This window comes from Bacillus sp. R45, from assembly GCF_021729365.1.
Taxonomy (GTDB): Bacteria; Bacillota; Bacilli; order Bacillales; family Bacillaceae; genus Bacillus; species Bacillus velezensis.
Map to the genome: position 1 here is coordinate 518,529 of NZ_CP091421.1, position 114,804 is coordinate 633,332.

Sequence of the window (114,804 nt, forward strand, 5' to 3'; positions counted from 1 at the left end):
TTGGTCACTTCCGGGCGGAAAAGTTGAGCTTAATGAAAATCTAATAGAAGCAGCTGTACGTGAGGTATATGAAGAAACAGGGCTGGAAGTTGAAATTGGGAATATACTAGCTGTTAATGAAGCGAAATTTATAAAGAGAAATCATCACGCCATATATTTTTTCATTTGAAGCAAAAGTTACAGGAGGGAAAGAAGGGATTAAAAATGCTCAAGAAATATTGAAAATAGAATGGGTTGATATTGAACAGGCAAGTCAACGATTGCCTTATTACACCGAAGGGATTAAAAAGCTTATGAAAGGAAATGCGCTGTATAACAATCAGGGAACAATATACTGATAATCCCGTACTTTGATTAATGGTTGTGGAGGGTGAAGGGGTAAGGTACTCGTTCTTCAAGGAAAAAACAAAATAGTAATAATGATTTTTACTTGAACGACACTTAAGAATAATTTAAGGTTAAATATTGAAAAATTTGTTAATATTATAATACATTGTTTGGAAATGTAATCTTTTATAAGGAGTTTTCTAATTGCGTTGGAGTAAATGGTTCAATATTTTTTGCATAGCAGCATTGGGATCAATATATGGCTATAAATTGTTTACTAACCAAGAAGTCAGTACGGCTCGTGTAATCATAGCTGCTGCTATTATCTTGTGGAACATTGTCGGACTTTTTAGCAAAGAACCAGTAAAACAAACACAGCAAGCAAACTAAAAGCCAAAAAATACTTTCCAATCGATCAATAAAAAGTTGGAGAAGGATGCTGCAGCGTGCAGCATCCTTTTTATCATTTTCACAAAAAAACCAAGGGTTTAACCCCTTGGTTTTTTCGTAGTCTCCCTTTTTACGCTGCTTAAGATAATCGTCAAAATCATTCAAGTTTCATGCAGGCATCCAGATTCTGTTGCAATGATAAATGAAAATTGCCCTAAAAATGTGCCGGTTCATCAAAATACCAGTCCAAGCTGCAGTTCTTTCTTTACATAGTATGTAGAGATTAAAAAACGAGAGAAGGAGTGGCGTAATGTATTATAACGAAGGTGACGATCAACAGTACGTCCAGAAGAAAAAGCCATACAACGAGGCCTGTGACCTTGGCCATGATTTTGATATGGCGGACGACGATGCAAGAGCGGAAGCGGCAAGAGAAGCAGAAGCGAGAGCCAGAGCGGAAGAAGCCATAGCAAGAGCGGAAGAAGCAAGAGCCAGAGCGGCAGAAGCAGCAAAAGCAGCAGCTGAAGCAAAGGTAGAAGCGGCAAAATTAGCAGCCAAAGCAAAAGCGAAATGTAAAAAACGTCATAAGAAAGAGAAAAAACATGATTGCAAACGTAAGCACAAGAAGAAAAAATAAGAGCTTTTCATCATGTAAAAGATAAGATTCAATGTGTATTGATTTTATCCGTACAGGGGTGCAAAAACGATAAAGAAAAAGATTCTTGTCGGGGGATCAAACAGAAAGATTGCTCAGCAGAACCACGCATGGCAGGGCAAACATAATGTTCTATGGACTTCCATAGTTTGGTCGGGATATCACGCCAATAAATGTAAGTGCCTATCATGGCAGGAGAGACAAGAGTTTCGGCAGCTTGCCGCTCTTGTCTTTTTTTTTGTTTTTTTCTCATCTTCGCGTATATGTATCTATTTTTAAGTTTGCAGAACATCTGTCTAAGAATTTGTCCTATTCCTACATATACTGGTATCGGAATCAAATGCTTATTGGGAGTGAAATAGATGGGATCAGCACAGTTAACGGGACGTGTCATCTTCAAAGGGGACCCCGGCTATACAGAGGCGGTTAAGAATTGGAACCCTTATGTTGATGTCTGTCCGCTTGTCTTTGTTTTTGCGCAAAATTCATACGATGTAAGTAATGCTATTAAATGGGCTCGTGAGAAGAATGTGCCTTTGCGTGTCAGAAGCGGCCGCCATGCTCTGGATAAAAATCTTTCCACGGTAAGTGATGGGATTGTTATTGATGTGAGTGACATGAATAACGTTTTCTTAGATGAAAAAAACGCGGTGGCAACCGTTCAAACCGGCATTCACGTCGGCCCGCTTGTAAAAGGTTTAGCTCGGGAAGGTTTTATGGCCCCGTTCGGAGACAGTCCAACCGTCGGAATCGGAGGAATCACGATGGGAGGCGGATTTGGAGTGCTTTCACGATCGATCGGCCTGATAAGTGATAACCTTCTCGCACTGAAAATGGTAGATGCCAAAGGCAGGATCATTCAAGCAAATCATTCCCGCAATGAAGATTTACTGTGGGCTTCCAGAGGCGGCGGAGGAGGCAATTTCGGATATAACACCCAATATACGTTCAAAGTTCACCGTGCCCCTAAAACCGCAACCGTCTTTAATATTATTTGGCCGTGGGAACAGTTAGAAACGGTATTCAAAGCGTGGCAAAAATGGGCGCCGTTTACAGACGAACGATTAGGATGCTACCTTGAGATTTACAGCAAAGTAAATGGTTTGTGCCATGCGGAAGGATTGTTCCTCGGGTCAAAACCGGAGCTGATTCAATTATTAAAACCTTTATTAAATGCCGGAACGCCGGCACAAACAGTAATCAAAACACTATACTATCCGGATTGTATAGATTTCTTAGATCCTGATGAACCGATTCCCGGCAGGTCTGATCAGAGTGTTAAATTCTCCTCGGCGTGGGCGCTCAATCTTTGGCCGGAAGAACCTATTGCAGTAATGAGACAATTTTTAGAAAAAGCGACTGGGACAGAAACCAATTTCTTTTTTATCAATTGGGGCGGTGCGATAAGCAGAGTTCCAAGCAGTGAAACAGCCTTCTATTGGCGCCGTCCGTTATTTTATACGGAATGGACGGCCAGTTGGAAAAATAAATCACAAGAAGCTTCGAATCTTGCATCAGTTGAAAGAGTGCGTCAGCTGATGAAACCATATGTAACAGGTTCTTATGTGAATGTTCCGGATCAAAATATCGAGAACTTCGGAAAAGCATATTACGGCTCAAACTTTGCAAGGCTTCAAAGAATAAAGGCGAAATACGATCCCGAAAATGTATTCCGTTTTCCGCAAAGCATCCCGCCATCGTATAAATAGTTTGATCGTTGTGGGAAACAAAATAAAAAACACACCAGAACATTCAGGTGTGTTTTTATTGTTGCTATAAAAGTTGGTTATTCACTTATATTCCCAGTGCGGATTCCAAACAATTTCCCACAAGTGCCCGTCGGAATCTTGGAAGTGACCGGCGTATCCGCCCCAAAAAGTATCATGAGCGGGAGCAGTTATCGTAACGTTTGATTCATGTGCGATGTCTTTGCGGTCCCAGAGGGCAAGTTTCAGTCCCGTTTGCAAGTCGTCCAAATCTGTACCGGCTGTTCCTTCTGTATTCTGTAGGCAGACCCAAGCCATCCCGATAGAAGTGCAGCGATTTTTCTAAATTATCTGCGCCTAAAGTAATTACTGTAATCCGCGGCTTCATAGCAATGCAACCTCCCAAGCTAAGCTAATGATAAGAAACATTTTCATTGAAAATATTTTGACATTTCAGTAAAGAACCTATATATTCATATATGAGCACATAATCATATAAGATTATTTTTGTGTCCGTGTTAGAATGCTTCATAGCAGAAAAGAAATAATAAATACAGTGTATTAGATAAGGAGGAGATTTTTATGGGTCACAATCACAATCACGCTGGCGGATCCAATAAGAAGGTTTTATTGATCTCTTTTATCATGATTACAGGTTATATGATAATAGAAGCGATAGGCGGATTTTTAACCAATAGTTTAGCGCTTTTGTCAGATGCAGGCCATATGCTGAGTGATTCAATCTCATTAATGGTTGCTCTGATTGCTTTTAAATTGGCCGAAAAAAAGGCAAGTCATCATAAGACATTCGGCTACAAACGATTTGAAATTCTTGCAGCTGTGATCAACGGTGTTGCATTAATACTGATTTCCCTTTATATCATTTATGAAGCAATTAAACGTTTCTCTCATCCGCCGGAGATAGCAACAACCGGCATGCTGACGATAAGTATCATCGGGTTAGCTGTGAATATATTGGTCGCTTGGATTATGCTGAACGGCGGAGATACAAAGAATAACCTGAACATTAGAGGAGCTTACTTACATGTGATAAGTGACATGCTCGGATCTGTAGGTGCCATACTGGCTGCGATCCTTATCATCTTCTTCGGGTGGAGCTGGGCAGATCCAGTGGCCAGTGTCATTGTGGCTATTCTTGTGCTGAGAAGCGGTTACCATGTGACGAAAGACTCCATTCACGTATTAATGGAAGGAACTCCGGAAAATATCGATGTCACTGACATCATTCATACAATTGAAGAGACAGAAGGAATTCAAAGCATTCATGATTTGCACATATGGTCTATCACAAGCGGATTGAATGCTCTTTCCTGCCACGCTGTTGTTAACGATCAGCTGACCATTTCTGAAAGTGAAAGTATTTTACGCAAAATTGAACATGAACTTGGAGATCAAGGCATTACACATGTAACCATTCAAATGGAAACGGCAGCGCATAATCACGACAATACGATTCTTTGTCAGGCCCAAACTGAGAATCCGCGTGACCATCATCATCATTAAAGGAGGAGATAGGGACTAACTTTGTCTGCTGACAATTAAGATAAAACCGGAGGGGGGATTCATATGTACGACACGATAGTAATCGGAGCCGGTCAGGCAGGAATCTCAGTAGGATATTATCTAAGGAAGTCGAAACAAAAGTTTATCATTTTAGATAAAAGTCATGAAGTGGGGGAAAGCTGGAAAAACCGGTATGACTCATTGGTCTTATTTACTTCTCGAATGTACAGCTCTTTGCCGGGAATGCAGCTTGAAGGAGACAAGCATGGACTCCCTTCAAAAAATGAAATTGCTGCTTATCTGAAAAAATATGTTGAAAGATTTGAAATCCCGATCCAATTACGGACAGAAGTAATAAGTGTCCAAAAATTAAACAACTATTTCTTAATTAAAACAAACCGGGAAGAATATCAAACGAAGAATCTGGTGGTGGCCGCAGGTCCTTTTCATACCCCTAACATTCCATCAATATCAAAGGATGTAGCCGGTCATATTCGTCAATTACATTCTTCACAATATAAACATTCAAAACAACTGGCGCCTGGGAATGTACTGGTAGTCGGCGGCGGGAATAGCGGGGCTCAGATAGCTGTTGAGTTATCCAAAGAAAGAGTTACATATTTGGCTTGCAGTAAAAAACCGGTTTATTTCCCTTTATGGATTGGAAAAAGAAGCATCTTTTGGTGGTTTGATAAATTAGGAGTTTTACATGCAAGTCATACATCAATATTAGGCAAGTTCATTCAAAAGAAAGGCGACCTCATATTTGGGTATGAATTAAAACATGCAATAAGACAGAAGAAGATCATCTTAAAACAAAGAGTCATAGCCGGAAAGCAAAATGAAGTCATTTTTAAAGATTCATCTTCATTAGAAGTAAACAATGTTATTTGGGCAACTGGTTTTAAGAATCCGCTTTGGTGGATGAAAATAGAAGGTGTTTTGGATAAGGAAGGCCGAATTATACATCACCGGGGTGTTTCAGCTGCGGAGGGATTGTACTTTATTGGTTTGCCTTGGCAGCATAGGCGAGGTTCAGCGCTGCTTCAAGGTGTAGGAAATGATGCTGAATACATTGTAAAACAAATGAACGGCGGATAGACTGAGGAGAGCAGTAACTTACGTGTTTACTGCTCTTTTTTGTGTTGAATACGTCCATCAGTGCAACTATTTTAGTCCGCGCATATTCAGTTTGAACTAAATGGATTCACATGGAGCGCGTGCTTCACTCCTCGTTCAGACTCTCTAATTTAATTCTTTCAAGTAAAAGTCGAAATAGCTCAAATAACAAGAAGTTAAAAAACTGCAAACCCCGCCGTATACGTATCCGCCCACTATAGAGTTCATTAATTACTTGGGACCATAGAAGAATTGTCAATGCCACTTCCGATAGTTGTAACCAGCCAAAAAAAGAAAATGGGGAGGGTGTGCTTAATTTGCACAATCTTTTATGTAGAAGTGGCCCAAGGAGCCATCCTGCATTTTGCATTCGAATGAACCTGTCGTAAAAAATTGAGAGCAGACTTAAATATCTGCTCAACTCGCTGTTATTTCTCAATGTTGAATCGGTCTTTGATCTTTTCAGGCAGTTTCTCGGCCTTAATAGCTTCAGATTCTCCGGTATAACCCTCATAGCTCCTCGGAACGCGTACAATGTCACCTTCTTGATAAGGCTTTTCAACAAAGAAAGAAACCATCTTTTTCTTACCTTTCTCGTTATACCCTTCTAAATTGTAAACGTAGTTGCTATTATTTTTGTTTTTTTCCGCTTTTCCGTGAATTTGTACGTAATAATCGCTTTCCAGCACGGCGCCTTGATCAGCGCAGCCTCCTAATATGAAAACCGATAGGCAGCCTAATATAATAATGAAAATGCTCATGTTTTTCATTCTTCATCACTCCTTTTATATTTCTTATTCTAATGAACACTGCATATCGAATAAATGCGAATACCTTACACTTACCTTACTTTTTTGTAAGAATTCCTGATATAAAAGATAATGATTCAGTTGCAGAATAACAAATAATGGGTAAATGCAATCTCGTTTGGAAGGAGACTGATATGATCATTAAAATGACTCCATTTTTTAATATGAAAGAATTCAATAAACCAAACAACCATTTGCTGTTTCAAGGAGAATTGCACCTGCATTTGAAAGCAATGTGTGGAATATACCGAGGAACGATTTGCTGAACCTTATGTTAAGAAAAATGAAGATGATGATGTCAGTTACGTTGAAGAAGAGGGGAAAGCGGTCTTTTTTTATTACAACTGCGCCGGCCGGATTAAGATACGTTGCAAATGTAATAGCGATTTTTGTCTGACCATTTTAATTGATTGGCAGTCAGTGAAAATAGACATTTGTAATGAATTTATCGTTGCTCCTCCTAATAAGCGGCTTTAACTGCCAAGTTTCTGTTTCTCTTCATACCATTTGCGAAGCTGATGAATATGAGCTTGATGATATCTATTATGGTCTGCCATATGCCATATTCCCCATTGAATGGTTGATGATTTGGTCCTTTATAATCAATCTCCTGCTGTGACATGTCTGACACAATGGATATTAAGCGGCTGTCATTTTCATTAACGGCAGAATACAGCGTTCCCACAAGATGATCCATGTGCGTTTCACCTTTTAAATCTAAAATCATTAACCCCACCTCATTAGCACAATTTTTATATCAGTTTGCCTTATTACTCATATTTGTCAAGCCATCCGGGGAATGGGCCGCTGTAAGACGAAGCTATGAAGCAGGCTCTCTTTGCCTGCTTTTTTTGTGTGTCGGCTTTACATCTGACATGTTGCGTTATCTGAAACTGTACCTTTTTAAATGTCAGACAGTGTTATATGATACTCTGCAGATATTCAAGAATATGTACTTGGAGGACATTCTCATGCGAAATTTTAATGTTGCTATCCCTACGCCTTTTCATGAAGATGAAAGTTTATATTTAGAAGGATTTGATGCTATTGTCGAACATTTGAAAAACAGCGGTATCCATTCGTTACTCATATGCGGCACGACTGGTGAACAGCATTCACTCAGCATAGATGAGCGTCTTCAGATCATTGAGTATGTTAATCAGCGAAAATTTGAAGATGTTGAACTGATGTTCGGTGTTTCAGCCGTAAGAACCAGTGATGCCGTCAAACTGATGAAACACATCGAGAAAACCAATATTGATTCTGTACTGATTGGTTTTCCTCCTTATATAAGACCGACACAGCAGCAAGCCGTTTATTACGTTGACGAACTTCTCAGTCATACCTCTAAAGAGGCTGTGCTTTATAATAACCCCGGCCGGACCGGTTTTAATCTGAGTGAGAAAGCGCTTAAAGACTTAATAAGCCGGCATCCCGGGATAAGGGGGCTGAAAGAAGGAGGAGACGTTCTGCGTCATAAACAAACAGAGTTCCCTGATCACTTTATTTTGTTTGCGGCAGGAGACGTTGAATTTCCGAAGATGCTGAGTAACGGGTGTAACGGCCTGTCAAGCATGGCCGGAAATGTCTATCCTGAAGAAATCAGAGAAAGCTTCAGCAGCTTATCAGAAAATAAACCGATTAATCTGGATCGAATAAACGATCTGATTGCTGAAGTGACAAATCATCATACTGTCATGAATATAAAAAATCACTATAAGAAGATTGGGATTCAAGCAGGCAGCTGCCGGTCACCCATTATATAAGAAATGTTCCGTCGCGGATAAGTGAAACATGTGATCAGCGCGCTTTCTGTACTTGGATTAGGCTTAATAAGCAAGTTTTATAATACTGTCATTAGCGGGGGCGTAAGCATTTGTTTAACTTTACATAAGGGAACCCTTATGATATGGTGATTATTGTTAATATTGACAAGAAAGAGGTGAAAGCGATGATAACGATTTATGGAATTTTGTATGGTGAAAATGCAAAAATTGGAAACATCTTGGCGGATAAAGGGAGCAGTCTGTCCTTTTTTAAGACAAATCATCATACAAAAACAGTTATCGGTGCTTTTTCTCTATGTCAAATAAACGATAATCCAATGACATAATGTCCTTGTTTATTTGTGCATGATGTTATTTAAGCGTAACACCGATAATTGTGTCGGTGTTTTTTTGTGCCTGATTTTAAAAAAAGGTTAGATGATCACTCCCTTCTATTTACTCAAACAAACCAGAGTTTTATGGAAGGATGAGAAAACATGCAACAAAAAAACAAGTATATAAGAATTCAAGAGTTCCTGAAACAAAATAAGTTTCCTGATTTTAGAATGAATCAAATCAAAAATGCTGTGTTCAAAGGGAGAATAAATCATTTTAATGAAATAACGGTTCTTCCTAAATCCTTGAGAAAATTGTTAATGAATGAGTTTGGAGAGTCAATTTTAAATATTGCTGCTTTAAAAGTGCAGCATTCTGAGCAAGTAACAAAAGTCTTATTTGAAATTTCAGGAGACGAAAAAATAGAAACGGTCAATATGAAATATAAAGCTGGCTGGGAGTCATTTTGTATATCCTCGCAGTGCGGCTGTCATTTTGGCTGTGCATTTTGTGCAACAGGAGATATTGGTTTAAAACGCAGCTTAACATCAGATGAAATGACTGACCAAATTTTGTACTTTCACTTAAAAGGACATTCAATTGATAGTATTTCTTTTATGGGAATGGGAGAAGCATTAGCGAATGTACAAGTTTTTGATGCTTTACATGTGCTTACAAATCCGGAGTTGTTTGCTTTAAGCCCTCGTCGGTTATCTATTTCGACCATAGGTATTATTCCGGGCATTAAAAAAATCACTCAGGATTATCCGCAGGTCAACCTGACGTTTTCATTACATTCTCCTTTTAATGAACAGCGAAGCAAGTTAATGCCGATAAATGAACGCTTCCCGTTATTGGAGGTAATGGACACATTAGATGAGCATATACGTGTGACCTCAAGAAAAGTTTATATTGCTTATATTATGCTGCCGGGAGTTAATGATTCTATTGATCATGCGAATGAAGTAGTACGTCTTTTAAGAAGCAGATATAAGAGAGGGAACTTGTTCCATGTAAACATCATTAGATATAACCCGACTGTTAGTTCACCTATGAGATTTGAAGAAGTAAATGAGAAACAAGTTGTAAACTTCTATAAAAAATTAAAGTCAGCAGGAATTAACGTGACCGTCAGAAGTCAATTTGGCATTGATATAGATGCTGCTTGCGGACAATTATATGGAAATTATCAAAAAAATAAGAACCGATAAATCAGGTGCAGAACTCGGTTTGACTTCATATTATTTCATTTGATAACATAAAATGGTTATTGTGATTGAAAAAAAGATACCCGTTTTTATAAAAAAGGAGTCATAACGTTGCTGAAAAGGTTTTTTCTTGTTTTTCTTACGCTGATGATGTCTATATTTGCTGTATTCGCGGCGGCTGAAGAGTCTCCCGGCAATCGTGTCATTTCTTTTGACGAGCCTATGATTTTATTGATCTCACTCGGAATCATTTTATGTTTGTTCATTCCGCCATTCGTCATGTCCTTTTTTAGCAGCTTGGTTGTGAGAATCATATCCGGAGTCTATCAATGTTTTATCGTTCTCACGTTTGCGGGCCTCATTCCGATTGGATTTCTGATTCCCAATGGCTTTTTGACAATTCTTGCTGCCGTCCTGGGAACTTTGGTCAGTTCAGCCAGTGTTGCGGTCACCTTATTCGTTGGCAGGACAGAGAACACAAGTAAGCTTTCGTAAGCGGTTTTGACAACAATAACACGTCCTGAAAACACCAAGTGTCACAGACCCTTGGTGTTTTTTAATTCCGGCAGAAAAGAAGGTATAATGGGCGGAGAAGAGGTGTCAGCCAATGAAAATAACCAGAGAGACATTAGAAAAACAGCAAATTTGGATATATGGTGCGACTCTTGTGATCGGCGGATTAGCGGGGATCGCCGGGAAAGATTCAGGACTTCGCTGGGGATGGACGATATCACCGCTTATCGCTGTTCTCATGTATGCCATGTTTGCCCAAATCCCATTCTTAAAGCTGAGGGAAGCCATGTCAAACCTCAAGTTTATGGCGGCTTTACTGATCGGTAATTTCTTAGCTGTACCTGTCGTTGTATGGGTGTTAACCGCCATTTTTCCTCAATCTCCTCCTATATTATCAGGGGTTTGTTTGGTATTGCTTACACCTTGTATTGATTACGTCATCGTCTTTACTCAGCTCGGCAAAGGAAATGAGAGATTAATATTGGCTTCCACGCCGGTTTTGTTCGCCGTTCAGATGGTATTGCTTCCGTTATACCTGTGGCTGTTTATCGGGAAAGAAGTGATAGGGGCTGTTCATGCGGGACCGTTTCTGGAAGCATTCTCATTGTTAATAGCGGTGCCGCTGCTGGCGGCGGTGATGACTCAATTATGGGCTGATAAGAAACCGGCGGGAGAAAAGGTGTTGGAATGGACGGCGTGGCTGCCTGTTCCTTTTATGGCTCTGGTTTTATTGGCGGTCGTCGCCACACAAATCGGCAAAGTCATCAATGATGCTGACATCATTATACGTGTGATTCCGATCTATCTGCTATTCCTGCTCATTATGCCGTTTGTCTCCCGTTTTATCGCATATGCGTTCCGTCTGGATACAGGTGAAGGAAGAGCATTGATCTTCAGCACGGGCACAAGGAATTCACTCGCAGTCCTTCCGCTAGCGCTGGCTCTGCCGGATGCTTGGGCCTCATTAGCCGCTGCTGTTATCGTCACACAGACGATCGTTGAATTGATAGGCGAATTGGTTTATATAAAAGCGGTGCCCGGATGGCTGCTGAAATAAAAAATAATCTGGGCTGAAAAAAACATACCAATAGATATTGGTATGTTTTTTATGAGAATTATAAAGTTGCAATATCAATAACGAAACGGTAGCGGACATCGCTTTGGAGAACCCGTTCGTACGCTTCGTCGACTTGATCGGCCGGTATCACTTCAATTTTAGGAGCAATGCCGTGCTCGGCGGCGAAATCAAGCATCTCCTGAGTCTGCGGAATACCGCCGACGAGTGAACCCGCAATGCTGCGGCGGCCCGTGATTAAGGAGAACACACTGTATGAGTCCGGCTTAGCGGGCGCTCCCACATTTACCAATGTACCGTCAATGCGAAGCAGGGATAAGTAGGCATCTACGTCAAGGTTCGCGGATACTGTATTTAAAATAAGATCAAATCGTCCGGCCAGCTCAGTAAATGTATCCGGATCGCTTGTCGCAAAGTAATGATCGGCTCCAAATTCAAGCGCTTCGTCTTTTTTGTTCATTGAGCGGCTGAGGACGGTGACCTCTGCGCCTAAAGCGTGCGCGAATTGAACGGCTAAATGTCCGAGCCCGCCCATTCCGACAATCGCCACTTTTTTGCCGGGACCGGCATTCCAGTGTTTCAGCGGAGAATAGGTGGTAATGCCCGCGCACAATAGCGGACTGGCAGCATCCAAATCCAGCTGATCGGGAATACGGACAACGAATCTGTCAGTGACAACTATTTTCTGGCTGTAGCCTCCGTACGTAGGGTTTCCGTCGTAGTCCAGGTTATTATAGGTCTGAACAACGCCTTTTGTGCAATATTGTTCGTCTCCGTTCAGGCAGTATTCACATTCCCCGCAGGAGTCTACAAAACAGCCGACACCCACACGGTCGCCGGCGGCAAATGTGGTGACTTCTTCACCCACGGCTTCCACAACTCCGGCAATTTCGTGCCCGGGAACCATCGGAAAGATTCCGCCGCCCCATTCATCGAATGCGCTGTGGATGTCTGAGTGACAAATCCCGCTGTACTTAATATCAATCAGGATATCGTGCGGCCGTAATGCTCTTCTCTCAATCGTCGTCCGCTCAAATTTAGCTTTGGCATGCGGAGCGCTTAATACACGAGTCGGATGATTATTGCACATGGTTATCTTCCTTTCCAAGATAAAGTGATGAATCCTCTGTTCGGTTTTACTTTAAATGTTAAAGCGGACTTTAAGTCAAGGGGTTTGGTTTATTTTTTTATGAAATGATATTCTATAATGGCACGCTTATGAAAGGTATGAAGGACGGGTGGTAAGAATATGAAGATTGCGCAGGCTGCAAAGCAGGTTGAGTTATCAGCCGCGACGCTTAGGTATTATGAAAGTATAGGACTGATTCCTCCGGTAAAACGCGATGAAAGCGGCATCCGCGATTATGACGAAGGTGATGTGAATTGGATTCAATTTATAAAATGCATGAGAAGTGCCGGGCTGTCGATTGAGGCTCTGATTGAATATACCGCTTTATTTATTGAAGGAGCCGATCATACGATCGAACCCCGAAAAAACATCCTTATAAATGAAAGGAAAAGGCTGACGGAGAAACAGAGGGAAATTGATGAAACCATAAAACGATTAAACAGGAAGATTGAGGATTACGAAGATATCCTGGAAAATGAAGCGAAACTTAAAAACAGATTGAAAGCTGAATGTATTTCTGAATGAAGAGAAGGTGTCCCGGGCGCCGGGCCGCATGAAATGTACCAAGGGAAACGAGCCTTGGTTTTTTTATTTTCTAAAGAGAGGAAACAAAACAGCTTTTTCTATCTTATCAATCATTACTTATCCTTTTTTCAGCTTGACTTTTTTACTGCAGACTTTTAAAGTGTGAAATGTTGCTTAGACTGTGATAGCGACTTTAATGCTGAAAAGAGGTGGTTTACCCAGATGAACAATAAAAAGAACCCTTGGGCGTTATTGCCTTTAGTCTTATTCGTAGGGCTTTTTGTCGGCTCTGGTCTGGTGACCGGAGATTTTTATAAATTGCCGATCTTGATTGCCGCGATCATTGCGTCAGCTTTTGCGCTGTTATTTAACCGGAAGAAATCGCTCAATCAAAAAATAGAATGGTTCGCTTCCGGTGCGGGACATCCTGATATTATCATTATGGTTATGATTTTTATATTGGCAGGTGCCTTTGCTTCAGCGGCTGAGGCGATGGGAGCGGTGCATTCAACTGTCAATCTTGCTTTGAGCATTATTCCGCAGCAGTTTTTGCTGCCGGGGCTGTTTATCATTGCTTGTTTCATTTCTATATCGATGGGAACATCAATGGGCACGATTGCGGCGGTTGCGCCGATCAGCGCCGGTTTGAGCGGAGAGCTTGGCATCTCCAGCGCGATACCGATTGCGGCTGTGGTCGGCGGAGCTATGTTCGGAGATAATCTTTCTTTTATTTCAGATACGACCATTGCGGCAGTCCGGACGCAAAAAACACAAATGAGGGATAAATTCAAAACGAACTTTCTGATTGTTTTGCCCGCTGCCATTGTGACTGTTATTATCTTATTTTTTATTCCGGCAGGCCACGCCCTCCATACGGATGCTGCATCTTACAGCTGGATTAAGGTGCTTCCTTATGTCGCCGTGTTAGTTTTTGCGTTAATCGGTATTAATGTGATGGCTGTCATATTCGGCGGATTGGTTTTGACGGGAATCATCGGATTGGCGGGCGGGAGCCTGACGTTTGATTCTTATTTTAAAGCGATTACGGATGGAGTTGCCGGAATGAGCGACCTTATCATCCTGTCCATGCTGATCGGCGGAATGGTCGGTGTGATGAAACAAAACGGCGGGATCGACTTTTTACTGGAGTTCATCACGAAACGAATCCGTTCCAAAAAAGGCGCCGAAGCCGGCATTGCCGGATTGGTCAGCGTGACGAATCTGGCTGCGGCCAATAATACGATCTCGATTATCGCAGCCGGGCCGATTGCAAAGAATATTGCTGATAAATTCAACATCGACAACAGAAAATCGGCAAGTATTCTGGATATCTTTTCGTGTATGATACAAGGATTAATTCCTTACGGCGCGCAGCTGTTATCAGCCGGGAAATTCGGGAATATTTCACCCGTCAGCATCCTGCCATACTCTTTCTATCCCGTTTTAATCGGAATCTGCGGCATCGCCGCCATTATATTTGGACTGCCGAAATTCACAAGAAATACGAAATAAAAGATAAAAAAAGGCGCCGTTCGGCGCCTTTTTTCTTTCATGACAGCCAAGCTTTTCTCAAAAGCTGTACACCCTGTGTGATCTGATCCGTATCGAGATGGGCGAAACCTAACTTTATGATCGGCGGTTCGGGCTTTCCGGCAACGAAATAGACAGCGGTAGGGTATACTTTCACTCCGTACTGAAAGGCGCGTTCGATTAATGTTTCTTCTGTATAGTTCAGGTGAACTCTTACTAATATATACAATCCCGACTGCTCGCCGATGATCGTCACCTGATCGCCGAACTGCTGCTTGATATGTGAAGTCAAGTGCTGCATCTTACGCTTGTAGACAGTGCGCATGCGCTTAATATGGCGGGTCCATTCACCGGCCTTCATCAATTCAGCCATGGTCAGCTGGTTAAGCGAAGAAGCGGTGCTTTCGAAATGAATAAACCGTTTTTTATACCGGTGCAAAAGGCGCTGCGGCAAAACCATATAGCTTATGCGGATGCCCGGTAGAAAGGATTTTGAGAAATTCCCTAAATAAATCACCCGGTCTGATTGAATGGAAGCAAGAGCGGGAAACGGCTGCTGTGTATAACGGAATTCACTGTCATAATCATCTTCAAGAATATAACCCTCTCTATGATTCACCCAATTGATCAGTGTTTGGCGCTGCTGAATGGACATGCTTACGCCGTAAGGGCTGTGATGGGATGGGGTCACATAGATTAATTTTTCTTTCATTGCATGCAATTGAGAAAAATCAGCTCCGTTTTCATAGACGGCATCGTTTCCAGAGATAGCCCGTGAAATTGAAATGCCGCTCTGGCACCGTCAAACCCAGGGTCTTCAACGATAATTCCGGAAAAATCCTCTTTCAGAATCTGGCTGAGATATATCAGCATCTGCTGGGTGCTGCTGCCGATGATAACCGAATCCGCATCTGTTTTCACTCCGCGTGATTCCAAGAGATAAGCGGCAATTTGTTCACGCAGGTTTCTCTCGCCGAACGGTTCACCGTACAGAAAGCTTTTCTCTGATGCCAAAACTTGATTGTATAATTTTCTCCATGTTTTCAGAGGAAAATGCTTTTGATCGACGGCTCCGGCGCGAAAATCAATCAGGGCCGGCTGAGTTGATTCGGTTTTCTCAGCGTAAACAACATCATGTTCTTGTTGAAATAAAGAGGGTTCTATTTCATTAGCAAAATATCCTTTGCGTGTTTCTCCGCGAATGTATCCCTCCGCTAAAAGCAGATCATAGGCCATCAGCGTTGTATTGCGGCTTACCCGCAGGGAATCCGCCAGCTCGCGAATGGAAGGCAGCCGCTCATCTGCCTGAATATTTCCTTGCTCAATCAATGTTTTAAATTGCTCGTAAATTTGTTTGTATTTCGGGGTGCCGCTTCTGAAAGCGAAAATCAAATTTTTCATCAGATGTTCTCCTCTGACATGTGTATTTATTTGAAACTGTATCTTTTTAAATGTCAGTTGATATTTTATTATAGCGGAAAGCGCTTTATCAATCCATGTTCAGAGAGGAGAGTTTTGTATGTATATTCCGGCTCCATTTCAGCTGAGTGAAGCTGAAGCGTGCGATGTAATCAAAGAGTATGGTTTCGCAGCATTGTTTTCAACGGCGGGGGGCATGCCGTATGCAACCCACCTGCCATTGATGATGAGTAAGAATAACGAATGCTTATACGGTCATTTTGCATTGCCGAATCCCCAATGGAAAGAGATTGATGGCCAAAACGTATTAGCCGTTTTTCAGGGGCCTCATTGTTATATCTCGCCTAAATGGTATGAGACGAATCAGGCTGTTCCCACATGGAATTATGTGGCGGTTCATGTTTACGGAGAGGCGGAGCTTTTGGATGAGGAAGAAACCGTGCAGTCGATGAGTGATCTCGTATTGAAATACGAAAGCCCCGACAGCCCGTACAAATTAGAGGATGTCGATGCGAAATTGCTGGCAGGCATGAACAAAGGGGTAAAAGGTTTTAAAATCAAAATCAGCAAAATAGAGGGACAGGCAAAGCTGAGTCAAAATCATTCAGCCGCAAGACAAGGGCTGGTCGTACAACAGCTCAAACAGATTCCTCATACAAACGAACAGCTCATTTCCGGCTTGATGGAAGAAAACATCAAACGGATCACCGCGGACAACTGACAAGCATGTTAAAAACATACCGGCAGCATGCGGTATGTTTTTTTCTGATTATGAAGCTTTTCTCAGGATGAATAACGACTCGAACAGCACATAAATCAATGGAAGACGTTTTATTCAATGTCCAGCGGTTTTTCAAGATATCAGTCATACAGGCTGAAACAAGGCCGACCGTCAAATATCCGGCTGCTATGTAAAGATAAATAAAAAGGTAAAACGGGTAAGAAGACAACGGGGGTGTGTCTTCCTGTGTCATTTTTAAACCCACATAAAAGACCAATAAAAAGCAAACGGACGAAACGAGAGCTAAAAAAAGGTGTTTATATAAATACTTCTTCATGTGTTTCACCTGCCTATGGACAATTATTTCTAAACATATTATGACATGGTTTTACCGCTGCTGAAAGAATCGGCAGCGGGCATGCGCCCGTCTATATGAGCGGGGCGTAAAGAATCAATATCATCTTTTCATGAATCCGGATGTTTTGTTCGGATGGAGGTAAAGAAGAATACACCCCAAAAAAAGCTGTCAGCTTGGTCCTGACGGCTTATTTTTGGTGAAAGGCTTATTTCTCCGTGGTGAAATAAAGCAATGCTATGACCGGAAAAGCAATTCCAATCCATAATGTGATACTCCACCCGCCTGAGGCGTATGCCCATCCTCCGATTGATGATCCTATAGCGCCGCCCAGAAAGAAGATTGCCATGAATAATCCGTTTAATCGGCTGCGGAATTCAGGTGCCAACGAAAAAATGGCACGCTGACTGAGTACGAGATTGGCAGATACCCCCATATCCAACAGGATAGCTGCGGCCACCAGAACTGCTATTCCGACGGGGGAGCTGGTCTGAATCATGAGCGGGAGTAATAAAGAAACGATGACAACACCGAGAGCGATTCCGGTGGCAAGCCGGGTTAAGCCGCGATCAGCCAGACGGCCGCCTATCGGTGCAGCCGCTGCACCCGCAATGCCAGCTAATGCATACAGCGCGATTGCCTTTTGAGAAAAATGAAAAGCAGGACCGGACAATAGTAAAGGTACAGTCGTCCAGAATAAGCTGAAAGCTCCAAATACAAACGCATGATAAATGGCACGGCGGCGTAAGACCGGAGTCGTGCGCAGCAGCTTCCACATTGAACCGAGTAAGACGGTGTAGCTTGTGTTTGCTGTTGGTTTTCTGGCAGGAAGCACTTTTGATAAGACGATTGCCAGGACAACACTTAACGCGGCGGATAAAGCAAATATGGCATTCCACCCCCATATATCAGCGACCAGGCTGGATATCGGACGTGAAAGCATAATACCGAGCAGCAGGCCGCTCATCACATTGCCGACAACCCGGCCGCGTGCGGCGTCTGGCGCAAGGTATGATGCGAACGGAACTAGCACTTGGGCCGCGATTGATCCCAGTCCGATGAAAAACGCAGCGGCTAAAAACAGTGTTCCATGCTTCACACATGCTGTCAGTGTCAAAGCGGCTGCGCTTAGAAGGAGCGATACCACGACAAGTTTTTTGTTTTCGACAATGTCTCCCAAAGGGACAAGAAACAGTAAGCCGGCAACGTATCCGATTTGGGTCAGCGTGACAATCAGTCCGGCACTGCTTGGAGAAAGCCCGATTGCCGCACTGATGAATCCTGCCAAGGGCTGTGCATAATAAAGATTAGCGACAATGATACCGCATGCCGTTGCGAGAAGAAGGGTTAAACCAGTTGAAATCCCCTGATCCGCTGTTTGTTTATTTTCTTTAGCCATATGAATGAACTCCTTTTTAATGATTTTATGAGGTTTGATACATATTTTGCTGATTCATCTCCTTTACGCAGAGGCTTTTGGAGTCTGCATTTCATCAAGACTTCCCTCAAGTTATTTTATAAACTAAACGTTTAGTTTTATTATAAGCAAATGATATACTAAACGTTCAGTTTTGTAAATGGGTTTCTGTTTTCTTTTTTTATACAGGTTAAGTATACTGAACGTATCGTTTATAATTCGGGAAGGAATGATTCATGTGCAGAGTAAACGAGGACGGCCGCGTGATGAAGGAACACATAAGGCGATTCTTTCTGCTGCCTATGACCTATTGTTGGAAAATGGCTTTGACGCGGTGACAGTCGATAAAATTGCAGAGCGTGCCAAAGTGAGTAAGGCAACGATTTATAAATGGTGGTCAAACAAGGCTGCCGTTATCATGGACAGCTTTCTTTCGACCGCTACGGACAGACTGCCTGTGCCCGATACAGGATCAACAGTGCAAGATATATTGACCCACGCCGCGAATTTAGCAAGGTTTTTGACGAGCCGGGAAGGAACCGTTATTAAGGAATTAATCGGTGCGGGGCAGCTGGATGCAAAATTGGCGGAAGAATATCGCACGCGATTTTTCCAGCCCCGCCGCCTCCAAGCGAAAGGCCTTCTGGAAAAGGGAATTCAGAAAGGTGAATTAAGAGAGAATCTTGATATTGACGTAAGCATCGATCTCATTTACGGACCGATTTTCTATCGCCTGTTGATCACAGGTGATGAGGTGAATGATTCCTATGTGCATGATCTTGTGATGAGTGCGTTTAAGGGAGTTCAAGCTACGTGAATAACCGCCGCTCGAATCGGGTGAAAAGTATTTGTGCCTATGGGGCAGAAAATAATGAAAAGGCAGAACAAATTGTTCTGCCTTCTTCGCTCTATTTGTGAACCGCCCGGCGGCCGCCACGCACGTAATCACCGCCGCAAGCCCCAATAACAGCCCGAAGAAAGGCTGGAGAAGCTGCAGAGCTGATTCGCGGGAGTTTCGTTGCCTGGGCGCTGTAAAGGCAGTTCTCAGTTTGACATACTGAAGCTGAGCCAGAGGTGCTGTCTCAGCAGGAAAACATTTATAGGACGGGCAGGCGGAGCGCCGTATCAATATTTTGCAAATTAAACCGGACTTGTTCATCTGTGTTCCACGGATGATACCAGCCTTTTTCCATCATATAGCGTGAGATTTGCTCATGCATGTCGATGGCTTCTTCTAAGTGACGGGTGAGGATCGCTTTCACTTCAGGCGTTCCGGCTTCCGTCGCCGCCATCGCATAGTTTCTGACTCCGCTTTTTGCCGAATTCAATAAATCCATAGCGACAATTTGGTCTGTCAGTGCATCCATCCCCGTCAGGTATTCAATAATCGGATTCATTCGTCATTCATCTCCTATTCGTGCTTTGCATCAGATAAAATCGAGGCAAATTCCTGCAATTGCCTTGTTGATGTATCCGCATCCTGCTGCATGATTTCTTTCAGCTGGGGATCGGATACGAGCGCTTTCATGGTTTTGGATTTCGTCAGGCAAAGTGACTTAAAAGAAGCCATCTCCTGAATTTCGAGTAATTCATGTAAGGCGCTGGCCATTTCTGTAGCCTCCGTTCTCTAAGGTTTGAGTACAACTTTAATACAATCATCTGTTTTCGTGTCAAACATCTCATAGCCGTTCTTCGCTTCACTGAGCGGAATGACATGGCTTACAACATCACCCGGATCAATTTTGCCGGTTGACACCAGTTCAAACATATACGGCATATAATGGATAACCGGAGCTTGTCCTGATCGGATATTGACGTTCCGCTGCATGATATCGCCAAGGGGAAATCCGTTGTATCTGCCGCCGTACACACCCGTAATCTGGATCGTTCCGCCTTTTCGCACCGCTTGGGACGCGATGACCAATGCGCTCATGGCCCCGCCTTGAAGTTTTAATCCGCTGGCGAGGAACTCAAGATCTGTCATTTTTCCGTCCATGCCGACGGCGTCAATGACAACGTCGGCGCCGCCTTTGGTGATTTCCTTCAGGTAGCTGCCCGTATTTTCGTGGTCTTCGAAGTTCACGATTTCCACTTTATTCGTCCGTTTCGCATGCTGGAGACGGTAGTTGACATAGTCTACGGCTATGACGCGTTTCGCACCCTTTAACCAGCAGAATTTTTGAGCGAAAAGGCCCACGGGCCCGCAGCCGAGAACGATGACCGTATCGCCTGCTTTTACGCCGGCATTGTCAACGCTCCAAAAACCGGTTGTCATCGCATCGGCAATAACACTCAATTTCTCATCCGGTTCTTCGCATGTTTCGGGGACTTTAAAATGGGTAAAGTTCGCAAAAGGGACGCGCAAATATTCGGCCTGGCCGCCCGGATAGCCGCCGGTACTCCCTGAATAGCCGAAATAAGCGCCCATATCGCCGTTTTCATTTGATTGATCACATTGGCTTTCCAGGTGATTTTTACAATAAGTGCATTCTCCGCAGGCGATATTAAAAGGAATAATGACGCGGTCGCCTTTTTTGACTTTCGTCACGCCGGGACCGGTTTCTTCCACAATGCCCATCGGTTCATGCCCGATAATATAGTCTTCCTGCAAGTTCGGAATGAGTCCGTGGATTAAATGTAAATCTGATCCGCAAATTGCCGTACTTGTGACTTTTATAATCATGTCATCGTGTTTTTCAATCTTCGGATCAGGCACGTCTTTGACGACGACGTTTTTCACTCCTTGATACGTTACGGCCTTCATGCTGTAATACCTCCAGTGTTAGTGTTCATCAGGTGTGCGGTCAAACATCCCTTTTCTGTTCGTTTCAACGGGAAACAGATTCATGTTTCCGACCATGAGGGTATTTTTCGCAGAGAGCTGGTCCAGTTTATACTGTTCGCTCAGATCATGCGGGTGAAACCACTTTTTGCTGACCATCAAGTCTGTAATTTCCTGATGCATCGCGATTCCTTGCATGAGCTGTTTGCGCAGCAAAGCTCTTACATCTGGCGAGGCGGTTTCTGTTAAAGCAACGGCGGTATTTCTGACGCCTTCTTTTGCGCGTATGAGAAAATCCATTGCGAATGTCATATCTGCGAGTTCAGGGACGTGTAATGAATTGATTGGATCTAAATGGTCATGGTTCAATGATGCTTACCTTCCTTTCAATTGATGATCGAAGTCGGCCGGTTTTGAGGAACAGGAGCCTGAAACGTTGCCCGTTCATAAACCGCCTGCAGATCAGCAAGGTTTTGCGAGGCTTGCTGAACGTCTTTTTCCATTAACGTTTTCAGATCCTGATCAAACACAAGCCCTTGCATGAGCTTGGATTTCGCTACACAAAGCGTCTTGAAGTTAATGATTTCATGTAAGTCCAGCGACTCGTGAGCCGCTAATTCACGCTTTTCCATAATCGTTTTTTAAACCTCCTCTTCTCAATTACATAATTAATTTCCCCTGAGAAAAGAGCTCTAGTCTTACAAATTTTGTTTATAAAAAAAGAGAGAAGAAATTTGACGGTACATTAAAAAAGAGGAAGCACAATCGCTTCCTCTTGTTCACATGGAATGGCTGTCGGTGTCCTGAACGTTTTTCTGATGCGCGGGCGGTTTTGCCGCGCGGGAGACAGACCGCTGAAACCCGGGAAAGGTCATAAAAAAGATATGAACAAAAGCAGCCCGCGAACAATCCCGCAGGCTGTTTTTTCTTTCACCCGTCAAGCAGGACAGAAGGGGAAGGTGAGAAGCAGGCGATTATGGTATGATGACAAATAGAATAAAACATCGTGAGGCCGGTCGGCTAAAAGGAAGTGGACAGAGATTGTTTGGTACAAAACATCAAGAAGACTATGTCTCCCGTGACAGACGCTCATTGCATATGCTTGCGCTTCGGGTGCCCGGTCTGGCGTTTATTTTTATGGTATATGCCGCATCAGTCTCTTTGCAGTACATTTATGAAAGCTGGACGGTTTTATTGCTGCTGTTATTCACGATATTGATCGTCATTTTTGCTGTGCTGCACTGGCATTCCTATCGCTGGGTCAAGAAAAAAACGTTTCTTTATTTCATCATACAGGGATTTATCATATATACATCGGCTAACTTGATGACCGGCGGCTATATCGCGGCGGTCATCGGTCTCTATGCCTTTTTAATCGGGCAGATTATCGGAATGGCGGATAAGGGCAAAACGCCGCTCATACTCTATCTTTTCATTTTAATGTCCATAGCAGCCCTGCACCAGGAGCATCCGCATCATCTGCTTCGTTTCATCGTTATCGCCGCTCCCATCATGATCGTGATTATCACATATGCGGCAACATTTTTCGCGCAAGTTGATGAAAAAATCAAAACACAGATGACGCTTGAAAAATTAGAGCTCGCTCACCGGCAAGTGAAACAGCTGACGCTTCAAAACGAAAGGCAGCGGATGGCGAGAGACTTGCACGATACACTTGCACAAGGGCTGGTCAGCTTGCATATGCAGCTTGAAGCGGTGCATGTTCATCTTTCAAAGGGTAACACTGACAGAGCGAAAGACATCATCAGCCAGTCAATGGACAGAGTGAAGGGCACATTGGCTGATGCGCGCTCGGCCATTGACAACCTTCGCAGCAAATCAGAAGAGATCGGGTTCTTAAAAGAAAGCATCACTGAACAAATCAACCATTTTACAGAAGCCTCCGGGCTGTCTTGTTTTTTAGATTACAGCGTGCATCATGTGCTTGACGTTCATACGGCGGAGAATTGCCATTACATGATTGGCGAAGGCCTGACTAACGCCGCCAAGCATGCAGAAGCAAAGAATGTCTGGGTGTCCGTTCAGGAAGAAGAGGGACAGATCCGCATAACCGTCAAAGATGACGGGAAAGGCTTTGATGCCGGAACAGAAATGAGAAAAAGCGGACATTACGGGCTGCTGGGGATACAAGAACGCGTCAATATGATGAACGGCACTTTCCGTATAACAAGCGCCAGATCAGCGGGAACTCAAATTGAGATCATCATACCAATTCAAGGAGAAGCGGAACATGTATAAAGTGTTAATAGCAGATGACCATCTTGTCGTCAGAGAAGGTCTGAAGCTTTTGATAGAAACAAATGACCATTACACCATAACGGGAGAGGCGGAAAACGGGAAAACCGCCGTCCGCCTCGCAGCGGAACTAAAGCCCGATGTCATTCTCATGGATCTGTACATGCCGGAAATGAGCGGGCTGGAAGCCATTAAACAGATAAAAGAGCATTCTGATGTGCCGATTATTATTTTGACGACCTATAATGAAGATCATCTGATGATAGAAGGCATCGAATCAGGCGCGAACGGTTATCTGCTGAAGGACACAAGCTCAGAAACCTTATTTCATACGATGGATGCGGCGGTCAGGGGAGAAGTGCTTCTGCAGCCGGACATCTTGCGGCGTTTCCGGGAAAAGAAAATGGAACGGGCAAATGCCAATGAAACACAGCTGACGGACAAGGAAATCATAGTTCTGCAAGCCGTTGCGAAAGGACATAAAAGCAAAGCGATCGCCTTCGATTTAGGAATCTCAGAGCGGACGGTAAAAGCGAGATTAACATCGATTTATAACAAATTAGGCGCTGATTCGCGGACGGAAGCCGTCACCATTGCTATGCAAAAAGGCATTCTGAAACTGAATATATAATGAAAAACTGCCCAAACGTACATGCCCCTATGTACGTTTTTTTTATGTGAATGTGAACTACAATTAGGCAGAAAGTAATGATTGGAGAGGAGTATTCGATGTCTGGTTTTTTATATAAATTAGGGGGATGGTCTGCCCGCAACCGATTCAAAATGATCAGTGCGTGGCTCGTGATACTGATCGCTTCGATTGTGATCGCCATCTCGTTAAAACCTGCTTTTTCTGAGGATATGTCAATTCCCGACACACCTTCTGAAAAGGCGATGGATGTGATTCAAAAAGAATTTTCAAAGGGGCCCGATAAAGGAAGCATACGGGTTATTTTCGGAGCTGAAGACGGGAAGAAATTGACGTCAAAACCGGAAAAACAAGCGATTGAAGAGACATTAAAGAAGATCAAAACAGATCATTCGGTCGCTTCGATTGCAAGTCCTTTTGAAACAGGAACCATTTCTAAAGACGGATCAGTGGCATATGCCGATATTACGTACAAAAAAGCGGCGGATGACATTACGGATGCGTCTGTTTCACATATTAAACACAGTCTGTCCGCCGCCGGAGACAAGGGCCTGCAGACGGAGCTCAGCGGCGATGTGCCGGGGGCCGGTGTTGAAGCCGGCGGTGTATCTGAAATTGTCGGCGTTGTGCTGGCTTTCGTCGTTCTGGCCATTACGTTTGGTTCATTAGTCATAGCGGGGCTGCCGATTGTCACGGCCCTGATCGGGTTAGGTGTAAGCGTCGCGCTGACGTTAATTGGGACACAAATCTTTACGATAGCCTCGGTCAGTCTCTCATTATCAGGAATGATCGGCCTGGCCGTCGGGATTGATTATGCGCTGTTTATCTTTACGAAGCATCGTCAGTTTTTGGGCGAAGGTGTACAAAAAAATGAATCGATCGCTAAAGCTGCGGGAACGGCTGGCAGCGCCGTCGTTTTTGCGGGACTGACCGTGATCGTCGCGCTTTGCGGATTGACCGTTGTCGGCATTCCGTTCATGTCTGCGATGGGATTGACTGCGGCACTCAGTGTGCTGATGGCTGTATTGGCATCAGTAACGCTGGTTCCTGCGGTGTTGTCAATCGCAGGAAAACGGATGATTCCGAAATCAAACAAGAAGAAAGAAAAGAAAAGCGCCGACACGAATGCCTGGGGGCGCTTCGTTACAAAGAAGCCTATTCTGTTAAGCATTTTCAGCATTATTCTTTTAGCTGTCATCAGTCTGCCGGCCATGCATTTAGAACTGGGGCTGCCTGATGCGGGAATGAAAGCGAAAGACAGCCCGGACCGCCGCGCCTATGATCTGTTGTCTAAAGGATTCGGCGAAGGCTTTAACGGCAAGCTGACAATTGTTGCCGATGCAAAAGGGGTCAAGGGAAACAAAAGTGAAGCATTTCAAGACGCTGTGAAAGAAATAAAGGACTTGCACAATGTGGCGAGCGTCACACCTGCCATGCCGAATCAAAAAGGGGATTATGCCATCATTACGGCAGTGCCTGAAACCGGGCCGAATGATAAGGCAACGAAAGAGTTAGTGCAGGATATACGGAAACGATCAGACAAAAACGGCACCCGCCTGCTCGTCACCGGGTCAACAGCGGTGAATATTGATATTTCAGACCGGTTAAACGATGCGATTCCGGAATTCGCCATTCTTATTGTCGGGTTTGCGTTTGTATTGCTGACCGTTGTTTTCCGCTCGCTTCTCGTGCCGCTTGCCGCCGTCGTCGGCTTTTTGCTGACGATGACCGCTACACTCGGGTTATCGGTATTCGTTCTGCAGGATGGGAATTTCACCGGCTTGCTCAGCATTCCGGAAAAAGGTCCGATTCTCGCCTTCCTGCCTATTTTAGCCATCGGTATTCTTTTCGGGCTGGCGATGGACTATCAAGTATTCCTTGTCAGCAGAATGAGAGAAGAATATGTCAAAACAAAAAATCCGGTACAAGCCATCCATGCCGGATTGAAACATAGCGGGCCTGTAGTAACAGCGGCGGGACTGATCATGATTTTCGTCTTTGCGGGATTCATCTTCGCGGGGGACTCTACGATCAAATCCATGGGGTTGGCAATGACCTTCGGTGTTCTTTTCGATGCGTTCATTGTAAGAATGACCATCATTCCGAGTGTCATGAAGCTGATGGGACATGCGGCCTGGTACTTGCCGAAGTGGCTGGATAAAATCATTCCGAACGTGGATATCGAAGGCCATAAGCTGACACAAGGCAAAACACCGGAGAAACCGGAAGAATAAAATGAAAAAGCAGATCGTTATGATCTGCTTTTTTTATGTGCTGACCGCATTCATGAACAGAGAAAAAAGCTTTTTCATGTCTTCATGTTTTTTTGTCAGCATTTCGGGATGCCATTGCACGCCGACGACAAATAATTCACCCGTTCGTTCAATCGCTTCAATGGCCCCGTCTTTCGCATAAGCCGCGGCTTTAAATGAAGGCGCCGTCTCTTTTATGATCTGGTGATGGAATGAATTCACCCGCGCTGAATCGCCAAACAAGGTATGGAGACGTGTCCCTTTTTCAAAAGAAACATGATGGGTTTTTAACGGCGGATCTTTTTCTTGGTCATGCTTAATGTCAGCAAACGAAGCGTGTGTCAGGTCTTGATATAAAGTTCCCCCGTAAGTGACGTTTAACATATGCATCCCCCGGCAGATGGCCAGTATCGGCTTTTCTAAAGCAACCGCCGTGAGAATCAGCTCCTTTTCGTAGGCGTCCCGATCAGGAAAGGTCTTTCTTAAAGCCTGTAAAGGTTCTTCGCCGTAAAACAGCGGGTCTATATCCTGGCCGCCGGACAGAATGATGCCGTCAACATGAGAGACCTGTTCCTTTAAAAGCGCCGTCTCTTGAATCACCGGCAATATAAACGGCACACCGCCGGCCTCAGAAACAGACTGAATATAATCATTATTGACATATGCCCGATTATAACCCGGGAAAGGGCCGGATTGATCAGCCATAATGTTTCCCGTAATTCCGATGCGTTTGGCCATTCTGCGTTCACCTGAACCTTTCTTTCTGAACCTTCTCGTATGAATCTGAACGTAGGTTGTACAAATCAGTTTGAAATTATTCTTCATGATACGTGAACTTTCCAAAACAAAACCCGTGACAATCACGGGTTTTTACATTCATTTCAACTTCTTGATTTCTTCCGTCAGCTCTTTGAACTTTTGATCAAGCTCACGATATTGTTTATCAGCCGGAGTCATGAAGCTGAGTTTTCCGAGGACTTCCTGCCGTTCGGTTTCAAGCTTTAATCGCAGTTCTTCAGCATCATCCCTGACGGAGGGAGATTCTTTCCATTGTTTTCGGACGCTGCCGTTTGAGATATCAAGCCGGATGTCCGTCGTCTTTTCGACAAAGTAACGATCATGCGATACGATGATGAGCGTTCCGTCGTATCGGGCCAAAGTGTCTTCAAGCTGCTCGCGTGACGGCAGATCAAGGTGGTTTGTCGGCTCATCCAGAATCAGCACATCTTTCTCCTCCAGAATAAACGCCATCAGCTTGCATTTGACCCGCTCTCCCATGCTCATCTTGCCGATGGGTTCCGTCCATTGCGCTGCGGTAAATCCTAAATGCTTCATGAGGGATTGAACATTTCCCCTTGCTTCGAACGTTTCTTTGTAAAAAAGCTGTTCGGGGGTTTTATCAAGCGGAAGGTCGAATACTTCCTGGGTTAAATAGCCGACGTTTGCAGACGGAGAAATCCATATGCCGCCCTGCGCTTTTTCCTGACCGAGGATGACCTTCAATAATGTTGTTTTCCCGCTGCCGTTCGGGCCTGTAATCGCGATCTTTTCACCGTGCATCACAGTGAAATTCACGTTTTTAAAAAGCGTTCGGCCTTCATATGACTTTGTGACATCACTTACTTCTAAAAAACGCTTTCCCGCTTTTTTGCGGTGCTCAATGGAAAAACGGACTTCATACTCCGCTTCAACCGGTTCTGCTTTCGCTTTTTCAAGCTCTTTTTCAAGACGCTTCTGCTTTGATTTAATCTGGGCGTCCGTGCGTTTTGCTTTTACGCGGTGATATTCTTTAAAGCCTTCTATTTTCGTTGATTGGGCGTGGGCTTTTTTTGACCAGGCGCTCAGCTCGTTCATTTGAGCTTCAATCCGTCTGATCATATGCTGCTGATTCTCATATTCCCGCTGCTGTGTCAGCCTTCTCTGTTTGCGGACCTCCATATAGCTTGAATAATTCCCTTTATGTTCAATGAGTTTCTTTCCTTCGATGGCCCAGATTTTTGTCGCCGCCGCATCTATAAAAGCACGATCATGTGAAACGAAAATAATGGTGCCTTTGTAATTCTTGATCTGATTCAGCAGTATTTCTAAACTGTGCTGATCGAGGTGGTTCGTCGGCTCATCTAATAACAAAAGGCCGCTTGAGGAGGAGAAACCTTTGGCAAGACGGGCTTTCAATTTTTCTCCGCCGCTTAATTGCGAAAAGGCGCGTGCGGGCACGTTCCACTTTTCTAACAAGGCTGCCTCCGCAGGCTCCGGATGGCCGGAATCATAAGCCTCCGTTTCTTGTTCCACCATATATATGTTCACATCTTGCATCATCTGGATCTGTCCTTGTGACGGCGCTTTTTTATTGCAGATCAATTGCAGCAATAAAGATTTGCCGGCTCCGTTTTTACCGATAACACCGATGATGTCGCCTTGCTGAACACTCGCGCTGATCTGTTCAAAAAGGGGAACGCTGTTGATTTCGTAACTGATGCCGCTTATTTTTAACATTTCTTTCATATGTCAATCCCTCGCTTTAAAGGGAGGACAAAAAAATCCTCCCAATTGATTTGGAAGGATTAGCCGTACCTGTGCGTGATCAAATAAGCTATTTTTACATAGCTTTCTCGTATCGTATAGAAAATGGGCAGACTAATCCTATTTTTTCTGATTTGAAATATTTGATTTCAAACGGTCAAAATAAGATTAGTTAATCATTGTCCACCCATCATCCCTTCGTATTTGTTACGAACAGTGTAGCACACACTTATCTGTAAAAGCAAAGGGTATAAGCCTTTTTATTCCAGATCGGAGGCTTCCCACTCTTCTTCTAAAACGGCATAATAATATTCATCCCACCATTCATTATCATGGGGGATGCATTTTTTAAACAAGCCTTCCCGCCTCATCCCGATCTTTTCCATCACCCGGTGCGAAGCCATGTTTTCCGGCTGACATGTCGCAATGATCCGGTGTAATTTCATCTTGTTAAACCCGAATGCCAGCACGGCGCGCGCCGCCTCTGAAGCATATCCTTTGCCATGGTATTCCGGGTGAAACACCCAGCCGATTTCATACGTATGATCGCCAAAATACTGAAAAAAAACAATGTGGCCAATGACCGTTTTCTCATCCTTCAATAAAACGGGAAACTTCCCGGCATGTTCACCGCTGTTTTCAGTAACGAATTTCCTGGCATCTTCTGCGGTAAAGACACCCTCTGGTATATATTTCATGACACTCGGATTCGAGGTGTACGCATAGACATCCTGCCAATCTTCCGGTTCAAATGTCCGAATGACGAGCCTTTCAGTTTTGATATTCATTTTTTTATGTTCCTCCATCAAAAAAGGTTTCATTTACTACTTCGATTGAAAGATGTAAAAAACCTTTGAGCGGGGAAGAGCCGAATAAAAAAAGCCTGCAGCTATACACTGCAGGCGGTTATTTTTCATTTGCGGCGGCGGGCAGGTTTGTAAACCCGAATTGCCCTCCGACAGCTTCTTTTACTTCATGAATAACGATAAATGATTTCGGATCAATTTTTTGAACATGTTTTTTGATTTTCAGCAATTCGTTCTTTTTAATGACAACATAGATAATGCGCTTGTCTTTGCTGCCGTAATACCCGTATCCGTAAAAAATCGTCGCCGCGTTGCCGTACTCGGAGGTGATGGCTTTGGCGATTTCTTCGTATTGGTCAGACATAATGGTGAGGGCTTTTTTATTATGGAAACCCTCAATGACAATATCGACGATTTTGGCGCACAGATAAACGAATATAAACGTATATAGCATATGATTGATTCCGATCGCTAAAACGGATACGAAAATGATGACACAATCCATATAAAACATGCTTTTGGAGATGTTAAAGCCCTTTGTGTAATTCAATAAATACGCCAAAAGCGTGGTCCCGCCGGTAGATCCGTCAGCGATAAAGATCAATGCCAGCCCCGCTCCCATCAGCAGAGCGCCGAATACAATCCCGAGCACCATGTCGTGCACGCCGAACGGAATAAAGCTGACGATGCTGAGAAAAACAGAAGTCATTCCCGTACCGAGTATCGTGTATAAAATCGTTTTTTTCGTTAAAAATTTATAAGCCAGCCCGATAAAAATCAAATTTACAACCAGAGTCGTAATACTTGCAGGTATATGGAAAAGATAATATAAAACGAGAGCGATTCCCACGGTGCTGCCGTCCCCTAAATGATTCGGGATGACGAAAAATTCCACGGACGCCGCGATAAGAAAGGCTCCGGCCATAATCATCAGTATATCCTTGCAAATGTTCTTCATGTGCAAACCTCCTCCGCAGTCAAAAATATATATAAAACAAAAACGCCTCAAAAATTATCCAGCAGAACTAAATAATTTTTAAGACGAATCATTCACAATCTTGTTTGTTCATTCAGTAAAGAATGATCAGCTTCAATATCGAAGATTATATAGACACCTTCACATCTTGTCAATGCCGTGAAAATTGATTTTCTGCAGTGTATATGAGGTTTAAACCAAGTTAAAACGAGGAATTATATCAGAAGAGTTTTCATTTCCGCTCTATCAATAAGAGAAATGTAATGAGAGACAACGAAGAAGGGATGATGACAATGGAACGAATTTTTATCAGTCCGGCCAAATACGTGCAGGGAAAAAACGCCATTGAAACGATCGGCGGACATCTGGAGGGCGTTGGTGAAAAAGCCGTCGTCATCGCGGACAAAACCGTATGGGATATCGCGGGCCACAAGGTGACGGCTGAATTAAAGAAAAGCAATATCTCTTCTGAAGAGGCGGTTTTCAACGGCGAAGCCTCCCAGGAAGAAATGAAAAGAATTGCCGGCATCGCAGAAAAAGCAGGGGCGACTATTGTCATCGGAGTCGGCGGCGGTAAAACGCTTGATACGGCCAAAGCCGTATCAGATGAAATAAACGGCTACACCGTTATCGTGCCGACGGCCGCTTCAACGGATGCTCCGACAAGCGGGCTGTCTGTCGTGTATTCTGAACAAGGCGCGTTCGAAAACTATCGTTTTTATCATAAGAATCCTGACTTGGTTCTGGTCGATACGAAAATCGTCGCGGAAGCTCCGCCGCGCTTTTTAGCATCAGGGATTGCCGATGCGATGGCGACGTGGATAGAGGCGCGCAGTGTCATCGCCAATGGCGGTAAAACGATGGCAGGCGGAATTCCGACAATCGCCGGAGAGGCTATCGCGGAAAAATGTGAAGCGGTATTATTCAAATACGGCCGTCTCGCTTATGAGTCTGTGAAAGCGAAAGCCGTTACGCCCGCATTGGAAGCGGTGGTTGAAGCCAATACACTTCTGAGCGGACTGGGATTTGAAAGCGGCGGCTTAGCTGCGGCACATGCCATTCATAACGGATTTACCGCGCTTGAAGGTGAAATCCATCACTTGACCCATGGTGAAAAAGTGGCATTCGGCACGCTCGTTCAATTGGCGCTGGAAAAACGTTCGCTTGAGGAAATTGAGCGGTATATCGCGTTTTATATCAGCTTGGGGCTGCCTGTCACACTTGAAGACATCAAATTGAAAGACGCATCTAAAGAGGACATTATGAAAGTGGCAGAAGCCGCGACGATTGAAGAAGAAACGATTCATGCCGCTTTTGACGTGACGGCTGACGACGTGGCGGACGCCATTATAGCGGCTGATCAATACGCAAAAGCATTTAAAGAAAAACACGCGTAAAACCTTTTACCGCGTGACCCGGAACCAAGGGCTGTTACAGCCCTTGGTTTTTTTTATGCCCTTTGAAAACTTTTAAAAATAAAGAAAAAATTATGATACAATATACAAATGTTTTGAGAGATTGACAAAGGAAAGGTGGGAACGATATGCTGCATAATCCGACCGGTAAGGAGCGGCTTGCGCTGGCTTTTCTTCTCGGAATGCTTGCGATACTGGGGCCGCTCAATATAGATATGTATCTGCCGAGTTTCCCTGAAATCGCCGAAGATTTAAGCGCCCGCGCTTCGCTTGTCCAGCTCAGTTTAACCGCTTGTCTGATCGGACTGACAATCGGACAGGTTGTTGTCGGCCCGTTAAGTGACGCGAAGGGAAGAAGAAAACCGTTATTGCTATGTATTTTTTTATTTGCTTTGTTTTCTCTGTTTTGCGCGCTTGCACCGAACATTTCAACACTGGTGATTGCCCGTTTTCTTCAAGGATTCACCGCTTCGGCGGGACTCGTTTTATCCCGTGCAATCGTCAGAGATGTGTTTACGGGAAGAGAACTTTCTAAATTTTTCTCGCTGCTGATGGTCATTACCGCCGTCGCGCCGATGGTGGCGCCGATGACGGGAGGCGCGATTTTATTGCTTCCGTTTGCATCATGGCATACGATTTTTCTGTTTTTAACCTTTATCGGGTTTTTGCTTGTTCTCATCATTGCGCTCAAGCTGACAGAAACCCTGCCGCCGGAAAAGCGGATTCCGAGCTCCATCGGAAATTCCGTGCGGACAATGGGAAGCCTGCTGAAGGATCGGTCATTTATCGGCTATGCGCTGACGGTCGGTTTTATTCACGGCGGGAGCTTTGCGTATGTCTCCGGAACGCCTTTCGTGTATCAGGATATTTACGGAGTATCGCCTCAGGTATTCAGTGTTTTATTCGGCATAAACGGTCTGGCGATCATTACCGGAAGCTTTATCATCGGCCGTTTCGGCGGGATCATTCACGAAAAAAGCCTGCTGAAAATCGGCGTGATTACAGCGATGACGGCGACTGCCGTTCTGCTCGTCATGACGATCATTCACGGACCGCTGGCGGCACTGGTGATTTCCATTTTTATTTATATGATTACGATCGGCATGACGCTGACAAGCACCTTTACATTGGCGATGGAAAAGCAGGGACACCGCGCGGGAAGCGCAAGCGCACTGCTCGGCATGCTTCCGCTTCTTCTCGGTTCCATCGTGTCGCCGCTTGTGGGGATGAATGAAGCGACGGCCGTGCCGATGGGGGCAATTATGTTCACGACATCCGTTATCGGTTCCATCGCTTTTTTTGCCTTAACAACAAAACCGGAGAAAGCAAAAAAGGAGTGAAATGATTCACTCCTTTTTTTGATGCCCGCTATTCATATTTCTTCAGCACGATCGCCGAATTATGTCCGCCAAAGCCGAATGAGTTGGAAAGGCCGATCGTTAACGATTGATGGCGGGGCCCGTCTGACACATAGTCCAAATCACATGCCGAATCAGGGTGCTGCAGATTGATCGTCGGCGGGATGATGCCGTGTCTCAGGCTTTCTGTCAGAGCGATGGCTTCAACGCCGCCTGCCGCGCCAAGCATGTGGCCGAGCATTGATTTGTTGGCCGTAACCGGAATGTCATACGCAAGCTCCCCGAATAATGTTTTGATTGCCAATGTTTCAGAAAGATCTCCGGCTTTTGTGCTTGTCGCGTGGGCGCTTACGACATCAATGTCTTCCGCTGAAACGTTCGCCTTTTTCAAAGCATTTTTCATCGCCAGGTATGCGCCCGTCCCTTCCGGATGGGAGGCCACCATATGATACGCGTCAGAGCTTGCGCCGTAGCCGAGCACCTCACAGAGGATCGGGGCGTTTCTGCCGATTGCGCTATCCAATGATTCCAATACTAAGATGCCCGCGCCTTCACTCATGACAAACCCATCGCGATCAGCGTCAAACGGCCGGCTTGCCGCGGCGGGGTCTTCGTTTCTCGCTGACAGCGCGTGGGCATTGCCGAAGCTGGCTAATGACAAATTCGTAATCGCCGCTTCCGCTCCCCCGGCAAACATAATATCTGCGTCATCATTCCGAATGGCGTTGAATGCTTCCCCGATCGACGTATTGCCGATGGAACACGCGGTGACGGGAGAAAGTGAGGGGCCGAGCGCGCCTAATCTGATGCTGATTTGAGCGGCGGCCGCGTTTGAGATCATCATGGGGACAAGGCTCGGGCTCACTTTTCGCGCTCCCCGTTCATTTAAAGTATGAACGTTATCAATCAAAGTCGTGATGCCGCCGATTCCCGAGCCGACGTACACGCCGAGGCGTTCACGGTCAATCTGATCGAGCTGAATCCCGGAGCTTTCAAGCGCCTGTTCCGCTGCCGCTAAAGCAAACTGGCTGAAACGGTCAAGCCGTCTCGCTTCTTTTCTGCCCCATCTTTCTTCTGCGTCAAAATCACGGACGGTGCCGGCTATTTTTGTCTTGGAGCCGGAGACATCAAACGAATCGATGAGAGAAATTCCCGATGTTCCTTCCGTCAGGTGTTTCCAAAATGTATGCACATCATTGCCGAGAGGTGAAATCACTCCCATTCCGGTGATCACAACTCTTTTCATGGTCATTCCTCCTTCGGTATGTATTTATTGTAACTCGCAATTATCCTATTACAAGTTGTTGATTATCCTAGTATAATGAATACCAGGGTAAGAGAGGAGAGATTCGGTATGATACCAGAAGGAAGATTGCAGGCGCTCTCAGAGTTTTTAAAAACGCAGCGGGCCAAAATTTCTCCGCAGATGGCCGGGCTGCCGATGGGCACACGGAGAAGAACGCCCGGGCTCCGAAGAGAAGAGGTCGCGCAATTAGCAGGCGTAAGCACCACGTGGTATACGTGGCTGGAGCAGGGCAGAGACATTAAAGTGTCCGCAGCCGTATTGGACGCGGTTTCCGATGCGCTGCAGCTCAACAAAGATGAGAGAAATTATTTATACGCGCTTGCCATTGAGGAGGGCGTGAAGCAGCCGTTTGCCGCGGAGGAAGAAGCGGTTATCAGCCCGTCGCTTTCAAAAATCCTGCAGGAGCTCCGTTATTGTCCCACCATTATCTCGGACAGGCGCTGTCATATCGTGGGATGGAATCAGGCCGCGGCTCACGTGTTTTTAGATTTTGAACAAATTCCTCCTGAAAAACGGAATCTCATAGAGCTATTGTTTTCCAGAAAAGAATTAAGAAGTTTAGCTGTGAACTGGGAGCACTTTGTGAAAGGATTCATCGCCATTTTCAGAACGTACTACGGCCAGTATGTAGCTGATACGTGGTATTCTCAGTTTATAGAAGAAATGGAGAAAACGTATTCGGAATTTCATACGCTGTGGAATGAGAGCGAAGTCAGCTCGGCACCCGAAGTATTAATTGAGTTCCGCCACGCGAAGGCGGGAAAAATGGTCTTTAACCTGACTTCATTTCAGGTTCAGGGCAACAGTGATCTGCGCTGCAGTGTGTATACGCCGGTAGATCATACCGAAACGGAAGCAAAGCTGAAAAAGCTCTTCGAAAACAGGTGAAGAACAGAAAAAACGGGAGGCGGCCGCCTCCCGTTTCAGTTTAAAATAAAAGCATGAGACCGGCGATGGCCGGTGTTAAAAAGATGGCTGATTTCAGAATGACTTTCGGCACGTGGTTGGTGAATTTCGCTCCGACATATGCGCCGCACATCGTGCCGATCAGCACTTTGACCAACAGTATATAATCGACAAATCCTTCCGTCACATAACCGAGTCCTCCGCCGACCGCAAGCGGGATAATGACAAGCATGGTGGTGCCGACCGACTGGCGGATGGATAAGCGCAAAAGAATCATTAAGCCGATCTGGATGAAAGGGGCAGAGCCGATCCCGAACGTTCCGGACAAGATTCCTGCGATGATACCGAGTACAACGGCTTTCACCCATATGTTCAGATTGCTTTGCCGTCCGGAATCTTCATGTGTTTCTTTTACAATAAATAACCGGACTAAAATAAGCAGAGCGGATAAAAACAGCATGCCCGCCGTCAAGTAATGCAGCAAATCTGCAGGGATAAGGGAAGTAAGCCTTGCCCCGAAAAACGAACCGAATGCCGCAAAAACGCCGACGATGAGGCCGATTTTCATCTGAATATTGCCTTCACGGTAGTGGCTGAAAGCCCCCGATAAACTTGTGAAAGCCATTCCGGCGAGGGAGGTGCCCAAAGCCGTATGAATCGGTACGTGAAACAGTATAGTTAAAAGTGCAATGACAAAACCGGCTCCCCCCGCGCCGATAAACCCTAGAATAATCCCGAGAAGGAACATAACGAGTATAATAAGCACAATCTTCTCCTCCATTTAGATGCCTGATCACCATGTTCAGATCCGCTTTATCAGGTTTTTAACAATCGATCGTCGTCCGTCGACCGTCGTCCATTATCTTTATGTTACCTCAAATTTGAGGGATTGGCAAGAAGCCGAATCGCTTTTATACAGAGGGTTTACAGCTCTTTCACCATCACTTTTTCCCCGTTTGAGTCCAGCTCTCCATTGAATAAGAAGCCGAATTTTTGATAAAGCCGCAATGCGTGCACGTTATCTTCAAACAGACTTAAATAAATCCGTCTGCACTCATATATTCGAACGAGATGGCGGATAAGGGCATCAAGCAACAGCCTGCCCAATCCACGTCCCTGATAACGTTCATCAATAAAAAAACGGTCAAGCCACACTCTGCCGTTTTCATTTTCCTCATCATATTCCGGAAACCATCCGTACATGGCAAAGCCGACTAATTCCCCGTTAACATAAAGACCGGCCGGCTGATAATGCCGGCAATCCTCAGCATCTTGTAAGCACTCTTCCGCGGTTTCAATAAATGAAGTCTGGCTTTCCCTTACATGAAGCGCCAGTATATCAGCACGGTTTTCTTCCGTGACTGCTCTGATTTCAATCGTCATACTTGATACTCCTCTTCTGCTTTTTCTGAGACGGTAAAGCTTTCATTGCGTAAGCCATTTGTGAATCAGCCTTCTCTCGGATACAATGATCATCATAAAGGATATGGTTACCGTATAGTCAAGGAGGCATTATGAGCGAAGACGTCAGAAAATACTTCACAACGGGTGAATTTGCAAAACTGTGCCACGTAAAAAAACAAACCCTGTTCCATTATGACGAGATCGGCCTGCTTTCTCCGGAAATCAAAAAAGCGAACGGATACAGATACTATTCCTATCATCAATTCGAACTGTTCCAGGTTATCGGTCTGTTTAAGGAGGTCGGCGTGCCCTTGAAGCAGATCAAACCGCTCTTAACAGACAAAACCCCTGAGGGTATCATCACGCTTTTAAAAGAGAAATCATCAGAAATCGAAAGCAAAATCAAAAAGCTGGAGCACCTGCAAAGAATGATTCAGACAAAGGTGAAGCTGACCGAACAAGCTTTGGAGACAGACTTCTCCTCCGTCTCATTGCAGCGATTAGATGAAGAGACACTTATGATAGGACGACCCGTACTCCATTTGCCAGAACGGCAATACACTGCGGCCATTTCCGAATTGATCCGCTATATGCGGGTACATGAACTCGATCAGGGGCATCCGGTCGGCGGACTGTTTGCGCGGGAGCAGATTCTGAAAAAAGAATTCTACAACTACACCCATTTTTATATGAAGACAGAAGAAGGCATAGAGAATAGAGACCTCCATATCAAGCCGAAAGGGCTTTATGCCGTCGGGTACCAAATAGGGGATGAAGCGGAAGCGGCTTACCGCAGCATCATGCAGTTTATTGAAGAGTATGGGCTGGAAATGGGCGATTATGCATATGAAGAATATATGCTTGATGAGGTTGTGGCGGATGGGTTTGACAATCAGATCACAAGAATCCAGCTGCAAGTCCGCAATCGATAAAGCCGATGCCGCCGTTCGTTTACGTCTTCTGACAAACCTTGTATAATGAGAAAAATCAGATTGCAATTGAGGTGAAAAACGATATGTTTCTAGCACCCTTATTTGAACATGATGTACCGGCAGCACTTCTCCGCCCTTAATGGAGGAAAGTGACTGCGCTTCTCTCCGTTAGGGCATATGACGTGACCTAATATGATAACGGAGGGTGCATCAAATTGAAAAATACATTGTTCGGTTCGATTTATTTGGCATTGGCCGCCAGTATCTGGGGCGGTATGTATGTCGTCGTTAAAGTAGTGGTAGCGGTCATTCCGCCGCTTGAACTGGTATGGCTGAGATATGCGGTGGCGCTTCTTTCGCTTTTGATTCTCAGTTTATTTACACGCCAATCCTGGAAAGTTCATAAACGTGATTTATTACTGATCGCTGCGATCGGATTGATCGGCAACACGATTTCGATCGTCACGCAGGAAATCGGCACGAAATTATCAACCGCGCAGATGGGTGCGATTATTACAGCATCCACTCCCGCATTTATGGTTGTATTTGCCCGGCTGATTTTGAAAGAACGGTTAACGCTGAAAAAAGGAATATCGATAGGGCTGGCGACGATCGGAGTATTGCTCATTGTGGGGAACGGAGATCTCAATATGTCGAGCCAGTTCGGCGGTCTCTCGCTTCTGGCTGCGGCGCTGACATGGGCTTTGATGTCCGTGCTGATGAAACGGGTTCCCGGCCATTACTCACCGCTTGTCGTCACAACGTATTCCATTTGCGTCGCATTTGTCATCCTGACCCCGTTTACAGCGGGCCCGCTTCGGGAGATTCCTTTGTCTCAGCTTGCCCGGCCTGAGATAGGGGGCGGACTTTTATATCTGGGTGTGATCTCAACCGCCTGCGCGTTCATGCTTTGGAATCGCGGATTGCAATTGCTGAATGCGGCAAGCGGCGGTCTGTTTTTCTTCTTTCAGCCGCTTTCCGGGACATTGCTCGGCTGGCTGCTGCTGGGAGAGACGATCGGAGGAACCTTCTGGATCGGGGCGGCCCTTATTGTTTCAGGCGTCGTTCTCGTCATGAAAGAAAAATAGAAAATGAAAAAAAGCCATTCAGCAAATGAATGGCTTTTTCTGATTTCCCGGCAGGATTCGCTCCGCCATAAACAGAAAACAAGGAGCAGAAACGGGGTACTCTCAAGGTGCAATTCGGGTTTCGTTTAATTAACATAACGGGCGGTGGAAAAAATGGAGCCAAAATGGCTTGAATGGGCAAAACAGCTTCAATCCGCGGCGCAAGCGGGGCTGGCTTATTCCAAAGACATATATGATATTGAGAGATTTGAAGAAATAAGAAAAATAAGCGTGGATATCATGGCGCAACATACCGGCATCGACAAAAGCATCATCAAAGACGTATTCGCCGGTGACACGGGCTATCCCACTCCGAAAGTTGATATCAGAGCGGCAGTTTTTAAAGATCAGAGCATATTAATGGTAAGAGAGAAAAGCGACGGCAGATGGGCGCTGCCGGGCGGATGGGCTGATATCGGGATTTCACCGGGCGAGACCGCTGTCAAAGAAGTAAAAGAGGAGTCGGGAATCGACGTAAAGCCCGTTAAACTGTTAGCTGTAATGGATAAGAAATGCCATTCCCACCCGCCGTCCGCCGCCCACGTTTACAAAGTGTTTATCCGATGCGAGATCATCGGCGGCCGGCTCAGGGAGGGAACGGAAACAAGCGCGGCCGGCTTTTTTGCGGAAACGGAACTGCCGCCGCTATCTGAAGCCCGCAATACGGAAAGTCAGATTAAAAAGATGTTCGCATATCTCAAACATCCGGACGAACCCGTTTATTTTGATTAAGGCAGCAAGCAGAAAGAAAAGGGGGCCCAAGTATAATGGAGGATTCAATTAAACAGCAGGCGCAGCGGCAATTTGCTAAAAACGCCGCGAAATATGTGACTAGTCCCGGATACGCCGCAGGAGAGGATTTGGCATATCTCATTTCAGCTTCCGGTGCCGAAAAGCATATGGACGTGCTGGATATCGCGACGGGAGGCGGACATACGGCTAACGCTCTCGCTCCTCTCGTACGCTCTGTTATCGCATATGACCTCACGGAAGAAATGTTAGCAGCCGCTGAAGCATTTATAACCGGAAACGGATGGACGAACGTGTCATTCGAAAAAGGCGATGCTGAAAAGATGCCGTTTTCCGATGCTGCTTTCGATATCGTCACATGCAGAATCGCGGCGCATCATTTTCCCGATGTCAGAGCCTTTGTTCATGAAGCGTTTCGGGTTGTCAAACCGGGCGGCAGACTGCTTCTCATTGACAATACCGCACCTGAAAAGGATGAATATGACCATTTTTATAATGACATTGAAAAGAAACGGGATCAGAGCCACTTTCGGGCGTGGAAAAAAACAGAATGGCTTCGTTTTCTGGAGACAGCCGGCTTCCGGATTGAATCCGCTGTCTGCTTTTTGAAACCATTTCAATTTACCGTCTGGTGTGAACGGGCAAGCCTGACTGAAGAGAAAGCCGCATTACTGGAAAAACAGATGCTGGATGCTCCTTGTGATATACAGCGGTTTTTTTCTGTAGAAAAGGATCAATCAGGCCGTATTGCGGGCTTCACAGGTGAATCGGCCTGTTTCTGCGCGCTCCGTCCCGTCTGAGACGAAAAAACCGCTGTGCAGTTTTCCTGCCCGCGGTTTTTTCGTATTATCTGTTCTTGATTTGAGAAATAATAGCGGAAGTGACATCTTCCGTTGAATGTTTTCCGCCGGCATCAGGAGTCAGAATACCGCTGTTTGTGACCGTTTCAATAGATTGTAAGAGGAGATGGCCCAGTTCCTCTTCTCCGAATGAATCGAGCATTAATTTCGCCGTCCATATTTGGCCGATAGGATTGGCTATTCCTTTTCCGACAATATCCGGGGCGGAGCCGTGAACAGGCTCAAACATGGAAGGATATTTGCCGTTTACATTGATGTTGGCTGCGGGAGCGATTCCGACGCTTCCCATAATCGCCGCGCCGATATCTGTCAGCACATCTCCGAACAGATTCGAAGCGACAATGACATCAAAGCGTTCGGGCTGCGTGACAAAGAAGGCCGCCAGTGCATCGATGTGCTGGGAATCCGTCTCGATCCCGGCGTACTCCCGGCTGACCTCTTTAAAGATGTCATCCCAGAACGGCATCGAGTGAACAATACCGTTTGATTTCGTCGCGCTTGTGACGTGTTTCCGCCGACTTGCCGCCAGTTCGAAAGCATACCGCATCACTCTTTCTGTACCCCGGCGGGAAAAGACCGCGTTTTGTATGGCGATTTCGTCCTCACCCTGATAAATTCTGCCGCCGACAGAGCTGTACTCGCCCTCACTGTTTTCGCGGACGACTATCAGATCAAAATCTTTCGGGTTTACGAGGGGGGAAGTGATTCCCGGCAGGAGCTTCGCCGGCCGTACATTAATCACCTGTTCAAATTCCCGGCGTATCTTGATGAGCAGCCCCCACAGCGAAACATGATCGGGGACGAGTTTTTGATTCCCCACCGCTCCCAAAAACAAAGCATCAAAGTGCTGTAACGTTTCTAATCCATCATCCGGCATCATAGTCCCGTGCTCCAAGTAATACTCGCAGCTCCACGGAAATGAAGTGAAATCAAAGGCAATGCCTCCATGTAATTCGGCGATCGCGTTCAACACCCGCTCCGCTTGCGGAACGACTTCTTTCCCCACACCGTCCCCCGGTATGCCGGCAATCTTGTATGTTTTCATGTTTCCGTCACCTCTGAATGAATTGTTTTCGGTTTACGGAAGACCGTCGACCGTCGTTCGCTATAATTCCATATTACGCCACCTCCGTTATGCTGACAAGCTCTGGAATGTTGCTTCCATAGATAAACTGTTATATGATCTTGGTAACAATAAGGCCTAAATTGTATGAAGAGGTAGGAAAGATGGATAATTTTAAATTAGATAAGCCAATCCCGTATTATCTGCAGTTTTATTCCCAATTGAAAAAAATGATATTTGACGGGATTTTTAAACCGGGTGAACGGCTGAATGAGACTCAGCTGGCGAAGGATTTCGGAGTCAGCCGGTCGCCGGTCAGAGAAGCCATGCGGCTCCTTGAAAAGGACGGGCTTCTGACGGCAGACGATCGAAACGGCTTTGTCATTTATTCTTTGTCCGTTAAGGATGTTGAAGAGATTTATCAAATCAGAATGTCACTTGAATCATTGGCGGTCGAACTGGTTATTGATGAAGCGGCTGAGAGTGAAATTGACCTCATTGAAAAACAGCTGCGGGAGACGGAAGAAGCCATCAATAAAGGCGTCAAAGAGACTGAGATTATTTCCTTAAACGAGTCGTTTCATCGGCTCCTTGTGGATTTCAGCCGCAACAGCCGGCTGGCCATGCTGCTTGAGCATGTCAATGTGCTGATTCATTTTTGCAGAGTTCTTAATTTTAAAGGAGATGACCGTGCGGAAGTGATCTTACATGAGCACCGGAAAGTCTTTGAAGAAATAAAAAAGGGCGATAAAACAAAAGCCGTGCAATATATGACGGAGCATCTCAAGCATGATGAAGAACATCTGAAAGGTGTGCTCAAAGCGGGAGAAACAGACGCATCATCACGATAGACAAGGTGAAAAGCCTTGTCTTTTTTTGCCGATGTCATCGAACCGTCATAAAGACCTGACGAATGTTCCTTGCATGATTTTTTCCGCGTCATTTATGATAGATATGGAAGAGACGCAAAAAAGGCAAAGGAGTTTGAAAAATGGCGAAACATATTCTGATGATCAATTTTCCCGCAGAAGGACACGTAAACCCGACTTTGGGTATGACAAAGGCCTTCAGCGAACGGGGCGATCACGTTCATTATATCTCAACGGAAAAATACAAAAGCAGACTGGAAGGAGTAGGAGCGAAAGTTCATCTTCACAGCGATCTGCTCAGAATGACACCCATTGATCCCGGCAGTCCGTCCGGCATACTTGCATTTTTAAAGGTTCATATCAAAACGTCACTGGAGATTTTACATATTGTGCAGCGGCTGGCAGAGGACATTCAATTCGACGCCGTCTATTATGATAAATTCGGTGCGGGAGAGCTGGTGCGGGATTATCTCAACATTCCCGGCATCTCTTCTTCAGCATCCTTCCTGTTCAATGAAGACCGTCTGAAAATACTGCCGCTCCATCCGGAATCGGGCGTGCCGTTTCAGCCGGACAGGGAATGTGAAGAGCTGTTGGCCGAGATGAAAGACAAATACGGTGTCGCCCCTGACAGCATGGTTCAATTTATGAACAACACAGGTGAATTGAACGTCGTCTATACAAGCAGATATTTTCAGCCCGAAAGTGAGACATTCGGAGATGAGTATTTATTTATCGGTCCGAGTTTTCCGAAGAGAAAAGGGCGCGTCGACTTCCCGATAGACTCATTAAAGAATGAAAAAGTCATTTATATTTCAATGGGAACGGTGCTCGGGGACACGGAAGCGTTTTTCAATCTGTGCATAGACGCGTTCTCAGATTTTGAAGGAAAAGTAGTCATTGCCGCCGGGGAAAAAGCCGATCTGTCGAAAATCAAACAGGCGCCGGAAAACTTTATCATCGCCCCGTACGTGCCGCAGCTTGAAGTGCTTGAGCAGGCCGATGTGTTTGTCACGCATGGCGGAATGAACAGTGTAAATGAAGGCATTCATTATCAAGTGCCGCTGGTCGTTATTCCGCATGATAAAGACCAGCCGATGGTTGCGCGCCGCCTGACTGAATTGGATGCAGGCTGTACAGTGCAAAAAGATGAAGTGAGCGCTGAAAAGGTAAAGCTTGCCGCGGAAGAAGTGCTGCATAACGGAAAATACAAACAAGGCATTCAAGCCATTAATGAAAGCTTTAAAGAATGTATGGACATGAAGGATGTTTTGGCCCGGATCGACCGGTTTATTGAACAAAAACATGCTCAATAATACATGGAAAAAGCCTGTTTCCTCTGCCAAAGGGAAACAGGCTTTTTATAATGGCTTTTAGATGATGTGATGTTCTTCATTTGCAAGTTTCACAAGAGTCAGAAGAGATTCTGCCTCATGTGCGTTGAGTGTTTTTGCCAGACGGTCTTTTTCAAAGATCTGCTGGCCGAAGACATTCACTGACGCCTGGTCAACCGCCGTGTGCCAGTTCTTTTGTGAATGATTCTCGGAAAAAGAGAAAACAAACACGGCAAAGACCGCTATAAGCATCGCCATGACCCAAAATTTTTGCCGATTTCCTGCTGCTGACATAGGCCGCCTCCTAACGTTCATTTTACTGGTATTAGATCATATATGAGCTGTTTTTCATAGAGTAAAGAAGTCATTATTTCAGGTAGTCCAAATGAAACGGAGCACAGCCGAAAGCCCGCCGGTCAGGCCGATGAGCCAATTCATATTTTGTTCATATTTTATTAAAAGTTTATCCAAGCCTGTCCTTTACAGTGGATATAACCATAAAACGCTGCTGAAAGGGGCCTTGAAAAATGCATATTCATATGATCAACAAAAACCAGTTTGAGAGTGACTTGGAGGCGGCCGGCTTCATCCGTCAGGCAGATGATATTATCGGCAAAATGAAAGAATACGTAACGGAATACGCCTCTTCATCCGAACGGTTTCTGATTGAAATTCAAACCGTCATGAACGAATACAAAGCCGTCATCTGTGCGATGTTTTCGACTATGGAAATTGCCGGTGCAAAAAAAGACGAGAAGCATGTTGAGTTCGAAGCCTGCACAGTGTTGTGCGAATAAAAGACCTTCATTAAACCTCCGCGGCTGCCTGAACGGCAGTTTACTGACTGGTGTTCCGGGCAGGAAAAATATTGAAACTTCTAAAGCGGCTGTTCGTATAAAAGAGTAAATCAGCTTGTATATGGAGGTTCGTGAAATGAACGATAAGAAAAAACAAGCTTTTGAACAGCTTTTCAGCACTTTAGACGAAAGACATGAAATAAACGGAGCTGTATTGGCAGCGGAAAACGGCCGCATCTTATATCAGGGTTCATTCGGCGCTGCGGAACTGAAAACAAAGAGGATGCTGAATGACCAATCGGTCTTTGAATTGGCCTCAGTATCGAAGCCGTTTACAGCTTTAGGCGTTATCATTTTAGAGCAGCGAGGGAAGCTGCGTTATGACGATATGATAGAGCGGTGGCTTCCTGATTTTCCTTATCCGGGCATTACCATTCGGCATTTACTCCATCATACGTCAGGATTGCCGGACTATATGGAGTTATTTTTAACACATTGGGACCGGGACAGAATTGCCGTTAATCAAGATGTGATCGATATGCTTAAGCAGCATAAACCGGATGCTTATTTCCCGCCGGGCAAGGAGTGGCTATACAGTAATACGGGGTATGCGGTGTTAGCGGTTATTATAGAAATTGTATCAGGCATGAGTTTTGCTGAATTTATGAAACAAGCCGTATTTCATCCGCTTCGTATGCACGATACGCGGATTTATAACAGAAGGCTGAGTAAAGAAAACATTCCGAACTATGCATATGGCTATGTGTATGATGTTCATTCCGGAGAATATGTGCTGCCGGATGAACTTGAGGAAACCGATTATGTCGTCTTTCTTGACGGGATTCAAGGTGACGGAACCGTTAACTCCACTATTAGAGATTTATATCTGTTTGATCAGGCTCTTTATAAGGAAGAAATCATCGGCAAAGAGTCTAAAGATCAAGCGTTTACACCGGGCTATTGGAATGAAGAAGAGCAATTCGGATACGGATTTGGCTGGATGATTCAAAACAGCCCCCAAAAAGGAAAGGTTATCAGTCACGACGGAGGCTGGCCGGGCTATTCAACTCTGATGATCCGGTATATTGACCAGAACAAAACACTGATTTATCTCAGCAATATGGAACAATCGTATCAATTTGAACAAGCTGTGATTGCCGCGGCCGTAAACATCTTATTTGATCAGCCGTACGTGATTCCGAAACGTCCGGCGGATCAGAAAAAAGCAGATATCGATCCTGCGATTTACAGCAGATTTACCGGCAATTACTCATTTCAGGATGACACACATGCATCGGTGACGGTAAAAGAAAACCGATTGTATCTTGCAATAGACGGGCAGACACCATTTGAATTATTCCCAATGACGGAAACCCGTTATTTTGTCAGGGCGCTGCCGCTTGAAATTGAATTTGCAGGTGATAAAGCACATACTGCCCCGCATTTCGTTTTATATCAGGACGGCACAGAAGAAACGGCTTTGCGGATAGACTGAGTGACATGCAAAACAAAACCGCCGTCCTGAGAAGACGGCGGTAATAGAAAAGTCAAACCCCTTTAATGACGCGAAATTTTCTTTTCGGCTCTGACATAAATATAGAAGAAAAAATCATAGCTCCGACCATTGTGATGTATTCCATATAAAGCGAAACTTCTGCCAAAACCAACCCCGCAATCATTAAAACAGCGCCCAATACCACCGCAAAAACCTTCGTTTTCATGATGAGTTCCCCCTATTATCTGATAATTAAATTATACTGCATCTCTATTAATGTGTACATTTTGTGAACAATTTCACCTGATAAAAGGCAATAAAGAGAGAGTTGAAGAATTAGGAGAAATGACAGGCCATCTTTTTGTTTTACCGAAGAAACGAAAGGGAAAATGAAAAATCAAAAAGGCAAAGGAGTTCTTGAAATGAAAGCGAGACTATTTTTATTCAGCATGTTTCTCCTGATCCCCGTTCTGGTGCTTGCCGGATGCAACGGCCAATCTTCAGGAGGAAGCGAAAAAGCGAAAGACAAAGAAACGCACTCTCACGAAGACATGAATCACTCAGGTTCATCCGAGGTGCCGAAAGGTTTAAAGAAAGCCGAAAATCCGACTTATAAAGTCGGCAGTGACGTCATGATTTTAGCTTCTCATATGAAAGGCATGAAAAATGCGCAAGGAACCGTAAAAGGTGCTTATGATACAACGGTTTACAGTGTATCTTACACTCCGGAAACGGGAGGAAAGCGCGTCGAAGATCACAAATGGGTCATTCAGGAAGAGCTGAAGGGCGCCGGTGATAAAACGTTAAAACCGGGTGACAAGGCCGTGATCGAGGCATCCCATATGAAAGGCATGAAGGGTGCCGAAGCCGTTATTGATTCAGCCAAAAAGACAACCGTTTATATGGTCGACTATACACCGACTGACGGCGGCCAAAAAGTAACCAATCATAAATGGGTGACAGAAGACGAGCTTGCTGCCGCAAAATAAAAAGACCGCCAAAGCCGAAGGAACTCCTTTGGCTTTTTTGCGGTCTCACATTTATGCGGATTTTCTTTTCAAGGCAGGTCTCGTTAAAGAGAATACAGCTAACGCGACAGCGATAATGACAATCAAACCGCCGCACCAGGCTGTTGCTGTGACAGAACCGGTTTGTCCGATCACGCCGCCGCCGATGGCTGACCCGAGCGCGATGCCGATCTGCAAAGCGGACGTGTTGAAGCTTTGCTGAATATCGGAAGACTCAGGCGCAATTTTGATTAAATAGCTTTGCTGCGCCGGCGCAAGGCTCCAGCTGAGCAATCCCCAGATCACCATCGCAGGCAGGAAAATGATTAAAGAAACCGTTGTCAGCGGAAGAATAAACAGGATCAGAGCGAAAGAAACGGTCACAAGCATGATGCTTTTAAATGCTCCTAAACGGTCATACAGCCAGCCTCCGAACGGGCCGCCGCATACCGCTGACAGACCGAACAAAAAGTAGCATACACTGACCCAAACGGAACTCAAATGAAGCGTTCTTTCCAAAAAAGGCGCAAAGTAGGCATAGAGTGTGTAATGCCCCGCCAATGTAAACAAGGTGACAAGGTGTGCGCTGGCAATTTTGGCGGTCCCGATCGTCTTGATCTGCTCACGAAACGGAATCATTTTTTCAGCAGGTATTTTTTCGAAAAAGACGCTGATAATCAGCATGGAAATGAGAGATAATACGCCGATTCCCAAGAACAGAACACGCCATCCGAAGGCATTGCTGATGATAATGCCGACAGGCACGCCTAAAGCGATTGCGGAGCTGAACCCCATGAAAATGATGCCGATCGCCCGCGCTCTGTATTCAGGCGCCACGATTTTAGGAGCAATCGTTAAAGAAAGGACGACAATCAGCCCTGTGCTCATGGAAGCGAGCACCCGTGACACCATAAGAACGGCGAAATTGGGACTGAAATAAGCGACCAGATTACTTAGGAAGAAAATAAACAGTGCGATTAAATAAAGCCGCTTTCGTTCAGCCTTTGCCGTCACTGCCAAAAGCAGCGGGCCGGATACCGCGTAACCGAGCGCAAACACGCTGATCAGCTGCCCCGCGCTGACAATGGATATATCTAAGTCGGAAGCGATTTGCGGAAGAATACCGCCCACAATTAATTCAACCAATCCGACTGCGATGGTAGATGCTGCAAGCAGAAATACTTTGAAATTCATGTACAGATACTCCTTTTTTTATTTTTTAGAAAATAAAAAATCCTGATTACAAAAAGTGTACGGGACAATTTTTGTAATCAGGATTTTACGGTTCCTGGTAGACACCCTCAAACCATATCATTGAGGTTATACAATATATTGCAATATTCGGTTGTGTCCGTTTCTGCAAAAAATTCTACCATAATAGTGAGGGAGATTCCATAGAAAATTCGAGGAAATCCTTTCAATTTCAATATCGGCGGCTGTAACGTCATTGATGAAGCAGGGAAAAAAATTTATGATAACCGTAAGGAGTCTATACAGATCAAACATTACACAGCCGGAGGAAACCGATGAATAAGTACGAAAAAATCGCCAACGAAATGAGAAAGAGGATTAAAAGCAGTGTATATGACATAGATCAGCCGATCCCGGATGAAAAGACGCTCGCTGCGGAGTTCGGGTGCAGCCGGATGACGATGAAGCGGGCGCTTGATACACTTGCGGCTGAAGGGATGCTTTTCAGAAAAAGAGGGCACGGCACATTTATCATTCAATCAGCCATGCAGGATGAGCACGTTCACGTAGTCAGCAACGAAATTCTCGGCTTAAGCAATTTGTTAAAAGGCAAAAATATCAAGAGCAAGGTCATCCGGTTTGAAGTGCAGTTTCCGTCTCAAGATGTCGCCGCACATTTGGCTATCGATGAAAAGACTCCCGTCTATTATGTAGTGAGGCTCAGAATCGTTGAAGGCGAACCGTACGTTCTTGAAAAAACGTACATGCCGGCGAGCCTTATACCCGGCATTAATGACGAGGTGCTCAACCATTCCATCTACGATCATATTACGCGGGGATTGCAGCTCAAAATCGCGGGCACACACAGAAAAATCAGAGCGTGCAAGTCGGATGATATGGATCAGCAATATCTCGGCTGCCGGCCGGATGACCCGATACTTGAAGTCGAGCATGTAGGCTTTTTGGACAACGGCACTCCCTTTGAATATTCATTTTCCCGCCACCGTCATGACAAGTTTGTCGTGACCTCAGTCAATATAAAACGTTCATAAAAGCGCCGAAGAGTGAGAGAAAAACTCACTCTTTTTTTGTTGCCGCTGATTTACATCGTCGCTTCTTTTATGTTATATTACCCAATGATAGAATCATCCTACAAATTTCAGAGGTGTTTTGATGGAGATATCCAAAACAAGCAGACTGTCGCTCGTAGAACAAGTGGTGGCGCAAATTGAATCGTTAATTCAATCGGATAAATGGCCGGTCGGGACGCGCATTCCCCCTGAGCTGGATTTAATGAAGCAATTTGATGTGAGCCGAAACACGTTGCGTGAGGCCATTCGGGCGCTCGTACATGCCGGCCTGCTTCAGACAAGGCAGGGGAGCGGTACGTATGTCAGCTCATCCAGTGTTCTCGGCGCGGCATTTTACCGCCATATTAAAAAATCAAATTTGCTTGAAACATTAGAAGTCAGATACGCACTCGAAAGAGAAGCTGCACGATTGGCGGCGGAAAGGCGTAATGACGAAGACCTGAAAGCACTGAAGGCATGCTTGGATGAATGTGAAGCGGCCTTGCAAAATGAAGATCGAAAACGGTATGCCGAAGCCGACATTAAGCTGCACAAAACAATTGTACAGGCGGCCCATAACAATATGCTTTCTGATCTATACGAGCATATGACGGAGGCGCTTTGTGCGTCAGTCCATAACCTGTTGGAAATCACCCCTGCTATCCGGATCCACACCCAGCTTGCCGCCGCAATTATCGGACAGAAACCGGATCAGGCCATGGAGGCCGTCAACCAATACATCACAGTATTTAAAGATACAATACACATGGAGGATGAACATGAAAATTAAAGACGAACATCAAGTTCTGCAAGCAAGTCAGCGTAAAAAACTGATATTGCTGGTCATCGGAGTCATATTGATAGGGGCCAACCTCAGAGCGCCTCTGACATCGGTCGGACCGCTCGTTTCCTCAATTCGGGACAGCCTCGGCATGACCAATGCGGCTGCCGGCACCATTACGACAGTGCCGCTTTTGGCCTTTGCATGTCTGTCGCCGTTTGTTCCTTTATTGTCCCGGCGCTTCGGGACCGAGATTGTCTTACTGTCATCATTAATTGTCCTGACAGCCGGAACTCTGCTGCGCTCCATCGCCGGAATCGGCACTCTCTTTTTCGGAACGATCCTGTTGGGATTGTCGATCGCCGTATGCAACGTCCTGCTGCCGAGTCTCATTAAACATAAGTTTCCCGGAAATTTAGGCATCATGACCGGCGTCTACTCGGTTTCTATGAATCTGTGCGGCGCGATTGCATCCGGCATCAGCGTGCCGATCGCCTCTTCAGCGGGGGTAGGCTGGAAAGGCGCGCTCGGCTGCTGGGCTATCCTTTCTTTTATTGCGTTCGTCATGTGGATTCCGCAAATGCGAGGACGCGAACTGCCCGTCCGCACGACTGGGACAAACGGAGAGAAAAAAAACAGTCTGATGCGGTCTCCGCTGGCTTGGAAGGTAACGATGTTCATGGGGCTGCAATCCCTTATTTTTTACACCGTCATCGCTTGGCTGCCGGAAATTCTTCAGCAGAATGGACTCAGCTCAAGTAAGGCGGGATGGATGCTTTCATTAATGCAATTCTCAGTCCTGCCGATTACTTTTATCGTGCCGATCGCTGCCGCTAAAATGAAAAATCAGCGCGCACTCGCCGGACTGACGGCTTTATTTTTCCTTATCGGCATTGCCGGCGTTCTTTTCGGAAGCCCGGCTCTCACTCCGCTATGGGTCATTTTGATCGGAATTGCGGGAGGCTGTGCGTTCAGTCTGGCGATGATGTTCTTCAGCCTGCGGACCCGGCATGTTCATGAAGCCGCGGCGCTTTCCGGCATGGCCCAGTCATTCGGATACCTGCTTGCTGCGTTCGGGCCGCTTGTATTCGGTTTGCTGCATGACATCACGCACGGCTGGACGGTTCCGTTATTCATGCTGATCGCAGTCTCTGTTCTGATTTTCATTTTCGGAGTCGGAGCGGGAAAAGCGGAACAGATCAAAACAGCATAAAAAAACAAAGGGCCCGCTTAGGGTCCTTTGTTTTTTATTTAAAAAGCTGTCTCAGGCCGTTACGTTGTCAGTTTTAAGCCGATGACACCGATGAGGATAAGCCCCAGAGACACCAATTGTGACAGATTGAATTTTTCTTTAAACCAAAGTATGCCTACGGCCGAAACGCCGATGCTTCCCATGCCGGTCCAAGCCGCATACGCGACACCTGTGGGAAGAACCTGCATCGCTCCGGAAAGGCAAAAGAATGAAAGCATAAAGCCTGTTACCATGACAATCAGCGGCCACTTTTTTTTAAAACCGTCAATATGTTTCATGGCAACGGCCGCTACAACTTCCTCCGCTCCGGCAATAAATAACAGCAGCCATGCCATTAATGTTCACCCCTTGTTTCAGTTTCTTTCGTAAATACCTTCATTCCTAAAATGCCGGACAACAGCAAAGCCAAAAAGAATATTTGTCCGATTGAAAACGATTCGCCTAAAATGACGCCCGTTACATATGTGCCGACGGTGCCTATTCCGACAAAAACGGTATATGCGGCAGCCATCGGAATTTTTTTATAAGAGCGGATCAGCATCAGAAAGCTGACGGCAATCAAAAGGAAAATACCAATCCAATCAAAGAGCGAATCCGCATGCTTCAGGGCGGACGCCCAAACTACTTCTAACAATCCGGCTATCAATACAAGCAGCCAATACATGATACAGTCACCTCAGTTATGAATGAATGTCAGTCATTTTTACGGCGGTCAAAAATGATCGGTCTCCGCCAATCATTTCTGCAAGCTTCTTTTGAGAAAGCTGAATATTTCTTTTTTATATACTTCGAGATCGACATCCTGTTCACAGCCGATATAAAACCGTTCAGCCGCGTTCTCGACAACGTTGATAATCGTTCTGGCCGTCCATCTGACATGAATGCCGCTGATGACCTCACCCTGTTCAATGGCCGTATTAATCATGCCTTCCAGCCAGGAATAATAAGGCTGATAAATGGCTTCCCATTTCTCCATTGAATGATCGATGGCAAGACCGGAATAACAGAGAACGATAATATCTTTATGAAGCCGGGTGATGTGAAATGTCTCATCTACCAAAATGTCCAGCAACGTCCAAAAATCTTCAGAACCGTCCGTTTTCCCTTTTATTCTGTCCAGCGAAGTGTCGAGCAGGTTTTCTGCAATCGCGGATATCAGTGCGTTTTTAGAAGAAAAATATAAGTAAAACGTACCTTGGGCTGTTCCGGCTTTTTTGACGATTTCTGAAATGGATGCTTTGTCTAATCCTTTTTCAGAAATGACTTCAATCGCGGCTTGCAGAATCTTTTCGTATTTTCCCGAGCTTTGTTTTGCCAATAGAGGGGTTCCTCCTTTTATGAATGACTGTCATTCATTTTATCGCATATTCGCTTTTTTGTCATCCCTTAACATAAAAATACCGGAAAGAAGACCATACTTCTTTCCGGCATTCGTCATTTATCACTGTCGATCATAGCCTTCGGCAGACCTGTATATTTTGCCCAGTAATAAATACCGAGCGAACCGATGGCGATCAGAATCAGGTCAAGCGGATTGCTGATAATGCCCAATCCGTGGCCGAACGAGCCGAGATAGGAGAAAATCAGCATCATGACATAAAAGCCGACGATCCACCATGCTGATTTCAGCTGCTGGCGTATGCTGACATCATCTTTGGGAGCATATTTACTGAAACAGAGATAGATCAGAAACATGACAATTTGAGAACCGAGAAGCCAGGATACGGTGCGCCATCCGGACCAATATACAATATAAGAGGTAAAAATAAACGACAGCGGCCCGATGATGCTCATCCCTTTTAAATAAAACGGTCTGTTAATGTTCTTCGCGTTGACTCTCAGCGCCGCAGAAGAAATCGGCGCAATCGCATAAGACAGAATCAATGCGACGGAGCATACGTTAACAAGAGCGTTCCAAGAAGGGAACGGAAGCGTCCAAAAAACAGCCAGGCCGAACGAAAGCCAAAGGGAGGCGCGCGGTGTCCCGGTTTCTTTATTGACTTTAGAAAAAATGCTGAATAATGTTCCGTTTCTGGCCCAGGCATAGACGAGACGTGAAGTCGTATTCATAAAGATATTTCCGTTACCGCCCGGTGATAAAATCGCATCTAAAATAACCAATGTCGCCAGCCACCCCAAACCGAGCAAGACGGCGATATCTTTGAACGGAAGGGAGAATTCAGTCCCGATAGCCGGCCATCCGTGCTTCAGGGTATCCCCCGGGATCGCCCCGATAAAAGTGAGCTGCAGCACGGTATAAATAATAGTAGAAACGATAATACAAACAATCAATGCAATCGGAATGTTCCGCTTCGGATTCTGCACTTCACTCGCGACAGCCACAATCGGATGCAGCCCAAGGTATGCAAACATGACGCCGCCTGTGGAAATCGCGGCCTGAATTCCGGTGAAACCAAAAGGCGCGAATCCGTGAACGGTCATATTGCCCGGGTGAAAATGAAAAATCAGTACAACAATTACCGTAATCGGTACGACATATTTAAAAATCGAAATAATGAAGTTTGCTTTCGCAAAGGTTTTGACACTCCAGTAATTGAGGAGGAAGAACAGGCAGAGCAGCGCAAATTGCAATATCCATCCGGCAATTGTCGGAGAATCTGAGCCTTTTACGGTCAAACCGGGAAACCAATACGCCACGTATTGGCGGACCGCCGTGACTTCTATAGAAATAAGACTCGTGTATGCCACAATGGTGACAAAGGAAATTAAATATCCGACCAGGTGTCCGTGTGAATATACGGGATACCGGATAATTCCCCCGGTCCGCGGCAGCGCGGCGCCCAGTTCCGCATAAACCAAGCCGATCAATAAGATGATTCCCCCGCCGATCAGCCAGGAAAAAACGCCTGACGGGCCCGCTTTAGAGGCGACGTTACTGACGGCAAACAGCCATGCCGAACCGAATATGGCTCCCATGCCGATTAAAATAAGATCAAAAAGTGACATAGTTTTCTGGAAGTTTCCTTGCTTAGACATTCGCTGCCTCCTTAAAAAAGACATTGTTCTCTTTACATAATTCCCATTATCATTCAAACATACCCAGCCGGCCGGCTGGAAAATTAGGACAACTTTCGAAACGAAGTATGTACAGAAATGTGCTCACATCAAAATCACGGCCGTATGGCAAGATCTCCCGGCTTATATTCCCCGTTTTGAACACATTCAAACCTCATATTCAGAAAAACAAAAAACGCCCGAAACAGGCGTTTTTTGTTACAAGTTCATATCTTTCAGTCCGGGGCTGTGCTCATTCGGAAGCTCGGGAAGTTCCGGGACGGGGAAACCTTTAGGAGGCTCTGACACACTTAATTCGCCGCCGTTTCGGCTCGGCGTCGTTCCCTGCAGAATTTCTCCGATCCGTGTCGGATCCAGTCTGAAATTAAATTGGGTATTATGATAACCCATTTCAACGAATTTCCGGCATTCCGGGTATTTTTCAATATCATAATTCGGCACGGGAAATAATTTGCCCCATTCGACACCCAGTGTTTCCAGCGCTTTTGTAAATGCATTTTGATGGGCGTTGTCACGGACGATCAGAAAACCGAGTGTTTCTCTGAACGTCTGGTTTGAGCTCATTTCATAAATGCGCGTCTTTTGCAGCACACCGGTTGATTCCAACACGACATTGTCCAATAGATCGGAAATCAGATTCCCGTGGTTGTATACCCAAGACCCGTTCCATGGATTGCCGCTTGCATCGGCAGGAAGAGAACTTTGCGCCCCGATAATATAATGGTGCGGATTGGCGTGTTTAACCGCTTCGTCAAGCGGCGCCTGATCTGCTGCCTGATTTCCGGCTCCCTCAGCGCCGCTTTCATCCAGCAGCGCATTAATCGTATGCTGGACGAGCTCAACGTGTGCAATTTCTTCTAAAAATACGCCGCGAAGCAGGTCGCGGAACTGTTTTTCTTTTCCTCTGAAATTAGAGCTTTGGAAAAAGTATTGCATCATCGTCCGCATTTCCCCGTAATGCCCGCCTAAAATTTCCTGAAGCACCTTGGCCGCGGCCGGGTCCGGCTTGTCCGGTTTAATGATATTGATCAGCTCTTCTTTGTAATAATACATAAACAGCGCCCCCTGAAAGAAGTTTTCGGTTCTTCTGTTAGTGTCTTTGCAAAGTCAGTTTTTATGTATCGGCATCAAAAAAAGGACGGAAAGCGTGTCCGTCCTTTTGTGTTAAGCCTCAACCGCACCGCGAAGTTTCGTGTTGACAAGCCCGTTCCATCCTTGATCCATCGTACTGTGAATCTCGGAGCTTTTCCGATTGACTTTATTGATGACGGCTTCCGGCTCTTTCCATCCGCCGTGAATGAGAGTGAATTCCGTATCTCCGCTTTCCGTTTCCTTTAAGACAAAAGAGACGATCCAGCCTTCCGTATCCCACGAAAAAGAAAGGCGGTACGGCGCTTCAATATCCAGCAGCTTGCACGGAGACGGACCGAACGGAGATTCCAGCTGAAACTCACTGTCTTCTTGAGGTGTGAAATCATTCGGCATAAACCAGAGAGACAGGCCGTCCGCCGTAGAGACCGTATCCCAGACAACTTGTATCGGCGCCTTGAAAACGGCGGTATGAATAATGTCCGGTAATGGCTGATTGCTGTTGTTGTTTTTGTTATCTTTGTTTTGTTTATCAGACATGATGCGTAACCACTCTTTCGCTGTTTTTACTTTTGATCATACTACACAGGGCAGGACATTTGAAAACAAATCAAACTTATTTTATGCTTTTCCAAAGCCATTCAATTCATTTTAAGGAGACGTAGTGATGACAGATCAATTTAAAGCGTTAGTAGTCGATCAACATGGAGACCGGTTTTCAGTCAGCGTACGGGAGCTGGCGGTTCAGGACCTTCCCGAGGGTGAAGTGCTGATTAAGGTTTGCTACTCAGGGGTGAATTATAAAGACAGCTTGGCTGCCATTCCTGACGGCAAGATCGTAACCTCGTATCCTTTCGTGCCGGGAATTGATTTAGCGGGAATCATCGTTTCTTCAGATGACGCCCGTTTTAAAGAAGGGGACAAAGTCATTGCGACAAGCTACGGCATAGGCGTTTCCCATTTTGGCGGCTATAGCGGGATGGCCCGCATTCCGGCAGATTGGATCGTGCCGCTGCCTGAAGGTCTGACACTTAAAGAAGCCATGACGATCGGAACCGCCGGCTTCACTGCCGCATTGTCCGTCCAGCGTCTTGAAGAAAACCATGCCGCTCCTGAAAAAGGGAAGGTGCTGGTGACGGGAGCGACGGGCGGCGTCGGAAGCTTTGCCGTCTCCATTCTTTCAACCTTAGGTTATGAGGTCGAGGCCAGTACGGGAAAAGAAGAAGAAAGCGGGTATTTGAAGAGCCTCGGAGCAAAGACGGTCATTCACCGTGACGAAGTGTATAACGGCACGTTAAAACCAATGCAAAAACAAAAATGGGCAGCGGCCGTCGATCCGGTCGGAGGTGAGCCGCTTGCTTCAGTTCTCAGTCAGATTCAGTACGGCGGATCAGTTGCTGTGAGCGGACTGACAGCGGGAACGAAACTCCCGGCTACAGTCTTTCCGTTTATATTGCGCGGCGTCAGTCTCTTGGGAATTGATTCCGTATTCTGTCCGATGGAGACAAGAAAGAAAACATGGCAGCGTTTAGCTGATGACTTCAAGCCTGCAGATCTGGAGGCCTTTATTCAAAAGGAAATTACACTTGAAGAGCTGCCGGATACGCTTCCTGCCTTTTTAAAAGGAGAAGCGAGAGGGAGAACGATTGTTACAATAAACGAAGAATAAAACAAAAACCCCCAATCAGCAGTTGGGGGTTTTCAATATGTAATCAATTATTGATTATAATAGGGGCAATTCATTGAGTATGTTATGGGGATAAATTGATATAAAACGAAAATTGATTATATATAGGTAATATAAAGGTGAGTTATAAAATTTTCTGAAATATTTATTGACTGAAAGCGCTTTTGAAATTATGATATTAACGTAAGTACCAATAATGTCATTATAACTTCACTACAAAGTAACTATAAAATAACAATATGACGAGAGGGGGAGAGCGAATAATCACTATAAATGATAACGCTTTCGGAACATTTTCTTCTTATATAACTGTTTTGGACGGTCAGACCTTGTATGCAGACGTTAGAGGTGTAAATATTGATAACTGAATATTCCGATATTATCTCTGTGTAAAAACTAGGAGGATTTGAAGATGAATAAAAATAGCAGCCAGCATTCATTTTTGAGAACCATCATTTTAGTATCGACATTCGGGGGGCTTCTTTTCGGCTACGATACCGGTGTGATTAATGGGGCGCTGCCGTTTATGGCGGAAGCTGACCAGCTTAATCTTACCGCTTTGACTGAAGGGATGGTGGCGAGCTCCCTGCTCTTGGGGGCTGCGATCGGCGCGGTTTTCGGAGGGAGATTGTCGGACTGTAACGGCAGACGTAAAAATATCCTTATCCTTGCCGTTTTGTTCTTTATAGCGACGCTTGGATGTACACTGGCGCCTAACGTATCGGTTATGATCATCTCCCGTTTTCTGCTGGGGCTTGCCGTCGGGGGAGCATCCGTAACCGTACCGGCATATTTGGCTGAAATGTCGCCGGCGGAAAGCCGAGGGAGAATGGTTACCCAAAATGAATTGATGATTGTAACGGGCCAGCTGCTTGCCTTCACGTGTAATGCTATCATCGGCAATGTGCTTGGTGATACCTCTCACGCTTGGCGCTATATGCTCGTTATCGCGGCCCTTCCGGCAGTATTCTTGTTTTTCGGTATGCTGAAAGTTCCTGAAAGTCCGCGCTGGCTGGTTTCTAAAGGAAGAAAAGAAGATGCTCTGCACGTCCTCCAGCGAATAAGGAATGAAGAGAAAGCGAAGTCTGAGCTCGCTGAGATTGAATCTGCCTTTCATAAGGAAGCTCAGATGGAGCAGGCGACCTTTAAGGATCTTGCCGTTCCGTGGGTGCGCCGCATTGTGTTTATCGGGATCGGAATTGCGGTAGTGCAGCAGCTCACCGGCGTGAATTCAATTATGTATTATGGAACTCAAATTTTAAAAGATGCCGGTTTCGAGACAAAAGCCGCATTAATCGGCAATATCGCTAACGGTGTGATTTCGGTGCTCGCGACTTTTGTGGGAATATGGCTTCTCGGCAAAGTCGGCCGCCGCCCGATGCTGATGACGGGGCTGATCGGAACGACTGCGGTGCTGCTTTTGATCGGAGTTCTGTCTGTCGTGCTGAAAGGATCGCCTGCTCTTCCTTATGTGGTTCTTTCATTAACAGTCACTTTCCTTGCGTTTCAGCAGGGGGCTGTCTCTCCGGTGACCTGGCTGATGCTGTCGGAGATATTCCCGCTGCGATTGCGGGGGCTTGGTATGGGGGTGACTGTCTTCTGCCTCTGGATCGTGAACTTCATTGTTGGTTTAACTTTTCCGGTCATGCTCGCAAACATCGGATTGTCTGCAACCTTCTTCATTTTTGTCCTGTTAGGGATAGCGTCCGTTATATTTGTGAAAAGGTTCCTTCCGGAAACGAAAGGTCTTTCGCTCGAACAGCTTGAACAAAACTTCCGTACCTATGAAAAAACAGATCGTAATAGCGCAGAAGCCGAGGTGAGCGGGTAATCTGAATAGACGCGGGGTTCCTGGGAATCCTGCTTTTTATTTGTTATTATAGAAGGGAATAATAAGCGGGAAAAAAGTTTCGTAAAAGTGTTGACCTAATTTAAAGTGCGTGGTATATTATTAAACGTCGCTGATGAACAAAGCGATAACGACAAATGAGAAAATGATCTTTTTAAAAAAAGACTTTACAAATTCTCGAAAGCGTGTATAATAAATGAGGTCGAGAAAAAAGACTTCGAAAAGAAATAAAATAACACTTGACATCATAACTGATTGGTAGTATGATAGTTAAGTCGCCTGATAAGCGCCCGTAGCTCAATTGGATAGAGCGTTTGACTACGGATCAAAAGGTTAGGGGTTCGACTCCTCTCGGGCGCGCCAATTCAAATGCGGGTGTAGTTTAGTGGTAAAACCTCAGCCTTCCAAGCTGATGTCGTGAGTTCGATTCTCATCACCCGCTCCATTATAATGATCTTTGAAAACTAAACAAGACAAAACGTACCTGTTAATTCAAAGTTTTAAATAAATCGCACAGCGATGTGCGTAGTCAGTCAAACTAAGGTCTGCACGATGCAGATCACACAGACGTTACTGCAGGATGCAGTGAACTTAGTCTGTGATCCATTTATCGGAGAGTTTGATCCTGGCTCAGGACGAACGCTGGCGGCGTGCCTAATACATGCAAGTCGAGCGGACAGATGGGAGCTTGCTCCCTGATGTTAGCGGCGGACGGGTGAGTAACACGTGGGTAACCTGCCTGTAAGACTGGGATAACTCCGGGAAACCGGGGCTAATACCGGATGGTTGTCTGAACCGCATGGTTCAGACATAAAAGGTGGCTTCGGCTACCACTTACAGATGGACCCGCGGCGCATTAGCTAGTTGGTGAGGTAACGGCTCACCAAGGCGACGATGCGTAGCCGACCTGAGAGGGTGATCGGCCACACTGGGACTGAGACACGGCCCAGACTCCTACGGGAGGCAGCAGTAGGGAATCTTCCGCAATGGACGAAAGTCTGACGGAGCAACGCCGCGTGAGTGATGAAGGTTTTCGGATCGTAAAGCTCTGTTGTTAGGGAAGAACAAGTGCCGTTCAAATAGGGCGGCACCTTGACGGTACCTAACCAGAAAGCCACGGCTAACTACGTGCCAGCAGCCGCGGTAATACGTAGGTGGCAAGCGTTGTCCGGAATTATTGGGCGTAAAGGGCTCGCAGGCGGTTTCTTAAGTCTGATGTGAAAGCCCCCGGCTCAACCGGGGAGGGTCATTGGAAACTGGGGAACTTGAGTGCAGAAGAGGAGAGTGGAATTCCACGTGTAGCGGTGAAATGCGTAGAGATGTGGAGGAACACCAGTGGCGAAGGCGACTCTCTGGTCTGTAACTGACGCTGAGGAGCGAAAGCGTGGGGAGCGAACAGGATTAGATACCCTGGTAGTCCACGCCGTAAACGATGAGTGCTAAGTGTTAGGGGGTTTCCGCCCCTTAGTGCTGCAGCTAACGCATTAAGCACTCCGCCTGGGGAGTACGGTCGCAAGACTGAAACTCAAAGGAATTGACGGGGGCCCGCACAAGCGGTGGAGCATGTGGTTTAATTCGAAGCAACGCGAAGAACCTTACCAGGTCTTGACATCCTCTGACAATCCTAGAGATAGGACGTCCCCTTCGGGGGCAGAGTGACAGGTGGTGCATGGTTGTCGTCAGCTCGTGTCGTGAGATGTTGGGTTAAGTCCCGCAACGAGCGCAACCCTTGATCTTAGTTGCCAGCATTCAGTTGGGCACTCTAAGGTGACTGCCGGTGACAAACCGGAGGAAGGTGGGGATGACGTCAAATCATCATGCCCCTTATGACCTGGGCTACACACGTGCTACAATGGACAGAACAAAGGGCAGCGAAACCGCGAGGTTAAGCCAATCCCACAAATCTGTTCTCAGTTCGGATCGCAGTCTGCAACTCGACTGCGTGAAGCTGGAATCGCTAGTAATCGCGGATCAGCATGCCGCGGTGAATACGTTCCCGGGCCTTGTACACACCGCCCGTCACACCACGAGAGTTTGTAACACCCGAAGTCGGTGAGGTAACCTTTATGGAGCCAGCCGCCGAAGGTGGGACAGATGATTGGGGTGAAGTCGTAACAAGGTAGCCGTATCGGAAGGTGCGGCTGGATCACCTCCTTTCTAAGGATTTTAACGGAATATAAGACCTCGGGTCTTATAAACAGAACGTTCCCTGTCTTGTTTAGTTTTGAAGGATCATTCGATTCTTCGAGATGTTGTTCTTTGAAAACTAGATAACAGAAGTAATTCACATTCAATTAGTAATGCAAGATATCACGTAGTGATTCTTTTTAACGGTTAAGTTAGAAAGGGCGCACGGTGGATGCCTTGGCACTAGGAGCCGATGAAGGACGGGACGAACACCGATATGCTTCGGGGAGCTGTAAGCAAGCTTTGATCCGGAGATTTCCGAATGGGGAAACCCACCACTCGTAATGGAGTGGTATCCATATCTGAATACATAGGATATGAGAAGGCAGACCCGGGGAACTGAAACATCTAAGTACCCGGAGGAAGAGAAAGCAAATGCGATTCCCTGAGTAGCGGCGAGCGAAACGGGACCAGCCCAAACCAAGAGGCTTGCCTCTTGGGGTTGTAGGACACTCTGTACGGAGTTACAAAGGAACGAGGTAGATGAAGAGGTCTGGAAAGGCCCGCCATAGGAGGTAACAGCCCTGTAGTCAAAACTTCGTTCTCTCCTGAGTGGATCCTGAGTACGGCGGAACACGTGAAATTCCGTCGGAATCCGGGAGGACCATCTCCCAAGGCTAAATACTCCCTAGTGACCGATAGTGAACCAGTACCGTGAGGGAAAGGTGAAAAGCACCCCGGAAGGGGAGTGAAAGAGATCCTGAAACCGTGTGCCTACAAGTAGTCAGAGCCCGTTAACGGGTGATGGCGTGCCTTTTGTAGAATGAACCGGCGAGTTACGATCCCGTGCAAGGTTAAGCAGAAGATGCGGAGCCGCAGCGAAAGCGAGTCTGAATAGGGCGAATTGAGTACGTGGTCGTAGACCCGAAACCAGGTGATCTACCCATGTCCAGGGTGAAGTTCAGGTAACACTGAATGGAGGCCCGAACCCACGCACGTTGAAAAGTGCGGGGATGAGGTGTGGGTAGGGGTGAAATGCCAATCGAACCTGGAGATAGCTGGTTCTCTCCGAAATAGCTTTAGGGCTAGCCTCAAGGTAAGAGTCTCGGAGGTAGAGCACTGATTGGACTAGGGGCCCCTACCGGGTTACCGAATTCAGTCAAACTCCGAATGCCGATGACTTATCCTTGGGAGTCAGACTGCGAGTGATAAGATCCGTAGTCGAAAGGGAAACAGCCCAGACCGCCAGCTAAGGTCCCAAAGTATACGTTAAGTGGAAAAGGATGTGGAGTTGCTTAGACAACCAGGATGTTGGCTTAGAAGCAGCCACCATTTAAAGAGTGCGTAATAGCTCACTGGTCGAGTGACTCTGCGCCGAAAATGTACCGGGGCTAAACGTATCACCGAAGCTGCGGACTGTTCTTCGAACAGTGGTAGGAGAGCGTTCTAAGGGCTGTGAAGCAAGACCGGAAGGACTTGTGGAGCGCTTAGAAGTGAGAATGCCGGTATGAGTAGCGAAAGAGGGGTGAGAATCCCCTCCACCGAATGCCTAAGGTTTCCTGAGGAAGGCTCGTCCGCTCAGGGTTAGTCGGGACCTAAGCCGAGGCCGAAAGGCGTAGGCGATGGATAACAGGTTGATATTCCTGTACCACCTCCTCACCATTTGAGCAATGGGGGGACGCAGGAGGATAGGGTAAGCGCGGTATTGGATATCCGCGTCCAAGCAGTTAGGCTGGGAAATAGGCAAATCCGTTTCCCGTGAAGGCTGAGCTGTGATGGCGAGCGAATTATAGTAGCGAAGTTCCTGATTCCACACTGCCAAGAAAAGCCTCTAGCGAGGTGAGAGGTGCCCGTACCGCAAACCGACACAGGTAGGCGAGGAGAGAATCCTAAGGTGATCGAGAGAACTCTCGTTAAGGAACTCGGCAAAATGACCCCGTAACTTCGGGAGAAGGGGTGCTCTGTTAGGGTGCAAGCCCGAGAGAGCCGCAGTGAATAGGCCCAGGCGACTGTTTAGCAAAAACACAGGTCTCTGCGAAGCCGTAAGGCGAAGTATAGGGGCTGACGCCTGCCCGGTGCTGGAAGGTTAAGAGGAGCGCTTAGCGTAAGCGAAGGTGCGAATTGAAGCCCCAGTAAACGGCGGCCGTAACTATAACGGTCCTAAGGTAGCGAAATTCCTTGTCGGGTAAGTTCCGACCCGCACGAAAGGCGCAACGATCTGGGCACTGTCTCAACGAGAGACTCGGTGAAATTATAGTACCTGTGAAGATGCAGGTTACCCGCGACAGGACGGAAAGACCCCGTGGAGCTTTACTGCAGCCTGATATTGAATGTTGGTACAGCTTGTACAGGATAGGTAGGAGCCTTGGAAACCGGAGCGCCAGCTTCGGTGGAGGCATCGGTGGGATACTACCCTGGCTGTATTGACCTTCTAACCCGCCGCCCTTATCGGGCGGGGAGACAGTGTCAGGTGGGCAGTTTGACTGGGGCGGTCGCCTCCTAAAAGGTAACGGAGGCGCCCAAAGGTTCCCTCAGAATGGTTGGAAATCATTCGCAGAGTGTAAAGGCACAAGGGAGCTTGACTGCGAGACCTACAAGTCGAGCAGGGACGAAAGTCGGGCTTAGTGATCCGGTGGTTCCGCATGGAAGGGCCATCGCTCAACGGATAAAAGCTACCCCGGGGATAACAGGCTTATCTCCCCCAAGAGTCCACATCGACGGGGAGGTTTGGCACCTCGATGTCGGCTCATCGCATCCTGGGGCTGTAGTCGGTCCCAAGGGTTGGGCTGTTCGCCCATTAAAGCGGTACGCGAGCTGGGTTCAGAACGTCGTGAGACAGTTCGGTCCCTATCCGTCGCGGGCGCAGGAAATTTGAGAGGAGCTGTCCTTAGTACGAGAGGACCGGGATGGACGCACCGCTGGTGTACCAGTTGTTCTGCCAAGGGCATCGCTGGGTAGCTATGTGCGGACGGGATAAGTGCTGAAAGCATCTAAGCATGAAGCCCCCCTCAAGATGAGATTTCCCATTCCGCAAGGAAGTAAGATCCCTGAAAGATGATCAGGTTGATAGGTCTGAGGTGGAAGTGTGGCGACACATGGAGCTGACAGATACTAATCGATCGAGGACTTAACCAATTTGAATGTATGCTTACTGTTATCTAGTTTTGAGAGAACACTCTCAATGGTTTGGTGGCGATAGCGAAGAGGTCACACCCGTTCCCATGCCGAACACGGAAGTTAAGCTCTTCAGCGCCGATGGTAGTCGGGGGTTTCCCCCTGTGAGAGTAGGACGCCGCCAAGCTTTTCTAAAATTTTATCATCGCGGGGTGGAGCAGTTCGGTAGCTCGTCGGGCTCATAACCCGAAGGTCGCAGGTTCAAATCCTGCCCCCGCAACCAAAAATTAAATGGTCCGGTAGTTCAGTTGGTTAGAATGCCTGCCTGTCACGCAGGAGGTCGCGGGTTCGAGTCCCGTCCGGACCGCCATTTTTATTGTAAACGAAACGATCATGTTTTCGTTTTTTTTGTGTTTTCTTTTAATGCTGGCAGCTTGGTATCTAACCAAGCTTTCTTTTATATCGTTAAAGTCTTGGATATTGAAACATAATCCGATACACTAGAAAGAGCTGTATTTCACAAGAGCGTCAGAAAGGGAGACGGGAGATATATGGATGAGTTTGATTTGATTCACAGTATTACACAGCATTCGCATTATCATCCTTCCGTCGATGTAGGGATCGGTGATGATGGTGCGGTTTATACAGCGTCACCCCACATGCAGCAAATTGTCTGCCTTGATACAATGGTGGAGAATGTCCATTTTAAATTAGAGTATTCCTCTCCTCATGATATCGGTTATAAGGCGCTTGCTGTTAACATTAGTGACGTGGCGGCGATGGGAGGCATTCCAAAGTTTTATTTGGTGTCTCTAGCGGTTCCTTCTTGCTGGCAGAAAGCTGACGTCCAGGCAATGTATGAAGGAATGGCGGAACTGGCGAAACTATATCAAATGGATTTGATCGGGGGAGATACCGTCTCCGCTTCCGGTCAAGCCGTAATTACCGTTACTGTCATCGGAGAAGTTGAGAAGGATTGCGCTTGTCTGCGAAGCTCGGCAAGACCCGGAGATGTTGTGTTTGTTACGGGGGATATCGGCTCGTCCGCAGCAGGACTGTCTCTTTTGTTGGGAGAAACACATCCTTCTGCTTTTCATACGAGTGATTATTTTATCCAAAAACATAAACGGCCCGTTCCGAGAGTTCAAGTCGGCCGCTTCTGCTCTCAGCTTCAGCGCGCGGCTCTGAATGATATCAGTGACGGATTGGCCAGTGAGCTGCATGAAATAGCTGCGGCAAGTTCAGTTACGATAGAAATTGAAGAACAACTTCTGCCGGTGCATCCGGATTTGCCTGAGGCAGATTCTGAGTGGAAGAAATGGGTGTTATTCGGCGGTGAAGATTTTGAATTGGTTGGAACGGTTTCTCAGCAAGAGTGGACCTCTCTGCTTGATTACTGCACTCAATCGGGCATTCCGATTGCGAAGATAGGGGCGGTATCTGAACGGAAGGAAGCATGTGTTCTTTTGACAGCCAATGATCAGAGACAAATCGTCCTTGAGAAAAAAGGATACAATCATTTTAAATAAGACGGGTGACTCACTTTGAAGACATTACAATGGAGAACGAAAAACCCCGAAGAAACGAAAGCCGTAGCCAAGCTTGCCGCTTCTTTGGCAAAGCCGGGAGACATTTTGACACTGGAAGGCGACTTAGGCGCGGGAAAAACGACTTTTACAAAGGGTTTTGCCGAAGGACTGGGAATCACGAGAGTGGTAAACAGCCCGACTTTTACAATTATAAAAGAATACCATGACGGTTCGATTCCTCTATATCATATGGATGTGTATCGTATGGAGGATGAAAGCGAAGACTTAGGGCTTGAAGAATATTTTGAGGGACAAGGCGTCTGTTTAATTGAATGGGCTCATTTAATTCAGGATCAGCTGCCTGCTGAACGGCTGCAGATCGTCATCAAGAGAGCCGGTGATGAGGCAAGGGACATTACCTTTACGGCTTGCGGAACACGGTATGAAACGCTTTGTGAGGAGATAAATAAACATGACAATACTGGCAATTGATACGTCAAATTACACGCTGGGTGCCGCGCTCGTTCGAGAGAAAACGGTGATGGCGGAGTATATTACATATTTAAAAAAGAATCATTCCGTGCGGGCGATGCCTGCTGTCAATTCATTGCTGAAGGATTGCGGCCTAACACCGCAGGACCTTACGAAAATAGCGGTGGCGAAAGGACCTGGATCGTACACAGGTGTCAGAATCGGTGTGACGCTGGCAAAAACATTGGCATGGTCGCTGAAGCTTCCGGTTTCCGCTGTCTCGAGCCTGGAGGTGCTGGCGGCTAACGGACGGCACTTTCAAGGACTGATCTGCCCGTTATTTGATGCCCGGCGCGGACATGTATATACGGGACTTTATGAATATCAGGACGGCCGATTACAATCCGTTCTTCCTGATCAGAATGTCCTTTTGACTGATTGGCTCGGAATGCTGAAAGAAAAAGCGTCTCCGGTTTTATTTTTAGGGCACGATACAGCCATTCATGAAGAAACCATTCTGCATGAGCTGACATCACAAGCAGTGATAGGAACGGCTGCACAGCATAATCCGCGGCCGTCAGAGCTGGCGTTTTTAGGCTTGGAAAAAGAAGAAGCGGATGTCCACAGCCTTGTTCCGGATTATTTGCGTCTGGCAGAGGCTGAAGCGAAATGGATGGAATCTCAAAAATAGGGTGATAGGGATGAAAACGAAAACGGCGATTCGAAGCATGCGGCCGGAAGATATTGATCAAATTTATGAAATTGAAACAGCATCCTTTACTTCTCCGTGGACAAAGGATTCATTTTATCATGAGCTTTTGGAAAATCCGTATGCCCACTACCTTGTCATTGAAAAGGACGGCTGTCTGGCGGGGTATTGCGGAATCTGGATTATTATAGATGACGCGCAGATTACGAACATAGCCATTAAGCCGGAATATCGGGGCCAATCATTGGGAGAAGCGCTGTTTCGCTCTGCGATAGAATTGTGCAGAGAAAAAAAGGCAAGAAGGCTCTCTCTCGAAGTCAGGGTCTCAAATCATCCCGCCCAATCCTTATATAAGAAATTCGGTCTTCAGGCCGGAGGAATCAGAAAACAATACTATACAGATAACGGGGAAGATGCGTTATTAATGTGGGTGACATTACATGAGTGAAAAACAAGATATTTATGTATTAGGAATCGAAACAAGCTGTGATGAAACTGCGGCCTCAGTCGTGAAAAACGGAAAAGACATCATTTCAAACGTTGTCGCTTCTCAAATTGAAAGCCATAAACGTTTCGGCGGGGTCGTGCCTGAAATAGCGTCCAGACATCATGTGGAGCAGATTACCCTTGTGATTGAGGAAGCTCTTTCAAAGGCGGAGATGGGCTTTGATGATCTTGATGCGATTGCCGTAACGGAAGGACCCGGACTTGTCGGAGCCCTGTTAATCGGGGTCAATGCGGCAAAGGCGTTAAGCTTTGCCCATCAAATACCGTTAGTCGGCGTCCATCACATTGCGGGCCATATCTATGCAAACAGGCTGATAGGAGAGCTTCAGTTCCCGGCGCTTGCTTTGGTTGTGTCAGGCGGACATACGGAATTGGTTTATATGAAAGAGCACGGTTCATTCGAGGTTATCGGTGAAACGCTGGATGATGCCGCAGGCGAAGCTTACGACAAAGTGGCAAGAACGATGGGGCTTCCTTATCCGGGAGGGCCGCAGATTGATAAGCTGGCTGCTGCGGGAACGGATTCCATTCTGCTTCCGCGTGCGTGGCTGGAAGAAGGGTCTTACAATTTCAGCTTCAGCGGCCTGAAATCAGCCGTGATTAACACGCTTCATAACGCCTCGCAAAAAAATGAGGTGATTCCTCCGGAGGATCTTGCCGCAAGCTTTCAGCAGAGTGTCATTGATGTACTGACGGCAAAAACCTCTAAGGCCGCGAAAGAATACGGGGTTAAACAAGTGCTGCTTGCAGGGGGCGTAGCCGCTAACAAAGGGTTGAGAGCCGCACTGCAGCGGGAATTCAGCCATTCGGGAGATCCCGAGCTTGTCATCCCGCCGCTTTCTTTATGCACGGACAATGCAGCGATGATTGCGGCTGCCGGAACCGTTGCTTTTGAAAAGGGGATCCGGGGCTCGTACGATATGAACGGACAGCCCGGTTTGGAATTAACATCCTTTGATCGTCTCACGTTGTAAAACGTGAGGCTTTTTTTTACTTATTAACAGATAATTCTAACATATCCACAGGATTGTGAATATATTCAGAAATCCAGTCTGGATAAGGGACTGAAAGTTGTTAGTAAAGTAGATAAAGTCAGAAAATTTTGTGGATAGTGTGTATAAAACGCTTACTTAAATGGCTGACAAGGAGGATAGCTGTGGATAAAAAAGCACCCCTTAAAGAGGTGCTTGACTTTTTCTATTCTTCTGAGGAGAGTTCCTCCCATTCTGCTAATAAGTTTTCGAGCTCTTGATTCAGGGCTTCATTCTCCGCGTGAATGGTCTGTACTTTTTCATGATCCTGATACACGTCAGGATCGCACAGCAGCTCCTCATTGGCACTGATTTTCTCTTCGGCGGATGAGACGGCCGCTTCGATTTCTTCAATGCGTCTCAGGCGCTGCCGTTCTTTCTTCTTCCATTCTTTTTCTTCCTCGTAAGTTCTTTTCGTATCCTGTTTGACTTTGCCGGCAGGCTGAGTCTGCTCCTTTTCCTGCCGCTTCATTTCTTCCAGTTCCAGCTGCTGCGCTTTTTTCTCGGTGTAATAGTCATAGTCTCCCAAATATTCTTCTGCATGATCAGGTGACAGCTCCAGCACTCTTGTGGCGATCCTGTTAATAAAGTAGCGGTCATGCGATACAAATAACAGTGTTCCCGGGTAGTCGATCAGGGCGTTTTCCAGCACCTCTTTACTGTCCAGGTCAAGGTGGTTTGTCGGCTCATCAAGGATGAGAAAATTTGCTTTTTGAAGCATCAGCTTGGCAAGCGCGACTCTTGCTTTCTCACCGCCGCTTAACGAACGGACCGGTTTCAGGACATCGTCTCCGCTGAACAGAAAGTTGCCGAGGCATGTTCTGATCTCTTTTTCCGGCATGTCCGGATATTCATCCCACAGCTCGTCCAGCACGCGTTTGGACGATGTCAGTTCAGCCTGCTCCTGATCGTAATAGCCGATTGTGACATTGGAACCGTACGTGATCGACCCGGATTCCGGACTGATCGTGTTCATAATCGTTTTCAGCAAGGTTGATTTGCCGATTCCGTTCGGTCCGACGAGGGCGGCGCTTTCGCCTCTTGTAATGCCGAAGGTCAGGTTTTTCAAGAGCGGCGGCTGGCCGTCATAGCTGATGGAAACATCCTGTACGCGCAGGACGTCGTTTCCGCTCTGTTTTGTAATGTCAAAACGGAAGGCGGCGGATTTCTCATCCCCGAGCGGCTTTGCCATGACGTCCATCCGTTCAAGCTGTTTTCGTCTGCTTTGGGCTCTTTTCGTTGTAGAAGCTCTGGCCAGATTGCGGTCGACAAAATCTTGAAGCTTGGCGATTTCGTCCTGCTGTTTTTCATACAGCTTCAGGTCTTTCTCATACTGCTCAGCTTTTTGTTCTAAATAGGCGCTGTAGTTGCCGAGGTATTTTTTGCTTTCTGTCCGTGAGACCTCGTACACTTGGCTGACGACTTTATCAAGAAAGTATCTGTCGTGGGAAACGATCAGGATTGCGCCTGAATATCCCTGTAAATAATGCTCAAGCCATGTAAGCGTATCGATGTCGAGATGGTTCGTCGGTTCATCCAGAATAAGCAGATCAGGCTGGGTCAGCAGCAGTTTTCCGAGCGCAAGCCTTGTTTTCTGACCGCCGCTCAGGCTTTGCACTTTCACGGAATCGTCAAATTTTCCGAAGCCGAGGCCGTGAAGGATAGATCGGACGTCCGCTTCATATTGATAGCCGCCTTTATCCTTGAAATCCTGCTGAAGCCTGTCATAGGTTTTCATCAGCGTCTCAAGCTCCGCCGGGGCGGCCGTGGCCATCTTTTCTTCAATAGAGCGCATCTCTTTTTCCATTGCTTTCAGGAAATCAAAAACGCTCAGCAGTTCTTCTTTTATGGTAAGCTGGGATTCCAAGCCTGTGTGCTGGGCAAGATATCCCATCGTTAATTCTTTCGGTTTAATTAATTCACCCTTTTCATATGAAAGGTGACCTGCGATAATTTTAAGGAGAGTTGATTTGCCGGCTCCGTTTCTGCCTACTATGGCGATGCGATCCCGAGATCTGACTTCAAGCTTTATATTGTTTAAAATAGGATCAGCGCCAAAAGATTTGGATAGCTGATTAATTTGTAAGATCATCATATTATTTCACCTCTGTTATAATAAGTTAAGTGTAGCTTATCAACCTGCTGTCAGCAAACAATACATCAGAATTGGAACATTATAGGATAAGACATCAGGGAGAAAATAGTGTATGATCAGAAGTAAGGAGAGTTTAAATATGAATGGATTTTCTCATTTTAATGAAGAAGGCCGTGCCCGCATGGTGGATATAAGCGATAAATCTTCAACAGTCCGTACTGCCGCTGCGATATCCAGCGTACACATGAAGCATGACGTGTACAGCAGAATCAAAAACCGCGAGATCGGAAAAGGAGACGTGCTGGCTGTCGCACAGGTGGCAGGAATTATGGCCGCAAAGCAGACGTCAGCGATTATCCCGATGTGCCACCCGCTTTCTTTAAGCAGCGTCGACATTTCATTCGGCTGGGAGGAAAAGGATTCCGAAGCCGTTCTTCATATACAGGCAAGCGTAAAAACGAAAGGGAGTACAGGTGTGGAAATGGAAGCGCTAACTTCCGCTTCAGTCTGCGCTTTGACCGTGTATGACATGTGCAAGGCGCTGGATAAAGGTATGGTCATCGGCCCGACCTGCCTCATGGAAAAAACAGGAGGCAAAAACGGTGATTTTAAAAGAGATGCATCTGAGTATAAAGTGGAGGACCAATCATGAACAAGGATCAATCAAAAATTCCACAGGCGACGGCAAAACGGCTGCCGCTTTATTATCGCTTTTTAAAGAATTTACACGCGTCAGGAAAGCAGCGCGTTTCATCGGCTGAACTGAGCGATGCGGTAAAAGTCGATTCGGCCACGATCCGCCGGGATTTTTCCTATTTCGGGGCGCTCGGCAAAAAAGGATACGGCTATAATGTGGATTACCTGCTGTCATTTTTCAGAAAAACACTGGATCAGGATGAAACGACGAACGTCATTTTGATCGGTGTCGGAAATTTAGGGACGGCGTTTCTTCACTATAATTTCACAAAAAATAATAACACAAAAATATCTATGGCTTTTGATGTGAATCAGAGTAAAATAGGAACTGAGGTAGGCGGTGTGCCTGTCTTTGATCTTAATGATTTAGAGCTTCACATAAAGGATGAACCCGTGGCGATTCTTACCGTTCCGGCGGTTGCCGCCCAGTCAATCACCGACCGGCTCGTGTCGCTCGGAATCAAGGGAATCCTTAACTTTACGCCGGCCCGTTTGAATGTGCCGGATCACATTCGAATTCATCATATAGATTTAGCAGTAGAGCTTCAATCATTGGTTTATTTCTTAAAGCATTATTCTGTTTTGGAAGAAATTGAATAGCGAAAGGAGGAGCTGCACATGATCGGTCCTGGAAGCCTGGCGGTTATCGGTGTGGTGGCGGTGATTATTTTCGGTCCGAAGAAGCTTCCCGAATTAGGAAAAGCGGCGGGGGACACGCTTCGTGAATTTAAGAACGCTACTAAGGGATTAGCCGGTGAAGAAGAGGAAAAAAAGAAAGAAGAACAGTAAGATAGGATGACGCGTATGAGAGTGAATCAAATGACGCTTGTGGAGCATATTGCCGAACTTCGGAAACGATTGCTGATTGTGGCGTTATCCTTTACGGTTTTCTTTATTGCCGGCTTTTTTCTGGCAAAACCTATCATTGTGTATCTTCAAAAAGCCGATGAAGTAAAAGAGCTCACCCTTAATGCTTTTAACCTGACGGATCCGCTGTTTATCTTTTTGCAGTTCGCGTTTATCATCGGCATCATTTTGACTTCGCCGATTATTCTCTATCAGATTTGGGCGTTTGTCAGTCCGGGTCTGTATGAGAAGGAGCGCAAAGTAACACTCAGCTATATTCCGATTTCGATCGTGCTGTTTGTCGGCGGTGTGTCGTTTTCTTATTATATTTTATTTCCGCTGGTCGTTGATTTTATGAAGCGGGTCTCGAATGACCTGGATGTCAACCAGGTGATCGGGATCACCGAGTACTTTCATTTTCTGCTGCAGCTGACGATTCCGTTCGGGCTGCTGTTTCAGATGCCGGTGCTGATCATGTTTTTAACGAGACTCGGTGTTATCACGCCGATGTTTTTATCGAAGATCAGGAAGTACGCATATTTTGTGCTGCTCGTGATCGCCGCGATGATTGCGCCGCCTGAGCTGCTGTCTCACTTGATGATTACCATTCCGCTTTGCATTTTATACGAGATCAGTATCCTGATTTCAAAAGCGGCGTATCGGAAAAGGCAGATCGGCAGTGAATCTGACCAGGACGTATCAGCATAAAAAAAGCCATTTCTCAATGATGAGAAATGGCTTTTCTTTTATTATTTTTGGTTTTTCTTCACTTTAAATGAGAAGGCGAACATTTTAAACGAGATGCTGATATTATAAGCGGCGAAAACCATCAGCAGTATGGAATAAAAAGACCACATGCTTCCCGGAGAGCTTGCGGCCAAATACGTAAAGATACAGCCGACTGCGAAATAAATCAAGCCCCAAGTCATTGGGTTCCTCATACAAACAATCCTCCAATAATTAATTGCATTTGCTCACTATGCTGTTCAATATATTTTTGGGCGGGGCCGAGCTGCATGACCACGACAATGGTATTCATCATGACATGGGCGAATATCGGCACAATAATCCGTTTCGTCTGCACATACAAGAACGCAAAGGTAAAGCCCATGGCCGTATACAGCAGCAGGTGCGTGAGGTCTTGATGCACAATGCCGAAAATGACGGAACTGATCAGTCCGGCGATAAAGAAATTCGTTTTTTCATATAATACACCGAAGATGATCTTCCGGAAAATGATTTCTTCAAGAATCGGCCCGACGATAGAAGAAACGATAATCATGAGCGGCATGGCTTTAATAATGTTAAGAATGGCTTTCGTGTTTTCGGAACCGCTGCCCACATGAAAGACATACTGCTCAATCATCCCGGCGATTCCCTGAGAAAATAAAGCGAGCCATATTCCCGCGACCGCCCAGAGAACGGACATGCCGGCGGATGCTTTCTTCCCGTTTCTTAATGTCTGTTTCGGCGCGGTTCTCAAAATCAAGAGAACGATAATCAGGCAGATAAAAAAGCTTACGACGGAATAAATCCCCTGAGCCATGGTGAGATTCGCATTCGTAGGGTGCCCGCCCGCATAGCCGAATTTGTACATTAAAGGAATGCCGATCAATGCGGAAAGCTGCATGATAACATATGTCAAAATGATATACCAATACTGTTTTCTCAAATGATATGTACTCCTTTATCCTATAAAATCAACTTATTTGTTCTTATTGTAACACAAGTGAACTTGACGTGAAAAAAGGAGAAAATCAGTGCGAGAGAGAATCATGTAAGCGTGAAAATTTTTTATTCTTATGACTTGAAATTGGAAGTGAGATTCTTTATTATAATAACTGTGTTAGCACTCTTTAGAGCTGAGTGCTAAAATTACATATTCATACTATTGAGGAGGTTATTACATTGTTAAAGCCATTAGGTGATCGCGTTGTCATTGAACTCGTAGAATCTGAAGAAAAAACTGCCAGCGGAATCGTATTACCGGATTCTGCAAAAGAAAAGCCGCAAGAAGGCAAAATCGTGGCAGCCGGTTCAGGTCGCGTGTTGGAAAGCGGAGAGCGCGTTGCTTTAGAAGTAAAAGAGGGCGACCGCATTATCTTCTCAAAATACGCCGGTACTGAAGTGAAATACGAAGGTACTGAATACTTAATCTTACGTGAAAGCGACATTTTAGCTGTAATCGGCTAAGCAAATAAATATTTTTAAAAATTCGAGGAGGTTTCGTTAACATGGCAAAAGATATTAAGTTTAGTGAAGAAGCACGCCGCGCTATGCTTCGCGGTGTCGATGCGCTTGCTGACGCTGTAAAAGTAACTTTAGGGCCAAAAGGACGCAACGTGGTTCTGGAGAAAAAATTCGGTTCTCCGTTAATTACAAATGACGGTGTGACAATCGCAAAAGAAATTGAACTTGAAGACGCGTTTGAAAACATGGGTGCGAAGCTTGTAGCTGAAGTAGCCAGCAAAACAAACGACGTTGCCGGTGACGGTACGACGACTGCGACTGTACTTGCGCAGGCTATGATCCGCGAAGGCCTGAAAAACGTAACTGCGGGAGCTAACCCTGTCGGCGTACGTAAAGGTATGGAACAAGCCGTAACCGTGGCAATCGAAAACTTAAAAGAAATTTCTAAGCCGATCGAAGGCAAAGAGTCTATCGCTCAGGTTGCTGCGATCTCTGCTGCTGATGAGGAAGTCGGAAGCCTTATCGCTGAAGCAATGGAGCGCGTAGGAAACGACGGCGTCATCACAATCGAAGAGTCTAAAGGCTTCACAACTGAGCTTGAAGTTGTGGAAGGTATGCAATTCGACCGCGGATATGCGTCTCCTTACATGGTGACTGACTCTGATAAGATGGAAGCGGTTCTTGACAATCCTTACATCTTAATCACAGACAAAAAAATCACAAACATTCAAGAAATCCTTCCTGTGCTTGAGCAAGTTGTACAGCAAGGCAAACCATTGCTTCTGATCGCTGAAGATGTTGAAGGTGAAGCTCTTGCTACACTCGTTGTCAACAAACTTCGCGGCACATTCAACGCTGTTGCCGTTAAAGCTCCTGGCTTCGGTGACCGCCGTAAAGCAATGCTTGAAGACATCTCTGTTCTTACAGGCGGAGAAGTAATCACAGAAGACTTAGGCCTTGACCTGAAATCTACTGAAATCGGACAATTGGGACGCGCTTCTAAAGTTGTGGTAACGAAAGAAAACACAACAATCGTAGAAGGCGCCGGCGACACTGAAAAAATCGCTGCTCGCGTCAACCAAATCCGCGCTCAAGTGGAAGAAACAACTTCTGAATTCGACAGAGAAAAATTACAAGAGCGTCTTGCGAAACTTGCCGGCGGCGTAGCTGTCATCAAAGTCGGCGCTGCGACTGAAACTGAGCTGAAAGAGCGTAAACTTCGCATCGAAGACGCCCTCAACTCAACTCGCGCAGCTGTTGAAGAAGGTATCGTATCCGGCGGTGGTACAGCGCTTGTCAATGTATACAACAAAGTCGCTGCAGTGGAAGCTGAAGGCGATGCGCAAACAGGTATCAACATCGTGCTTCGCGCGCTTGAAGAGCCGATCCGTCAAATCGCACACAATGCAGGCCTTGAAGGATCTGTCATCGTTGAGCGCCTGAAAAACGAAAAAATCGGCGTAGGCTTCAACGCTGCAACCGGCGAATGGGTAAACATGATCGAAAAAGGTATCGTTGACCCGACAAAAGTTACACGTTCAGCCCTGCAAAACGCAGCTTCTGTAGCAGCAATGCTCTTAACAACTGAAGCCGTTGTCGCTGACAAACCGGAAGAAAACGCCGGCGGCGCAGGAATGCCTGACATGGGCGGCATGGGCGGAATGGGCGGCATGATGTAATTAAACGGCGAAAACCCTTGATATACCAAGGGTTTGACCGTTTTTCATCACCCCAATTAGCCGAAAAAATAACAAAAAAATAACATTTCTTTATGAAATCCCGAAATTGAGGATGTTTCCGAAAGTCTAATGGACTTTTGCGAAGCATCCTCTTTCATTTTGAAGGATAAACTTTTAGTATTGTTATGCTCTTACATTACGGCAAGTAAATCTGCAATTTGCTTATATAAACTTGACAATGGTGGAATTTTAAAAATATGTATAAAATTAATATATCGAGAACTTTTGTTTTTTATTAGCCAAAAAAGAAAGGCCCTGCTAAGGGCCTTTCTTTAAGCTGCTGTTGTTGTCGTTTTATCTTTTCTGACAAGTCCCATGATACCTGGAATAATAAGAAGAACAGCAGGCAGTAAATAGAACATTGATATACAAATTACTCCGCCAATTCCTGAGATAAGAAGCAATACTCCTCCGACTTTAGGTTTTTTCTTAACTACTACTGAAGCGACAATACCCAAAATTGATAGGACAACAGCTCCCCAGCCTAAACCAATGATTTCGCTTGTACCGCTTGAATTAAAAGAGGCATCAAGTCCACCAATAATCAATGCCATGATCGCCCCAATAAAACCAAAAATTCCACCCAATAATCCTAAAACAAATTCAGTTGTTCTTTTCATTGTTACACTCTCCCTTACTTAACTGGTACTGTAATTGATACAGCTTTATTTTTCATGAAGTCTATGTGACAACATTTCCAAGGTTCAATTTAATTTCTTTTGACTCTATCAACATCATTTTTTTCATCTGGAGCAGAGAATTCAAATACGCCTTTTTGTTTTATTCCGCCTTGGACTTCTCCATCAGTTAAGAACATGTTTGCAGCTAATTGCCAATAACGGCATTTCCTTGGTCAGGATAAAAGGTCAGGTTTTGTCAGTTGTATTTTTGATGTTTATTCCGACGTTTATCTTGTCTCTTATGATCTTTATATCGCCCAGATTAACTCATGCCCAGTGCTTCAGCATATTGTTTGCTGGCATCTACTTTTTTAGAACAGTCATCTTTAGTCTCTCAAGCTTTTTTATTTTTTGAATCACTATCCCTGTGAGACATCATTTGTCAAGCTACTACAAGGCGCTAAAAACTAATTATAGTGCTAAAGACATGAATAAAAAGAGTCACTTCTTCACCTAAAACCCCCAGTTTATATAATACCTATATATAATCGGCTATAATCAATTAAATTTCAAGGGGATATTACCACTTTTTCTAAAAAATTCTTAGCGGAAGAGAATAAGCTATAAAATATCACTTGAAATATCATAGTTGGAAATCATTCAACTTACTGCTAGCTTTAAACATTAAAGGGCACATACAGTTTAATATCCTTTAAGTTCTAGTGTAGCCTTAGTCTGGTTTTATCATTTTGACAGATTGTTAAACATTGATTCAAATATTTATTAAAAACTAATTTTTTATGATGTTAGGAGGAATAATGCAAATAAACAGCAAAAACCTTTGTTATATCAAGGGTTGGATATTTGATTTCCATCTAAATTGCTCATGCATTCTAGCAAAAAAGACCTTATCAGTTTACTCAACTGATCAGGCCTGATTTATTTATAAATAGAGAAGGTATGAGATCGTTTGTCTAAGATTGACCTCACACTTTCCTAACTACAATGTGATTTCCTCATTTCCTTCAAGCACCATTCTCAGCTGCTCCACCTCACCCCGAATCCCAATCCCAGGCTCCCACGAATCAATCAGACGAATCGCCTTCTGATTCGATTCCATCGCTTTCTTATTTTCTCCTTTACGATACAAGAGCTGTGCCATTCCGTAATAATAGTAGATCAACTCAACTTGATTGGCGTTATGTTTGTCATAGAGCATTTGTTCAAAGGCTTTTTCCGCTTTTTCGAGTTGATCACACTTGACGTAAGCCATGCCCAGGTTGAAATAGGCTTCTATTGTTTTTTCGCCGCCGTATGCGGCGCTGGTTGTGTTTGCCGCTTCGTATAATGTGATGGCTTCTTCGTAGTGAGAGCGGGCGAAACTCAGGTCGCCGCGGACCAGTAGAACCCTGTGCCGGATAATGGGGGAGACGGGCTGATCTTTGATGCCGTCCAGCATTGCTGCCGCTTTGTCCGGTTCTCCGGTTTTTAACAGCACCCTCGATTGCAGGGCGATTCCCCATACTTTCAAGTCGTCGTGATCCGGCGCGCCTGATTGTTCGAGTATCTTCAGGCCGGCTTCTATTTGCCTGAGGGCTCCGTCTGAATCGTTGACTTCCATCAGCGCCCAGCCTGCCGTGTCGATCCTGAAGTAGGCTTCCCGCGTGTGTTCGCCTGATTGACGGGCGGCATCGGCTGCTTTTAATCCGTATTCGATTCGCAGGGGCAGGTTGATTCTGCTTAGAAAATGGCTGATGCGGATGATGAGTTTGATCAGGATGTCATGTTGTCCGGTTTCACTCGACCATTCGATGACCTTTAGGATGTTCGGCCATTCCTTTTTCATTTGCTCTAAATTCCGTCCCAGCAGATAGCTCCAATAGACAGAATTGGGCTGTTCCCGCTTTATATGGGTTTCCGCATAATCAATATAATAATGCGCCCAGCGGCTGCGGGCTTCTTTTGCAAATTCGTGATTTTCGGATAAGTGCTGTTCTCCGTAAGCGACAACGGTTTGATGGGCTGCATATTGAATTCTTCCTTCGCTTCGTTCTGGCTGTATTAAAGCATATGACCTCATTTGCTCAATCGCGTAATGAAACCGCCGGACGTCTAATCCGGCCGCTTGAGCCAAGCTTTTTTCATCAGGGGGCTTAGCGAAAAAGCAAAGCGTCTGCCATAGTTTCCGTGTGTCTTCATGACATCTGTCCCATGTGCGGCCAAAGAGAACTTCAAACAATTCCAATAATGAGTAACCCGCTTGTTTAAGCTCTTGTATGAGCTGGGGAGCGGGGATGTCGTCGTCTGACATGTATGCAATGCTCAGTGCCATGGCCTTCGGGTTGCCGGCGGCTGCCGAGATGAATTCATTCTTAAGGTCAGGCGATAGCCGCAGCAGCAGCTCAAGCTTTTCCCGTTTTTGCGGGAGGTTGCATGTTTGCAGACAGCGGTGCACTTCTTGATGGAAAAATTCAAGGGCATCCGTTTGTTCAAGGCCGCTCAGCTGGATGGCCGCCAGTTCCCCGAGGCCGTCCCGGTATGTGTGTTTTACGTTTTCCCGTGCCGTAAGGAGGACTTTTACGCCTTCCGGAAGACCGATGATAAATTCGTGAATGTCACGTTCCGCTGTATCGATGCTGTCAACGATCAGCAATATCGGTTTTTCGTTTGAATGAGCGGCTAATGCATTACGGACGACGAACCGTTTTTCGTTGATGGATTTGTCGATTTGTTCTGCGCGTCCGAGCTGATAGGCGATCGTGTTTAAAAAATCGCTGAAGCTCAATCCTTTCCAGTCAGCGCTGATCCAAATGATGCTGTTGAATGCAGGCCAATCTGGTGAACCGCCGGCACAAAGGTAGGCTGCTTCAAGAGCGATTGTTGTTTTTCCCATGCCGGCCCAGCCTGTGATTAAACAGACCGGTGACGGAGACAGCATCCATTGCCGGATCGCCTCTATATCAAAGCCGCGTCCGATAAAGTTCCCGGTCCGGCGTGACGGTAAGTTATGCGTGACGGGCTGTTCTGTAAGCGCATTCGTTTCATAGCTTGGTCTGTCATGAAACAGCCGCTTTACTGCTTTTTCAACATCTTCATCACTCGGCGCTCCGAATGATCCGTCTTTCCGGCGTATTTTTGCTTTTTTTAGACAAGACGCCGTCCAAACGGGCAATGCGGGTTTGATGACGGGAATGGTGGTGGTTTCCAGAAGGCCGGTCAGCCATTCAGGATCCATGTCAGTCTTTTCGAGAATGATCCAGATCATCCCGAACAGCTTTCCGTCGTCAATTCGTCCGGGAATGTAGTTTGCGCCCATCTGTCCGATCCAGCTTTTGATCGTGTTAGAGGAAACGCCTAATCGGAGTGCGATTTGATCGATATAAGACTGTCCTGTTTTTTCGTTCTTTTTCCTTCTGACTTTATAATCAGGATGAAGTTTCAGCGATTTGACGGCAGGTGCCAGCAGTTCTGCAAATTGTGTCCGGTTTTCTAGTTCAGCCATTAGCCTGCACCTCCTATTAGTACTATTTTATCAATTCAGTGTTTTTTGTATATGAAAAAATAAAAAGTACAGTGCGGCTGTCCTTTTATACAGCAGGAAAGGCTGTTGAACGTATGGAAAAGCAGATAAAATAGGGGAAGTAATAGAGAAAACAAAAATGTATACACTTACATTTCAGAGCAGAGAAAGGATTTTGCCAAATGACTCACACAGTGCCTCAAAACATGAAAGCGGCGGTTATGCACAGCACGAGAGAAATCAAAATCGAAACATTGCCCGTGCCTGACATCAATCATGATGAAGTGTTGATTAAGGTGATGGCTGTCGGAATTTGCGGATCTGATCTGCATTACTATACAAATGGCAGAATAGGCAATTATGTAGTGGAAAAACCATTTATCCTCGGTCATGAATGCGCGGGAGAAATTGCCGACGTCGGATCGTCTGTCGATCAATTTAAAATAGGAGACCGGGTCGCCGTCGAACCCGGTGTCACATGCGGGCGCTGTGAAGCGTGCAAAGAAGGGCGTTATAATCTTTGCCCGGATGTACAGTTTTTGGCGACACCGCCGGTTGACGGCGCGTTTGTCCAATATATCAAAATGCGCCAGGACTTTGTTTTTTCGATTCCGGATTCACTTTCCTATGAAGATGCGGCTTTGATCGAACCGTTTTCTGTCGGCATTCATGCGGCCGCGAGAACGAAGCTTCAGCCCGGTTCCACGGTTGCGATCATGGGCATGGGTCCTGTGGGGCTGATGGCCGTTGCGGCAGCGAAAGCATACGGGGCAGGCACAATCATTGTGACCGACTTGGAGCCGCTGCGGTTAGATGCCGCGAAAAAAATGGGCGCGACGCATGTCATCAATGTCCGGGAAAAGGATGCCGGTGAAGAAATCAAAACGATCACGAATGGCAGAGGCGTTGATGCTGCCTGGGAAACAGCGGGGAATCCGGCGGCATTGCAAGCCGCACTGGCTTCCGTGCGCCGGGGCGGAAAACTGGCGATTGTCGGTTTGCCTTCTCAGAACGAGATCCCGCTCAATGTGCCGTTTATTGCGGATAACGAGATTGATATATACGGAATCTTCCGTTATGCGAATACGTATCCGAAGGGAATTGAATTTCTCGCTTCCGGCATAGTGGACACGAAGCATCTTGTAACGGACCAATATCCGCTGGAGAAGACGCAAGAGGCGATGGAACGCGCCTTTCAATACAAAAATGAATGCTTAAAAGTGATGGTGTATCCAAATCGCTGAGTGAACGGGGAGGATCTTTGCATTCTCCCTCTTGCTTATCAAAAATGAAAACGGATTCTTGGGGTGGGAAATGATGATTGAAACAGAAAAAGCAGCGGCAGTAAAGACGAAACATCGCGGCCTGTCCTGGATGGAACGGATCGGCTACGGATTCGGCGATATGTCGTACAATATTATCTTTCAGTTTGTAAACGCATACTTATTATTCTACTATACAGATGTCGGCGGCATTAAGCCTGCGGTCATCGCAGCTTTGTTTCTTATCGTAAGGGTGCTGGACGCTATTTTTGACCCGATTATGGGCGTGATTCTAGACAAGACGAATACAAGATGGGGAAAGGCAAGGCCGTATCTTTTGTGGGTGGCGTTTCCTTTTGCGTTATTTACGTTCTTATGCTTTACGACTCCTCATTTCGGCGAGACAGGGAACATGGTTTATGCGTACATCACTTATATTCTGCTTGGGATGTCCTTCAGCATGCAGACGATTCCGGTCAACAGCTTAACGGGTCGGATGACGAATTCTGTGGAGGAACGGACGGTTCTGACGACGACCCGGATGATTTTGGTTTATATCGGAATTCTGTTGTCGATTTCCTGTGCGACACCGCTTGCGGACGCCATCGGCGGGAAAGATCAGGCGTTCGGATTCCAGATGACGGCGCTTATCTATGCGGCGGTGAGCATCGCATTGAATCTGTTCAGCTTCTTTACCGTGCGGGAACGGATTCAGCCTGAAAAAAGAAAAAAACAAGGAATGAAAAAGACGTTGTCTGTTTTGTTCCGAAACAAGCCTTTGCTCATTTTGGTTTCTTCATTTTTAGCTTTTGCGATCGGGTTTAACATTAAGCTCAGCACGATGGTGTACTATTTTACGTATAACGTCAGCCATAAGGAATTTGTGTTTTTAGGAACCGTGCTGTTTTTCGGCGCAGCGCTGATCAGCAATCTGTTTATTCCTTTCTTTTCTAAGAAGCGGGGCCGGAAGCAGGTCATGATCATCACGGCGGCGTTATCGCTGATTTCTTATGCGGGCCTTCAGTTTACATCTTATTCCTCGATTCCCCTTATTTTCTTTTGGCTTTTCGTTTCGGGATTTTTCACGACGCCTTTAAATACGCTTGCTTGGGGAATGGTTGCCGATTGTGTCGATTATGCGGAATGGAAAACCGGAGTCCGGGCTGATGGCGTGGTGATTTCGAGCATGAGTTTCATCAATAAGCTCGGAGTTGCGTTAGCGGGGTCATTTTCGGCGGTTTATCTCGGAATCGCCGGATATGCCGCGAATACCGATCAGACCGCCTCGTCATTGAATGCGATTAAAAATATGAATGCGCTCATTCCGGGATTGTTCATTCTGCTGTCTATTATTCTTATTTCTTTTTATCCTTTAACTGAAAAAAAATATCAGCAGATGATGTCTGATCTGAAGCAAAGGGCTGCCAGATAAGTATACGTAAAATTTAAAATATTCTATGTAAACGGTTGTATTTATGACAGAAAGCACTATACTGAAACTATAATCGAGAATTGATAAATGAGTGTGATAATGTGGGAAGCCAATCTGTTATTTGTATTGGAGAATTGTTAATTGATTTCTTTTGTACCGATGTGGATGTTGATTTGACGGAAGGGCGCAATTTCTTAAAAAGTGCCGGCGGCGCACCGGCGAATGTGTCGGCAGCCATTGCTAAGCTGGGCGGAGACGCGGCTTTCAGCGGAAAAACAGGCAAAGATCCGTTCGGGTACTTTCTGAAGCAGACATTGGACGCCGTACATGTCGATACGTCTATGCTCGTCATGGATGAGAAAGCGCCTACAACGCTTGCGTTTGTTTCATTAAAACAAAACGGGGAGCGCGACTTTGTGTTTAACAGAGGAGCGGACGCTTTGTTTACGCTTGATGATATTGATCTGGAAAAGGTAAACGATGCGAAAATCCTTCATTTCGGATCAGCGACGGCATTGTTATCTGATCCGTTTTGCTCGGCCTATTTACGGCTGATGTCGATTGCGAAAGACAATGGACAGTTTATTTCCTTCGATCCTAACTACCGTGAGGATTTATGGAAAGGAAGAGTTTCAGAGTTTATAAACACCGCAAAAAAAGCCATTGCCGTAAGTGATTTTGTGAAAGTCAGTGACGAAGAGCTTGAGATCATCAGCGGTGCGAAGGATCATAAAGAAGGCGCTGCGGTTCTTCATGAGCTTGGGGCCGGTATTGTGGCGGTGACACTAGGGAAAAGCGGGACCCTTCTTTCAAATGGGAAGGATATTGACATCATTCCGAGCATTCCGGTGACATCAATAGACTCAACGGGAGCGGGCGATGCGTTTGTCGGCGCGGCGCTGTATCAGCTGGCGCGCACGGATGAGGTTCAGACGGCAGCCGAAGATTTTGCGAAGCTGCGTGATATTGTCTCATTTGCCAATAAGGCGGGGGCGCTCGTGTGCACCAAAATCGGTGCGATTGATGCTTTGCCGAGCTTAAAAGAGGTTGAAGTATCACTGTAAAGTATGGAGGATGTTTCTTGAAAGTCATCGGACTTCGGGAAGCATCCTCTTTATTTAGGTCTGAAACCCTTTTCGATATACGGTATACTTTAGAAAGGCATCCAGTAAATTGAACCGCTGTGAAGTACATACAATAATGTTTTTATCAGTTCTGAGTAAAACCAAGTTTCTGCTGCTGCCGTCATGTACAGTGTGACGGCCTGTGATATTGAACCGCGGAGGAATGTTTTTTATGAAACATGTTTTTCTTATTGTGCAATGCGCGTTTTCTGTTTTTTGTTTTCTTTGTCTCGCCGCTGTCAATTGGTATCAGGGGAGTGAGCTTGTTTCTGACTCGTTTGATTGGAATGATACGGCTAAATTCTCAAAGCTTTTGAATGGGACGGATACGATTACAAGTCCGGAACAGATTTCGCAGCTGGATTTCTTTGTGTATGCGGCGAAGCATTATCCGTTAGTGAGCGGGTTGATGATCGGGCTGTTTGTTTATTCTTTGTTCTCACTGTATCTGCTCGTGAAGAATTTCCGCCGGCACAAATGGGCTGAATGAGACTATTTTCATATAAAAATACATAAATTCAAGAGAAAATGAAACCTTTTTCGAAAAAAACAGTATATATAACTGTGAACTTGTTACTATTTAATTTTGGGAGGAAAATGAAAAATGAGTATTTTAGGAAGATTTAAAGACATTATGTCAAGCAATATCAATGCGCTGCTGGATAAAGCTGAAAACCCTGAAAAAATGGTTGATCAATATTTACGGAATCTGAACAGTGATTTAGGAAAAGTGAAAGCGGAGACGGCTTCTGTCATGGCTGAGGAACAGCGGGCGAAAAGAGCATTAACAGAATGCCAGGCTGATGCCGAAAAGATGGAAAGTTATGCGATGAAAGCGTTGCAGGCCGGCAATGAAGCCGATGCGCGGACATTTTTGGAAAGGAAAACGGCTGTTGAATCAAGACTGACTGAGCTGCAAGCGGCTTATCAGCTCGCTTCTTCCAACGCGTCTCAAATGCGCAAAATGCATGACAAGCTTGTCGCTGATATCGGAGAGCTTGAGTCGCGAAGAAATGCCATCAAAGCGAAGTGGTCTGTGGCAAAAACGCAGGAGAGAATGAACAAATTGGGGTCCTCTGTGTCAAATGCGGGCCAATCGCTGACAGCTTTCGGCAGAATGGAAGACAAGGTCAACCGGGCGCTTGATCACGCCAATGCGATGGCTGAGCTGAACGCGTCTCCGAAAGACGATATTGACGAGCTGACGGCTAAATATGACAGCAATCAAAGCAGTGTCGACGATGAGTTGGCGGCGCTTAAGCAGAAAATGCTTTTCAGTAAAGATCAATAGACAGCGGGCTGCAGCTTTGTCCGATATAAAGAGAAAGTGAGAGAAACAGAATGATCATTTCTTATAAATGCCCGAACTGCGGCGATGATATGGTCTTTGACAGTTCATCCGGCATGCTGACATGTCACAGCTGCGGGCGGCAGGATCAGATTGAAAGCCTGCCAAAAGAGTATATAACAACGAGATTTTCCGAAAATGAGGCGAACGAGTACCGCTGTGAGAACTGCGGCGCGGTATTAATGACTGAGGCGGAAACGACGGCCACGACGTGCGGGTTTTGCGGAGGAGCCGCTGTTCTCGCCGACCGATTATCGGGAAATCTCGCGCCTTCGATGGTGATTCCTTTTACGATCAGTAAAGAAGAAGCCATGAGCGCTTTTAAAAAGTGGTGCCGAAACGGCCGTCTGACACCGAAAGGATTTATGACTGCCGATCGGGTGAAGAGCATAACCGGCATGTACGTGCCGTTTTGGATGTTTGACTTAAACAGCAAGGTTCAGGTCAATGCCGTTTGTACGAGAGTGCATCACTATGAAGATGGAGAATACCGGGTGACGGAGACCGAGTATTACAACGCGTACCGCGATATCAATCTTGATTATCTCAAAATTCCGGTCGACGCTTCAGAAAAAATGAATGATGAATTAATGGACAAATTGGAGCCTTACGCTTACAGTGAGCTGAAGGAGTTTAATACGGCCTATTTAGCGGGATATATAGCGGAAAAGTACAATTATACCGATGACGATCTCTTTCCGCGGGCGAAGGATAAAATCAGCCATTATATTGATTCTTATATCAGATCCACCTTCTCCGGGTATACGACGGCTGACATTACGGATGAGCAAATTCAGACCGATAAAATCAGCAGCTTTTACGTACTGCTTCCGGTCTGGATGGTCAGCTACGACTATGAGCGGGCTGAGCACATTTTTGCGATGAACGGGCAGACGGGCAAGGTTGTCGGCAAACCGCCGATCAGTGCCGGAAAAGTGGCCGCGTGGTTCGGCGGCATAACCGCCGGTGCGTTTTTAGCATTAAGACTCGTCTCACTTATGATAGGAGGCGGTTTTTGATGAAAGTATCGATAAAAAAAGCGTGTCTCTTCTGCTTCGTCCTTTTTCTGATGCTGTCTTTTTCTTTACATACATCGGCGTCTGCCGCGGAACAGAAGCAATATGTTTATGACAATGCTCATTTATTAACGAAGGATGAAACGAAGAAACTTGAGGAATTGGCCGGGAAGCTGGGAGAAAAGCGCCATACCGATTTTATCATTCTTACCGCAAACGGAACGGGCGGTAAGGAGATCGAACAGTATGCCGGTGATTTTTATGACAGTCATTTTAGCGGAAGCACGGCGATATTGACTATTGATATGAAGGATCGGGAAGTATTTCTCTCCGGATATAAAAAGGCGGAGACGTATTTGAACAGCAGCCGGCTGAATACGATCAGAAATACGATCTCGTCAGATATTTCCGCAGGCCATTATGAAAAGGCGTTTCAGACTTACATCAAGATGGCTTATAAAGATATGGGGAAAAGCCCGGACGACAGGTCTGACAATCTGCTGCTCACATGGTGGTTTCAGCTGATTATCGCTGCAGCCGCGGCCGGAATCGCCGTCACCGTGATGGTGTACAATTCCGGCGGCAAGGTCACCGTCACCGGCAGCACGTATATGGATCACGATACGTCTGAAGTGCTGAGCCAGCACGACACATATATCCGAACCGACATTACAAGAGAAAAAAAGCCAGATAAAGATAATGACAATGACGGCGGAGTCACGAGGGGCGGCACGAGTTACAGCGGAAGCAAGGGAAGTTTTTAAATTATATGTAAAGGATTTGAGCATACATGGGTTTTTTCAGAAATCAGTTAGCAAATGTGGTGGAATGGGAAGAATTCAGAGACGACATGGTTTTCTATAAATGGAACAACCGTGAAATTAAAAAAGGCAGCCGTCTGATCATCCGGCCGGGACAGGATGCCATCTTTTTATACAACGGGAAGATTGAAGGGATTTTCCGTGATGACGGCGATTATGATATCGAATCAGAAATCATTCCGTTTCTATCGACACTAAAAGGGTTTAAGTTTGGCTTTAACAGCGGCATGCGGGCGGAAGTGCTGTTTGTGAATACGAAGGAGTTCACCGTGAAGTGGGGCACAAAAAACGCCATCAACATTCCGGCGGCAGGAATGCCGGGCGGTATGCCGGTCCGCGCAAACGGCACATTTAACTTCAAGGTCATTGACTACATCGGATTGATTGATAAGATTGCGGGTGTCAAAGACAGCTATTTAGTGGAGGACATTAAAATCCGGATTACGTCTATTCTCGATCAGCTTTTGATGAAATGGATCACCAGAGAAGGAAAAGACATGTTCAATCTGCAGTCGAATTCATTTGAAATCGGAAAAGGGATTCAAGAAGATCTTGATATGCAGCTGATCGGAGACGGCATGTCGATTACGGGCTTCAATATTATGAGCTTTAACTATCCGCAGGAAGTTCAGGATATGATTACGAAAAACGCTTCTTACGGCATGGTGGGGGATGTGAACCGCTATCAGCAGATTTCCATGACGGACGGCATGTCATCCGGCAAAATGAGCGGAAGCGGCGCCGCCTCAGACATGGCGGGCATGATGATGGGAATGAATGTGGCAAATCAAATGATGAACCAAATGAATCAAAATCAGCAGAACCAGCCGCAGCAAAATCAAAGTCAGCAGAATCAGGGGACGGCACCGGCAAACGAATCGGAAGGAGCGGCTAAGCCGAAATTCTGTCCGAACTGCGGAACGAAAACGGAAGGCGCGAATTTTTGCCCGAATTGCGGACAGAAGCTTGCCTGACGATATACGAAAAAGAGGCCTTGTTTGGGCCTCTTTTTTTGTCATGATTTCATTGTTTGAACGATAAGGGATGTCAGCGCTTTTGATCCCTCAGGTATGAGATGGACGCCGTCCGGTGTGAAGTATTCAGGGTGCTGCAATGCTTTTGCGTGCCAATCGACAAGGGTCACATTTTTGCGTGACTCGGCCTGCCGGCGCAATGATTCGTTTACTTTGCTTTCCCACTGCCGCGGTACACGCGTGTTGACAAGATAGATATCGGCTTTTGAAAAGGAGCTGATCAGTGATTCAATTTGGCTGTTTGTGAAATAGCCATTCGTCCCTAACTCGATGATGACCGCTTTGTTCGGCTGATTAAATGACGCATATTCCGAAGTGAGCTGGAGTGCTTGAGAGACTTGTCTTCCTACCTTTCCGTCGATGGTGACATGAGGGAGGGACTGCCGCAGGTATGACGCAATGTCCAGCATCACCGAGTCACCGATGGCCAGCACGTCTTGCTGAGGCTGTGCTTGTTTTGAATCAGCCGTTTTTTGAGATGACCGTTCCTTTTTCTCGTCGGTTTTCTTCGTTTCTGATTTGTCTGCTGGTTCTTTCTTGTTTTTGTCTGACGCGGTATCCGTTTTTTCGCCGCCGTGTTTTTTCTTGCTGTCTTCTTCTTTTGCAGGCTGATCGTGATCGGCCGTTTTGTGCGAAGAGGCGGCTGTTTCTTGCTGATCATTCTGCGCGTACGTCCATTGCGGCTGTTTTTTCTCTTCGGCTATCCCTGACAGCCCGCCCGCAAATACGAGAATGGCGGCAAGAATGAGACCGAGCGACATTCTGCTGATGACAGAGGACGTCTTCCATTCCAGAAAGCGGTTCAGAAACACGCGGCGTAAAAATGGCCGGAAGCCCGCAGTGCGGATCGGCTGTTCAATGAAATGGTAAGATAGCTCGGCGAGAATGAAAGTGGCGCCGATTCTGACGGCGCAGTGCCAATAAACCGGATTTCCGATTTCCTGCACGGGTGTGCTCAGTACGAAAACCGGGTAATGCCAAAGGTAGATTCCGTATGATCTCGTTCCGATCCAGCGAAGCGGTTTCCATGAAAGAACATGTCCCAAAAAGCTGCTGGGATGGCATAAACATGCGACAAGAACCGCTGCGGTGATGCTGATCAAAAGCATGCCGCCCTTGTACAGGAAGGGTTCATATTCATCCGTGTAAAAGACGCAAAGCAGCAGCGCGGCAAAAGCGGCAAGCTCCGTCCCGTGAAGCAGGTGTTTCATGCTGCTCGGCAGCCGTTTGGAAGATAATCGTTTCATCGGCCACACTAAAGCTAAAGCGCAGCCGATCAGCAATTCAAATGACCGGGTATCCGTCCCGTAATAGACGCGGCTCGGATCTCCGCCGGGCACATACATCATACTCATTACGACTGCCGAACATAACGCGAGGAACATGACCGCCGCCGCAAGCCGGGCCCGTGTTTTACATATGTACATTCCCGCAAGCAGCAGGAAGGGCCATATGATATAAAACTGTTCTTCAATCGCCAGCGACCAAAGGTTTTTTAATGGCGAAGGGGAGCCGAAGCTGTCGAAATAAGAAAGTTGATGAAAGATAAACCACCAATTGCTTATGTAAAAAAGTGAGGAGACCGCATCTCCGCGTACGGTATGCAGGAGCTCGCTGTTAAACAATACGACCCAAATGACCGTCGTGATAATCATGAGATAAGCCGCCGGCAGAAGCCGTCTGATCCGGCGTACCCAAAAATCACGCAAATCAAGGGTGATGTTATTGCCCTGGGCAGGCAATATAATAGATGTAATTAAATACCCCGATAAAACAAAAAAGATATCAACACCAATGAAACCGCCGTCGGCCCAGTTAAAATTCAGATGATATGCGATAACTGCGAGGACGGCAAAGGCGCGAAGTCCATCCAGTCCGGGAATATAGCGGTGATGCAGTGACTTGTCTGACATGGTATTCCTCCAATAATGTGTGCGGAAATTCTCGCTGTTTTGCGGATAGCTATAGCTGATTTCTGTACAGTCTTCCATTTGTTCCGTTAATTAGACGCATTCGGAAGGGGATTTTGTTTCAGAAAAAATGTATGAAATGCTGTGATTTTCTTAAACTTTTCAGTCCCAGTCCGGCGTCTGTTATATGAAAAGGGTCCCTTATGCATCTTGGCTGTTGCGGGACGAAAGAAAAAATCCATGATCTGCGGATATCATGGATTTTTTTCTTTCTTTATCTGATGTAGCGGTCTCCGACAAGCAGCTTGGAGATGACGGAGGTCGGTATTGTAAACTCTGTAACGCCCATATATCCGGGTGCCGCTTCGTATTCATCAAATGAAATAACAAGTTTATGCTTATCTGTAATATAAAAATTCTGGTCGGCGCGGATGGCTTTAAAAGGCTCCGTCATATCATCTTCTTCGACCCAGTATATTTTATTCGGATCTTCTTTCATCTGTTTTTTCATTTGTTCTTTAATATTTTCGCTGATGACTTTAATATAACGGTCATCTTTAAATAAACTCTTTAACGTAAGCACGGCCTCATTCTTTTTATCAATCGTGATGTAACGGCTTTGCGTATAAGATGAAGCTTGCGTTTTTTCGATATCACGGCGGATTGAGATCAGATCCGCTGTGTCAGTAACGGTTTCATAATCGCTGTAAATACTGAGGTGGCCTTTTTTGCTTTTTGAGGTCGCCTTCATAAATTCCTGATACAGCTCTTTGCTTTCTTTCATATAATGCCGGTTGATGCTGTCTTCGAGTTTATGATCGGAAAGTCCGGACAGAGCGGGCGTTTTCACATCAATGCTTGATTGGTTCTTTTCTTCCTTCATCTCCGTGAATGTGATGGCTTGGACGACTTTGCCGATGACGGGGATTTTAGACATGGCTTGTGCGGCATCCGGGTTGATATTGACAACGGCGGTAAATAAGACGGCCGCAGCGACTGCCGCGGATGTCGGCCACATCACGATTCGTTTTTTCTTCGGTTTTTGCTGAAGGGCTTTTTCGACAATGCTGTCCAGTTCCTTAGGAATGGGCACACTTTTATACTCTTCTCTTAATTGTTCTAATCTCTTTTCCATTAAGAAAGATCCTCCTTCGTCAGCTGAATGCGCATGAGCTTCAGCCCCCTGTAAAGGCGTGTTTTGACGGTGTTGATGTTTTCCCCCGTGATGTCCGCGATTTCTTCTAATTTCAGGTCTTCAAAGAAACGCAGAATGATAATGGTTTTATATTGATGCGGCAGGTCATCAAGCGCTTCGTGAAGGTCTGTGTCTTTGTAGTGATCTTCCTTTCCTCGGCTTAAAAACTCGATCGTTTCATCATCCATCACTTTCAGTTTTTTCTGTTTGCGGAGAAAATCAATGGCCGTGCGCACTAAAATTTTATAAAACCAGCTTTTGATCACATCGGGGTTTTTGACGGATTCGACCGATGTCAGCGCTTTTTGAATTGATTCCTGAACAATATCTAACGCGTCATCCTTGTTCTTTACGTAACTGTACGCAAGCCGGTAAAAGTCTTCCTTGCGCTCAGTTATGCACGTCACAAGCGACGCTTTGGCTGTTTCGTTCTTCATTGCTTCAAAGGGCTCCTTTTTAAAAAATACGTATCATAGGCTGCTGCCTAAGGATAGACGGGACAGGGTGAAAAATAGTTTGCGCAGAGGGGATCATTTTTAAAAGGAAAAGGAAGGAAAGACGATGAGATGAAAAAAAGAGCCGGAACGGCTCTTTTTCGGATGTGTCTGATATTCAGCTGAACGGTTTAGTTCGGTTTGACTAAGATTTTCACTTGGTTTTTCTCTTTGATTAAAGCGCCGAAGCCTTCTTCAATCAGATCGTCGAGCACGATTTTTTTCGTGACGAGCTTATCTGCTGAGAAGTAGCCCTCTTTCATCAGTGCAAGAACGGAAGGGAAGATGTCGCGGTATCCGATAATCCCTTTTACGGTCCGTTCTTTGATGACGATATCGTTCGGATGAATTTCCGCTCCTTTTTCCCAGATGCTGACGATAACCGTTTCACCGGCAATGTTTGTTGACTGGATCGCCTGGCGGAGAACGACAGGAACGCCTGTTACTTCATAAGAAACATCAACGCCGCCGTTTGTGCGTTTAGCGATTTCTTCAACGACATCGTCCGTTTTTGACGGATCAATGATGATAGCGCCGAGTTCTTTCGCTTTTTCCTGACGTTCCGGTGAAAGTTCAACCGCGTAAATATCTGTGGCGCCGGCCGCTTTCAGGGCTTCAATTACAAGCAGCCCGATCGGTCCGCAGCCAAAAACTGCCGCCTTGTCGCCCGCTTTTAATTTGCTTTGGCGGACGGCGTAAAGCGCTACCGCTGACGGCTCAACAAGCGCGCCCTGTTCGTAAGAAAGCTCTTCAGGAAGCTTAAACAGCAATTCTTCGTCAACGGATACATATTCAGAAAATCCGCCGCCGCCTCCGGCTAAGCCTAAGAATCCCATTTGTTCATCAAGGTTATAGGCTCCCTGATGTCCGTGTGTGGCAAAAATCGGTTCCACGACGACACGGTCGCCGACGCTGTAATTTTTGACGCCTTCGCCCACTTCCACGACTTCTCCTGAGAATTCGTGACCCATCGTGACGGGCGCCATTTCGTTAGTTAACGGATGAGGTTCGCCGACCGGAATAAAGATCGGGCCTCCCAAATATTCATGAAGGTCGCTTCCGCAAATCCCGCACCATTTGACTTTAATTTTGACTTTACCCGGTTCTGCTTTAGGTTCATCAATGTTTTCGATTCGAATGTCTTTTTGATTGTGCCATCTTGCCGCTTTCATTGATTATCACTCCTAGTCTGATTGAAACGAGTATAGGTACATGATCAATATGAACCACGGTTAAAAGGAATAAAGTGCTTCCTAAAGCCTGATTTCTCAAAATATATCATATTATGCAACTATCAATAGGCCTTATAAAAAGTCCATATTGAATGCAGAAATACTCTATGAATATTATAACGCTAATGAATTAAATTTTGTAGTATAATTTACCATGGAATTATATAGAACAGGTAATTGTGCCGTCGTTATGTGCATGTCTCGTCACGTTGTAATGAACATGTAAAGTGATTGAAATATTATAATCGTCTTCTTGGTGTATAATTTTGCCTAGAATAAAGAATCAGGAGGACGAAAGCTTGAAGAAGTTATTCTTAGCCTTATTGATTTTAGCAGGAAGCACGCTGGGAGCGATCAGTTTCTCTTCTGATGCAAGTGCTAAAAAAGTGAACGGAAATATTACATGGTATAATGGAGTCGGTAAAAAAGGATCTTCCGGTAAAAAACTGGGACACTGGGATTGCGCGACAAAATTAGGATTTGACGTTCCGAGAAACGGAACGAAAATCAGAGCTTATGCGAAAGCAAAACCAAAAAAGGTTATCACAGTATACAAAAATGATGTAGGCCGTCTGCCGAATGCCGTATTGGATGTCAGCCCGAAAGCGTTCAAAGCGCTCGGATATCCGTTAAGCAAAGGAAGAGTATCCGGACACTACAGCTATTAAAATAGACCATCTTAAAAAGCAAGGACTCTGATTCTTGCTTTTTCTGATTGACGGAGAGATTGATAATGAAGAAGAAACGATGGATCTGGATGTTGCTGGCCGCCGTTTTGGCGGCGGCGGTTATCGCGTCCGTTTTACTGATTAAAGGAAAAAGCGACGGCGGCGGAAAAGCCGTTGTCTCCGGCGGCCATGACAAGCTGCTTGTTTCCATTACAGACAAAGATCTGATGACGAAATATTACGAGGACGACCGCGTGCTGTACGAGGAAAAGCTTTCGGCATATCCGGCGTTTGCACTGGATGACGCCCATCAGGTGCTCTATTTTGTCGGGAATAATGACCAAAATGAGATGCGTCTGTATAAGCTTGAGCTGAAGACGAAGAAGAAGACGGTGCTTTATAAAGGAACGGCAAGCGCTGACAGTCTGTTTTTATCAAAGGATCTGACGCACATTTATTTCCGTCTCGGAAAAGCGGATGAAGACATTTTCCGTCTCGCATCTTTTGATTTGAAAACGAAACGTTATGAAAATCTGTATCCTGCCGCCGATGAGAAAGACGACAGTGTAAGCAGCTTCTTTTATAACCGCAGCCAAAACGATTTTGCGCTTCTGCATTATTCCGTAAAAGAGGATTATCAAAAAACGGATGAGGCAAATGAGAAGGGGATTGACCCTGAACCGACGAATATCCGATTTGCAGCAGGAGAGGGCGAACACCTTCAGGACCTGACAAACCTTGAACAGTTTATCAGCGGCGTGGCGGTGTCACCGGACGGTAAGAACCTTGTCTTTACATCTTATACACAAAAAGGGACGGAACAAAAAGCGTCCATCCGTCTGATGAATGTCAAAACGAAAAAAGATGAAACGATTATCTCAAACGGGAAGGATTTCGCTCCGCTGATTGATGCCCAGCCTCAGTTTTCTAAAGACGGCAGCATCATTTATTTCATGGCGGAAGCAAAAGGCGCTAAGCGACTGAAGGATGAAACGGGGCGGAATGCGAAGGTCCGGACCATTTATGCTTATCATTTGGATACGAAAAAATGCGAAAAAGTCTGGGAAAATGACCACGGCATTATCAATAGTTTTTCCGTCATCCAATCATGAAAAAAACACTCAGCGCCCGCTGGGTGTTTTTTAATGAACAAAGCTGGCTGCGGCTGAGGCGAGCCATTTGAAAAAACGGAGAATCGGAACGGCAAAATGAAGCGTTTCGATGAATGACTGTGCGGCAAGGTTCATTTTCCGCCGTTTTGCCATTTCCTTCAGATCTTTCTGCTGCCGATCGTTTTTCATGTTCATTGCTCCTTTGCATCATAAAAGGACATGATAACGCAAAGGCCTCTCATGAGACATGGAGGCCTTCTCTATGTTGAGACTCGTAAAAGGGAGGTCTAACTTGATGCCGTTTGATTATTGTTTTGGAGATTTACCAACGAACGGACGCCGTCGATCATTTTACTGCCGCAAAGGGGGCAAGTCGGGGTATCACTGCCGGCAAAATTCTTTCTGCTCCAGCCGATACAGTCCTCTTTTGTGCATTCCCACGTACTGACATCTTCTTTAGGCAGCGGTTCCTGATTACGTTTGTTGTAGTAAGACATAAAGTCACTTCTTCCCTTATGAATTTTCGTGCACTCCTTCATTGTCTCATACTTTTCCCTAATCTCCTAATTCCTTTTTCTATCCAGATTTCCAATGAGGGTGCATCGTCTTCCTGTTATTACAGTATATGCAAAAAAGCGCCTTCTTATTTTTTCTTTTTGGATAAATAAAAAAAGCCCCTTCTGGAGAAAGGGGGGGATGTTTGTTTACTGCTTATCCGTGACGTCCATCGGTCTCATCATGTCGTAATCTTCGTGCTCTAAAATATGACAGTGCCATACGTAGCGTCCGCTGTAAGGAGCGAAAGTCGCCGCGATTCTGATGACTTCCCCCGAGTGCGCCTGCACGGTGTCTTTCCAGCCTTTTTCACTTGGAGGAGGCGGGACGGCGGGGCCTGTATACACAATGTCGCCGAATTTGTTATAACGCTCTAAGTCAAAGGGACGCCGGTCAAGGATTTGGAAGGAAACAAGGTGCAGGTGTATCGGATGGGTTCCCCCCATCGGATTGATAATCGACCAGATTTCCGTTGCGCCGAGCTTCGGCGCTTCTGTCACAGGATCATGCCATCGCTTGTTATTCAGCGTCAAAACGGGCCGGCCGTATTTGTCTTGCGTATTTGTGAGTTTCAGTGTCCTGATGTTGTGTATTCTTTTTGATGTTACATTAGGCATTGTTGAAAGATATTTAGGCTTCCGGCTTGTGTCTTCTCCCTTCAGCGGTTTTGTGACGCGGAATTGCATCACATTGGCGTCTGTATCCGGATCGACGTCGCCCCCGCAGCCGGTGCCGTTCGTTAAAATGATATGTTCTCCGTCAAAGGCGGAGAAATCGATGAGCACATCATACCGCTCGGCCGGGGCTAAGCTGATAGATTGTGTTTTGACAGAGCGGGGAAGCAGTCCGCCGTCAGAACCGATTTGGATAAACTTCCCGCCGTTATTGAGCGAGAGAGAAAATGTTCTCGTATTGGAGGCATTAAGGATGCGGAAACGATATGTCCGCGGTTCAACTTCCATATACGGCCACGCTTTACCATTGACGAGAATGGTATTTCCGCAAAAAAACGGGACGATGGAAGGGTCGGGCAGCGTTTCGGAAGGATTAGCAGGTCCGCTTGGATAAGACAAGGAACCGTCGTCATTTAACGTGCGGTCCAAAATCATAAGCGGTACGTCGTACTCTCCGGAGGGAAGCTTCAGCTGCTTTTCTTTTCGCTCGCGGATGATATACATCCCGGCAAGCCCGGCGTACACATTGAGCCTCGTAATCGCCATGGCGTGATCGTGATACCATAACAGAGCCCCGCGCTGTTTGTTTGGATAATGGTATACCTCTTTCTCAAAATAAGGACCCGTTTCCTTAAAATCCTTTGTGAACCAGGCTTCCGGGTAGCCGTCGCTGTCCGGCGGCGTTGCTCCTCCGTGTAAATGGACGACGGTTTTGACATCGGGTTCCTGATGGCCGCTTTCTGAATGGTGAATGGTATGATCCACGGGCAGAAAGTGCTTATCCGGCAGGTCATTCATCCATTTAATATAGACGTTTTCATCTTTGTTCACGTCGATCGTCGGGCCGGGAAACAAACCGTTATACCCCCAAAGCCGGGTCGGCGGGAGATCGCGGTGCAGCTTGTGAAAGCATTCCTTCATGGTGACTTCATAATACGTGCTGCCGTCTGATTTCTTCTGCGGCTGGAGTGTTTCGATAATCGGCAGTTCATCTGCAAATTTTTCTAGTGCCATTTTTCATCCTGTCCTTATCATTTATTGAAATCCTGTACTACAGTTAATGCTGCCTGGAACAGGTTGGTTAAAAAAACACCCGCCCTTTTTTGAGAGGGGGGTGTTTGCGGTTATTGCGCAACACGGCTTTCGGAAGCGCTCTCTTTCGGTTTTTGTTTTTTGCGGAATACATATGAGGCAAGTACCAGCAGAGTAATAAATCCTGTCAGCAGAAATTCAGAACGCATTGAACTGATAAACAGCATAGATAACAAGATGGCGCAAATGGCGATGATCGTCAGGTAGGTTAAGTACGGATAGAACCACATTTTGATTTTAAGAGATTCAGGGTTTGTCCGTTCGATTTTCTTTCTCATTCTCAGATGTGAGACGGCGATGACGAGATAGACGAGCAGTGCGATCGCCCCTGATGAATTGACCAGGAACAAAAATACGGAGTCGGGAGAAAAGTAGTTCATAACAACGGCAATGTAGGAGAAAAAGGTGCCGGCGATAATGGCTTGAACCGGTACGCCTCTTTTACTCAGTTTCATAAAACGCCGCGGCGCTTCATTTCGCTCTGCCAGTGAATACAGCATCCGTGACGTCGTATAAAGCCCGGAGTTCAGGCAGGACAGAACGGCTGTCAGGACGATGAAATTCATGATTTGAGCGGCTGCGGGAACCCCGATATGGCTCAAAACGGCAACGAAGGGGCTCTCCAAAATATTGGCTGAATCCCATGGCAGCAGTGTGACCACAACCGCAATGGAGCCGACGTAAAAAATAATGATCCGCCAAACGACTGAGCGGGTCGCCTTTGTGACGGATTCGACCGGATTTGACGTTTCTCCCGCTGCGATTGCGACGATTTCAGATCCCATGAAAGAAAAAATGACAACGACGATACCGAGCAGAACGGAACTTGGACCTTTAGGGAAAAATCCGCCGCTGCCCGCCAGATTTTCCAGCCCGACCGGCTTGCTGCCGGGAACGATTCCGAAAATGAACGCAAATCCCGCGATTAAGAAGACAACGATCGTCGCTACCTTCACTAAGGAAAGCCAGTATTCAAATTCGCCGAACGATTTAACTGAATAAATATTCGTCAGTGTTAACAGCACGGTCAGAAGCAGACTCGTCAGCCATAACGGAATGCCCGGGAACCAGTACTGTATGATTCCGGCGCCTGCAATGGCTTCAATGGCAATGACGATGACCCAGAAAAACCAATACAGCCATCCGATCGTAAAACCGGCCCAAGGACCGATGGCGTCATGCGCGTACTGTGAAAACGAACCGCTTGTCGGGTTGACGGAGGACATTTCCCCCAGCATTCTCATAATAAAAATCACTAATAATCCTGCTAAAGCGTAGGAGACAATCGCTCCGGGTCCGGTGGAATGAATGACTGATCCGCTTCCGACAAATAATCCGGCGCCGATCACGCCGGCAATTGAAATCATGGTCATATGCCGGGTTTTTAATCCCTTAGATAAAGAGTTAGGCTGATTCATTCTTTGCCTCCTTTTGGTTTGTTTATGCTGAATATTCCGACAAGTATTATTCTATCATAAATGCCACAGACAGTTGAAAATGATGTAAGAAAATATGACATTTTTTTCTCATCCGTACAGCAGTAGTGCCGGGATGAAAGAGGAATATGCCATTGACCATTCACACGTTCATATGGAGCCTCTCCAGCTGAAATAAAGCTTCCTTTCTAAAGGGAGCTTTTTTCCTTTTTCGGACTGGAAACAATTCGCTGGAAACGTTTTTTTATACTGTTTATATTTTGTGGTAAAGTTAGGTTACGATAATTGAAATTTGAGAGATGACTAGGAGGAGAAGAATGGCTTATAAAGAAGAGCTGCATCCGCTGCTGGAGAAAGCCGTTGAGCATATTGAAAACATCATCATAGGAAAACGGGATATCGCCATACTCAGTCTGGCCGCCATTCTCGCAAAAGGGCATGTGCTGCTGGAAGACGTGCCGGGAGTCGGAAAAACGATGATGGTCCGGGCTTTGGCCAAGCTGATCGGAGCTGACTTTAAGAGGATTCAGTTCACGCCGGATCTTCTGCCGTCAGATGTGACGGGTGTCTCTATTTATAATACGAAAACAATGGAATTTGAATACCGCCCGGGACCGATCATGGGGAATATCGTGCTGGCTGATGAAATTAACAGAACCTCTCCGAAAACGCAGTCTTCCCTGCTTGAGGCGATGGAGGAAGGGAATGTCACGATTGACGGAAAGACAATGCGGCTGGCTGAGCCGTTTTTCGTCATGGCCACACAAAACCCGGTTGAATATGAAGGAACGTATCCGCTTCCCGAAGCCCAGCTTGACCGGTTTTTATTTAAGCTGCGCATGGGCTACCCGACTGCCGAGGAGGAGCTTCGGGTTCTGTCTTTGCAGGAAGGGCGCAATCCGCTTGAAACAATCGAGCCCGTCATTTCTAAAGAACAGTTCATCACCCTCCAGCAAAAACTGGAGCAGGTGCGGGTGGATGATGGAATTAAAGCGTATATCGTCGGCATTACTCAGCATACCCGCCGGCATCCGTCCGTACATCTGGGCGTCAGCCCGCGCGGTTCAATTTCATTAATGAAAGCCGCGCAGGCGTACGCGCTGCTTCATGACCGCGATTACGTCATTCCTGATGACGTCCAGTATTTGGCTCCGTATACGCTGCCGCACAGAATGATCTTGACCGCCGAGGCGAAATTTAACGATGTGACGCCGGAAGCGGTTATAGAAGACATCATGCAAACGGAAAAAGTTCCCGTTCAAAGGATGTCGGTCCGCTAATGAGAAAGAAGATGCATTGGCTTCTATATGGCTGGAAGCTGCTTATGTTGGCCGTACTGACGGCGGCTGTCTTTTCTTATGCCATGTTTCAGGGCGGATTTGTGAGCTGGTTTTTATTTTATGCGTTTTTGCCGTTTACCGTTTACGCCGGGCTGGTCGCTGTGTACCCGCTGCGGGCGTTTCAGGTGACGCGTGACGTGTCCTCCGCCCAGTTAACCTCAGGCGACAGGCTGTCTGTCACCATCAGGCTGACGAGGCGCCTGCCGTTTCCGCTGACATATATGGTCATTGAAGATGTGATGCCGGAAACGCTTGGCGAGAGGTGCAGTGCGAAACAGCTTGTGTTTCCGTGGTTTCAAAGGAAGCTGACGTTACAATATGAGCTGCCGCAGGTGCCGCGCGGAGAGCATCATTTACATACGATCAGAGTGCGGACGGGAGATGTTCTGGGGCTTTTGGACAAGACGGCGTCGTTTTCCGTAACGGATACGGTTCTGGTTTTCCCGGCGTACGGGCCTGTTCACTATAAGCCGCAGGCTGCATCCGGAGAAGAGGGTGCGGGTGCCGGTGCTCCGTTTCAGGTACACCGCACAGCAATGGCTGCGAGCGTCAGAAATTATCAGCCGGGCGACCGGTTTTCCGCACTTGACTGGAAAACATCGGCGCGTCGAAATGAGCTGATGACGAAGGAATTTGACCCGCTGCAGAGTATGAATATGATTCTCCTTTTGGACTGCAGGCCGTCCCCTTCGTTTGAAGCCGCGGTGTCAGCTTCGGCATCCCTGCTTTACACGGCGCTTGTGAAGGGCTCTCCCGCAGGATTTATTTCATTGGGGAGCGACCGGACTGTATTTCCCGTCCGGGAGGGAGACCGGCATTTCAGAAAGATGCTGCGTTACCTGGCATCAGCTTCAGAATCGGAAGAAGCCGATGAAGGCGGGCGTTTAGGGAAAGAACTAGGTAAAGCTTCCATTGCCGTCGTGACGGGCAGTCTTACAGAAGACCTTCTCAAACAGGCTGAGCCCGGCCGTGCTGACATGACGGTGTTTTTGGCGAAAGAAACGAATGCCGCGCTTTCGGAGAAAGAACGGAAACTCGCTCTCATCTTCGCTCAGAAAAATATTAAGGTGCAAATGATCAGGGGCAAACAGGTGTCCCATGTTGTTTAGAAAGAGAGGTGGCGCGCCATGCCGCATGACGAGAACCAGGGAAGCAGGCTGAGTCTGCTGCTGTTTTATTTTCTCGCTTTTTTATTGTTATGGGAATGGCTCAGGCCGCTGCACAATTTTACGGATACAAAACATACCGGTTTTTTCATCGTTTTTATCGGTTTGGCATTTCTGCTGTCATTCTTCCGGATGAGGTGGTACGTCACCGTGCCGTCCTGCATTCTGTTTACGTTGATCAGTATTCACATCCTGTTTTATAAAGGTTCTATTTTTCAGCCGGAATGGCTCGTTTCTTTTTTGCGGGACGTGATGCAAAATGCCCGCCACATCGGGACCGGAAGATGGAATGATATGAATCCGTCATTCCGCACGTTGCTGTTTTTTGTGCTTTTATGGCTGCTCGTGTATTTGCTGCATTACTGGGTGATCTATCAGCGGAAAATATTATTCTTTTTTATCATGACGGTGGCGTATATCACCGTGCTTGATACGTTTACTCCTTATGATGCCGCGTACGCCGTCATCCGGATCGTCTTTATCGGCTTTTTGATGATGGGGCTTTTGTATATGGAGCGCATCCGGCTTACGGAACACATAGCGTTTAAAAAAAGATTGATACTCAAATGGTTTCTGCCGCTGATGCTGTTTATCTGCGCTTCCGTCGTGTTCGGTCTGGCGGCTCCGAAATCAGACCCGAACTGGCCGGATCCCGTGCCGTTTCTAAAAAAAATCACAAACCACAAAGAAGTGCCCGCCGCCGAAAGCAAAATCGGCTACGGCAATCATGATGAAACATTGGGCGGTCCTTTTCAGGAGGATGATACGCCGGTTTTTACATGGAAGGGAAAAGAACGGGCGTACTTCCGGGTGGAAACGAAAGATACATACACGGGGAAAGGCTGGGTGGAGACCGATCAGGGCATGTCCTATAAACTGAACGGCGGCAATGTGGAAGATATATGGTTTGACCGGAGTGTGCAGACGAGACGGTATACGGCACAGGTGTCCATTGATGAGAATTATCTCTATAATCACGTCATGTATCCGATCGGCGTCTCCAATATTAAACCGAAGCACTCGATTCAGCTTGAAATGAACGGAAACACCGAGCAAATTACGCCGGTCAGTGAACAAGTGGGCAACATCCGCAATATGGGACGGTACACGGTGACTTTTCAGGCGCCCGTCTTTAAGCTGAATGATCTCAGAAAAGTGAAAGTGAAACGATACCGTGAGCAGAATCAATTCAATGACCGGTATTTACAGGTCCCCGACAGCCTTCCGAAAAGAGTGCGACAGCTTGCGGACAGACTGACGCGGGATCATCATAATATGTTCGATAAAGCGAAGGCGATCGAGGATTATCTCGGATCTTCCGCATTTTCGTATAATACACAGGATGTCGCGGTTCCGGAGCACAATCAGGATTATGTCGATCAATTTCTGTTTGAAACGAAAAGAGGATATTGTGATAACTTTTCATCGGCAATGGCCGTGCTGCTCCGCTCTGCGGGAATTCCCGCCCGTTGGGTGAAGGGCTATACATCCGGTGAATATAAAGGGGCAGGCGACCATAACGGCCACATTTATGAAGTCACAAACAACAACGCCCATTCGTGGGTAGAAGTGTATTTTCCCGATCAGGGCTGGGTGACGTTTGAGCCGACAAAAGGCTTCACCAATCCGACGGAGTTTACGTCAGAGCAAAATCATACCGCGGCAAAAGACAGCGGAGGCTCAGCGGGGAATTCGGATTCACCGTCTGACAAGCAGCGTCAGGAAACAAAGCCGGAAAAAGAAGAAACACCGAAAAAGCGGGATCACAGCGCGGCACCGCAGCCTGTGATCCGCAACAAAACCGCGGCACACCTGTGGCCGTATGCAACCATCGTCATCGTAATTTCAGCCGCGGCGGCACTCGCCTGGCTGTTCCGGGTGCGCTGGATTCCGCACGTTACAGCAGCCAGATTGAAGCGGCGAACGGATGAAGACGTCTTTTTCGACGCATATGCCGCGCTGCTCCGCCAGCTGAAACGAAAAGGGTTCAGCAGGGGAGACGGAGAAACGCTCCGCGATTTTGCCGCAAGGGTTGATGAGGCGCACCATACAAACGACATGTCCGAGCTGACGCTGCGCTATGAGCGTGCTTTATACCGCAGCGATAATGCCGCAAAGCTTTGGAATGAATCGGGACAGTTGTGGGAAAATATAATTAAAAGAAGATAGTCTTGACCGCATATCGTCCTGTTGTTAGAATATATGAATGTTAAATGGGAGCCCGGGAGCGTTAAAAAGCCGGGCTTCCGGACAAGTCTTGCCGACAGAGGGCTGAACGTGTGTCCTCCGTTTTTTCTGTGTCAAAAACTTAGAGGAGATTAGGTGACAACCATGACGAAGTTAGTGAATGAAATGATTCTTGTTCTTGATTTCGGCAGTCAGTATAACCAGCTGATTACCCGCCGGATCCGTGAATTTGGCGTATATAGCGAGCTGCATCCCCATACGTTGACAGCTGAGGAAATCAAAGAAATGAATCCAAAAGGAATTATCCTTTCAGGCGGACCGAACAGTGTATATGATGAAGGATCTTTCCGCTGTGATGAAAAAATCTTTGAACTCGATATTCCTGTATTGGGCATCTGCTACGGCATGCAGCTGATGACTCATTACCTCGGAGGGAAAGTCGAGGCGGCAAGCCAGCGCGAATACGGAAAAGCGAACATTCAGATTCAAGGAACTCCAGACTTGTTCAAGGATCTTCCGGAAGAACAAGTTGTCTGGATGAGCCACGGCGACTTAGTCGTACAAGTGCCGGAAGGATTTACGGTAGACGCGACGAGCCATCACTGCCCGAACTCGGCGATGAGCAAAAAAGACAAAAAATGGTACGGTGTGCAGTTCCATCCGGAAGTCCGTCATTCAGAATACGGAAATGACCTTCTGAAAAACTTTGTCTTCGGGCCTTGTGAATGTAAAGGCGAATGGTCAATGGAAAACTTTATCGAAATCGAAATGCAAAAAATCCGCGAAACAGTCGGAGACAAGCAGGTTCTTTGCGCGCTAAGCGGCGGTGTTGATTCCTCTGTTGTGGCCGCTTTAATTCATAAAGCGATCGGCGACCAGCTGACTTGTATTTTCGTCGATCACGGCCTGCTTCGTAAAGGCGAAGCTGAAGGCGTCATGAAAACGTTCAGCGAAGGCTTTAATATGAATGTCATTAAAGTTGATGCGAAAGACAGATTCTTAAACAAGCTGAAAGGTGTTTCTGATCCTGAGCAAAAACGCAAAATCATCGGCAACGAATTCATTTACGTATTTGATGATGAAGCGGACAAGCTGAAAGGCATCGATTACCTTGCGCAAGGAACGCTTTACACGGATATTATCGAGAGCGGTACTGCAACGGCGCAAACGATCAAATCGCATCACAATGTCGGCGGACTTCCTGAAGATATGCAGTTTGAACTGATCGAGCCGCTGAACACCCTTTTCAAAGACGAAGTGCGCGCGCTTGGCACAGAGCTCGGCCTTCCGGATGATATCGTATGGCGTCAGCCGTTCCCGGGCCCTGGACTTGGCATCCGCGTACTCGGTGAAGTAACGGAAGAAAAACTTGAGATCGTTCGTGAATCAGACGCGATTCTGCGTGAAGAAGTGGCGAACCACGGCCTTGAGCGCGACATCTGGCAGTACTTCACGGTTCTTCCTGACATCCGCAGCGTCGGCGTCATGGGAGATGCGAGAACGTATGATTACACAATCGGTATCCGTGCCGTAACATCAATTGACGGCATGACATCTGACTGGGCGCGTATCCCTTGGGATGTGCTTGAAGTGATTTCAACACGGATCGTCAACGAAGTGAAACACATCAACCGCGTCGTGTATGACATTACGAGCAAGCCGCCTGCAACGATTGAGTGGGAATAAATGAAGATAAAAAACGTCTCTTTTAAAAAAGAGGCGTTTTTTTTTCATCTTTTTGAAACCGTTTTGCCCCGATTCATATCTAACAGCATAGGAGGTGGATAAGGTGAAGGAAGAACGATTGATCAAAAAGGCGAAAAAAGGTGATGCCGCAGCCTTTGAAAAACTGATCACAACCCATCAGGAGACTTTATATAAAACAGCTTATCTTTATTTGCATCACAAGGAAGATACACTGGACGCTGTTCAGGAAACGGCTTACAAGGCTTTTCTTCATATCGCACAGCTGAAGGAGCCGAAATATTTTAAAACGTGGCTGATCCGGATTCTGCTTCATACGATTTTTGCGATGAGGAAAAAGCACGGAGACGTCATTCCGTTTGAGCCGCAGCACGACACACGCGCGGAGAATAAGAACATTGAAGAATACATAGATCTTCGGAATGCTCTGGAAACGCTTGACGAACATATACAGCTGACCATTCAGCTTTATTATTTTCAAGATTTCTCGATTGGTATGATCGCTGAACAGACCGGTATGGCGGAAGGCACTGTAAAAACGCATCTCCACAGGGCGAGAAAAGCATTGAAGCAGGAACTGGAAAAGGAGGATAAACACATATGGAAAAGCATCAAATGAAGCAATTGTATCAGGACATTGACGTGCCGAAAGCTGAGTTGAAAAACGTGATACACAGCGCTGCTGTCCGTGCCGGAAAAGAAGGCGCCGTCAGACGGAGATGGGGACGAAAAGTGATAAACGGCCTCGCGGTTGCTGCTGCTCTGTTTATTCTGTATCTGTCCTCAGGCTTGTTCATGCCCTCCGTTAACACGGCTATGGGAAACATTCCTGTTGCCGGACAAATTTACAGTCTGTTTCAGGATAAGGCAGGTTCTGCGCTGTTTAAAAGCAATTTGGTGACAAAACTGAACGAAAAAGCGGAATCACGCGGAATCACGGTGACAGTGAAAAGTGTGTATTACGACAGCGGACAGCTCGTTTATAACTTTATCGTTAATAATTTGAAATCAGATGAGGAGAGCATCTCTTTTCAAGTCGATTATAAAGATCCACGGAATATGTTAGCAGAGGATTATGACAGCAGTGATATGAAAAAAATGAAAGACGGGCGGTACGCGGGGCAGCTTCGCCTGTTCACGGACGGCTCAAAGCTGAAAGACGGTGATAAGCTTCCGCTTGTCATTACACAAATCAAGGATATCCCCGGAAACTGGCGCTTTACACTCCCTATTAAAAAACAAAAGTCCGTTTCTCTTGAAGGAACGAAAGCTGTGAATGTAAATCACGGATTATACCGCTTTTTCGATATCCGGGCGGAAAACGGAACGATGGGATCGGCTCTCCTGTATTCTATCGACTTCTATGATGCAGCCAAAAATGATGCCATCTCGATTGACGAAGCAACGGATGATGCTGGAAACCATTATGAAATGACGATGTCGAATATTGAACTTGGCGGCAGGAAGAATCTTCCCGGCGGCGGGAAAAGAATACGCGGCCAAACTCAATTCAGCAAACCGATAGACCCGAAAGCGAAAACACTTTTCATAACGGGCGATATAAAAACAGAATCAGAGCCGGGAGAAATCGTGCCTCTGAAAACAAAACTGCCCGTCAGTTATAAAACGAAACATCATCATGTCGGCATTACCATCAAAAAGATCAAACAGCAAGACAGACGGGTAATTGTCGATTATCAATTCAGCGGAATTGATGTAAGCAAGGCGGATGAAGATCAGCTGATGAATGTCGGTGAATCAATCGGTCTCGGCAATACGAAAAAAATGAAAACTTGGCCATCGCTTAATGAGTATGAAAAAGGCTATTATCTGAAAGGGAATAAGGCGAAAGTCACGAATCTTAAAAAGGGTGAAATGGAATCCGTTTTTGAATTAGATGATTCATCCGATAAAGACTATTCATTGCGCGATTTCTCATTCGATTCATATGCTTTGTACGTCAATCAAACGGTTATGAACTTGCTGGCGGATGACAAGGGGATCACATTCACGGTGCCGGTTCGGCCTGCGGACGGAAAATGATGCCGGGAAGGCGGCCCTTGCCGTCTTCCATTTTTGGTCAATTAACGAATAAACCAATTTTTTTTAACTGGATTGTTCGTTTTTTTATTGAGTTTTCAAAATTGAATTGATACAATAGACTCAGAAATCAAATATGCAGATATCGTATAATGGCGGGGATATGGCCCGCAAGTTTCTACCAAGCTACCGTAAATGGCTTGACTACGGATCAATCTCAATCGTTTGATATAAATAATCCATTCTTATTTATTCAGACTGAACGTATGTAGTCAAGCGTCCCAAATGTATTTGGGGCGTTTTTTATTTGGCGGATAACGGGCAGAATAAATGGGAGAGAATGAAGGAGGCAATTGGCTTGAAGCAATTTTTTCAGTTTGATGAGCTGGGGACAAGCTATCGTAATGAAATCATCGGCGGTTTAACGACCTTTTTGTCAATGGCGTACATTCTGTTCGTCAATCCGCTGACATTGTCTTTAAACGGTGTGAAAGGATTTCCCGAAGCATTAAAAATTGATCAGGGCGCGGTGTTCACCGCTACAGCCTTGGCATCTGCGGCCGGCTGTATTTTAATGGGGCTTATTGCAAAGTATCCGATCGCGATTGCGCCGGGTATGGGATTAAATGCGTTTTTTGCCTTCTCTGTCGTACTCGGCATGGGGATTTCATGGCAGGCTGCGCTTTCCGGCGTCTTGATTTCCGGAATTATCTTCGTGGCGCTTTCACTGACGGGATTGCGGGAAAAAATCATTAATGCGATTCCGCCTGAGCTGAAATTGGCGGTCGGCGCAGGTATCGGTTTGTTTATCACATTTGTCGGTTTGCAGGGTTCGGGCATTATTGAAGCGAACTCATCGACTTTGGTGTCTATCGGCAATATTCACAGCGGCCCTGTGCTGCTGACGGTTTTCGGTGTTATTGTGACGGTCATTCTGATGGTGCTTCGCGTAAACGGCGGCGTGTTTATCGGAATGCTTTTGACGGCGGTTGCCGGTATGATCTGCGGGCTGATTCCGGTTCCGACACACATTGTCGGCAGCGTGCCGAGTCTTGCGCCGACTTTCGGACAGGCGTGGATGCACCTTCCGGATATCTTCTCCGTACAAATGCTGATTGTCATTTTAACTTTCCTGTTCGTTGGATTTTTCGATACGGCCGGTACGCTGGTAGCTGTAGCGACACAGGCCGGGCTGATGAAGGAAAACAAACTTCCGCGTGCGGGAAGAGCGCTTCTGGCAGATTCAACATCAATCGTTATCGGAGCCGTGCTCGGTACGTCTACAACGACTTCTTATGTTGAATCCAGCTCAGGCGTTGCGGCGGGGGCGCGCTCCGGCTTCGCGGCTGTTGTGACAGGCATTCTCTTTTTGCTGGCGATGTTTTTCTCGCCGCTTCTGTCAGTTGTCACCACGAATGTGACGGCTCCGGCTTTAATTATCGTCGGCGCGCTGATGGTGGCGCCGCTCGGTAAGATCGCCTGGGATAAATTCGAGGTGGCTGTTCCGGCATTTTTAACGATGATTATGATGCCGCTGACGTACAGTATTGCGACGGGGATTGCGATCGGTTTTATTTTCTACCCGATTACAATGATCTGCAAAGGAAAAGGAAAAAGCGTTCACCCGATTATGTACGGGCTGTTCGTCATCTTTATCCTGTATTTCATCTTCTTGAAATAACGGAAAAACCGGCTGAGGAAAGCCGGTTTTTTGTTTTTGTCCTATTCCGTAAAACCAATACATAATATAAAACGTCATGTGGGTGTCCGGGTGAAGAAAACCGCTTGACTGTTTAAGGCCGCTTCGGTACCTTATATAAGTGTTTTATTTTCTTGCTAAACAAATTCCGCCGTATTTTTTTGATAGGAGTTGCTGACATGACGGAAGAAAGAAAAGAAACGTTGGAAGAAGAAAAACAGCATCAGGGGACTGATGAAGAACCGCTGTCGAGAATGTCCAGAAATGCGGGACGTTATCAAAAGCAAAAGAAAAAAGAAAAGGAACGGCGCCCGGCTCCGGCTTTTACGGAAAAACTCGCTTCTGCATGGGCCGCGGTCAAACGTTATTGCCGTTTCGCGCTGCGCATTTTGACATCACCGGTGAAGGTCGTTGGGGAAGACGGCTTTTCCCGCTTTAAATATGCTCTTATTTCAATGCTTGTATTCAGTATCTTTTTCTCAATCGGAAATTGGTTTCAGCTGAGGGCAAGCCAGCAAAGGCCTCTCGGATACGGGGAGCGGCATCATACGTTTTTTGACGGCTTTACCGTCGTTCTCGTGTATACGCTCGTCTTTTTTGCCGCTGCGGCCGGCGCGGTCTGGCTTGTATCACGTTATATGATGAAGCAGAAAATTACGATGCGGGATGCGGCCGCGGGGGTCGGATCGCTTTTGGTTCCGGCTGTCGCCTGCTCTATCGTATGGATGATTTTCGCGATATTGAATCTGCCGGTCATCACCGTGGTGTTTACGGCGCTGACCTTGTTTCTGGCCGCCTCGGCGATGGTGCAGTTTGTGCAGATTCTATACAAATCGGCTGAAAAGCCTGCGGCTGACGTGATGTACTGTATTTCCGCGGCGGTCATCATCATGCTCGTTTTTACGGCTGTGACATGGCCGCTCATTTCCGAGTACTTTACTGCTTCGCTGATTCCTTTATAAGTCGAAATTTGTCTTTCACAATGTTTACAAATTTTTCTAATGAAGCGTGTTGTTTTGAGGACCCGGCCGAGATATGATGAGAGCAACAGCAATTCGAAAGCGGCACTACTCTTTATGATTCGGAAAGGGATGATGAAGATGGCCCCGTTGTTGCGAGAAGCCATTAATCGGAAAAAACAGCACCTGAGGACAAAACTGATCCGCTCAGGGTTTTATCAAGACCATGTTCAGGAACTGTCCGGGTACACGCTGAGTGAACTTGAGAAGGAATATGAAGCCGTCAAACGATTGAAAAAAGCCGAGCTTCACTGATAAGAGCTTGAAAGTCTGCCTTGCGGGGCGGGCTTTTTTTTCTTTTGAAAATGATGAAAAGAGGGTAAACTATCCTTAATTGAAAGATTGGCTTTTCAAAGTCAGAGGAGGGGAATCAGTGATGCAGACAATTTTATCCAACAGTATAGGTATGGTTCTCATTATTCTCATCATTAACATTATATATGTCTCTTTCTTTACGATCAGGATGATTCTGACATTAAAGGGACAGCGCTATTTCGCCGCAGGCATCAGTACAATTGAAATCCTTGTGTATGTGACCGGCCTGAGTCTTGTGCTCGACAATCTGAATCAAATTCAAAACGTCATTGCCTATGCGCTCGGCTACGGCCTCGGCGTCATAGTGGGAATGAAAATTGAAGAAAAACTGGCGCTCGGCTACATAACAGTCAACGTCATTACGAAGGAGCTCGATCTGGACCTGCCGAAACAGCTCCGGGAAAAAGGATACGGTGTTACAAGCTGGGTTGCGGGCGGACTTGAAGGAGACCGGACCGCCATGCAGATTCTGACGCCGCGCAAATATGAGCTTCAGCTGTATGATACGATTAAAACGCTTGATGAAAAAGCGTTTATCATCGCCTTTGAGCCGAAAACGATCCACGGCGGATTCTGGGTGAAAGCAGTGAAGAAGAGGAGAATTAAGGAATGACAAAGCCAAAAAAGAAACGGTTTGAAGTAACGGAACATGAAACGATTGACACCATTCTCACTTTAATGAAGGAAGAGGGTTATATGCCCGTCCGGCGGATGGAAGAGCCGATCTTTACAGAAAAGAAAGAAAATGGATCAATTCAAGTCGTTCCTTGCGGGAAAAAAATCGTATTTGAAGGGAAATTGATCTAAACACGAACATTAAAAGAAAGAAATTTTATATCGTTCGATAATGTCGTTGACATTATCCAAGTCCGTTGTTAAGATAAACATGAAATCAAAACACGACCTCATATAATCTTGGGAATATGGCCCATAAGTTTCTACCCGGCTGCCGTAAACGGCCGGACTATGCAGGAAAGTGATAAACAGCTGACATGGATATCGCAGAAGCGAACGACTGACGATACGCGCGCCATGCCCGGTTTGTATTGCTTCCTCATAGTTGCAATATAAGCCGGGCTTTTTTTTCTGAAAAACAAAGCATGAGAAGGTGGGAACAGAATGCAGCCGCTAGCAGGAATCATCATGGGAAGCACCTCCGATTGGGAGACAATGAAACATGCATGCGACATACTTGACGAACTTCACATTCCTTATGAAAAACAGGTAGTATCCGCGCATCGGACGCCTGATTTGATGTTTGAATATGCAGAAAGCGCCAGAGACAGAGGCTTAAAAGTCATTATTGCCGGAGCCGGTGGAGCGGCGCATCTGCCGGGTATGACGGCGGCCAAAACGACACTGCCGGTGATCGGCGTACCGGTTCAGACAAAATCGCTTAACGGGCTTGATTCTCTTCTGTCTATCGTACAGATGCCCGGCGGCGTGCCGGTCGCGACAACGGCGATCGGAAAAGCGGGCGCAGTGAACGCGGGTCTGTTAGCCGCGCAGATTTTGTCGGCATTTGACGGTGACATTGCGGATAAACTAGAGGCGAGAAGAAATGCGACAAAACAAACGGTGCTGGAAAGCAGTGATCAGCTTGTCTGATAAAAAAACGATTTATCCCGGCGCCGTCATCGGCATTATCGGAGGCGGACAGCTCGGAAAAATGATGGCTGTCGCCGCAAAACAGATGGGCTATAAAGTCGCAGTCGTCGATCCCGTGAAAGACTCGCCATGCGGACAGATCGCCGATATTGAGATTACCGCCCAGTATAATGACCGTGAAGCGATTCAAAAATTGGCCGGAGTCAGTGACATCATTACGTACGAATTTGAAAATATCGATTACGAGGCGCTCAACTGGCTCAAAGAACATGCATATCTTCCCCAGGGAAGCGAGCTGCTGCTTATCACCCAAAACAGGGAAACGGAAAAAAAGGCGATCCAGTCAGCAGGCTGTCAAGTCGCTCCTTATCGGATCGTAAACAGCGGACGGGAGCTTGAGGAAGCTGTTCAGTCCCTGGGGCTCCCGGCGGTGCTGAAAACATGCCGCGGCGGATATGACGGCAAAGGCCAATTTGTCATTAAGGAAGAAGGACAGACAGACGAAGCGGCCGCGCTGCTAGAAAACGGCACGTGCATACTGGAAAGCTGGGTATCATTCCGGATGGAGCTTTCCGTTATCGTGACGAGATCGGTGCACGGTGAGATTTCAACCTTTCCGGCTGCTGAAAATATCCACAAAAATAATATTCTGTTCCAAAGCATCGTGCCCGCGAGAGCGGAGGAAACGGTTCAAAAGCGGGCAGAGGCGCTTGCCGTTCAGCTCGCGGAGAAATTGGAGCTTGTCGGGCCGCTTGCGGTGGAAATGTTCGTCACAGAAGACGGAGACCTTTTGATCAATGAACTGGCGCCGCGTCCTCACAACTCCGGGCATTATACGCTCGACCTTTGTGAAACGAGCCAATTCGAACAGCACATCAGAGCGGTATGCGGACTTCCTCTCGGCAGAACCGATCTTCTCAAACCGGGAATGATGGTGAATCTGCTCGGTGAGGAAGTGAAGCTTGCGGAGGAGCATACGGAGCTTTTAAAAGAAGCCAAACTGTACCTGTACGGAAAACATGAGATTAAAAAAGGGCGCAAAATGGGGCATATGACATTTTTGCGGAAGCCTGATGAAACATGGATTCAGGACATCACGAACATATGGATGAAAAGAGACGGAGGACGAGCATAATGATCGAACGTTATTCAAGACCTGAAATGTCCGCGATCTGGACGGACGAAAACAGATACCAGGCATGGCTGGAAGTCGAGATTTTAGCCTGTGAAGCCTGGGCTGAGCTTGGCGTCATTCCGAAAGAAGACGTCAAGGTCATGCGCGAAAACGCGTCTTTTGACATCAACCGGATTTTGGAAATCGAGCAGGATACGCGCCATGACGTCGTTGCATTTACCCGCGCGGTTTCAGAATCATTAGGCGAAGAAAGAAAATGGGTTCACTACGGCCTGACGTCAACAGATGTCGTGGATACCGCTCTTTCCTATCTATTAAAACAGGCGAATGAGATCTTGCTCAAGGACATTGAGAGATTTGTTGACATTATAAAAGAAAAAGCGAAAGAACATAAATACACGGTCATGATGGGCCGCACGCACGGCGTACACGCGGAACCGACGACTTTCGGCCTGAAGCTCGCGCTTTGGCACGAAGAAATGAAACGCAACCTTGAACGTTTCAAGCAGGCAAAAGAAGGGATCGAAGTCGGGAAGCTTTCCGGCGCGGTCGGCACATATGCAAATATTGATCCGTTCGTAGAGCAGTATGTCTGTGAAAAACTCGGGCTGAAAGCGGCGCCGATTTCCACTCAGACATTACAGCGCGACCGTCATGCGGATTACATGGCGGCACTGGCTTTGATCGCGACGAGCATTGAAAAATTCGCAGTGGAAATCCGCGGTCTCCAAAAGAGTGAAACACGTGAAGTGGAAGAGTTTTTTGCTAAAGGACAAAAAGGCTCATCGGCTATGCCTCATAAACGGAATCCGATCGGGTCGGAAAATATGACAGGCATGGCGCGCGTGATCCGCGGGTACATGCTGACGGCATACGAAAATGTACCGTTATGGCATGAGCGTGATATTTCTCATTCATCAGCTGAGCGCATCATTCTTCCTGACGCGACAATCGCGCTGAATTACATGCTGAACCGATTCAGCAACATCGTCAAAAACTTAACGGTATTCCCGGAAAATATGAAACGCAACATGGACCGCACACTCGGTTTAATCTATTCTCAGCGCGTGCTGCTCGCTTTAATCGACACGGGTCTGCCTCGTGAAGAAGCATATGACACGGTTCAGCCGAAAGCGATGGAAGCATGGGAAAAACAAGTGCCGTTCCGCCAGCTTGTCGAAGCGGAGGAAAAAATCACGTCCCGCCTCACACCGGAACAGATTGCCGATTGCTTTGACTACAATTATCATCTGAAAAACGTCGACTTGATCTTTGAGCGTTTAGGTTTATAGAAGAAGCCAGCCGGAGGCGGCTTCTTCAGCCGCCGTAGATTGAATATTCCCAACATTCGGGTTAGGAGGCCTTCCGTGAATATTGTGAACAATAATCTTCTTTATGAAGGAAAAGCGAAGCGAATTTATCAAACTGAAGACGAACAGATTCTCCGCGTGGTCTACAAGGATTCCGCAACAGCCTTTAACGGTGAGAAAAAAGCGGAGATCAGCGGAAAGGGCCGTCTGAACAATGAAATTTCAAGCCTGATTTTCAAACATCTGCACGCCAAAGGAATTGACAACCACTTTGTGGAGCGTGTTTCAGAATCAGAGCAGCTCATCAAAAAAGTGAGCATCATTCCGCTTGAAGTC

Annotated in this window: 109 protein-coding genes, 4 tRNA genes, 3 rRNA genes, 6 pseudogenes and 3 riboswitches (2 of these 125 running past the window's edge); of the genes and pseudogenes, 79 read left to right on the forward strand and 43 right to left on the reverse strand. The window is 46.2% G+C overall.

Translation table 11 applies throughout. The features are described 5' to 3' along the window. From L3V45_RS02720 to L3V45_RS02735, 4 genes are all read left to right on the forward strand, one after another. Window positions 1-169, forward strand: partial view of an NUDIX hydrolase gene (locus L3V45_RS02720; protein WP_095324161.1) — the 3' portion only. 80 nt of this gene lie to the left of the window's left edge; only the last 169 of its 249 coding nucleotides appear in the window; the start codon falls outside the window, past its left edge; its stop codon occupies window positions 167-169. Between the two features lie 362 nt (window positions 170-531). Next, window positions 532-717 (forward strand): hypothetical protein, encoded by a 186-nt coding sequence (locus tag L3V45_RS02725; RefSeq protein ID WP_015388652.1) that lies wholly within the window; start codon window positions 532-534, stop codon window positions 715-717. 310 nt (window positions 718-1,027) lie between these two features. Continuing rightward, complete coding sequence (locus L3V45_RS02730; RefSeq protein ID WP_014304424.1) at window positions 1,028-1,354, forward strand: hypothetical protein; 327 nt, start codon at window positions 1,028-1,030, stop codon at window positions 1,352-1,354. A 380-nt stretch (window positions 1,355-1,734) separates the two neighbouring features. Then, window positions 1,735-3,081 (forward strand): FAD-binding oxidoreductase, encoded by a 1,347-nt coding sequence (locus L3V45_RS02735; RefSeq protein WP_003156110.1) that lies wholly within the window; start codon window positions 1,735-1,737, stop codon window positions 3,079-3,081. A gap of 81 nt (window positions 3,082-3,162) precedes the next feature. Here the strand turns inward: L3V45_RS02735 and L3V45_RS02740 are convergent. Beyond that, a pseudogene (locus tag L3V45_RS02740) lies at window positions 3,163-3,466 on the reverse strand (VOC family protein). 194 nt (window positions 3,467-3,660) lie between these two features. Between L3V45_RS02740 and L3V45_RS02745 the strand changes: the two are divergent. Further along, entirely contained in the window at window positions 3,661-4,602 is a 942-nt protein-coding gene (locus L3V45_RS02745; RefSeq protein ID WP_014304426.1) for a cation diffusion facilitator family transporter, read from the forward strand. A 63-nt stretch (window positions 4,603-4,665) separates the two neighbouring features. Beyond that, window positions 4,666-5,703, forward strand: a complete 1,038-nt coding sequence (locus L3V45_RS02750; protein ID WP_060386771.1) for a flavin-containing monooxygenase — start codon at window positions 4,666-4,668, stop codon at window positions 5,701-5,703. A 446-nt stretch (window positions 5,704-6,149) separates the two neighbouring features. On the opposite strand, the gene L3V45_RS02755 is transcribed toward L3V45_RS02750, so the two are convergent. Next, entirely contained in the window at window positions 6,150-6,491 is a 342-nt protein-coding gene (locus L3V45_RS02755) for a YxeA family protein (RefSeq protein ID WP_003156104.1), read from the reverse strand. A 173-nt stretch (window positions 6,492-6,664) separates the two neighbouring features. Here L3V45_RS02755 and L3V45_RS02760 point away from each other — a divergent pair. After that, window positions 6,665-6,911: pseudogene (locus L3V45_RS02760) on the forward strand (GNAT family N-acetyltransferase); the annotation flags it as partial. Window positions 6,912-7,003: 92 nt separating this feature from the next. Here the strand turns inward: L3V45_RS02760 and L3V45_RS02765 are convergent. Beyond that, window positions 7,004-7,257, reverse strand: a pseudogene (locus tag L3V45_RS02765) (hypothetical protein). A gap of 244 nt (window positions 7,258-7,501) precedes the next feature. On the opposite strand from L3V45_RS02765, the gene L3V45_RS02770 reads away from it, so the two are divergent. The 5 genes from L3V45_RS02770 (at window position 7,502) to L3V45_RS02790 (ending at window position 11,410) form a co-directional block, all read left to right on the forward strand. Next, a complete protein-coding gene (locus L3V45_RS02770) occupies window positions 7,502-8,296 on the forward strand; it encodes a dihydrodipicolinate synthase family protein (protein WP_003156098.1) in 795 nt (264 codons plus the stop codon). A 143-nt stretch (window positions 8,297-8,439) separates the two neighbouring features. Then, window positions 8,440-8,643: a hypothetical protein gene (locus L3V45_RS02775; RefSeq protein ID WP_236837240.1), complete on the forward strand. Its 204-nt coding sequence runs from the start codon at window positions 8,440-8,442 to the stop codon at window positions 8,641-8,643. A gap of 150 nt (window positions 8,644-8,793) precedes the next feature. Continuing rightward, window positions 8,794-9,843: a Cfr family 23S rRNA (adenine(2503)-C(8))-methyltransferase gene (locus tag L3V45_RS02780; protein ID WP_003156095.1), complete on the forward strand. Its 1,050-nt coding sequence runs from the start codon at window positions 8,794-8,796 to the stop codon at window positions 9,841-9,843. A gap of 108 nt (window positions 9,844-9,951) precedes the next feature. Continuing rightward, window positions 9,952-10,335, forward strand: a complete 384-nt coding sequence (locus L3V45_RS02785) for a hypothetical protein (RefSeq protein ID WP_014304429.1) — start codon at window positions 9,952-9,954, stop codon at window positions 10,333-10,335. A gap of 112 nt (window positions 10,336-10,447) precedes the next feature. After that, entirely contained in the window at window positions 10,448-11,410 is a 963-nt protein-coding gene (locus tag L3V45_RS02790) for an arsenic resistance protein (protein WP_003156091.1), read from the forward strand. 58 nt (window positions 11,411-11,468) lie between these two features. Here the strand turns inward: L3V45_RS02790 and L3V45_RS02795 are convergent, their stop codons facing one another. Next, complete coding sequence (locus L3V45_RS02795; RefSeq protein WP_003156089.1) at window positions 11,469-12,518, reverse strand: NAD(P)-dependent alcohol dehydrogenase; 1,050 nt, start codon at window positions 12,516-12,518, stop codon at window positions 11,469-11,471. A 159-nt stretch (window positions 12,519-12,677) separates the two neighbouring features. Between L3V45_RS02795 and L3V45_RS02800 the strand changes: the two genes are divergently transcribed. Both L3V45_RS02800 and L3V45_RS02805 read left to right on the forward strand, forming a co-directional pair. Next, window positions 12,678-13,082, forward strand: a complete 405-nt coding sequence (locus L3V45_RS02800) for a MerR family transcriptional regulator (protein ID WP_015388639.1) — start codon at window positions 12,678-12,680, stop codon at window positions 13,080-13,082. Window positions 13,083-13,304: 222 nt separating this feature from the next. After that, on the forward strand, window positions 13,305-14,594 hold the full coding sequence (locus tag L3V45_RS02805; protein ID WP_003156086.1) for a Na+/H+ antiporter NhaC family protein: 1,290 nt from the start codon (window positions 13,305-13,307) through the stop codon (window positions 14,592-14,594). Window positions 14,595-14,631: 37 nt separating this feature from the next. Here the strand turns inward: L3V45_RS02805 and pdxR are convergent. Next, window positions 14,632-16,013: pseudogene (gene pdxR, locus L3V45_RS02810) on the reverse strand (MocR-like pyridoxine biosynthesis transcription factor PdxR). Window positions 16,014-16,131: 118 nt separating this feature from the next. On the opposite strand from pdxR, the gene L3V45_RS02815 reads away from it, so the two are divergent. Then, window positions 16,132-16,752, forward strand: coding sequence for an FMN-binding negative transcriptional regulator (locus tag L3V45_RS02815; protein WP_043866865.1), 621 nt, complete (start codon window positions 16,132-16,134; stop codon window positions 16,750-16,752). A gap of 48 nt (window positions 16,753-16,800) precedes the next feature. On the opposite strand, the pseudogene L3V45_RS19575 reads toward L3V45_RS02815, so the two are convergent. Together L3V45_RS19575 and L3V45_RS02820 are read right to left on the reverse strand one after the other, a co-directional pair. Then, a pseudogene (locus L3V45_RS19575) lies at window positions 16,801-17,089 on the reverse strand (hypothetical protein). A gap of 226 nt (window positions 17,090-17,315) precedes the next feature. Further along, a complete protein-coding gene (locus L3V45_RS02820) occupies window positions 17,316-18,506 on the reverse strand; it encodes an MFS transporter (RefSeq protein ID WP_024084940.1) in 1,191 nt (396 codons plus the stop codon). 256 nt (window positions 18,507-18,762) lie between these two features. Here L3V45_RS02820 and L3V45_RS02825 point away from each other — a divergent pair, with 256 nt between their 5' ends. After that, window positions 18,763-19,341, forward strand: a complete 579-nt coding sequence (locus tag L3V45_RS02825; RefSeq protein ID WP_003156075.1) for a TetR/AcrR family transcriptional regulator — start codon at window positions 18,763-18,765, stop codon at window positions 19,339-19,341. Between the two features lie 93 nt (window positions 19,342-19,434). Here the strand turns inward: L3V45_RS02825 and L3V45_RS19610 are convergent. From L3V45_RS19610 to L3V45_RS02850, 6 genes and pseudogenes are all read right to left on the reverse strand, one after another. Next, a pseudogene (locus L3V45_RS19610) lies at window positions 19,435-19,521 on the reverse strand (hypothetical protein); the annotation flags it as partial. Window positions 19,522-19,621: 100 nt separating this feature from the next. Further along, complete coding sequence (locus L3V45_RS02830; protein WP_003156074.1) at window positions 19,622-19,921, reverse strand: spore coat protein; 300 nt, start codon at window positions 19,919-19,921, stop codon at window positions 19,622-19,624. Between the two features lie 14 nt (window positions 19,922-19,935). Continuing rightward, window positions 19,936-20,133, reverse strand: a complete 198-nt coding sequence (locus tag L3V45_RS02835; protein ID WP_003156073.1) for a hypothetical protein — start codon at window positions 20,131-20,133, stop codon at window positions 19,936-19,938. Window positions 20,134-20,151: 18 nt separating this feature from the next. Continuing rightward, the gene (locus tag L3V45_RS02840; protein ID WP_014304439.1) at window positions 20,152-21,288 is read right to left on the reverse strand and encodes a zinc-dependent alcohol dehydrogenase; all 1,137 of its coding nucleotides are present in this window, start codon (window positions 21,286-21,288) and stop codon (window positions 20,152-20,154) included. An 18-nt stretch (window positions 21,289-21,306) separates the two neighbouring features. After that, window positions 21,307-21,675: a spore coat protein gene (locus L3V45_RS02845; protein ID WP_003156070.1), complete on the reverse strand. Its 369-nt coding sequence runs from the start codon at window positions 21,673-21,675 to the stop codon at window positions 21,307-21,309. 17 nt (window positions 21,676-21,692) lie between these two features. Continuing rightward, complete coding sequence (locus L3V45_RS02850; protein ID WP_003156068.1) at window positions 21,693-21,938, reverse strand: hypothetical protein; 246 nt, start codon at window positions 21,936-21,938, stop codon at window positions 21,693-21,695. A gap of 466 nt (window positions 21,939-22,404) precedes the next feature. On the opposite strand from L3V45_RS02850, the gene L3V45_RS02855 reads away from it, so the two are divergent. The 3 genes from L3V45_RS02855 to L3V45_RS02865 all read left to right on the forward strand — a co-directional run bounded on the left by L3V45_RS02855 (window position 22,405) and on the right by L3V45_RS02865 (window position 26,445). Continuing rightward, on the forward strand, window positions 22,405-23,565 hold the full coding sequence (locus tag L3V45_RS02855) for a sensor histidine kinase (protein ID WP_050436848.1): 1,161 nt from the start codon (window positions 22,405-22,407) through the stop codon (window positions 23,563-23,565). Beyond that, window positions 23,558-24,193 carry a two-component system response regulator YdfI gene (locus L3V45_RS02860; RefSeq protein WP_015388630.1) on the forward strand — a complete coding sequence of 212 codons (636 nt, stop codon included), beginning with the start codon at window positions 23,558-23,560 and terminating at the stop codon, window positions 24,191-24,193. The genes L3V45_RS02855 and L3V45_RS02860 overlap by 8 nt, the downstream gene beginning before the upstream one ends. 98 nt (window positions 24,194-24,291) lie before the next feature. Beyond that, window positions 24,292-26,445 (forward strand): MMPL family transporter, encoded by a 2,154-nt coding sequence (locus L3V45_RS02865; protein ID WP_077721866.1) that lies wholly within the window; start codon window positions 24,292-24,294, stop codon window positions 26,443-26,445. Window positions 26,446-26,478: 33 nt separating this feature from the next. Here L3V45_RS02865 and L3V45_RS02870 read toward each other — a convergent pair whose 3' ends face one another. From L3V45_RS02870 to L3V45_RS02885, 4 genes are all read right to left on the reverse strand, one after another. Continuing rightward, the gene (locus L3V45_RS02870) at window positions 26,479-27,201 is read right to left on the reverse strand and encodes a gamma-glutamyl-gamma-aminobutyrate hydrolase family protein (protein ID WP_003156060.1); all 723 of its coding nucleotides are present in this window, start codon (window positions 27,199-27,201) and stop codon (window positions 26,479-26,481) included. 138 nt (window positions 27,202-27,339) lie between these two features. Next, window positions 27,340-28,968: a ribosomal protection-like ABC-F family protein gene (gene abc-f, locus L3V45_RS02875; RefSeq protein WP_014304445.1), complete on the reverse strand. Its 1,629-nt coding sequence runs from the start codon at window positions 28,966-28,968 to the stop codon at window positions 27,340-27,342. A gap of 278 nt (window positions 28,969-29,246) precedes the next feature. After that, on the reverse strand, window positions 29,247-29,774 hold the full coding sequence (locus L3V45_RS02880; protein ID WP_024084945.1) for a GNAT family N-acetyltransferase: 528 nt from the start codon (window positions 29,772-29,774) through the stop codon (window positions 29,247-29,249). A gap of 118 nt (window positions 29,775-29,892) precedes the next feature. After that, a complete protein-coding gene (locus L3V45_RS02885; protein ID WP_015388628.1) occupies window positions 29,893-30,750 on the reverse strand; it encodes a YitT family protein in 858 nt (285 codons plus the stop codon). Window positions 30,751-31,031: 281 nt separating this feature from the next. Between L3V45_RS02885 and L3V45_RS02890 the strand changes: the two genes are divergently transcribed. Together L3V45_RS02890 and L3V45_RS02895 are read left to right on the forward strand one after the other, a co-directional pair. After that, window positions 31,032-32,165 (forward strand): glycerol dehydrogenase, encoded by a 1,134-nt coding sequence (locus L3V45_RS02890; RefSeq protein ID WP_236837241.1) that lies wholly within the window; start codon window positions 31,032-31,034, stop codon window positions 32,163-32,165. A gap of 146 nt (window positions 32,166-32,311) precedes the next feature. Then, window positions 32,312-33,523: a Bcr/CflA family efflux MFS transporter gene (locus L3V45_RS02895; protein WP_003156055.1), complete on the forward strand. Its 1,212-nt coding sequence runs from the start codon at window positions 32,312-32,314 to the stop codon at window positions 33,521-33,523. A gap of 28 nt (window positions 33,524-33,551) precedes the next feature. Here the strand turns inward: L3V45_RS02895 and fabF are convergent, their stop codons facing one another. Beyond that, entirely contained in the window at window positions 33,552-34,787 is a 1,236-nt protein-coding gene (gene fabF / locus L3V45_RS02900) for a beta-ketoacyl-ACP synthase II (RefSeq protein WP_043866871.1), read from the reverse strand. Between the two features lie 108 nt (window positions 34,788-34,895). Between fabF and L3V45_RS02905 the strand changes: the two genes are divergently transcribed. Next, window positions 34,896-35,735, forward strand: a complete 840-nt coding sequence (locus L3V45_RS02905; protein ID WP_007409314.1) for a helix-turn-helix transcriptional regulator — start codon at window positions 34,896-34,898, stop codon at window positions 35,733-35,735. A 40-nt stretch (window positions 35,736-35,775) separates the two neighbouring features. Here the strand turns inward: L3V45_RS02905 and L3V45_RS02910 are convergent, their stop codons facing one another. Continuing rightward, window positions 35,776-36,519 carry a sulfite exporter TauE/SafE family protein gene (locus tag L3V45_RS02910; protein ID WP_003156052.1) on the reverse strand — a complete coding sequence of 248 codons (744 nt, stop codon included), beginning with the start codon at window positions 36,517-36,519 and terminating at the stop codon, window positions 35,776-35,778. A 158-nt stretch (window positions 36,520-36,677) separates the two neighbouring features. Further along, entirely contained in the window at window positions 36,678-37,136 is a 459-nt protein-coding gene (locus L3V45_RS02915) for a GNAT family N-acetyltransferase (RefSeq protein ID WP_003156050.1), read from the reverse strand. Between the two features lie 131 nt (window positions 37,137-37,267). Between L3V45_RS02915 and L3V45_RS02920 the strand changes: the two genes are divergently transcribed. The 4 genes from L3V45_RS02920 (at window position 37,268) to L3V45_RS02935 (ending at window position 40,766) form a co-directional block, all read left to right on the forward strand. Then, the gene (locus L3V45_RS02920) at window positions 37,268-38,089 is read left to right on the forward strand and encodes a MerR family transcriptional regulator (protein WP_003156048.1); all 822 of its coding nucleotides are present in this window, start codon (window positions 37,268-37,270) and stop codon (window positions 38,087-38,089) included. A 215-nt stretch (window positions 38,090-38,304) separates the two neighbouring features. Further along, the gene (locus L3V45_RS02925) at window positions 38,305-39,177 is read left to right on the forward strand and encodes a DMT family transporter (protein WP_069473170.1); all 873 of its coding nucleotides are present in this window, start codon (window positions 38,305-38,307) and stop codon (window positions 39,175-39,177) included. A 153-nt stretch (window positions 39,178-39,330) separates the two neighbouring features. Beyond that, on the forward strand, window positions 39,331-39,948 hold the full coding sequence (locus L3V45_RS02930; RefSeq protein WP_236837242.1) for an NUDIX hydrolase: 618 nt from the start codon (window positions 39,331-39,333) through the stop codon (window positions 39,946-39,948). A 35-nt stretch (window positions 39,949-39,983) separates the two neighbouring features. Next, window positions 39,984-40,766: a class I SAM-dependent methyltransferase gene (locus tag L3V45_RS02935; RefSeq protein ID WP_024084950.1), complete on the forward strand. Its 783-nt coding sequence runs from the start codon at window positions 39,984-39,986 to the stop codon at window positions 40,764-40,766. Window positions 40,767-40,812: 46 nt separating this feature from the next. On the opposite strand, the gene L3V45_RS02940 is transcribed toward L3V45_RS02935, so the two are convergent. Beyond that, window positions 40,813-41,871 carry a tartrate dehydrogenase gene (locus L3V45_RS02940; protein ID WP_236837243.1) on the reverse strand — a complete coding sequence of 353 codons (1,059 nt, stop codon included), beginning with the start codon at window positions 41,869-41,871 and terminating at the stop codon, window positions 40,813-40,815. 182 nt (window positions 41,872-42,053) lie between these two features. Between L3V45_RS02940 and L3V45_RS02945 the strand changes: the two genes are divergently transcribed. Together L3V45_RS02945 and L3V45_RS02950 are read left to right on the forward strand one after the other, a co-directional pair. Beyond that, window positions 42,054-42,740: a GntR family transcriptional regulator gene (locus L3V45_RS02945; RefSeq protein ID WP_003156038.1), complete on the forward strand. Its 687-nt coding sequence runs from the start codon at window positions 42,054-42,056 to the stop codon at window positions 42,738-42,740. 140 nt (window positions 42,741-42,880) lie between these two features. Next, window positions 42,881-44,074, forward strand: coding sequence for a macrolide family glycosyltransferase (locus L3V45_RS02950; RefSeq protein ID WP_025853703.1), 1,194 nt, complete (start codon window positions 42,881-42,883; stop codon window positions 44,072-44,074). A 57-nt stretch (window positions 44,075-44,131) separates the two neighbouring features. Here L3V45_RS02950 and L3V45_RS02955 read toward each other — a convergent pair whose 3' ends face one another. Beyond that, the gene (locus L3V45_RS02955; RefSeq protein ID WP_003156035.1) at window positions 44,132-44,386 is read right to left on the reverse strand and encodes a hypothetical protein; all 255 of its coding nucleotides are present in this window, start codon (window positions 44,384-44,386) and stop codon (window positions 44,132-44,134) included. Between the two features lie 233 nt (window positions 44,387-44,619). On the opposite strand from L3V45_RS02955, the gene L3V45_RS02960 reads away from it, so the two are divergent. Beyond that, window positions 44,620-44,889, forward strand: a complete 270-nt coding sequence (locus tag L3V45_RS02960) for a hypothetical protein (protein WP_003156033.1) — start codon at window positions 44,620-44,622, stop codon at window positions 44,887-44,889. A 136-nt stretch (window positions 44,890-45,025) separates the two neighbouring features. Further along, window positions 45,026-46,384: a beta-lactamase family protein gene (locus tag L3V45_RS02965; RefSeq protein WP_236837244.1), complete on the forward strand. Its 1,359-nt coding sequence runs from the start codon at window positions 45,026-45,028 to the stop codon at window positions 46,382-46,384. Window positions 46,385-46,436: 52 nt separating this feature from the next. On the opposite strand, the gene L3V45_RS02970 is transcribed toward L3V45_RS02965, so the two are convergent. Next, window positions 46,437-46,610 (reverse strand): hypothetical protein, encoded by a 174-nt coding sequence (locus L3V45_RS02970; protein ID WP_003156030.1) that lies wholly within the window; start codon window positions 46,608-46,610, stop codon window positions 46,437-46,439. Between the two features lie 196 nt (window positions 46,611-46,806). Between L3V45_RS02970 and L3V45_RS02975 the strand changes: the two genes are divergently transcribed. Further along, window positions 46,807-47,373: a YdhK family protein gene (locus L3V45_RS02975; protein WP_052587386.1), complete on the forward strand. Its 567-nt coding sequence runs from the start codon at window positions 46,807-46,809 to the stop codon at window positions 47,371-47,373. Window positions 47,374-47,424: 51 nt separating this feature from the next. Here the strand turns inward: L3V45_RS02975 and L3V45_RS02980 are convergent, their stop codons facing one another. Then, window positions 47,425-48,585, reverse strand: coding sequence for an MFS transporter (locus L3V45_RS02980; RefSeq protein WP_015388619.1), 1,161 nt, complete (start codon window positions 48,583-48,585; stop codon window positions 47,425-47,427). Window positions 48,586-48,639: 54 nt separating this feature from the next. Next, a riboswitch (purine riboswitch) is annotated at window positions 48,640-48,739 on the reverse strand. A 178-nt stretch (window positions 48,740-48,917) separates the two neighbouring features. Here L3V45_RS02980 and L3V45_RS02985 point away from each other — a divergent pair. From L3V45_RS02985 to L3V45_RS02995, 3 genes are all read left to right on the forward strand, one after another. After that, window positions 48,918-49,634, forward strand: a complete 717-nt coding sequence (locus L3V45_RS02985; RefSeq protein WP_014304459.1) for a GntR family transcriptional regulator — start codon at window positions 48,918-48,920, stop codon at window positions 49,632-49,634. A 121-nt stretch (window positions 49,635-49,755) separates the two neighbouring features. Then, complete coding sequence (locus tag L3V45_RS02990; protein WP_003156026.1) at window positions 49,756-50,442, forward strand: FadR/GntR family transcriptional regulator; 687 nt, start codon at window positions 49,756-49,758, stop codon at window positions 50,440-50,442. Next, window positions 50,432-51,646, forward strand: a complete 1,215-nt coding sequence (locus L3V45_RS02995) for a CynX/NimT family MFS transporter (protein ID WP_014304460.1) — start codon at window positions 50,432-50,434, stop codon at window positions 51,644-51,646. The genes L3V45_RS02990 and L3V45_RS02995 overlap by 11 nt, the downstream gene beginning before the upstream one ends. A gap of 59 nt (window positions 51,647-51,705) precedes the next feature. Here the strand turns inward: L3V45_RS02995 and L3V45_RS03000 are convergent, their stop codons facing one another. The 6 genes from L3V45_RS03000 to L3V45_RS03025 all read right to left on the reverse strand — a co-directional run bounded on the left by L3V45_RS03000 (window position 51,706) and on the right by L3V45_RS03025 (window position 56,350). Then, on the reverse strand, window positions 51,706-52,020 hold the full coding sequence (locus L3V45_RS03000; protein ID WP_007409295.1) for a DMT family transporter: 315 nt from the start codon (window positions 52,018-52,020) through the stop codon (window positions 51,706-51,708). Further along, complete coding sequence (locus L3V45_RS03005) at window positions 52,020-52,349, reverse strand: DMT family transporter (protein ID WP_003156023.1); 330 nt, start codon at window positions 52,347-52,349, stop codon at window positions 52,020-52,022. Before L3V45_RS03005 ends, L3V45_RS03000 begins: the two co-directional genes overlap by 1 nt. A gap of 72 nt (window positions 52,350-52,421) precedes the next feature. Next, entirely contained in the window at window positions 52,422-53,003 is a 582-nt protein-coding gene (locus L3V45_RS03010; RefSeq protein ID WP_025853700.1) for a TetR/AcrR family transcriptional regulator, read from the reverse strand. A 116-nt stretch (window positions 53,004-53,119) separates the two neighbouring features. Further along, complete coding sequence (locus L3V45_RS03015; protein WP_003156021.1) at window positions 53,120-54,682, reverse strand: APC family permease; 1,563 nt, start codon at window positions 54,680-54,682, stop codon at window positions 53,120-53,122. Window positions 54,683-54,919: 237 nt separating this feature from the next. Beyond that, window positions 54,920-55,774 (reverse strand): manganese catalase family protein, encoded by an 855-nt coding sequence (locus L3V45_RS03020; RefSeq protein WP_015388618.1) that lies wholly within the window; start codon window positions 55,772-55,774, stop codon window positions 54,920-54,922. 111 nt (window positions 55,775-55,885) lie between these two features. Then, complete coding sequence (locus L3V45_RS03025; RefSeq protein WP_003156017.1) at window positions 55,886-56,350, reverse strand: SRPBCC family protein; 465 nt, start codon at window positions 56,348-56,350, stop codon at window positions 55,886-55,888. 127 nt (window positions 56,351-56,477) lie between these two features. On the opposite strand from L3V45_RS03025, the gene L3V45_RS03030 reads away from it, so the two are divergent. The 14 genes from L3V45_RS03030 to tsaD all read left to right on the forward strand — a co-directional run bounded on the left by L3V45_RS03030 (window position 56,478) and on the right by tsaD (window position 68,777). After that, entirely contained in the window at window positions 56,478-57,479 is a 1,002-nt protein-coding gene (locus L3V45_RS03030) for an NADPH:quinone oxidoreductase family protein (RefSeq protein ID WP_236837245.1), read from the forward strand. A gap of 430 nt (window positions 57,480-57,909) precedes the next feature. Beyond that, complete coding sequence (locus L3V45_RS03035) at window positions 57,910-59,328, forward strand: sugar porter family MFS transporter (RefSeq protein WP_236837246.1); 1,419 nt, start codon at window positions 57,910-57,912, stop codon at window positions 59,326-59,328. Window positions 59,329-59,632: 304 nt separating this feature from the next. Further along, window positions 59,633-59,709: transfer RNA gene (locus L3V45_RS03040), tRNA-Arg, on the forward strand. A gap of 8 nt (window positions 59,710-59,717) precedes the next feature. Continuing rightward, a tRNA-Gly gene (locus L3V45_RS03045) sits at window positions 59,718-59,791 on the forward strand. 162 nt (window positions 59,792-59,953) lie between these two features. Then, a 16S ribosomal RNA gene (locus L3V45_RS03050) occupies window positions 59,954-61,503 on the forward strand. Between the two features lie 175 nt (window positions 61,504-61,678). Further along, window positions 61,679-64,608, forward strand: a 23S ribosomal RNA gene (locus tag L3V45_RS03055). A 50-nt stretch (window positions 64,609-64,658) separates the two neighbouring features. Then, window positions 64,659-64,774 (forward strand): 5S ribosomal RNA (gene rrf / locus L3V45_RS03060). The 16S, 23S and 5S rRNA genes sit together here with 4 tRNA genes alongside, the layout of an rRNA operon. 19 nt (window positions 64,775-64,793) lie before the next feature. Beyond that, window positions 64,794-64,870 (forward strand) — tRNA-Met (locus L3V45_RS03065). Between the two features lie 10 nt (window positions 64,871-64,880). Further along, a tRNA-Asp gene (locus L3V45_RS03070) sits at window positions 64,881-64,957 on the forward strand. A gap of 181 nt (window positions 64,958-65,138) precedes the next feature. Beyond that, a complete protein-coding gene (gene thiL, locus L3V45_RS03075) occupies window positions 65,139-66,116 on the forward strand; it encodes a thiamine-phosphate kinase (protein WP_139886960.1) in 978 nt (325 codons plus the stop codon). 15 nt (window positions 66,117-66,131) lie between these two features. After that, window positions 66,132-66,608, forward strand: coding sequence for a tRNA (adenosine(37)-N6)-threonylcarbamoyltransferase complex ATPase subunit type 1 TsaE (tsaE, locus tag L3V45_RS03080; protein WP_003155999.1), 477 nt, complete (start codon window positions 66,132-66,134; stop codon window positions 66,606-66,608). After that, window positions 66,589-67,278 carry a tRNA (adenosine(37)-N6)-threonylcarbamoyltransferase complex dimerization subunit type 1 TsaB gene (tsaB, locus tag L3V45_RS03085; protein ID WP_236837247.1) on the forward strand — a complete coding sequence of 230 codons (690 nt, stop codon included), beginning with the start codon at window positions 66,589-66,591 and terminating at the stop codon, window positions 67,276-67,278. Before tsaE ends, tsaB begins: the two co-directional genes overlap by 20 nt. 10 nt (window positions 67,279-67,288) lie before the next feature. Next, entirely contained in the window at window positions 67,289-67,744 is a 456-nt protein-coding gene (gene rimI / locus L3V45_RS03090; RefSeq protein ID WP_003155993.1) for a ribosomal protein S18-alanine N-acetyltransferase, read from the forward strand. Then, window positions 67,737-68,777, forward strand: coding sequence for a tRNA (adenosine(37)-N6)-threonylcarbamoyltransferase complex transferase subunit TsaD (gene tsaD, locus L3V45_RS03095; RefSeq protein ID WP_236837248.1), 1,041 nt, complete (start codon window positions 67,737-67,739; stop codon window positions 68,775-68,777). The genes rimI and tsaD overlap by 8 nt, the downstream gene beginning before the upstream one ends. A 223-nt stretch (window positions 68,778-69,000) precedes the next feature. On the opposite strand, the gene abc-f (L3V45_RS03100) is transcribed toward tsaD, so the two are convergent. Further along, complete coding sequence (gene abc-f, locus L3V45_RS03100) at window positions 69,001-70,929, reverse strand: ribosomal protection-like ABC-F family protein (protein WP_015388612.1); 1,929 nt, start codon at window positions 70,927-70,929, stop codon at window positions 69,001-69,003. Between the two features lie 139 nt (window positions 70,930-71,068). Here abc-f (L3V45_RS03100) and moaC point away from each other — a divergent pair, with 139 nt between their 5' ends. The 4 genes from moaC to tatC are packed head-to-tail and all read left to right on the forward strand — an operon-like array spanning window position 71,069 to window position 73,179. After that, window positions 71,069-71,581 (forward strand): cyclic pyranopterin monophosphate synthase MoaC, encoded by a 513-nt coding sequence (gene moaC, locus L3V45_RS03105; protein WP_003155986.1) that lies wholly within the window; start codon window positions 71,069-71,071, stop codon window positions 71,579-71,581. Then, a complete protein-coding gene (locus L3V45_RS03110) occupies window positions 71,578-72,225 on the forward strand; it encodes a redox-sensing transcriptional repressor Rex (RefSeq protein WP_003155984.1) in 648 nt (215 codons plus the stop codon). The genes moaC and L3V45_RS03110 overlap by 4 nt, the downstream gene beginning before the upstream one ends. An 18-nt stretch (window positions 72,226-72,243) precedes the next feature. Then, window positions 72,244-72,414: a twin-arginine translocase TatA/TatE family subunit gene (locus tag L3V45_RS03115; RefSeq protein WP_003155981.1), complete on the forward strand. Its 171-nt coding sequence runs from the start codon at window positions 72,244-72,246 to the stop codon at window positions 72,412-72,414. A 6-nt stretch (window positions 72,415-72,420) separates the two neighbouring features. After that, window positions 72,421-73,179 (forward strand): twin-arginine translocase subunit TatC, encoded by a 759-nt coding sequence (tatC, locus tag L3V45_RS03120; RefSeq protein WP_088412311.1) that lies wholly within the window; start codon window positions 72,421-72,423, stop codon window positions 73,177-73,179. A 41-nt stretch (window positions 73,180-73,220) separates the two neighbouring features. Here the strand turns inward: tatC and L3V45_RS03125 are convergent, their stop codons facing one another. Beyond that, a complete protein-coding gene (locus L3V45_RS03125; protein ID WP_003155975.1) occupies window positions 73,221-73,412 on the reverse strand; it encodes a YdiK family protein in 192 nt (63 codons plus the stop codon). After that, the gene (locus tag L3V45_RS03130; protein ID WP_003155972.1) at window positions 73,409-74,143 is read right to left on the reverse strand and encodes a CPBP family intramembrane glutamic endopeptidase; all 735 of its coding nucleotides are present in this window, start codon (window positions 74,141-74,143) and stop codon (window positions 73,409-73,411) included. The genes L3V45_RS03125 and L3V45_RS03130 overlap by 4 nt, the downstream gene beginning before the upstream one ends. Window positions 74,144-74,379: 236 nt before the next feature. Between L3V45_RS03130 and groES the strand changes: the two genes are divergently transcribed. Further along, window positions 74,380-74,664, forward strand: a complete 285-nt coding sequence (groES, locus tag L3V45_RS03135; RefSeq protein WP_003155970.1) for a co-chaperone GroES — start codon at window positions 74,380-74,382, stop codon at window positions 74,662-74,664. Between the two features lie 41 nt (window positions 74,665-74,705). Beyond that, entirely contained in the window at window positions 74,706-76,340 is a 1,635-nt protein-coding gene (gene groL, locus L3V45_RS03140) for a chaperonin GroEL (protein WP_003155941.1), read from the forward strand. A 332-nt stretch (window positions 76,341-76,672) separates the two neighbouring features. Here groL and L3V45_RS03145 read toward each other — a convergent pair whose 3' ends face one another. Together L3V45_RS03145 and L3V45_RS03150 are read right to left on the reverse strand one after the other, a co-directional pair. Continuing rightward, window positions 76,673-77,020, reverse strand: a complete 348-nt coding sequence (locus L3V45_RS03145) for a DUF4064 domain-containing protein (RefSeq protein WP_014417068.1) — start codon at window positions 77,018-77,020, stop codon at window positions 76,673-76,675. 1,000 nt (window positions 77,021-78,020) lie between these two features. Then, the gene (locus L3V45_RS03150; protein ID WP_236837249.1) at window positions 78,021-80,522 is read right to left on the reverse strand and encodes an NB-ARC domain-containing protein; all 2,502 of its coding nucleotides are present in this window, start codon (window positions 80,520-80,522) and stop codon (window positions 78,021-78,023) included. Between the two features lie 200 nt (window positions 80,523-80,722). On the opposite strand from L3V45_RS03150, the gene gutB reads away from it, so the two are divergent. The 8 genes from gutB to L3V45_RS03190 all read left to right on the forward strand — a co-directional run bounded on the left by gutB (window position 80,723) and on the right by L3V45_RS03190 (window position 88,517). After that, complete coding sequence (gene gutB / locus L3V45_RS03155; protein WP_032857020.1) at window positions 80,723-81,784, forward strand: sorbitol dehydrogenase; 1,062 nt, start codon at window positions 80,723-80,725, stop codon at window positions 81,782-81,784. A 73-nt stretch (window positions 81,785-81,857) separates the two neighbouring features. Next, window positions 81,858-83,234, forward strand: coding sequence for an MFS transporter (locus tag L3V45_RS03160; RefSeq protein ID WP_003155819.1), 1,377 nt, complete (start codon window positions 81,858-81,860; stop codon window positions 83,232-83,234). Between the two features lie 101 nt (window positions 83,235-83,335). Beyond that, on the forward strand, window positions 83,336-84,298 hold the full coding sequence (locus tag L3V45_RS03165) for a carbohydrate kinase family protein (protein WP_044053012.1): 963 nt from the start codon (window positions 83,336-83,338) through the stop codon (window positions 84,296-84,298). 232 nt (window positions 84,299-84,530) lie between these two features. Continuing rightward, window positions 84,531-84,848, forward strand: coding sequence for a YjdJ family protein (locus L3V45_RS03170; protein WP_003155816.1), 318 nt, complete (start codon window positions 84,531-84,533; stop codon window positions 84,846-84,848). Window positions 84,849-84,962: 114 nt separating this feature from the next. After that, window positions 84,963-85,649: a PspA/IM30 family protein gene (locus L3V45_RS03175; RefSeq protein WP_003155814.1), complete on the forward strand. Its 687-nt coding sequence runs from the start codon at window positions 84,963-84,965 to the stop codon at window positions 85,647-85,649. Between the two features lie 50 nt (window positions 85,650-85,699). Then, entirely contained in the window at window positions 85,700-86,725 is a 1,026-nt protein-coding gene (locus L3V45_RS03180; RefSeq protein WP_039062722.1) for a TFIIB-type zinc ribbon-containing protein, read from the forward strand. After that, complete coding sequence (locus tag L3V45_RS03185; protein ID WP_014304532.1) at window positions 86,725-87,486, forward strand: TPM domain-containing protein; 762 nt, start codon at window positions 86,725-86,727, stop codon at window positions 87,484-87,486. The genes L3V45_RS03180 and L3V45_RS03185 overlap by 1 nt, the downstream gene beginning before the upstream one ends. A 26-nt stretch (window positions 87,487-87,512) precedes the next feature. Then, window positions 87,513-88,517, forward strand: coding sequence for an SPFH domain-containing protein (locus L3V45_RS03190; protein WP_044053010.1), 1,005 nt, complete (start codon window positions 87,513-87,515; stop codon window positions 88,515-88,517). A gap of 41 nt (window positions 88,518-88,558) precedes the next feature. Here the strand turns inward: L3V45_RS03190 and L3V45_RS03195 are convergent, their stop codons facing one another. The 4 genes from L3V45_RS03195 to L3V45_RS03210 all read right to left on the reverse strand — a co-directional run bounded on the left by L3V45_RS03195 (window position 88,559) and on the right by L3V45_RS03210 (window position 93,348). After that, the gene (locus L3V45_RS03195; RefSeq protein WP_044053009.1) at window positions 88,559-90,490 is read right to left on the reverse strand and encodes an acyltransferase family protein; all 1,932 of its coding nucleotides are present in this window, start codon (window positions 90,488-90,490) and stop codon (window positions 88,559-88,561) included. 271 nt (window positions 90,491-90,761) lie between these two features. Further along, window positions 90,762-91,622: an anti-sigma-V factor RsiV gene (rsiV, locus tag L3V45_RS03200; protein WP_014304535.1), complete on the reverse strand. Its 861-nt coding sequence runs from the start codon at window positions 91,620-91,622 to the stop codon at window positions 90,762-90,764. Further along, window positions 91,622-92,119, reverse strand: a complete 498-nt coding sequence (locus L3V45_RS03205) for an RNA polymerase sigma factor SigV (protein WP_003155802.1) — start codon at window positions 92,117-92,119, stop codon at window positions 91,622-91,624. The genes rsiV and L3V45_RS03205 overlap by 1 nt, the downstream gene beginning before the upstream one ends. Window positions 92,120-92,307: 188 nt before the next feature. After that, entirely contained in the window at window positions 92,308-93,348 is a 1,041-nt protein-coding gene (locus L3V45_RS03210) for a 2,3-butanediol dehydrogenase (RefSeq protein ID WP_003155800.1), read from the reverse strand. Between the two features lie 359 nt (window positions 93,349-93,707). Here L3V45_RS03210 and L3V45_RS03215 point away from each other — a divergent pair, with 359 nt between their 5' ends. Together L3V45_RS03215 and L3V45_RS03220 are read left to right on the forward strand one after the other, a co-directional pair. After that, window positions 93,708-94,076, forward strand: coding sequence for a septal ring lytic transglycosylase RlpA family protein (locus L3V45_RS03215; protein ID WP_003155798.1), 369 nt, complete (start codon window positions 93,708-93,710; stop codon window positions 94,074-94,076). A gap of 65 nt (window positions 94,077-94,141) precedes the next feature. Next, on the forward strand, window positions 94,142-95,188 hold the full coding sequence (locus tag L3V45_RS03220) for a TolB family protein (protein ID WP_069013106.1): 1,047 nt from the start codon (window positions 94,142-94,144) through the stop codon (window positions 95,186-95,188). A gap of 30 nt (window positions 95,189-95,218) precedes the next feature. On the opposite strand, the gene L3V45_RS03225 is transcribed toward L3V45_RS03220, so the two are convergent. The 4 genes from L3V45_RS03225 to gabP form a co-directional block, all read right to left on the reverse strand. After that, window positions 95,219-95,377: a hypothetical protein gene (locus tag L3V45_RS03225; protein WP_003155794.1), complete on the reverse strand. Its 159-nt coding sequence runs from the start codon at window positions 95,375-95,377 to the stop codon at window positions 95,219-95,221. Window positions 95,378-95,475: 98 nt separating this feature from the next. After that, window positions 95,476-95,685, reverse strand: a complete 210-nt coding sequence (locus tag L3V45_RS03230; RefSeq protein WP_007408879.1) for a cold-shock protein — start codon at window positions 95,683-95,685, stop codon at window positions 95,476-95,478. A gap of 207 nt (window positions 95,686-95,892) precedes the next feature. Then, the gene (gene cotA, locus L3V45_RS03235; RefSeq protein ID WP_003155789.1) at window positions 95,893-97,431 is read right to left on the reverse strand and encodes an outer spore coat copper-dependent laccase CotA; all 1,539 of its coding nucleotides are present in this window, start codon (window positions 97,429-97,431) and stop codon (window positions 95,893-95,895) included. 110 nt (window positions 97,432-97,541) lie between these two features. After that, complete coding sequence (gene gabP, locus L3V45_RS03240) at window positions 97,542-98,927, reverse strand: GABA permease (protein WP_012116987.1); 1,386 nt, start codon at window positions 98,925-98,927, stop codon at window positions 97,542-97,544. A 335-nt stretch (window positions 98,928-99,262) separates the two neighbouring features. Between gabP and L3V45_RS03245 the strand changes: the two genes are divergently transcribed. The 15 genes from L3V45_RS03245 to purC all read left to right on the forward strand — a co-directional run. Continuing rightward, on the forward strand, window positions 99,263-100,225 hold the full coding sequence (locus L3V45_RS03245; RefSeq protein ID WP_025853956.1) for an AAA family ATPase: 963 nt from the start codon (window positions 99,263-99,265) through the stop codon (window positions 100,223-100,225). Then, entirely contained in the window at window positions 100,225-101,394 is a 1,170-nt protein-coding gene (locus L3V45_RS03250) for a DUF58 domain-containing protein (RefSeq protein WP_236837250.1), read from the forward strand. Before L3V45_RS03245 ends, L3V45_RS03250 begins: the two co-directional genes overlap by 1 nt. A gap of 18 nt (window positions 101,395-101,412) precedes the next feature. Next, window positions 101,413-103,620 carry a DUF4129 domain-containing transglutaminase family protein gene (locus L3V45_RS03255; protein WP_236837251.1) on the forward strand — a complete coding sequence of 736 codons (2,208 nt, stop codon included), beginning with the start codon at window positions 101,413-101,415 and terminating at the stop codon, window positions 103,618-103,620. Between the two features lie 162 nt (window positions 103,621-103,782). Beyond that, complete coding sequence (gene guaA / locus L3V45_RS03260; protein WP_003155784.1) at window positions 103,783-105,324, forward strand: glutamine-hydrolyzing GMP synthase; 1,542 nt, start codon at window positions 103,783-103,785, stop codon at window positions 105,322-105,324. A 103-nt stretch (window positions 105,325-105,427) separates the two neighbouring features. Next, window positions 105,428-105,961 (forward strand): sigma-70 family RNA polymerase sigma factor, encoded by a 534-nt coding sequence (locus tag L3V45_RS03265; protein ID WP_003155783.1) that lies wholly within the window; start codon window positions 105,428-105,430, stop codon window positions 105,959-105,961. After that, window positions 105,943-107,385 carry a DUF4179 domain-containing protein gene (locus tag L3V45_RS03270; RefSeq protein ID WP_032857035.1) on the forward strand — a complete coding sequence of 481 codons (1,443 nt, stop codon included), beginning with the start codon at window positions 105,943-105,945 and terminating at the stop codon, window positions 107,383-107,385. Before L3V45_RS03265 ends, L3V45_RS03270 begins: the two co-directional genes overlap by 19 nt. Before the next feature lie 122 nt (window positions 107,386-107,507). Next, window positions 107,508-107,609, forward strand: a riboswitch (purine riboswitch). A gap of 131 nt (window positions 107,610-107,740) precedes the next feature. Next, window positions 107,741-109,063, forward strand: a complete 1,323-nt coding sequence (locus L3V45_RS03275; protein WP_003155780.1) for an NCS2 family permease — start codon at window positions 107,741-107,743, stop codon at window positions 109,061-109,063. Window positions 109,064-109,260: 197 nt separating this feature from the next. Next, window positions 109,261-110,043 (forward strand): DUF6574 domain-containing protein, encoded by a 783-nt coding sequence (locus tag L3V45_RS03280; RefSeq protein ID WP_014304542.1) that lies wholly within the window; start codon window positions 109,261-109,263, stop codon window positions 110,041-110,043. Between the two features lie 138 nt (window positions 110,044-110,181). Then, window positions 110,182-110,355 (forward strand): Fur-regulated basic protein FbpA, encoded by a 174-nt coding sequence (locus tag L3V45_RS03285; protein ID WP_003155777.1) that lies wholly within the window; start codon window positions 110,182-110,184, stop codon window positions 110,353-110,355. 118 nt (window positions 110,356-110,473) lie between these two features. Next, complete coding sequence (locus L3V45_RS03290) at window positions 110,474-111,028, forward strand: DUF2179 domain-containing protein (RefSeq protein ID WP_003155773.1); 555 nt, start codon at window positions 110,474-110,476, stop codon at window positions 111,026-111,028. Beyond that, a complete protein-coding gene (locus tag L3V45_RS03295) occupies window positions 111,025-111,222 on the forward strand; it encodes an NETI motif-containing protein (protein WP_003155772.1) in 198 nt (65 codons plus the stop codon). The genes L3V45_RS03290 and L3V45_RS03295 overlap by 4 nt, the downstream gene beginning before the upstream one ends. A 78-nt stretch (window positions 111,223-111,300) precedes the next feature. Continuing rightward, a riboswitch (purine riboswitch) is annotated at window positions 111,301-111,402 on the forward strand. A 132-nt stretch (window positions 111,403-111,534) separates the two neighbouring features. Then, window positions 111,535-112,023 carry a 5-(carboxyamino)imidazole ribonucleotide mutase gene (gene purE / locus L3V45_RS03300; RefSeq protein ID WP_003155768.1) on the forward strand — a complete coding sequence of 163 codons (489 nt, stop codon included), beginning with the start codon at window positions 111,535-111,537 and terminating at the stop codon, window positions 112,021-112,023. After that, on the forward strand, window positions 111,977-113,158 hold the full coding sequence (gene purK, locus L3V45_RS03305; RefSeq protein ID WP_046341137.1) for a 5-(carboxyamino)imidazole ribonucleotide synthase: 1,182 nt from the start codon (window positions 111,977-111,979) through the stop codon (window positions 113,156-113,158). Before purE ends, purK begins: the two co-directional genes overlap by 47 nt. Then, window positions 113,158-114,450 carry an adenylosuccinate lyase gene (gene purB / locus L3V45_RS03310; RefSeq protein WP_007408896.1) on the forward strand — a complete coding sequence of 431 codons (1,293 nt, stop codon included), beginning with the start codon at window positions 113,158-113,160 and terminating at the stop codon, window positions 114,448-114,450. The genes purK and purB overlap by 1 nt, the downstream gene beginning before the upstream one ends. 75 nt (window positions 114,451-114,525) lie before the next feature. Beyond that, window positions 114,526-114,804, forward strand: the 5' portion of a protein-coding gene (purC, locus tag L3V45_RS03315) for a phosphoribosylaminoimidazolesuccinocarboxamide synthase (RefSeq protein ID WP_003155762.1). It continues 441 nt past the right edge of the window; only the first 279 of its 720 coding nucleotides appear in the window; its start codon is at window positions 114,526-114,528; its stop codon lies off the right edge, out of view.

What these genes read in the sequence shown, in the direction of transcription:
- L3V45_RS02730 (WP_014304424.1), top strand. Translation starts at nt 1,028, where the DNA reads ATGTATTATAACGAAGGTGACGATCAACAGTACGTCCAGAAGAAAAAG.
- L3V45_RS02735 (WP_003156110.1), top strand. Translation starts at nt 1,735, where the DNA reads ATGGGATCAGCACAGTTAACGGGACGTGTCATCTTCAAAGGGGACCCC.
- L3V45_RS02745 (WP_014304426.1), top strand. Translation starts at nt 3,661, where the DNA reads ATGGGTCACAATCACAATCACGCTGGCGGATCCAATAAGAAGGTTTTA.
- L3V45_RS02750 (WP_060386771.1), top strand. Translation starts at nt 4,666, where the DNA reads ATGTACGACACGATAGTAATCGGAGCCGGTCAGGCAGGAATCTCAGTA.
- L3V45_RS02755 (WP_003156104.1), bottom strand. Translation starts at nt 6,491, where the DNA reads ATGAAAAACATGAGCATTTTCATTATTATATTAGGCTGCCTATCGGTT.
- L3V45_RS02770 (WP_003156098.1), top strand. Translation starts at nt 7,502, where the DNA reads ATGCGAAATTTTAATGTTGCTATCCCTACGCCTTTTCATGAAGATGAA.
- L3V45_RS02775 (WP_236837240.1), top strand. Translation starts at nt 8,440, where the DNA reads ATGGTGATTATTGTTAATATTGACAAGAAAGAGGTGAAAGCGATGATA.
- L3V45_RS02780 (WP_003156095.1), top strand. Translation starts at nt 8,794, where the DNA reads ATGCAACAAAAAAACAAGTATATAAGAATTCAAGAGTTCCTGAAACAA.
- L3V45_RS02790 (WP_003156091.1), top strand. Translation starts at nt 10,448, where the DNA reads ATGAAAATAACCAGAGAGACATTAGAAAAACAGCAAATTTGGATATAT.
- L3V45_RS02795 (WP_003156089.1), bottom strand. Translation starts at nt 12,518, where the DNA reads ATGTGCAATAATCATCCGACTCGTGTATTAAGCGCTCCGCATGCCAAA.
- L3V45_RS02800 (WP_015388639.1), top strand. Translation starts at nt 12,678, where the DNA reads ATGAAGATTGCGCAGGCTGCAAAGCAGGTTGAGTTATCAGCCGCGACG.
- L3V45_RS02805 (WP_003156086.1), top strand. Translation starts at nt 13,305, where the DNA reads ATGAACAATAAAAAGAACCCTTGGGCGTTATTGCCTTTAGTCTTATTC.
- L3V45_RS02815 (WP_043866865.1), top strand. Translation starts at nt 16,132, where the DNA reads ATGTATATTCCGGCTCCATTTCAGCTGAGTGAAGCTGAAGCGTGCGAT.
- L3V45_RS02820 (WP_024084940.1), bottom strand. Translation starts at nt 18,506, where the DNA reads ATGGCTAAAGAAAATAAACAAACAGCGGATCAGGGGATTTCAACTGGT.
- L3V45_RS02830 (WP_003156074.1), bottom strand. Translation starts at nt 19,921, where the DNA reads ATGAATCCGATTATTGAATACCTGACGGGGATGGATGCACTGACAGAC.
- L3V45_RS02835 (WP_003156073.1), bottom strand. Translation starts at nt 20,133, where the DNA reads ATGGCCAGCGCCTTACATGAATTACTCGAAATTCAGGAGATGGCTTCT.
- L3V45_RS02840 (WP_014304439.1), bottom strand. Translation starts at nt 21,288, where the DNA reads ATGAAGGCCGTAACGTATCAAGGAGTGAAAAACGTCGTCGTCAAAGAC.
- L3V45_RS02850 (WP_003156068.1), bottom strand. Translation starts at nt 21,938, where the DNA reads ATGGAAAAGCGTGAATTAGCGGCTCACGAGTCGCTGGACTTACATGAA.
- L3V45_RS02855 (WP_050436848.1), top strand. Translation starts at nt 22,405, where the DNA reads ATGCTTGCGCTTCGGGTGCCCGGTCTGGCGTTTATTTTTATGGTATAT.
- L3V45_RS02860 (WP_015388630.1), top strand. Translation starts at nt 23,558, where the DNA reads ATGTATAAAGTGTTAATAGCAGATGACCATCTTGTCGTCAGAGAAGGT.
- L3V45_RS02865 (WP_077721866.1), top strand. Translation starts at nt 24,292, where the DNA reads ATGTCTGGTTTTTTATATAAATTAGGGGGATGGTCTGCCCGCAACCGA.
- L3V45_RS02870 (WP_003156060.1), bottom strand. Translation starts at nt 27,201, where the DNA reads ATGGCCAAACGCATCGGAATTACGGGAAACATTATGGCTGATCAATCC.
- abc-f (WP_014304445.1), bottom strand. Translation starts at nt 28,968, where the DNA reads ATGAAAGAAATGTTAAAAATAAGCGGCATCAGTTACGAAATCAACAGC.
- L3V45_RS02880 (WP_024084945.1), bottom strand. Translation starts at nt 29,774, where the DNA reads ATGAATATCAAAACTGAAAGGCTCGTCATTCGGACATTTGAACCGGAA.
- L3V45_RS02885 (WP_015388628.1), bottom strand. Translation starts at nt 30,750, where the DNA reads ATGAAGAACATTTGCAAGGATATACTGATGATTATGGCCGGAGCCTTT.
- L3V45_RS02890 (WP_236837241.1), top strand. Translation starts at nt 31,032, where the DNA reads ATGAGAGACAACGAAGAAGGGATGATGACAATGGAACGAATTTTTATC.
- L3V45_RS02895 (WP_003156055.1), top strand. Translation starts at nt 32,312, where the DNA reads ATGCTGCATAATCCGACCGGTAAGGAGCGGCTTGCGCTGGCTTTTCTT.
- fabF (WP_043866871.1), bottom strand. Translation starts at nt 34,787, where the DNA reads ATGAAAAGAGTTGTGATCACCGGAATGGGAGTGATTTCACCTCTCGGC.
- L3V45_RS02905 (WP_007409314.1), top strand. Translation starts at nt 34,896, where the DNA reads ATGATACCAGAAGGAAGATTGCAGGCGCTCTCAGAGTTTTTAAAAACG.
- L3V45_RS02915 (WP_003156050.1), bottom strand. Translation starts at nt 37,136, where the DNA reads ATGACGATTGAAATCAGAGCAGTCACGGAAGAAAACCGTGCTGATATA.
- L3V45_RS02920 (WP_003156048.1), top strand. Translation starts at nt 37,268, where the DNA reads ATGAGCGAAGACGTCAGAAAATACTTCACAACGGGTGAATTTGCAAAA.
- L3V45_RS02930 (WP_236837242.1), top strand. Translation starts at nt 39,331, where the DNA reads ATGGAGCCAAAATGGCTTGAATGGGCAAAACAGCTTCAATCCGCGGCG.
- L3V45_RS02935 (WP_024084950.1), top strand. Translation starts at nt 39,984, where the DNA reads ATGGAGGATTCAATTAAACAGCAGGCGCAGCGGCAATTTGCTAAAAAC.
- L3V45_RS02940 (WP_236837243.1), bottom strand. Translation starts at nt 41,871, where the DNA reads ATGAAAACATACAAGATTGCCGGCATACCGGGGGACGGTGTGGGGAAA.
- L3V45_RS02945 (WP_003156038.1), top strand. Translation starts at nt 42,054, where the DNA reads ATGGATAATTTTAAATTAGATAAGCCAATCCCGTATTATCTGCAGTTT.
- L3V45_RS02950 (WP_025853703.1), top strand. Translation starts at nt 42,881, where the DNA reads ATGGCGAAACATATTCTGATGATCAATTTTCCCGCAGAAGGACACGTA.
- L3V45_RS02955 (WP_003156035.1), bottom strand. Translation starts at nt 44,386, where the DNA reads ATGTCAGCAGCAGGAAATCGGCAAAAATTTTGGGTCATGGCGATGCTT.
- L3V45_RS02960 (WP_003156033.1), top strand. Translation starts at nt 44,620, where the DNA reads ATGCATATTCATATGATCAACAAAAACCAGTTTGAGAGTGACTTGGAG.
- L3V45_RS02965 (WP_236837244.1), top strand. Translation starts at nt 45,026, where the DNA reads ATGAACGATAAGAAAAAACAAGCTTTTGAACAGCTTTTCAGCACTTTA.
- L3V45_RS02970 (WP_003156030.1), bottom strand. Translation starts at nt 46,610, where the DNA reads ATGAAAACGAAGGTTTTTGCGGTGGTATTGGGCGCTGTTTTAATGATT.
- L3V45_RS02975 (WP_052587386.1), top strand. Translation starts at nt 46,807, where the DNA reads ATGAAAGCGAGACTATTTTTATTCAGCATGTTTCTCCTGATCCCCGTT.
- L3V45_RS02980 (WP_015388619.1), bottom strand. Translation starts at nt 48,585, where the DNA reads ATGAATTTCAAAGTATTTCTGCTTGCAGCATCTACCATCGCAGTCGGA.
- L3V45_RS02985 (WP_014304459.1), top strand. Translation starts at nt 48,918, where the DNA reads ATGAATAAGTACGAAAAAATCGCCAACGAAATGAGAAAGAGGATTAAA.
- L3V45_RS02990 (WP_003156026.1), top strand. Translation starts at nt 49,756, where the DNA reads ATGGAGATATCCAAAACAAGCAGACTGTCGCTCGTAGAACAAGTGGTG.
- L3V45_RS02995 (WP_014304460.1), top strand. Translation starts at nt 50,432, where the DNA reads ATGAAAATTAAAGACGAACATCAAGTTCTGCAAGCAAGTCAGCGTAAA.
- L3V45_RS03000 (WP_007409295.1), bottom strand. Translation starts at nt 52,020, where the DNA reads ATGGCATGGCTGCTGTTATTTATTGCCGGAGCGGAGGAAGTTGTAGCG.
- L3V45_RS03005 (WP_003156023.1), bottom strand. Translation starts at nt 52,349, where the DNA reads ATGTATTGGCTGCTTGTATTGATAGCCGGATTGTTAGAAGTAGTTTGG.
- L3V45_RS03015 (WP_003156021.1), bottom strand. Translation starts at nt 54,682, where the DNA reads ATGTCTAAGCAAGGAAACTTCCAGAAAACTATGTCACTTTTTGATCTT.
- L3V45_RS03020 (WP_015388618.1), bottom strand. Translation starts at nt 55,774, where the DNA reads ATGTATTATTACAAAGAAGAGCTGATCAATATCATTAAACCGGACAAG.
- L3V45_RS03025 (WP_003156017.1), bottom strand. Translation starts at nt 56,350, where the DNA reads ATGTCTGATAAACAAAACAAAGATAACAAAAACAACAACAGCAATCAG.
- L3V45_RS03030 (WP_236837245.1), top strand. Translation starts at nt 56,478, where the DNA reads ATGACAGATCAATTTAAAGCGTTAGTAGTCGATCAACATGGAGACCGG.
- L3V45_RS03035 (WP_236837246.1), top strand. Translation starts at nt 57,910, where the DNA reads ATGAATAAAAATAGCAGCCAGCATTCATTTTTGAGAACCATCATTTTA.
- thiL (WP_139886960.1), top strand. Translation starts at nt 65,139, where the DNA reads ATGGATGAGTTTGATTTGATTCACAGTATTACACAGCATTCGCATTAT.
- tsaB (WP_236837247.1), top strand. Translation starts at nt 66,589, where the DNA reads ATGACAATACTGGCAATTGATACGTCAAATTACACGCTGGGTGCCGCG.
- rimI (WP_003155993.1), top strand. Translation starts at nt 67,289, where the DNA reads ATGAAAACGAAAACGGCGATTCGAAGCATGCGGCCGGAAGATATTGAT.
- tsaD (WP_236837248.1), top strand. Translation starts at nt 67,737, where the DNA reads ATGAGTGAAAAACAAGATATTTATGTATTAGGAATCGAAACAAGCTGT.
- abc-f (WP_015388612.1), bottom strand. Translation starts at nt 70,929, where the DNA reads ATGATGATCTTACAAATTAATCAGCTATCCAAATCTTTTGGCGCTGAT.
- moaC (WP_003155986.1), top strand. Translation starts at nt 71,069, where the DNA reads ATGAATGGATTTTCTCATTTTAATGAAGAAGGCCGTGCCCGCATGGTG.
- L3V45_RS03110 (WP_003155984.1), top strand. Translation starts at nt 71,578, where the DNA reads ATGAACAAGGATCAATCAAAAATTCCACAGGCGACGGCAAAACGGCTG.
- L3V45_RS03115 (WP_003155981.1), top strand. Translation starts at nt 72,244, where the DNA reads ATGATCGGTCCTGGAAGCCTGGCGGTTATCGGTGTGGTGGCGGTGATT.
- tatC (WP_088412311.1), top strand. Translation starts at nt 72,421, where the DNA reads ATGACGCGTATGAGAGTGAATCAAATGACGCTTGTGGAGCATATTGCC.
- L3V45_RS03125 (WP_003155975.1), bottom strand. Translation starts at nt 73,412, where the DNA reads ATGAGGAACCCAATGACTTGGGGCTTGATTTATTTCGCAGTCGGCTGT.
- groL (WP_003155941.1), top strand. Translation starts at nt 74,706, where the DNA reads ATGGCAAAAGATATTAAGTTTAGTGAAGAAGCACGCCGCGCTATGCTT.
- L3V45_RS03145 (WP_014417068.1), bottom strand. Translation starts at nt 77,020, where the DNA reads ATGAAAAGAACAACTGAATTTGTTTTAGGATTATTGGGTGGAATTTTT.
- L3V45_RS03150 (WP_236837249.1), bottom strand. Translation starts at nt 80,522, where the DNA reads ATGGCTGAACTAGAAAACCGGACACAATTTGCAGAACTGCTGGCACCT.
- gutB (WP_032857020.1), top strand. Translation starts at nt 80,723, where the DNA reads ATGACTCACACAGTGCCTCAAAACATGAAAGCGGCGGTTATGCACAGC.
- L3V45_RS03160 (WP_003155819.1), top strand. Translation starts at nt 81,858, where the DNA reads ATGATTGAAACAGAAAAAGCAGCGGCAGTAAAGACGAAACATCGCGGC.
- L3V45_RS03170 (WP_003155816.1), top strand. Translation starts at nt 84,531, where the DNA reads ATGAAACATGTTTTTCTTATTGTGCAATGCGCGTTTTCTGTTTTTTGT.
- L3V45_RS03175 (WP_003155814.1), top strand. Translation starts at nt 84,963, where the DNA reads ATGAGTATTTTAGGAAGATTTAAAGACATTATGTCAAGCAATATCAAT.
- L3V45_RS03180 (WP_039062722.1), top strand. Translation starts at nt 85,700, where the DNA reads ATGATCATTTCTTATAAATGCCCGAACTGCGGCGATGATATGGTCTTT.
- L3V45_RS03185 (WP_014304532.1), top strand. Translation starts at nt 86,725, where the DNA reads ATGAAAGTATCGATAAAAAAAGCGTGTCTCTTCTGCTTCGTCCTTTTT.
- L3V45_RS03190 (WP_044053010.1), top strand. Translation starts at nt 87,513, where the DNA reads ATGGGTTTTTTCAGAAATCAGTTAGCAAATGTGGTGGAATGGGAAGAA.
- L3V45_RS03195 (WP_044053009.1), bottom strand. Translation starts at nt 90,490, where the DNA reads ATGTCAGACAAGTCACTGCATCACCGCTATATTCCCGGACTGGATGGA.
- rsiV (WP_014304535.1), bottom strand. Translation starts at nt 91,622, where the DNA reads ATGGAAAAGAGATTAGAACAATTAAGAGAAGAGTATAAAAGTGTGCCC.
- L3V45_RS03205 (WP_003155802.1), bottom strand. Translation starts at nt 92,119, where the DNA reads ATGAAGAACGAAACAGCCAAAGCGTCGCTTGTGACGTGCATAACTGAG.
- L3V45_RS03210 (WP_003155800.1), bottom strand. Translation starts at nt 93,348, where the DNA reads ATGAAAGCGGCAAGATGGCACAATCAAAAAGACATTCGAATCGAAAAC.
- L3V45_RS03220 (WP_069013106.1), top strand. Translation starts at nt 94,142, where the DNA reads ATGAAGAAGAAACGATGGATCTGGATGTTGCTGGCCGCCGTTTTGGCG.
- L3V45_RS03225 (WP_003155794.1), bottom strand. Translation starts at nt 95,377, where the DNA reads ATGAAAAACGATCGGCAGCAGAAAGATCTGAAGGAAATGGCAAAACGG.
- L3V45_RS03230 (WP_007408879.1), bottom strand. Translation starts at nt 95,685, where the DNA reads ATGTCTTACTACAACAAACGTAATCAGGAACCGCTGCCTAAAGAAGAT.
- cotA (WP_003155789.1), bottom strand. Translation starts at nt 97,431, where the DNA reads ATGGCACTAGAAAAATTTGCAGATGAACTGCCGATTATCGAAACACTC.
- gabP (WP_012116987.1), bottom strand. Translation starts at nt 98,927, where the DNA reads ATGAATCAGCCTAACTCTTTATCTAAGGGATTAAAAACCCGGCATATG.
- L3V45_RS03245 (WP_025853956.1), top strand. Translation starts at nt 99,263, where the DNA reads ATGGCTTATAAAGAAGAGCTGCATCCGCTGCTGGAGAAAGCCGTTGAG.
- L3V45_RS03250 (WP_236837250.1), top strand. Translation starts at nt 100,225, where the DNA reads ATGAGAAAGAAGATGCATTGGCTTCTATATGGCTGGAAGCTGCTTATG.
- L3V45_RS03255 (WP_236837251.1), top strand. Translation starts at nt 101,413, where the DNA reads ATGCCGCATGACGAGAACCAGGGAAGCAGGCTGAGTCTGCTGCTGTTT.
- guaA (WP_003155784.1), top strand. Translation starts at nt 103,783, where the DNA reads ATGACGAAGTTAGTGAATGAAATGATTCTTGTTCTTGATTTCGGCAGT.
- L3V45_RS03270 (WP_032857035.1), top strand. Translation starts at nt 105,943, where the DNA reads ATGGAAAAGCATCAAATGAAGCAATTGTATCAGGACATTGACGTGCCG.
- L3V45_RS03280 (WP_014304542.1), top strand. Translation starts at nt 109,261, where the DNA reads ATGACGGAAGAAAGAAAAGAAACGTTGGAAGAAGAAAAACAGCATCAG.
- L3V45_RS03285 (WP_003155777.1), top strand. Translation starts at nt 110,182, where the DNA reads ATGGCCCCGTTGTTGCGAGAAGCCATTAATCGGAAAAAACAGCACCTG.
- L3V45_RS03295 (WP_003155772.1), top strand. Translation starts at nt 111,025, where the DNA reads ATGACAAAGCCAAAAAAGAAACGGTTTGAAGTAACGGAACATGAAACG.
- purE (WP_003155768.1), top strand. Translation starts at nt 111,535, where the DNA reads ATGCAGCCGCTAGCAGGAATCATCATGGGAAGCACCTCCGATTGGGAG.
- purK (WP_046341137.1), top strand. Translation starts at nt 111,977, where the DNA reads ATGCGACAAAACAAACGGTGCTGGAAAGCAGTGATCAGCTTGTCTGAT.
- purB (WP_007408896.1), top strand. Translation starts at nt 113,158, where the DNA reads ATGATCGAACGTTATTCAAGACCTGAAATGTCCGCGATCTGGACGGAC.